This window comes from Endobacterium cereale, from assembly GCF_009617585.1.
GTDB classification, from domain to species: domain Bacteria; phylum Pseudomonadota; class Alphaproteobacteria; order Rhizobiales; family Rhizobiaceae; genus Neorhizobium; species Neorhizobium cereale.
Genome location: NZ_WIXI01000044.1, coordinates 173,015 through 286,160, shown reverse-complemented (window position 1 = coordinate 286,160; position 113,146 = coordinate 173,015). Strand labels below are relative to the sequence as shown.

Sequence of the window (113,146 nt, the reverse complement as noted above, 5' to 3'; positions counted from 1 at the left end):
AGACCCCGACCAATGACGAAAGAGGCTCGTTCGTCACCGGCATGGTGTTCTTCGATCCCTGGAACCATGACGAAGCACAGGGCTTTGAAAAGCTGGTGCGTCCACGTGTTCACGTCGGTGCAGACGTTGCGACGGCCGGCGAAGCCTCCCAGATCTATGCTGGCTTTTCCTGGACGGCCAACATCACCGATTTCCTCTTCCTCGAAGCCGGCTTCGGTGGGTCGCTCAACAATGGCGATCTGGAACTTGATGGTACGCGCGGCCCGAAACTCGGCTGCCACACGCTGTTTCATGAATATGCTGCCGTCGGCGTCAATCTCGATCCGAAATGGCGTATCGTTGGCCAGATCGAGCATTCCAGCCACGCCAACCTCTGTGGCGAGCCGAATAATGGCCTGACCCGCGCCGGCGTTCTGGTCGGCTACAAGTTCTGATCTATCATGCTGCGCCGAATGTGGCGCATCACAGTGGGATATGGGGCGTGACAGGTATTTTCCTGTCGCGCCTTTTTCGTATCTACGCTAAAGAGACCCCAAATTCAGAGCCCCTCGCCATCAGGGAAGACCATGACGATTTCGAACAGCCGCCCGATCACGCCTGAACTCATCGCATCCCACGGCCTGAAGGCCGACGAATATCAGCGGATCCTCGACCTTATCGGTCGCGAGCCGACCTTTACCGAGCTCGGCATTTTCTCCGCCATGTGGAACGAGCACTGCTCCTACAAGTCTTCCAAGAAATGGCTGCGCACTCTGCCCACCAAGGGTCCGCGCGTCGTTCAGGGTCCGGGTGAAAACGCCGGTGTCGTCGATATCGATGATGGCGATGTCGTGGTCTTCAAGATGGAAAGCCACAACCACCCGTCTTACATCGAGCCCTATCAGGGTGCGGCGACCGGCGTCGGTGGCATTCTGCGTGACGTATTCACCATGGGCGCGCGTCCGATCGCGGCCATGAACGCCCTGCGCTTCGGTGCCCCGGATCATCCGAAGACAAAGCACCTCGTTTCCGGCGTCGTTGCCGGCGTTGGTGGTTACGGCAACTCCTTCGGCGTTCCGACGGTCGGTGGCGAAGTCGAGTTCGACGAACGCTATAACGGCAACATCCTCGTCAACGCCTTTGCAGCCGGTCTTGCCAAGGCTGACGGCATCTTCCTGTCCGAAGCCAAGGGTGTTGGTCTTCCGGTCGTTTATCTGGGTGCAAAGACGGGTCGAGACGGCGTTGGCGGTGCGACCATGGCATCTGCCGAATTCGACGAATCGATCGAGGAAAAGCGCCCGACCGTTCAGGTCGGCGACCCCTTCACAGAAAAGTGCCTGCTGGAAGCCTGCCTCGAACTGATGCAGACCGGCGCGGTCATCGCGATCCAGGACATGGGTGCAGCCGGCCTAACCTGCTCGGCCGTTGAAATGGGCGCCAAGGGCGGCCTTGGTATCGAACTGCTGCTCGACACGGTTCCGGTGCGCGAAGACCGCATGACGGCCTATGAAATGATGCTGTCGGAAAGCCAGGAGCGCATGCTCATGGTTCTCGAACCCTCCAAGGAAGAGGTCGCCAAGGCGATCTTCGTCAAGTGGGGGCTGGATTTCGCCATCGTCGGCAAGACCACCGACGACCTGCGTTTCCGCGTCATCCATCAGGGTGAGGAAGTCGCCAACCTGCCGATCAAGGAACTCGGAGACGAGGCTCCGGAATATGATCGCCCGTGGGTGGAGCCTGCTCGCCGCGCCGCCCTGCCCGCCTCCGAGGTTAAGGCACCCGTCGACTATAACGACGCACTGATCAAGCTGGTTGGCTCGCCGAACCAGTCCAGCCGCCGCTGGGTCTACGAGCAGTATGACACGTTCATTCAGGGCAATTCGTTGCAGCATCCGGGCGGTGACGCCGGCGTCGTGCGCGTCGAAGGCCATGCCACGAAGGCACTCGCATTTTCCTCCGACGTAACTCCTCGCTATGTCGAGGCCGACCCGTTCGAAGGCGGCAAGCAGGCGGTAGCCGAATGCTGGCGCAACATTACCGCCACCGGCGCCGAGCCGCTGGCGGCCACTGACAACCTCAATTTCGGCAATCCGGAAAAGCCGGAAATCATGGGCCAGTTGGTCGGCGCCATCAAGGGCATCGGTGAAGCCTGCAAGGCGCTCGACTTCCCGATCGTTTCCGGCAACGTCTCGCTCTATAACGAGACCAACGGCGTCGCTATCCTGCCGACCCCGACCATTGCCGGCGTGGGCCTGCTGCCTGACTGGTCGAAGATGGCCAAGATCGGCACCGCCAATGACGGCGACAAGCTGATCATGATCGGCGTTGACGGCAGCCATCTCGGCTCGTCCATCTATCTGCGCGACATTCTCGGCTCCACCGAAGGCCCGGCGCCAGAAGTCGATCTGACCGCCGAACGACGCCATGGCGATTTCGTCCGCTCGGCGATCCGCAACGGTCAGGTCACCGCCTGCCACGACATTTCTTCGGGCGGCCTTGCTCTGGCGCTGGCTGAAATGGCCATGTCCTCTGGCAAGGGTCTGAACGTCAGCCTGAAGGACAGCCGCGGTCTGCCGCACGCGTTGCTTTTCGGTGAAGACCAGGCGCGTTACGTTCTCGCCGTGCCGGCGGACCTCGCCAACTTCCTGCAGGCCAATGCCGAAGGTGCGGGCATTCCGTTCCGCGCCTTGGGTACGGTCGGTGGTGATGCATTCATCATTGATGACCTGGTCAACTTGCCTGTCGCTGATCTCGGTACCGCACATGAAGGCTGGTTCCCCGATTTCATGAACGCCTGAGGAGCCAGACGCCTCAACCGTTCACAAATCTTTCACAAAGGTTGCAACCGGACGAAACCGGGCGTACACCTGAAGCGATGACGCCGTGGCAGCCTTGTCACGGCGTTTTTTGTTTCTCCGGTGCAATCAAGAATTCCGATGAGAGCGGTCGTTTCTCTCCTCTGGTGTTTTGAACAATCGGCAAAAGCTTCAGCAGTCGGTAATGCTCAAAGATATTTTGAAAAACCTGCAGGATTTTCTGCTTCATCCCCGTCAAACATGGCCCTATCCACGGCTGGTGCTGGACACAATCGTGTCTGGCCTGACGCTTTTCATGATCGTCATCCTGACGTTACGGCTTTTCGGCTTTGGTGATGACACGCTATTTGGCGAGAACGGCATGCTGGAGACGCTGCAACTCGTAGCGCTCGGCGCTGCCACCGTTGTGGCGATACTGGCCGCTGTTCGCCTTCGGCCCGCGGGCAGGTTTGTGGCTACGACAACAGCGCTGATCTGCCTGGTCTTCTTTTTGAGAGAAATACCATCCTGCAAACCTGATCTGGCATTGGCATGCGTGCCGCGCGAAGCCCATCGGATTGTCCCGACAGCGTGTGGCTTATTGTTGCTCCTGCAGGCATTCCTTATGTTTCGAACCAGCCCGATTGCTCTTCTTCGTATGATGCATCCGGCGTTTTCATGGCCGCTCATTTTCGTGGGCTCCCTGCTTTTTTGCGGACAACTTTTCGAACGCCTGCACTATCAGGCGTTTGAGGAAATGATCGAGCTGACGGCCTATGTGGGGTTGTTTCTCATCAACGCCTGGATGTTCAAGTCCAGTTATCGGGTGAATATCTGGCATGGCATTTCCGAAATGGCGGGCGCCTTACTCCAGCGACTGCAGACGTCGAATAATCACCGCCGCTAAGCATCTCCTTTGACTGAGGAAAGCTGTTCAGACACTTTGACCGCAGCCTTTCTTTGAGGCAATCTAATCTGGTCGCGGCATCGTCGCCGCCAAGAATGAAGGATAGTCTCGCATGCCCATGCGCCCTGGCGATATCGAGGACATGATCAAGGCCGGAATCCCCGGCGCAACCGTCACCATTCGTGATCTGGCCGGCGACGGCGATCATTATGCCGCCGAAGTCGTGGCCGAGGCCTTCCGCGGCAAGTCGCGTGTGCAGCAGCACCAGATGGTCTATGAGGCATTGCAGGGCAATATGGGCGGTGTCCTTCACGCACTCGCGCTACAGACCTCGGCTCCGAAGTGATCCCATGGCGAACTTGATCAACGAAATCGTATCGGGTGTCGTCGAAAGCGTCGTCAAGGAACTGCTTGGCAAATCGCACGGACGCACGGCATCGAAGCGTAAGAAGCGGCAGGCCAAGGCGGCTACACGATCCGCCACCACCGGACGCTTCACCCGCAAGACGACAAGCAAGGCCGCCAAGCCTGCCCGCAAGCAGACCAGTCGCCGCCGCACAACGGCGAGCCGCAGCAAGCAACGCAGCCGCTGAACCGCTGCCCACCTTGCAAATTACATGCATCTACACGCTTCTGCGCTGGAAATTCGGCGGGGAGCTTGCTATTTAAGGCACAACACAGAACACCGCGGCCCTTGAACCCGCGTGTGAAAGGATTTGAGACATGAGCGGAATCAACGATTTCATCGACAACGAAGTCAAGACCAATGATGTGGTCCTCTTCATGAAGGGCACGCCGCAGTTTCCACAGTGTGGGTTCTCCGGTCAGGTTGTCCAAATTCTGGATTACCTTGGCCTCGACTACAAGGGTATCAACGTTCTGGCTGATGGCGACCTGCGCCAGGGCATCAAGGACTATTCCAACTGGCCGACCATTCCGCAGCTCTACGTCAAGGGCGAGTTCCTTGGCGGCTGCGACATCATCCGTGAAATGTTCCAGTCCGGCGAGCTGAAGACGCAGCTCGAGGAACAGGGCATCGCCGTCCGCGCGGCCTGATTTTCGGGGCTTAGCCGCCCCGGCTTTAGAATTGCATGCATCAAAAGGCGCCGCATCCACGGCGCCTTTCACGTTGTTTAGGAAACGCTGTGACAAAACCTGCACAATCGACGCCCGATCGCCTCAAGGGCATGGGTAAGGTCGAATTCATCGCCCTGATGGCCATGTTGATGGCTCTCAATGCGCTTGCCATCGACATCATGCTTCCCGGCCTGCAGCAGATCGGCGCATCGCTTGATGTCATCAACGAAAACCACCGACAGTATGTGGTTTCCGCCTATCTGTTCGGTTTCGGTCTCGCGCAGCTTTTCTACGGGCCGATCTCCGACCGTTTTGGACGTCGCAAGCCGATCATCGTCGGCCTGACGATCTACATCTTGTCGTCGCTTGCAGTGGTAGGCCTGATCGCCGTCCCGTCATTCACGGCGCTGCTGGTATTGCGCTTCATCCAGGGCATCGGTTCCGCCGCCACCCGCGTCATCACCATCTCGATCGTTCGCGACGTCTACGGCGGCCGCGCCATGGCGGAAGTCATGTCGCTGATCATGATGGTGTTCATGGTCGTGCCGGTCATCGCACCCGGTACAGGTCAGTTGATCCTGCTGTTCGGCGACTGGCACCTGATCTTCGTGTTCATGGCGGTCGGCGCTCTTGCCGTGGTGTTCTGGATGTACAAGCGCCTGCCTGAAACCCTGCATGCCGAAGACGTGCGTCCCTTTACCGTATCCTCGGTGATTGCAGGTTTCCGTATCGTGCTGACCAATCGCGTATCGCTCTGCTACACGATTGCCAGCACATTCATCTTCGGCGCACTGTTCGGCTTCATCAATTCCGCCGAACAGGTCTATAATCAGATTTACGGCCTCGGCGTGTGGTTCCCGGTCGCGTTTGCAGCCGTCGCCGTGTTCATGTCGTTGTCATCCTTCCTCAATGCCCGACTGGTCGGCCGTTTCGGCATGCGCAAGCTTTCGCATGCCTCATTGCTCGGCTTCATCGCAGTGACCTTCGTCTGGCTGATGATCCAGATTTTCGGGCCGCAGCCGATGCCATTTGCGCTGTTCCTGACCCTGTTTGCGCTGGCGATGTTCCAGTTCGGCTGGATCGGCTCGAACTTCAATTCGCTGGCAATGGAGCCGCTCGGTCACGTAGCGGGCACCGCCTCGTCTGTGCTCGGTTTCATGGGCACGATCGGCGGTGCTTCGATTGGCGCGATGATCGGCCAATCGTTCAACGGCACGGCACTGCCTATGGTAGCTGGCTTCTTCACCGTATCGATTGCCGGATTGATTTTTGTGCTGATCGCCGAAAAGGGAAAGCTGTTTCAGCCGCATAACCCGCGGGTGTGAGATATTCAGGCGCTCTCCTGAAGGCGGCCTTCAAGCCGCTTTTTCAGGTAGAGCGTCGTCCCACCCATGAACGGTTCCGTGTGGGTAACGGTATACCCGCAATGCTCGTAAAGAACCACATTGGCGGCAAAGGCGGCATTGGTCAGAAGCCGGATCTCACCCTGCCCCGCGGAGAATGCAATGTCTTCCGCATGCGCCAGAAGATGGCGACCATACCCCCGACCATGACATTCAGGCCGCACAGCGATGTTTTCGATGTAAAGATGGTCGTCGTAAAGATGGTCGTCGCGCAGGATGGTTTCGATCAGGCCAACAGCCATGCCTCCTGCTTCCAAAAGATCGATGCGATTGCGGGCGATCGCCTCAGCATACTCGACCGTCATGGGCATGGGCTCGCGCCCAATCACCGGCACCCATTTGGCATAAGCGGAGCGCACGATGTCTCGCACCAAAATGGCATCCGGCGGACCAGCTCTGCGAATTGAAACCTGCGACAATTCTTTCATGTTGATAAGCTCCCCTTTTGCGGGAAGCCTATCTTCGGCCTCAGTCAAAATCCATCAATCAATCAGATTTCAGCGCCAAAAATCCCGTCGTGCAAAACCTGCCAGCTGTCAGGATCGGTCGCGACCAGCAAGCCACCGTCGAATTGGTGTGGTTCATAGACAGAACCGTCCAGACGGCGGACATGCCCACCTGCCTCGGTAGCGATCAACGCACCGGCCAGATGGTCCCAGGGCATCAGCTTGTTGTAGATCATGAACTGCACATGGCCGCCGGCAAAGGTGCGGTACTCGTGGGCTGCGCAACGGTAGTTCGCGAAGAAGCGGACCTTGGCGAGATTGGCCAGAACCTTTTCGCGTTGTTCGCCGTAAAAGTAACCGGCGGAAGCCATGCCGATCATCGAACCGATCGGCTTTGTCTCCGACACATGCAGGCGAACCACATCGCCATCCGGGCGGCGCAGGAAAGCACCTGCCCCCTTTTCCGCCATCACCCAGTCGTCGCCCATCGGATCGTAGATGATGCCGGCAACCGTTTCGCCCTTCCAGACGACCGAGGCCATGACACCGAAGGCGGGAATGCCGGAGGCGAAGTTGAAGGTGCCATCAACCGGATCGACGATCACCGCCAGTTCCGCATCCTTTAGCTTGTCCAGCAGTGCCGGATCCGCCGCCACCGACTCCTCGCCGATGAACAGCGCGTTGGGCGCCAGTTCCGCCATCTCCCGTTTCATCATCCGCTCGGCGGCTTCATCAGCCTCCGTCACCAGATCGGTAGGCTCGCTTTTCGAGCGCACGTCCTCACTGCCGAGACGGCGGAAACGCGGCAGGATTTCGGCCTTGGCGGCACGGCGCAAAAGATCGGCAAGAGCGGAGATATCAACGGGCATGTCAGTCAAGATTACTTCCTTTCGGCGGTCATCAGATTGCTGAAATCGAAAAGTCCGGTATCGAGCAGATGAGACGGGTTCACATGCGACAGCGCCCGTAACATCGTGTCCTTGCGGCCCGGCATGCGCTGTTCGATGCCCGACAGCATCGCCTTCATCGCATTGCGCTCCAGACCGTCCTGCGACCCGCAGAGATCGCAGGGGATGATGGGGAATTGCATGGCAGTCGAAAATTTCGTCAGATCGTCCTCGGCGCAATAGGCCAGCGGCCGCAGCACCATGACGTCGCCCTCGTCATTCAAGAGCTTGGCCGGCATGGCAGCAAGGCGACCGCCATGGAAAAAGTTCATGAAGAATGTTTCGAGAATGTCATCGCGGTGATGGCCGAGCACCAGCGCATCACAGCCTTCTTCACGCGCTACGCGATACAGATTGCCGCGGCGCAGGCGCGAACAGAGCGAACAGTAGGTGCCGCCGGCCGGCACCTTCTCCTTCACGATGGAATAGGTGTCACGATATTCGATACGGTGCTTGACGCCGATCGAGGTCAGATATTCCGGCAGGATGTGTTTGGGAAAGTTCGGCTGACCCTGATCGAGATTGCAGGCAACCAGTTCCACCGGCAGCAGACCGCGCCATTGCAGGTCGAGCAGGATCGCCAGCAGCGAATAGGAATCCTTGCCGCCGGACAGGCCGACCAGCCAACGCTTCTGGCCCTTCAGCATATCGAAATCGGCGAGCGCCTGGCGCACCTGCCGCAGCAGACGCTTGCGCATCTTGTTGAACGACACCGAGTCCGGCGCATCCCTGAAGAGGGCTGGAGCCAGCCCTTCGGTCGCCTGTTCCAGTTCGTCGGTTATCTCGGCGTTCACGCCCATCAGAAAAGTCCTCTTAAAGCGAAAAAGCGGGCCTTGCGGCCCGCTTTGTTCTTAGGCGCCGAGCGCTGCGGCCACGGCCTCAAGCGCTTCGTCGGCCTTGGCGCCATCCGGGCCACCGGCCTGCGCCATGTCCGGGCGACCGCCGCCACCCTTGCCGCCGAGCGCGGCAGAAGCAATGCGGACCAGATCGACGGCGCTGAAACGGCCGACCAGATCTTCGGTGACGGCGACGACGGCGCTGGCCTTGCCATCTTCCGACACGCCGATCAGCGTGACCACACCCGAACCGAGCGTGGCCTTGCCTTCATCCGCCAGACCCTTCAAATCCTTGGCGTCGATGCCGTTGAGCGTCTTGCCCATGAACTTGACGCCGGCAACATCGCGAATGTCGGAAGCGCCGTCACCCTGGCCGCCACCGCCCATGGCGAGGCGACGCTTGGCATCCGCCAGTTCCTTTTCGAGCTTGCGGCGCTCGTCAACCAGCGTTTCGACGCGGGAGAGAACCTCTGCCGGCTGCACCTTCAGAACGCCGGAGAGCGCCTTCATGCGGTCGTCCTGCTCGGCCAGATAAGCGCGCGCGCCTTCCGCCGTGACGGCCTCGATACGACGGACGCCTGCACCAACCGGGCTATCGGAGAGCACGCGGACGAGACCGATCTCGCCGGTATTTCCGACATGCGTGCCGCCGCAAAGTTCGACGGAATATGCCTTGCCGACCTTCGAACCTTCAATGCCACGGCCCATCGATACGACGCGCACTTCATCGCCATATTTTTCACCGAACAGCGCCATGGCGCCCTCGGCAATAGCGTCATCGACGCTCATCAGGCGGGTGGTGACCGGCGCGGTCTGCAGGATGATGGCGTTTGCCATATCCTCGACACGCTGCAGTTCTTCTGCCGAAATCGGCTTCGGATGCGAAACGTCGAAACGCAGGCGCTCTGGTGCCACCAGCGAGCCCTTCTGGGCGACGTGGGTGCCGAGCACTTCGCGCAGAGCTTCGTGCAGAAGGTGCGTGGCCGAGTGGTTGGCGCGCAGGCGCGAACGACGGGCGTGATCGACGGTCAAAGCGACAGCTTCGCCGACCTTGATCTCGCCTTCGGTGACGACAGCGATATGAACGAACAGGCCGGCACCCTTTTTCTGGGTGTCGCTGACCTCGACGGCAAAACCTTCGCCGCGGATGACGCCGGTATCGCCCATCTGACCGCCGGATTCGCCATAGAACGGCGTCTGGTTGACGATGACCTGTACCGTGTCGCCGGCCTTGGCGGTGTCGACCGACTTTCCGTCAGCCACGATCGCCAGAACCACGCCTTCGGCGGTCTCGGTGTCATAGCCGAGGAATTCGGTGGCGCCGAGCTTTTCCTTGAGTTCGAACCAGATGGTTTCAGTGGCCTTGTCGCCGGAACCCTGCCAGTGCGAACGGGCCTCGGCCTTCTGACGCTCCATGGCATCGGTGAAGCCGGCAATATCCACGCCGATTTCGCGGGCGCGAAGTGCGTCCTGCGTCAGGTCGAGCGGGAAACCATAGGTGTCGTAAAGCTTGAAGGCGGTTTCGCCGTCCAGCATGTCACCCTTGTGGAGCGTATTGGTGGCGTCCGACAGCAAGTTGAGGCCGCGCTCCAGCGTCTTGCGGAAACGGTTTTCTTCCAGCTTCAGCGTTTCGGAGATCAGCGGCTCGGCGCGAACCAGTTCCGGATAGGCGCGGCCCATCTGGGCAACCAGCGTCGGCAGCAGCTTGTACATCAGCGGCTCGCGTGCGCCCAAAAGTTCGGCATGGCGCATGGCGCGGCGCATGATGCGGCGCAGGACGTAACCACGGCCTTCGTTGGACGGCAGAACGCCATCGGCGATCAGGAAGGAAGCCGAACGCAGGTGATCGGCAATGACGCGGTGGCTGGCGCGACGATCACCCTCGGCCTTGACGCCGGTCGCTTCTTCCGATGCAGCGATCAGCGCGCGGAACAGGTCGATGTCATAGTTGTCGTGCTTGCCCTGCAGCAGAGCAGCGACGCGCTCCAGACCCATGCCGGTGTCGATCGACGGACGCGGCAGGTCGATGCGCTGTTCCTTGGTGATCTGTTCGTATTGCATGAAAACGAGATTCCAGATCTCGATGAACCGGTCACCATCCTCATCCGGCGAGCCCGGAGGGCCACCCCAGATATGATCACCATGGTCATAGAAGATTTCCGAGCACGGACCGCAGGGACCGGTATCGCCCATCGCCCAGAAATTGTCGCTGGTCGGAATGCGGATGATGCGGTCATCGGTCAGGCCGGCGATCTTCTTCCACAGGCCAAAGGCTTCGTCATCTGTGTGATAGACGGTGACCAGCAGACGCTTGGCATCGATGCCGAATTCCTTGGTGATCAGGTTCCAGGCAAGCTCGATGGCGTTTTCCTTGAAATAGTCGCCGAACGAAAAGTTGCCGAGCATTTCGAAGAAGGTGTGGTGACGGGCGGTATAACCGACATTGTCGAGGTCGTTATGCTTGCCGCCGGCACGCACGCATTTCTGCGCGGTGGTGGCGCGCGAATAAGGACGGCTTTCAAGACCGGTAAAAACGTTCTTGAACTGCACCATGCCAGCATTGGTGAACATCAGCGTCGGGTCGTTGCGCGGAACCAGCGGGCTCGACGATACGATCTCGTGGCCGTTTTTGCCAAAATAGTCGAGGAAGGTCGACCGGATTTCATTCACGCCGCTCATGCTACGCCCTTCATTGCCGCCCCCAAGGCGGTTCACAATCACCAGAAACCACCGGCTTTTATCGTCAGGGGCCTACCCTGTCCAGCCGCACAAAAGCAAACCGGCCGCACATCGGGTGATGGCGGCCGGTTTTATCAACATTCATTGCAAGCCCGCCACGCAGCAGGCCGTGATTTATCAGCTGTCGTCGCTGTCGCCATCATTGGCGTCAGGGCCGCCGTTCTGAAGGAACTTGTCGGCGATCAGGCCGGCGTTCTGGCGCAGAGACAGTTCGATCTCGTTCGCCAGTTCCGGATTCTCGCGCAGGAAGGTTTTGGCGTTTTCACGACCCTGACCGAGACGCTGGCTGTTATAGGAGAACCATGCACCGGACTTTTCGACGATGCCGGCCTTGACGCCGAGATCGACCAGTTCGCCGGTCTTGGAAACACCTTCGCCATACATGATGTCGAATTCGACCTGCTTGAAGGGAGGCGCCATCTTGTTCTTGACGACTTTGACGCGCGTCTGGTTGCCCACGACTTCTTCACGTTCCTTGACCTGGCCGATGCGGCGGATGTCGAGGCGAACGGAGGCGTAGAATTTCAGCGCGTTACCACCGGTCGTGGTTTCCGGCGAACCGAACATGACGCCGATCTTCATACGGATCTGATTGATGAAGATGACCATGGTCTTCGACTTGGAAATCGAAGCGGTCAGCTTGCGCAGTGCCTGGCTCATCAGACGGGCCTGAAGACCCGGCAGGCTGTCGCCCATGTCGCCTTCGATTTCGGCGCGCGGCGTCAGCGCCGCAACCGAGTCGACAACGAGAACGTCGACGGCGCCGGAGCGAACCAGCGTATCGGTGATTTCGAGCGCCTGTTCACCGGTATCCGGCTGAGAAATGAGGAGGTTCTGCAGGTCGACGCCGAGCTTGCGGGCATAAACCGGGTCGAGCGCGTGTTCAGCGTCCACGAAGGCGCAGATGCCGCCCTTCTTCTGGGCCTCGGCAATGGTCTGCAGCGCGAGCGTCGTTTTACCCGAGCTTTCAGGGCCATAGATTTCAACGATACGCCCCTTCGGCAAACCGCCAATACCAAGCGCGATGTCGAGGCTGAGCGAACCGGTCGATACGGTCTCGATCTCGACGATGCTGTCGTTCGAGCCGAGCTTCATGATCGAGCCCTTGCCGAACGAACGCTCGATCTGGGAGAGTGCCGCTTCCAGCGCCTTGCTTTTATCCACCGATTTTTCCTCTACAAGTCGCAAAGAATTCTGAGCCATGTGAACCACCCCTTTAGGTTATCGCCGCCACGCAATCAATGTTGTAACCGATGGCCAATTCGTACTCTTTTTGTTCTCGCTTGACAAGCAGGTACGATGCGATTGATTCAAATGCTGTTTTTCCCTTTGCGTTCCTTTAATGTTCTCAAACAGATAAGCTGTTCCTGTTTGTTCCTGAAACAGCGATTTTAGCGGCGGTCCATCGCCGTTTCATGTCATGTCGGACGGCTGATTCGCCACCCGTCGACAATCTCAGTCCTGCCGGTCGAGCATCTCCCGCACCGTCACCGCCAACTGCTTCAGCGAGAATGGCTTTGGCAGGAAACCGAACTTGGCATCTGCCGGCAGGTTCCGCGCAAAGGCGTCTTCCGCATAGCCCGATACGAAGATGAACTTCAGGTCCGGATAGTTCTTGCGCAATTCGCGCAGCAATGTCGGCCCGTCCATCTCCGGCATCACCACGTCGGACACGACGATATCGACCTTGCCTTCAAGCTCTTCCATGATCTCGAGTGCCTCAACGCCGGAGCCCGCCTCGTGCACGGTATAGCCGCGGGTTTCCAGCATGCGCTTGCCGCCACGTCGCACTGCCTCTTCGTCTTCGACGAGCAGAACAACAGCGGAGTTGCCGGTCAGATCAACATCGGCATTGGCAGCCTCGGCCTTGGGCGCAATGGCAACGGCTGCCACCGCATTTTCACCCTCGACCGGCGCTGCGACCGGCTCGGGAATGTGGCGCGGCAGGAAGATGCGGAACGTCGTGCCTGTGCCGACTTCCGATTCGGGATGGATATAGCCGCCCGACTGCTTGACGATGCCATAGACCATGGAAAGACCGAGACCGGTGCCCTTGCCCACTTCCTTGGTGGTGAAGAAGGGCTCAAAAATCTTGTCCATGATTTCGGGCGGAATGCCGGTGCCGTTATCGGCCACTTCCACCATCACCATGTCTTCTTCGGGCAGATCGGCACCGGCGTATGCACGCCCCTCTTCCGCCGTCACATTGCGTGTGCGGATGGTGATGCGACCGCCTTGCGGCATGGCATCGCGGGCGTTGACGCAGAGGTTGATCAGCACCTGCTCGAACTGCGACAGGTCGGTGCGAACAGGCCAGAGGTCGCGACCGTAATCGACATCGAGCTTGACGTTGGTACCGGAAATCAGGCGGTCCACCAGCATGCGCAGGTCACCGACGACATCGGTGAGGTTGAGCACGCTCGGGCGCATCGTCTGCTTGCGGGAGAAGGCCAGCAGCTGGCGCACCAGCACGGCGGCGCGGTTGGCGTTACGCTTGATTTCCATCAGGTCGGCAAAGCTGGCATCGGCCGGGCGCGCCTGCAAAAGCAGATGGTCGGAAGAGAGAAGGATAGCGGTCAGCACGTTGTTGAAATCGTGGGCGATACCGCCCGCCAACGTGCCGACGGCATTCATCTTCTGGGTCTGCGCCATCTGCGTCTCGAGCGCCTTCTGCTCGGTCGTCTCGAAAGCGTAGACAATGGCCACCTCTTCCGGCGCCTCGTCGCTTTCGTCGATCACGGCATTGACGAAGAAACGCACATAACGGTTTTCATCGCCCGGATGGCGGCTTTCGAGCGGTGCGATATCGCTCTGGCGGTCCTTGGCCTCGGCCAGCGCCTGCGTCAGCTGCGGCCGCACCGCTTCGTTGAAGATGGTTTCGAGCGGCGCACCGGCTTCCGCCTCGTCACGCGAGACGACACCGGCAAACAGTTTCAGGAATGGCGCATTGACCCTCAGAATCTTGCCGTTGCCATCGACCGAGGCGATTGCCATCGGCGTGTTGTTGAAGAAACGGGTGAAGCGCATGGCGGACGAAGACAGATCGGCCGCCTCGCCCTTCGGCCGTGCGAGGACGATGGTACGGCTTTCACCCGGCGCACCGTCGCGCGCGGTGCTGACACTGTGCACGAGCCGTGCCGGCAGGCTCTGGCCATTGGCGCGGCGCAGGTCGAGATCCAGCGTTTCCGTGCGTGTCTGGCCCGGTGTTGCCTGAACCGACTGGATCAGCGCCATGCCCTCGCCCGCCACGATATCCGTCATGGTGAGCGAACGCGGCACGAATTTGGTCAGATCGTAACCCAGCCATTCCGCCAGCGTCGCATTGAGATAGAAGACCTCGCCCTTGCGTCCGGCTGAGAAAAAGCCGGCCGGCGCGTGATCGAGGTAATCGATAGCGTTCTGGAGCTCGCGGAAAAAACGCTCCTGATCGTCACGTTCCGAGGTGATGTCGGTGATCTGCCATATGTCCAGCGGCTTGCGCGAGGAACCATTGGCGAGAAGCCGCGCCTTGAGACGATACCAGTGCGCACCTGAACCGTTGTTACCCGGCCGGCCAAGCGGCTTCAGCAGGCGGAATTCCTCATGCCCCTCGCGACCTTCGCGCAATGCGGTGGTCAGGCGGTAAAGCGCCTCGGTCGATTCGCGGTTTTTGGAAAGCAGCGTTTCCAACGACTGGGCCTGAGCGGCATTGGTGGCGCCGGTCAGCCGGCCATAGGCGGCGTTGGCGTAAATGATGCGGCCTTTCGAATCGGTAATCAGAATACCGTCCGGATGCCCGCCTAGAAAGCCCCGCGCCAGATCGTCGGAGCGCGATTGCGGCATCACCTCGACCAGACCGATAACCGAGGAAACCAGAAAGAAGATGCCGACCATGGCAAGAATGCCGAGCACGCCGAGCACGATCTCGCTGTCGAGCGATTCCTTGAAGACGACAAAGGAGATCGCCACCGCGATCAGAACCACGGCAAGGACGAGCAGCCGGATCACGGTTCCGCCGCGCGCTCCGTGTTCGACCAGCGGCGCGTCATTGTGGCCGCTCTGCTGCATCTTCGTCATTCACCCTCTCATGTCGGCCAAGCGCCGCACCCCGATAGTTGGTGCGGATCGGAATCGGTCGGCTGCCTCTTCATAGCAATTTGCGACACCGGCAAAAAGCTCGGAAAACACAGAAACCCGTTGAAGATCGCAGGGATGCGATTGCCGATCCTTGCATTCGAACCATATTCCTGTCCCATGGTTCTTCAATGTCACGGATATGGCGCGCATTTCGTTACCGTCATGATCCTGACACAGCCGGTTTCTAACGACGGCGTCCTATATCCAAGGAGTGGTTTATGCTTGACGAGATGCTGGGTACCTATGGCAGCAACCTTACCATCGCCGTGGTCGGTGTCGCCGCAGGTTTTCTCTGCCTTATCCTCGTGCTGTGGCTGATCCGCGGACGTGGTGGCCCCTCGCCCTTTTTGCGAGGCGGCAAAAATCGCCAGCCGCGTCTCCAGGTTCTGGATGCCGCCGCCGTCGACGCGCGACGTCGCCTCGTGCTGGTGCGCCGCGACGACGTCGAACACCTGATCATGATCGGCGGCCCAACGGATGTCGTGATAGAAAGCAGTATCGTTGATGGGCGCAGCCCGCCCTATCACACGATGATGAAGACGATTTCGGAACCGGAAAAAACGAGCATTGCGCCGGCTGAAGAGCCACGTCTGTCGGCTTCCGAAGACCGGTCGGTTGAATTTTCGGCACCCGCGCCTCGTGTCGTGGCATCAGCTGCGAAGGCTGAAAAGCCAGCTCCACAAAAGGAAAACACTGAAAGTTTCGCCTGGATCGGCTCGGAGGCGGTAGATGCTGCGCCGCCAGTCAAGCCAACTGAAGCCGCCGCGCCCGTTCAGCCGGTTGTGCCGAAGCCGGAAGCCGCCAAACCCGCCGATACGCCTGCCGTACCGATGCAGCCGGCTCCCCGCGCGGCCACAGCGGAACCAAAGGTCGCCGACATCGTATCACGGCTCGAATCGAGAATGGCCGAACCGCGTGCAGCAGAGCCCGCACGCGCCGCCGCTCCAAGTCCTGTCGTCGATTTCCCGACAATCGAGCCCCGCACCAGCGCAGCTGTTGCCGCTGCCCCTGCCCCTGCCCCTGTTGCGACAGCTTTTGCAACGGCAACGGCCGTTCCCATGCCCGAACCGGTGAACGAACCGCCTGTAAAAACCCAACGTGACCAGCCTTTGACTGTGGACGTCGAAACGCCCGGCAGAACGACTGAACCGCATTTCGACATCGATACACCCCGCTCTCGCGGCGAAGCTCCGTCGCTCGACAACGCGGTCGATCTACTTGAGGCAGCCCGCGAGCGCGTGTTCCAGCAGCCTCATGCGGAGATGCCCCCGGAAATGTCGGTTCAACCGCCTTCAGTGACACCGGCACCCGCTCAGCGGCCGACCGTCATGGCAACACAAACGCCAGCGGCTTCATTGCGTCCGCCGATTCATGCCACAGCTCCTGCAAAGCCGCTTGGTTCCGATTTCGAACGGATTCTTGAAGAGGAGATGGCCACCAACCTCGCCGGCGCCAACTCGGTCCCGCCAATCGGCCCCGCCACTCCAAACGGCCCCACAAGCCAGTTGCCGCGACGTGATCCCGGCATGCCGCGCGTCACCGGCGCAAGCCAAGAACCGGCAATGCAGAACGAGATTGCCCGCATTTTTGGTGAAATGTCGGTGACGAAAGATGACCGATGAGCATCACGATGCAAGCACCGCGCTTTCTCTGATGCCTGAAAGAGGCTTGTTTTAGGATTGCCTGGATGACCTTCCTTCCATGTGCGTGCTGCGGTCATCTCACAATTGGCAACAGGCTTCATTACGAAATCTGCCCGATTTGTTTCTGGGAATAGGATGGCGGCGGTTAAAAATACGGTGATGAAGCAAGCGGCCCCAACAGCATCTCACTTAATGACGCAAGAAGGAATTACCCGGAGTTCGGAGCCTGCGAAGCGAGGTTCATCAAGCATTTCCGCACAGCCAAATCTGAGGAACTACCTCAAAAATTCCAGCGATGACTGTGTCTGGCGTTGATCAGTCGTCATGCGGATCATCAAAAACAAAAGGCGCGGAAAAATCCGCGCCTTTTGTTATTCTGTCTGTCAGGCAGTGTTTTGTTTTTCACCGCCGTCACTGTCACTCGTCGCGATAAACCTTTTCGCGGCGCTCGTGGCGCTCTTGCGCCTCGATCGACAGGGTTGCGATCGGACGGGCGTCGAGACGCTTCAAGCCGATCGGCTCTCCGGTCTCCTCACAATATCCGTATGTGCCTTCGTCTATCCGCTGAAGAGCGGAATCGATTTTGGAAATCAGCTTGCGCTGACGGTCACGGGCACGCAGTTCAATAGCGCGATCGGTTTCGGAAGAGGCTCTGTCTGCTAGGTCTGGGTGGTTTGCGCTTTCTTCGGCCAGATGGCCCAGAGTTTCGCGCGCTTCTCTGAGGATGTCATTCTTCCAAGCGATCAACTTGGCCCGAAAGTAGGCCTTTTGTCGCACGTTCATGAACTCGTCTTCTTCCGAAAGGACGAAGCTGCTAAGATCGATCTTCTCACTCAACGCGATTTCTCCTGAAGAACAGAACTTATGCGGCGCTCTATATCCCTAGGGTGGAAGCGATTCAAGTCTGATGCGCGCCGTTAATGCATTTTTAAAACCGACACAAAAATCGGCTAAACGACTAATTTTAAAGCATTTACACAGATCGATTCGGAAAATACCCTTATCTGCCAACCCGCCACCAAACTGTGCATGACGGGCAGTTGACGCGGATCGCGACATGGCGTTACCCCTGATGTCCACGCGTTTTGACCGGCAGAGGCAGCCATGACGATCATCGAACCGCCCCCTTCGCGAATCTATCTCCTGCGTCACGCCCGTGCCGCTCAGGCACAATCCGGCCAGCGCGATTTTGATCGCGAATTGGACGATCGTGGTTATGGCGAGGCCGAACTTGTCTGTGAAAAGGCTGTGGATAAGGGCTATCGCCCCGATCTTATCCTGTCATCCACGGCCACGCGCTGCCGCCAGACGGCGGATGCCATGCACCGCGCCATGGCCGGTGAATGCATTTTGCAGGCGATCGACGAAATCTATAACGGCTCGTCCGAGACTTATCTGGCGCTTCTGGCGGGTCAGGCGCCCTCACCCTCCGTCATGCTGGTGGGCCACAACCCGACCATCGAGGAAACGCTGGATCGCCTGATCGGCCGCGAACAGCTGCGTTTGGCCATCCCGAGCGGTTATCCGACGGCGGGTTTTGCCGTTCTCGACCATGCCGGCGAAAACTGGATTTTGCGCGATTTCCTGATCGTCTGATAGAAGTGAGGATGGAGGCGGCCAAAAGCACCGATTTTCACATTCGCAAATCATCCGGCAGTCACCGTTCTTTCTTCCGGCACATGCCCTCCCTATATGCAGATCGGGCACCGACAATCCGGTGTCGCCAGCAATCGGGATCACGCCTTGCCGCCTTCTCTCACCAGTTTCACCGATGACGCCCGTATCGCTTTCGATACGCTGACGGATCGCGCCTCCGGCCTCGTCAATCCGACATTACGGCTGGGGGTTACCGGCCTTTCACGCGCCGGCAAGACGGTTTTCATCTCCTCGCTCGTCCACAATCTTCTGAATGGTGGCCGCCTGCCGCTGTTCGAGCCGGTGCGCTCCGGCCGCGTCTCCTCCATTCGCCTCGAACCGCAGCCGGACGATGCCATCCCGCGCTTCCAGTACGAGGATCATATTCAGGCGCTGGTACGCGAACGCATCTGGCCGGATTCGACGCGCGCCATTTCCGAGTTGCGCATTACGCTGGATTACCAGAGCGCCAGCGGCTGGAACCGGATGTTTTCACCGGGTCGCCTGTCGATCGATATCGTCGACTATCCCGGCGAATGGTTGCTCGACCTGCCCCTGCTGGCGCAGGACTACAAAACCTTTTCCGACAATGCGGTGACACTCGCCCAAAGCGGTGTGCGCGCGGAACTGGCGCGGGAATGGCTGGGGCTGGCCGCCAGCATCGACATGGAAGGCCCAGCTGACGAAATGACGGCTCGTCGGCTGTCGGAAAGTTTCGCCACCTATTTGAAAGCCTGCAAGTCCGACGAGCGTTCGCTCTCCACCCTGCCGCCCGGCCGTTTTCTCCTGCCCGGAGAACTCGACGGCTCACCGGCATTGACCTTTGCACCCATGCCGAATGTGCCGGACGCGCGGCCCGACAAAGGCTCGCTGCGGGCAATGATGGAACGCCGTTTCGAGGCCTATAAAAGCGTCGTCGTCAAACCTTTCTTCCGTGAGCATTTTGCACGCCTCGACCGCCAGATCGTGCTGATCGACGCGCTGCAAGCGGTCAATCGCGGCGCGGAAGCCGTGCAGGATCTGGAGCGCGCGCTTGCCGATGTGCTCGCCTGTTTCCGCCCCGGCACAAATTCCTTCCTGAGTTCGCTGCTCGGCCGCCGCATCGATCGAGTGCTGGTCGCAGCCACCAAGGCCGATCACCTGCATCACGAAAGCCACGATCGCCTGCAGGCCATCACCCGCCGCCTCGTCGACCGTGCCATCCATCGCATCGGCATGACCGGCGCCGGTATCGACGTCATGGCGCTCGCTTCGGTGCGCGCCACCCGTGAGGCGACCGTGCGCGAGGACGGGCAACTCGTTCCGGTTATTACCGGCACCCCGATGCAGGGTGAGCGCATTGGCGACGAAATCTTTGACGGGAATAAGAAAACAGCGATATTTCCCGGTGACTTGCCGGAGAGTCCGGAAGCGTTTTTCCGTGATATCGACGGTTCGGATGAGAAAACGGCTCTACCCGATCTGAATATCATACGTTTTCGCCCCCCATCAGTCGATGAGACCGGCGGCGGCATCGCTTTGTCCGTACCGCATATCCGCCTCGACCGCGCCATGCAGTTCCTGTTCGGAGACCGTCTCGCATGACCTCATCAGACGATCGGAACAATCGCCAAACAGCTCCCTCTTCGGAAACACCACGCCGTCGCCCCTCGGCCTACACCGTCGAGGGGGAGCGCGACACGCCACTCGCTGTCAGCCGTCCGCCACGCAGTTTCGACGACGGCTTTACCGCCACTGCCGATGCCGACGATCCATTTCTCGGCGTGGCTGAAGCCGACCCTGCCGACGTGCCGGTTGCATTGCCGCGCCGCCACGGCTTTTCTTTCGGCAAGCTCGCCGCCGGCGCCTTTGGTGTATTCGCCTCTTTCGCTTTCGGGCTTTGGGCAGACAGCGTCATCCGTGATCTTTTTTCCCGATCTGACTGGCTGGGCTATACCGCCATCGGCATTCTTTCCGTTGCCCTGGCCGCCCTCGCCATTGTCGTCCTCCGCGAAGTGCTGGGATTGATACGCATCGGTGCCGTGCAGTCTTTGAAAGCTGATGTCGTCGCCATCGAGACCGGCACCGATTCGGCGAACGGCGCCAAATCCGCCCGTGCGCTCGTTGCTCGCCTCACAACGATCCTGTCGCACCGCGCCGAAACCGCGCGTGGTCGCGCGGCCCTCGATGCGACAAAGGGCGAAATCATCGACGGCCCGCATTATCTCGGTCTCGCCGAACGCGAATTGATGACGCCGCTCGACCGCGAAGCACGCCTGTTAATTCTCGCGGCTTCCAAGCGCGTCTCGGTTGTCACCGCCATCAGCCCGCGCGCCGTGGTCGATCTCGCCTATGTGCTGTTCGAAGTCTCGCGTCTGGTTCGGGCCATGGCCGAATTGTATGGTGGCCGTCCCGGCACACTCGGCATGTTCCGGCTGCTGCGCGATGTGGTCGCCCACCTGGCCGTGACAGGTTCGATTGCGGTTGGCGACAGCATCGCCCAGCAGGTTCTAGGCCATGGTCTGGCAGCACGCCTTTCCACCCGACTCGGAGAGGGTGTGATCAACGGATTGCTCACCGCCCGCATCGGCATCGCCGCCATGGATCTTTGCCGCCCATTGCCTTTCCGTGCGCTGAAACGCCCGGGAATTGGGGATTTCATGGGCGATATCGTTGCAACCTCGAAACCCAAAGACCCGGTCTGACACAGCTTGCCTCAACCAAAAGAAACCACTCATTAACCATCCTCCGTTAATTTGCGGGCTCTACCAGTTGGCCTTTGCCAGGGATTTTTTGAATGGTTTCGCGCATCTTCTCGCTGTTCGGTGGCTTTGCCGTCGCCATCTCCGTCGCCACGGTCGCGATGGCTCCTGAGGCTGACGCCGCTTCGCGCGATCAGGTCTTTTTCGAAAGCGCCGCGGGTAGCTGGAAAGGTCCTGGTGAAATCGTCGCCGGCAAATACAAGGGCACCAAGTTCACCTGCAATCTGATCGGTGAAGCCACCAACGATGGCGATGCAGGCCTGAAACTCGACGGCACCTGCCGCGTCGGCGTCTTCAAGCAGCCGATGAACGCCACCATCATCAAGACTGCCAAGGGTTACACCGGCAAGTTTCTCGATGGCGCCGAGGGCAAGGGCCTCGACATCACCACCGGCTCGCTCAATGGCGAACGCATCGTTCTCGGCATCAATCGCGCCAAGCTCAATGGTGCCATGGTCGCCAGCATGAAAAGCGATAACGATATGAACATCACCATTTCGGTGAAGGTGGAAGAGCAGATGATCCCGGTCATCGGCATGACTCTCACCCGCGACCTCGACCAGATGGCCGTCGGCTCGATCAAGAAATGATCATCTCCACCAGTCGCGGTTTTCGTCCGCGACGGTGATACCATCGGCATTCACAAGGGCAAGCCAGGATGACACCGGCCTGCCCTTTACCATGAGATCGGCCGCGATATCGGCCAGCGGCATCAGCACGAAGGCACGTTCCGTCATGCGTGGATGCGGCAGTTGCAACGGCTGCGTATCGCGCTCGACATCGCCATAGGTCAACACATCGATATCGATGGTGCGCGGACCCCAGCGCTCCAGCCTTTCCCGCTTCATGCCTTTTTCGATTGAAAGACCGGTTGCAAGCAGATCCTCCGCCGCAAGCGTGGTATCGATCAATGCGCAGCAATTGAAAAAATCCGCCTGATCGGTCCTGCCCCAAGGTGGGGTCACGTAGAGTTTCGACACGGCGAGCACACGGCAATCACCGCGACCGTCCAGCAAGCGCAGGGCCTCCGCCATCGCCTCTTTCGGATCACCTATATTGCCACCGAGCCCGAGTGTTGCGCTCGTCCACACAGCATCAGGGGCGGTGCTCAATACGCACCTCCACATAATCGAGAATGCCGGGGATCGGCACGCTCGGCTTGCGCACGGCAATTGCGGCGCGCCTGATCTGCGGAAAACGTTTGCAGAGCGCCAGCGCGATATCGCGCGCTAAGGCCTCGATCAGATAACGGCGCTGACCGGTCACCACCTCCTCGATCACCTCGAAGGCAATACCGTAATGAACGGTGTCGTCGATCTGGTCGCTCTGTAGCGCCTCGCCGCCCTCGACCTCCAGTTCGGCATCGACAAAGAAACGCTGGCCGAGCCTTTCTTCCTCGCTCAGCACACCATGGCGCGCAAAAAACGAACAGTTCTTCAGATAGATCGTATAGAGCGTCATGACCTTGTCTCCGCGCCAACCCGGCTTCCGGTATTTTGTGCCGAAAGGATCGCATCCGCCACGCGGAGCGCATCGCGATTGGCAGCCACGTTATGAACCCTGAAAACATGCGCACCCGCGAGCCTCAAAACGGCGGTTGTCGCCGCGGTTCCGACATCGCGCTCATCGGCGCGTTCGCGGCCGGTCATGGTACCGATGAAACGTTTGCGAGACGTGCCGATCAGAAACGGTAGTTCCAGTGCATGCAGCTCGGCAAAGCGCGCCATCAGTTCCGTTTCCTCTTCACGAGACTTGGCAAAACCAAAACCCGGATCGAGCATGATCGCGTTTCTGTTGACACCGGCGGCCTCGGCAGTTGCCAGCGCCTTTGTGAAGAACCGAAATTGATCGTCGATAACATCCGGCCGTTTTTCCGCCTCGCGACCGCGCCCCGTATGCATGATGCAAAGCCCTGCCCCGGTTTCGGCTGCAATGTCGGCAATCGAGGGATCGTAGCTCAAGCCATACACGTCGTTGATGATATGCGCGCCTGCCGCTATCGCCGCACGCGCCGTCCCACCGCGATAGGTGTCGATGGAAATCAGCACATCCGTCTCGGCGGCGAGCCGTTCGATCACCGGCAGCACGCGGCTCTTTTCCTCCGCCTCGCTGACGGGCTCGGCTCCCGGCCGCGTCGATTCCCCGCCGATATCGATAATGGTTGCACCCTCGGCGATACATGCCTTCGCATGCGCCACCGCCTCCTCGATGCTGTCATGCCGCCCGCCATCGGAAAAACTGTCCGGCGTGACGTTTACGATCGCCATCAGATGGCCACCGGCATCCAGATCCAGCGATCGACCAGAGCCGACCTGCCATACGCTATTGCCGGAAACGCTGTTGCCGAGGAGACTCACGGTCATCCCAATCCTTGCTTTTTGCACGTGAAATTGCGCAGCTTCTGTTGCGCTTGGCAGGGCTATGCCCCAAGCTTTGCCCCAGTTCAATCTGCCAGCACCCGAGAATACCATTGATGCGCAGCTTTCGCCGTTCGCCCCGGGTGCCAATTCCGAAAACAGTCACGACCCTGATGCTCCTCCTAGGCCTGACGGCACCGCTTGCCGCGCAGCCTGTCGTCAGCAAAACCTATTCCTACTTTTCCATCGGCGGCAAGACGGCTGAAGAGCTCGATTCGGAACTCGAACGTCGCGGCCCTCTCACCCGCCACACCGGTGCACGACACCCGGGCGCCACGGAAATCAAGTTCGGCGGCGAAGTCAGTTATGTAGAGCGCGGCGGCCGCTGCTCCATCGGTGCCGTCAAGGTCACGGTACGCACTCACATCATCCTGCCGCGCTGGCGCAATCGCGGTGCAGCCACGGGAAATCTGGCCCGTATCTGGGATGCTCTTTCGGCCGATATCAAACGCCATGAGGAACGCCACGCCGAGATTGCCCGCACCCACGCTCGCAGTCTGGAGGCTAGGCTGCTGGCCATCCGCCCGGCAAACAATTGCGATATTCTGGAAGCGCGCGTGGGCGACATCAGCCGTGATGCGATCGAGGCGCATGACCGCGAACAAATTCGCTTCGACATGGTAGAATCGAAGAATTTCGACACGCGGATTATGCGCATCCTGAAGAATCGCAGCGTATCGGCGAACTGAACGTCCTCTGCATTCCCTGAAATACACTCCCCTATCGTTCACGATTCTCCGCGCAACTTCGTCGCAGTGGAACCGACACCCCATGTTCGACGTTGCGTCGCCACCATCCGGCGAGCACACAATTCGACAAGCCTGATTCGGCTCTTCGGAGGCCGGAAACTTAACATCACGCAAATGTTGCCTTGCAGCAATTTTACATACAGACTAACACGTATGTAAAATTGCCGTCTTTGGGTCCATGGGGTTCTCTATGCGAATGAAACTGCCCGTCGCTGGTCTGTTGATTGCCAGCCTGTCCGTCCTTGCCGCCTGCCAGAAGGAAGATCAGGCGGCTGGAGCGCCCCCTGCCCGTCCGCCGTCTGCTGTCGGCGTCATCACCGTTCAGCCGGAAACGCTGCCGATCAACAGCGAACTGCCGGGCCGTATCGCCCCGACACGGCTTGCCGAAGTGCGCCCGCGCATTTCCGGCATCATCGTCGAGCGCGTGTTCGAACAGGGCTCGCTCGTCAAGGAAGGCGATGTACTTTACCGCATCGACCCGGCGCCGTTTCAGGTCGAGCTCGACCGTGCCGAAGCAACTTTGCGCAGCGCCGAAGCCCAGCAGTTGCAGGCCCGCCAGACAGCTGACCGCCAGACCCAGCTAAGCAAATCGAATGTCGCTTCCCGCGCCGAATTCGACACCGCCGTCGCGCAGCTTGCACAGTCTGACGCTCAGGTTCAGGTGGCTCGTGCCGGCGTCGCGTCGGCAAAACTCAGCCTGCAATATGCCAATGTCACTGCGCCGATTTCCGGTCGCATCGGCCGCGCGCTGATCACCGAAGGTGCGCTGGTCAGCGCCACCGGCTCGGAAAACCTCGCCACCATCCAGCAGCTCGACCCGATCTATGCCGACTTCACCCAGCCGGCTGCCGATCTCGTTCGCTTGCGCCGCGCTCTTCAGAACGGCAAGCTGATGACCGGCCCGAATGAGGCCAAGGCACAACTGATGCTGGACGACGGTACAAAGTATCCGCAGGAAGGCCGCCTTCTGTTCTCAGAAGCTGCGGTTGACGAGACCACCGGTCAGGTCACCATGCGTGGCGAATTCCCCAATCCGGATGGCGACCTTCTGCCAGGCATGTATGTTCGTGTTTCGATCGAGCAGGGTCTGGAGCGCGACACGTTTGCGGTTCCGCAGCAGGCCATCCAGCGTGATGCCGGCGGCAAGGCCAGCCTTCTCGTCGTTGGCGCGGAAGACAAGGTCGAGCAGCGCCAGGTTACTGTCGGTCGTGCACTTGGTGACCGCTGGGTCATTCCGCAGGGTCTGAAGGCTGGTGATCGCGTCATCGTCGACGGTTTCCAGAAGACCGGCGCTGGCGCCACCGTCAAGCCGCAGCCATGGTCGCCGGAAAAGCCCGCGACTGAACAGACTGCGGACGGTGCCAATCAGGGCGACGCTGCCAAGTCTGATAACGCTGAAAAGCCCGACAACGCCGAAAAGCCGGCCGAGCCCGCCAAGCAGTAAGGATCCCGTTTCATGGCACGTTTCTTCATCGAACGGCCCATCTTTGCGTGGGTCGTTGCAATCTTCATCATGCTGGCTGGCGTGATCGCCATTCCGATGCTGCCGATCGCGCAGTATCCGAATGTCGCGCCGCCGCAGATCACCATTTCCACCAATTATCCCGGCGCTTCGCCCGAAGACATCTATCAGGGCGTCACACGCCCGATCGAAGAGGAACTGAACGGCGTTCCGGGCCTCATCTACTTCGAATCGCAGTCGGAATCCTCCGGTCGTGTGTCGATCAACGTTACCTTCGCGCCGGGCACCAATATCGGTGAAGCCCAGGTTGAGGTGCAGAACCGTATCGCCCGCGCCGAACCACGCCTGCCGGGCGCCGTCACCTCCCAAGGTGTGCGCGTCGAACAGGCCGGCACGTCGTTCCTGATGGTCGTGTCGCTGACGTCGACAGACGGCCAGACTGACGCCATCGGCCTCGGTGACTACTTGCAGCGCAACGTCATCGGCGAATTGCGCCGCGTGCCTGGCATCGGTTCTGCCCAGCTGTTCGCCAGCCAGCGCTCCATGCGTATCTGGATGGACCCTGACAAGATGGTTGGCCTCAGCCTGACCGCCGCTGACGTCACTGCCGCTATCACCGCGCAGAACGCACAGGTTGCAGCCGGCCGCATCGGCGCCACCCCGAACCCGATCGGCCAGCAGATTTCCGCGACGATCAACGTTCAGGGCCAGTTGACCGATCCCGAACAGTTTGGCGCGATCGTGCTGCGTGCCAATCCCGACGGTTCGTCGGTGCGGCTTCGCGACGTCGCCCGCGTCGAAGTGGGTGCCGAAAGCTACAACTTCTCGTCCCGCCTGAACGGCAAGCCAAGTGCTGCCATCGGCCTGCAGCTGTCGCCCACCGGCAACGCGCTTGCAGCGTCGGAAGGCGTCAAGCAGGTGATGGAGGAACTGAAGGAATATTTCCCTGCCGGCGTTCAGTACGAAGTCCCGTATGACACCAGCCCCTTCGTTCAGGTTTCCATCGAAAAGGTCATTCACACGCTGATCGAGGCGATGATCCTCGTCTTCGTGGTGATGTTCATCTTCTTGCAGAATTTCCGTTACACGGTCATTCCGGCGCTCGTCGTGCCGGTGGCGCTGCTCGGCACCTGCGCGATCATGTTCGTCGCCGGCTTCTCGATCAACGTTTTGACCATGTTCGCCATGGTTCTGGCGATCGGCATTCTCGTTGACGACGCGATCGTCGTCGTCGAAAACGTCGAACGCATCATGGCCGAGGAAAAGCTGTCGCCGAAGGAAGCGACCCGCAAGGCGATGGGCCAGATTTCCGGCGCCATCATCGGCATCACCATGGTCCTGTCGGCCGTGTTCATTCCGATGGCCTTCTTCCCCGGCGCCGTCGGCATCATCTATCAGCAGTTCTCGCTGACCATGGTCGTGTCGATCCTGTTCTCCGGCTTCCTTGCGCTGTCACTGACTCCTGCGCTTTGCGCCTCGTTCCTCAAGCCCGTTGCTCATGATCACCATGACAAAAAGGGCCTGTTCGGAATGTTCAACCGCGGCTTCGACAAGGCGTCGCATGGATATTCCGGCGGCGTCGCCAAGATCATCAAGCGGTCCGGCCGTTTCATGATCATCTATGTCGCGCTGCTGATCGGTCTCGGCTGGGCATACATGCAGCTTCCGAGCTCGTTCCTGCCGAACGAGGACCAGGGCTTCCTGATCGTCGACGTTCAGGCACCGGCTGAGGCCAGCACCGACCGTACGACGGAAGTCATTTCGCAGATCGAGCAAATCGCACTGAAGGAAAAGGCTGTAGATCGCATCATCGCCATCAACGGCTTCTCCTTCTCGGGTTCCGGCCAGAATGCCGGTCTCGCCTTCATCACCCTGAAAAACTGGGATGAGCGTGGGCCGGAAGATTCCGCCGATGCGATTGCCGGACGTATCAACGGCCAGATTTTTGGCCTGCGCGATGCCATCGCCTTTTCGCTGTCGCCGCCGCCCATTCAGGGTCTCGGCAACTCGTCGGGCTTCACCTTCCGTCTGCAGGACCGTTCCGGTCAGGGTCAGGCGGCACTCGGTGCGGCGCGTGATCAGATCATGGCGGAAGCGGCAAAAAGCCCGATGCTCGCCGGCCTGCGTATCGAAGGCATGCCGGACGCTGCCCAGGTGAACCTGTTGATCGACCGCGAAAAAGCCAACACATTCGGCGTCACCTTCTCCGACATCAACTCCACCATCACCGCCAACCTCGGCTCTTCCTACGTCAACGACTTCCCGAACAATGGCCGCATGCAGCGCGTCACCGTTCAGGCCGAAGGCAACCAGCGCATGAAGACCGAGGATCTTCTCAAGCTCAACATTCGCAACGCCAGCGGCGGCATGGTGCCGATGTCCTCATTCGCCACAGCGGAATGGGTACGCGGTCCCTCGCAGGTGATCGGCTATAACGGTTATCCGGCGATCCGTATCGCCGGTCAGGCCGGTCCGGGCTACTCCTCGGGTGACGCGATCGCCGAGATGGAGCGTCTTGCCAACCAGTTGCCGACCGGCTTCGGTTATGAGTGGACCGGCCAGTCGCTGCAGGAAATCCAGTCGGGCTCACAGGCACCGGCGCTGATCGCGCTGTCCATCCTGTTCGTCTTCCTGCTCCTGTCGGCGCTTTACGAAAGCTGGTCGATCCCGCTGTCGGTCATGCTCGTCGTGCCGCTCGGCGTTATCGGCTCGGTTGCCGCCGTCACGTTGCGCGGCATGCCCAACGACGTCTACTTCCTCGTCGGCCTGATCACCATCATCGGCCTGTCGGCGAAAAACGCCATTTTGATCATCGAGTTCGCCAAGGATCTGCGTGCCGAAGGCAAGAGCGTCTTTGACGCGACCGTCGAGGCAGCGCATCTGCGCTTCCGTCCGATCCTGATGACGTCGCTCGCCTTCACCCTCGGCGTCGTGCCGATGGCGATTGCGACGGGCGCGAGTGCGGCGAGCCAGAACGCCATCGGTACCGGCGTTCTCGGCGGCATGATCTCGGCCACCATCCTGGCGATCTTCTTCGTGCCGGCCTTCTTCGTCTTCATCATGCGGCTGTTCTCCAAGGATGCCCGCAAGGAGCCGCTGGAAGCCGCAAAGAAGGACGAAAAGGACGCCACCCCGGCACACTGAGACGTCACCGGAAACTCTGGGTTTCCTTGACGGCGAATGTCGGATCGTTGTTCGGGGCGCTCTTCAAAGAGCGCCCCGAAAACCGGCGGAAGGAGGAGAAATGAGACGGACCAAAGCGGAGGCGGCGGAAACACGCGCGGCCATTCTCGAATCGGCCGAAAGAATGTTTTTCGAAAAGGGCGTCGGATCGACCACGCTCGACGAGATTGCCGCAGCGGCAGGCGTCACGCGCGGCGCCGTCTACTGGCACTTCCATAGCAAGACCGACATTTTTCTCGAACTTTACAACACGTTCCGGCTGCCTCTTCTGAACATGCTGGAACTGCGCGATCCCGCTTGCTGCGGCATGGATGCGCTGACCATGATCGAGGATTCAGCCTGCGAATGGATGCAGGTCATGGCGACCGACCAGCAGCGCCAGCGCATGCTGACCATCCTGTTGCGCACCAATTTCACCGAGGAATTCGCCCCCGTACAGCAGGCGATGAAAGAGCTTGAAGAGCTTCACAACAGCCAGCTCGAACAGATCCTACGGCGCGCAGAGGCCAACGGGAAGCTCGCCACAGGCTGGACGCCTGCCTCTGCCTGCCATGCCGTCAAATGGATGATCAAAGGCATTTGCTGGGACTGGCTGCTCGGCGGCCGCAATTTTGATCTAGACAAGGAAGGCTGCGGCTGCGTGCGTCGTCTCTTCGCCAGCTTCCGAAATTCCGGTGCGAACTGCAATCAGGCGACCATATAGGCCGCCTTCTGGCGCACCAAAGCGGGACCCGCCTGCCCCATTCTGCGCCACATCGGCCTGCGACTTGAAACTTACGCGAGCCTTTCGCGGACTACGGACAATCAGAGGTAAATTCTTCGGCTGGTGTATTTCACCAATCTCTTATATTATCATTTTCAGTTGATCGAGTTTCCAAATCCTGCTGCACCGAGCAAGGCGGTGCGAATGTGCAGCAGGTGCGCCGATCCTGAAAGCCGACATTCGGTGACGGGATCGAGCGCCATTCTTCTGGCCTCATCAGGCTTTGTACGGTGTTCTCCCGGTGCGTCCCATTGCTGCTGGCGTTCCCTCCCTCGCCAACAGTGACGTACCTACCTCATGCCTCGCTTCGCTTCGGCGCAGCGAGGCATTTTTTTGCAAGATCATTAGGGAAAAGGCGTCAGCCCTGGCGTTCGGGCACGCTGACAACCAGCCCGTCGAGGGCCGGCGTCATCTTGATCTGACAGGAAAGCCGCGAGGTCGGGCGCAGGTCGAAGGCGAAGTCGAGCATGTCCTCTTCCATCGGGTGAGGCCCGCCGACCGTTTCGGTCCAGGCGTCATCGACATAGACATGACAGGTGGCACAGGCACAGGCACCGCCGCATTCGGCATCGATGCCCGGCACGGAATTGCGAACGGCATTTTCCATCACCGTCGATCCGTCAGCGGCGTCGAGTTCGAATCGGGTACCGTCAAAGGCGATAATGGTGAGCTTTGTCATGATTTGCTTATCCGGACTTGAGGGGCTGATGCAAAACGCATCTCTTCTGATAAAACGCCCACCCAGTCAACAACTGCAGCACTCCAAAGACGTCCAAAGCGCCGCGTTCCCGGGCGCTTCGCTTTGTTCCGGCTCGTTCAGCGGCAGAGTTTGTTGATGAAGTTTTCGGCCTCCACAACAGCCGCACCAAAACGCGCCAATGTGGCTGCATCGGTCTGGCCTGACTCGACTTCGGCGGCAACACTCGCCACCTTGAAGGCCCCGACCGCACCGGCCGCCCCCTTGATTCGGTGTGCCACGGTCGTAACCGGTACGATGCCGCCAGTCATGTCCACCAGCGCCGCCCGCGCCTGCCGGGCAAACAGGGAAAGGACTTCGATTTCCAGATCCTTGTCACCCATTGTCTGCCGCGCCAGATGCACGAGATCGATACACCGAGACGCTGATGGTCCGACGGCTGGTATGCCGCGATCCGGCGCATTGTCGGGCAGTTCGAAGGCGGAAACGGCGACTGGCATGAGCAATTGTCCTGTTGTTCGATATGAGACAATTCCCAATCATGTCGGGCAAAAATGCGTATCAACCTAAAATCCGGCGCGGTCCCTAGGGCTTTTCTTCAGTCATGGTTAATTTTGACCAACCCTCGCATTTTGAAGGGCTTTCACGTCCCGATATGGTATATTTTCTGTTAACAGCCTGCCGCACAAGGCCTTCCGGAGCGACCCCGAATTGTAACAGGGGGGGGAATGTGCCACTACAATACGCTTGGCAAAGGCGTGTGCCTCGGTTTCGGCCAAATTTTCGCGCACCGGAAGGCGGGTCGGTAAGCATTCCTTATCATCCCTTTGAAATGAAAGCGTTCCGGACTGGAATAAAATAAGGACGATCCGACCGCCGAGATCTCGGCGGCGGCTTCAACCGACAGGCGTGTCACCCGTACCCATCTGCATGCGGCACCGGGACGGCTGATTTGACCGGTGTTAGTAACGAGGCGTAACCGCATGGTGAAGAAAAACAATAGCGATGCGATCGACGAAACCGCGTTTCAGGCGTTGGAAGATGCCTTGAACAACGATTTCGAAGACGATCTGAAGCCTCGCTCTGGCCCCACTTCCCAAGCGCGGGAGAAGACCGTGTCCGAGAAGCCGCAGCCGCCGAAGTCCGCGGATCGTGAAGTGTCACCGCGTGAAAAGCAGGCGGTTGCCCGTCAGGCAGAAGTTCGCAAGGCTGCAGCCGAACAGGCGCGCCCAGCAGCTGCAGAGCCGACAGCACCCAAGTCGCCGACCTTTGCGCCCGCAAACGACGCCAGCCGTCGTCCGACCGCCGCATTGCTGCGCACGCTTGACGGTGGTGCGATGCGTGCCGCCCTTCGCAATTCAACCATTCTGTCCACCCTCTGGGCAATTGGTGGCCTCGGCCTCGGCCAGCTCATCTACGGATCGCAGATCTGGCGCTTCACCTCTGTCGAGCAGGTTCTCGAAACGCCGGGCGTCGTCGCCATCGGTGTCGGCATCTTCGTGCCGATCATGCTTTTCTATGCCTTCTCCATCATGATGGCGCGCGCGCACGAATTGCGTATCGCAGCCCGTTCGATGGCGGAAGTGGCACTGCGTCTCTCCGAGCCGGAAACCATTGCGACCGACCGCATCATGTCGGTCGGCCAGGCCGTCCGTCGCGAAGTCATGGCGATGAACGAAGGCATCGAGCGTACCATCGCCCGCGCCACCGAACTCGAGACCCTCGTCCATTCGGAAGTCAATGCGCTTGAGCGCAGCTATGCCGATAACGAAATGCGTGTTCGCGGCCTCGTTCAGGAGCTCGGCTCCGAACGCGACGCTATCGTCAACCATGCAGACCGCATCCGCTCCTCCATCGTCGGTGCCCACGATCAGCTCAAGGAAGACCTGTCGCTCGCAACCGAGGAAATCTCGGTCCGCCTCGCAACGTCGGGTGAAGCCTTCGCCTCGATGATCGAGACGCGCGCCGCCACTCTGATGGAGCGCTCCAACGCTGCCGGTGAAGCGCTTGGCTCGCTGCTGACGGCCAAGACGGACAGTATGGTCCAGACGCTGGAAGCCTCCGGCAAGCATTTGGCTGGTGAATTCGACGTCCGCCTTGAGGATCTGTCCAAGACGCTTTCCGAGCGTGGCGAGGATTTGCTTGGCCAGTTCGAGACCCGCGCCTCGACGCTCGACGCCAACACCGAAAAGCTGAATGCAGCTCTTTCGGACCGCACGCGCCAGCTGAACGAGACCCTTGTTGCGCGTACACGCGAAATTACCGAGGGCCTGACATCGGGCGAACGCGCCATCACCGGCACACTTGATGGTGTTCTCAATTCGCTCAACACGACACTCGACGAACGCGGCTCCAGCTTCCGCCAGAGCCTGCAGACGGCTGCCGACGACGCGGTCATGGACCTCGATCTGCGCACCGGCCTGTTCGAAGAACGCCTGCAGACCACGATCGGCCAACTCAGCACCACATTCGATTCCGGTCTCAACGAATTTACCGAGGCTTTCGACCAGCGCTCCGGCTCGCTCGACACCAAGCTCAACGAGAGCCTTCTGACGATCAAGCAGAGCGTCGAAAGCAATTCGGAAGCGATGGAAGGCATCCTGTCCTCCAGCATCGAACGCATCGGCTCGGCTTTCACCGACCAGTCGCTGGCGCTTGCCACCACGCTCGGCACCAATCAGGAAATACTGGAAAGCACGCTCGAATCCGGCACCAGCCAGATCGGCGAGGCACTGGATGCCCGTAGCCGTGCCTTCAACGAAGCGTTCGAAACCCGCAGCGCCCAGCTTCAGGAAGCAATAGACGACAAGAGCCTTGCTCTCACTGTCGGCCTTGCCACATCGGCTGCGGCTCTCACTGAAGGTCTCGACGCCAGCACGGCTGAATTCCAGCAGGCAATCGACCAGCGCAGCCGTACGCTTGCCGAAACGCTGGATACGTCCGGCCGCAGCCTGACCGAAAATCTCGAAAAGTCCGGCCGCGCGCTCAACGAGAGCATCGAAGCCTCTGCCAGCGCGTTTTCGACTGATTTCGACGCCAAGAGCCGCGAACTCTCCGGCGCGCTTGAAGGCCGCGCGCAGGAATTCACCGAGACGCTCAACGCCCGTGCTGCCGAAATCACCGACAGCTTTGGTGGCGCACACGAGCGTATCGATGCCGTCATGGCTGAACGCAGCGGCGCTCTGTTCAACGCCCTCACCGACAGCCAGACCCGTTTCGACGACACCCTGGCCGGCCATTCGGCAGCCATCGTCAACGCCGTCAGCGGCAGCCACGAGCGCCTCGCCGAAGTGCTTGACGAGCGCACCGCACGTCTCGAAAACGCCGTCGCCGGCACGCCGGAGCGCCTCGCAGGTGTTCTCGACGAGCGCATTGCAGGCATGGAAACCGTTTTGTCCGCCGGTCATCAGCGTATCGAGCAGGATCTCGGCCGTCGCATGACCGACATGGGCGACATGGTGTCCAAGAGCAGCGAACGCATCGGCGAAATCCTCGACGACAAGTCGATGGAAATGGCAACGTCTCTCGCCCTTGGCGAAGACCGCCTGACCGGCGCCATCGAGGAAAAGACCAGCACCCTCCTCGACACCATCAACAGCGCCGACGAGCGTGTTGCCGCCGCTTATGCGGCCCGCACCGAAAACCTGCAGGGCGTCTATGCTGAAAGCCAGCAGCGCCTCGAAGCCACGCTCGACAATCGCGGTGCCGAAATCACCCGCGCTCTCGAACAGGGGGCCGAACAGATCGACCGCTCGGTCGGCGGCGGTGCCGGTCGTATCGAGATGGCGCTCGGCCAGAACGCCGAACGTTTCGAAGACACGATTACCGACGGCCTGCTGCGCATGGAAACCATGATGAGCACCGGCCACGAGCGGGTTGCTGAAACGATGGATTCCAGCAACGATCGCTTGCAGGAAACTCTGGACGGTTCTTACGATCGCATGCGCGCCACTCTGGACGACCGTCGCGACATGATTGCAACGACGCTGACGGAGGCCGAAGGCCAGTTCAGCGAAATGCTCGCCGATCAGGCAACATCCATCGGCACGTCGATCGCCACCAGCGCCAGCATGCTGGAAATGACGCTCGAACTGCAGCAGGAAGGCCTGCGCGGTCTGGTCGATGGCGTCGGCAACGATCTGGAAGGCCGCCTCACCTCCAGCGCCGGCGAAATCGCCGCCAAGCTGAGCACGGCTGCCGCCGAGATCAACCAGTCTGCCGACCAGTTCTCCAGCCGTATCGAAAAGACCGTTGGCAGCGTATCCACCGCCCTCAACGAGACCAGCGAACGTGTCGACGGCACGCTTACCGGTCTTGAAGGCCGCATGCGCGAGCAGCTCGGTTCCGTATCGGAACTGGTCGATGGCGTCGGCCGCAATCTCGGCGAAACGCTCGCCGAGCGCACAGCCGATCTCGAACGCGCCGCAGGCGTGGCCGCAGCCCGCATCGAAACCAGCCTCGACGGCGGCAGCGCCCGTCTCGAAGCCGCTGGCGAACAGGCTGCAAGCCGCATCGACGGTACGTTCGACGCCGGCACCGGCCGTCTGGAAGAGCGCCTCGGCACTATGGACCGCGCGCTCAATGTCGGCCTCGACGCCGTCAGCCGCACCATCGAAGGCAAGGCCGCAACGCTTGCCACTGCCATGCGCGACGCCGTCACCACGGCCGCCGAAGGCATGGACAGCGAGGCGATGCGTTCGACCGAAGCACTGGCACGCGCCGGCGCTCAGTTCTCCGAGCAGCTGGAAGCCCGCAACGCCGAATTCACCAAGTCGATCGAAGACCGTTCCAACGAGATTGTTGGACGCATCTCCGAAACGCAGGGCCGCCTCTCCGGTCAGGCTGCGGCTGTTGCCCAGGCCTTCTCGGATGCCGGAAATTCGATCGTCAACAAGGTTGCCGAAGCCGACGCACTGGTCAAGGGTCAGGTCGCGGCCATTTCGGACGCTCTTGGCGAAGCCGAGAAATCGCTTGGCGACCGCGGCGACATGGTCCGCAATTCCCTTTCGCAGACCGCTGGCGAAATCAATGCCGCCATTGATCAGGTCGACAAGGCACTCGAAGCGCGTGGCGAAGCTATCCGCTCGTCGCTCGACAACCGCTCGCGTGATCTCAACTCGATGCTGTCCAGCCGTTCGGCCGAGTTCTCGCGCCTGATCGACGAAAAGGCCCGCCCGGCGCTCGAACAGGCTGCCGAAAGCGGTCGCCTCGCCGCCGAACAGCTGGCCACTGCTGCCGAGCAGACGGCCGGTCGCCTCTCTGCTGCCGCGGAAGAAACCAGCCAGCGCCTGCGCAACGAAAACAACGCCTTGGTCGATGCGCTTGCCGCCCGTACCAATGACACGCTGTCGGCCATCAGCCAGCGCGGCGAAGAAGTGTCCGGCAAGATGCTGGGTGTCGAGCAGGGTCTCGCCGCCAGCGTCCAGAGCCTCATCTCGCGCCTTGAAGACAGCAATACCGGCATCGCCTCGCTGGTACAGCGCACGGCTGCGGAACTGGGTGGCACGATCGAACGCGCTGCCGAACAGCTGGGCGATGCAGACGCACGCCTCGGCGCGACAGCCGACCGCTTCGCCCAGTCCGCCAGCCAGTCGGCCGATGCCGTCTCCAGTGCCAGCCGCCTTCTGGAAAACAATGTCGACCGCCTGTCGAACGTTTCCTCGGCCACGCTGTCGCAGGTCGGCAATATCGTTGGCCGTTTCGACGATCACTCCCGCGTTCTCGGTCAGGCTTCTGAACTCCTCGGTGCCGCCCAGTCGAACCTTGTCGGCACGCTCGATGAGCGCCAGTCCGCACTGCGTGATCTTTCTGTTGGCCTGGTCAAGCGCTCGGAAGAGATCGAACTCACCATGCGCAACCTGACGAACCTTGTCGAAGGTGCTTTCGATCGCGCAGAAGACCGCTCCTCGCAGGTTTCTTCCCGCCTTCGCGAAGGTCTGCAGGCATCGTTTGCCGATATCGGCCGTTCGCTGGGAGAAACCCAGCAGCAGGCGGAAGCCACCGCCGAAAACATGCGCAATGCCTTCTTCAATGCTGGCCAGGAAGCGACCCGTGCCATCGAAGGTACTCTGGGTGACGCCGAGCGTCGCTCACGCGAACTCTCCGAACGCATGCGCGGCGGCATTGCAGGCTCGCTGGCCGATGTCGATCGCATGCTGACAGATGCGACCGGCAAGTCCGATACAGCCGCTGAACAGCTGCGCGAAACCCTGCGTCAGTCCGTCGATGATGCGGTTGGCCGTTTCGCCGGCGCTACCGACGAAATCCGGCGCTCGGCCGTCGACATCCGCAAGGAACTCGACGCCACCCGCTCGGAACTGAAGCGCGGTGCGTTCGATCTGCCGGAAGAAGCCAAGGAAAGCGCAGCCGCCATGCGTCGCGCCGTCTCCGAGCAGATCAAGGCCTTGCAGGACATCTCGACACTGGTCGGCCGGTCGGCCCAGCAGCTCGAGGTCGCCGAACCGGTTCGCGCCGCTCCGGCACCGGTTGCAGCCCCTGCTCCGGCACCCGTGGCACCGGCCCCGTCTTATGCCCAGGCGCCGATCGCGCCGCAGCAGCCTGCCCCGGTTCTGCAGCAGCCCATCGTCCAACAACCGATCCTGCAGCAGCCAAGCCTGCAGCAACGCGTCGCGCAGTCCGCTCCGGCCGCACCACAGCAGCCTGCACAACGCGATCCGCTGACCTCCAGCCTGGCTGGTGGGCTTGCGGGCAGCCTTGGTGGCGGTTTGCGCGGCTCCCTGCCGCTCGACCGTCCTGCACAACAGCCAGCGCGTGCGACGGAAGCGCAGCGCCGCGATGATAACGGCGGCTGGATCAGCGACCTTCTGCGTGGCGCATCGCGTGACGAGCAGCAGGCCGAATCCGCTCCGCGCCAGCGTCCGACGCAGGAAGCATCCACCCGTCATGGCGACAATCGCAATCCCCGCCATATGGTCGAGTCGCTCAACTCTCTGTCGGTCGATATCGCCCGCGCTATCGATCACGAAGCATCCGTCGAACTGTGGCGCCGCTACCAGCGTGGTGAGCGCGATGTGTTCACCCGTAGGCTCTACACGCTCAAGGGTCAGCAGACGTTTGATGACATCAAGATGAAGTACGACCGCGAGCCGGAATTCCGCACAGCTGTCGATCGCTACATCGCTGATTTCGAAAAGCTGTTGGCCGATGTTGCCCGTACAGATCGCGACAAGACGGTCACGCAGAGCTACCTCACTTCGGATACCGGCAAGGTCTACACCATGCTGGCACACGCGGCGGGTCGCTTCAGCTGATCAACAATCGTTACGGTTGTTGATCCATAGTTGATACATCATCATTTTCTGATAAAGTGCGCCACAGGAACCAGGAGGTTTCTGTGGCGCATCAGCATTCGGACGACGTAGATCTGAAACTCAACCGCCTGCGGTACGTCCGCAAGCTGTCTTTGCCGTTGCAAAGTGACGACGAGGCAATTCGCCTGCTTCTCTCTACCCAGACCGCGTTTCATGCGCTTGTGTGCGCCCGCGACAAGGATGCGCGCGTCCCGGAAAATCTGGACAGTTGATCCATCCCTGGGCGGCCGACCACTACCGTTGCATTTCCCTCTGCGAGAAATGACCACACTCGTTTTCCCGTGTCGATCGAGTTGCGAGCCTTGCCCTGTCGCGGCTATGTGAAGCGGGCTTGGTAAACAGATGGCATCGGATGATAGAGGCAGCCGGCGTGCATCTCACCGTAACCGTATTGGTAGCCGCTGACAGGTTCTGGCCACCGGCCTCAGACATCCCGAGACAGCGGTACTTCACCTCGAGATCATAGATCCACACCCCAGCAGAGATCGGGCTGCTCAGGTGGAACCATTATTCCGGGTTACCCTAGGGGGCGCCCGCACAAACGAAAGCCCCGCAAGGCATAGTACCTGCGGGGCTTTTTTGACCGTGCATGCCGCATAATAACGGTCTAGATCGACTTCAGTGTCCAGTCGACGATATCGGCACCGACCTTGGCAAAGGCGCGGTTGATGCCGGCGATGAAGGTCGCATTGTCCTCACCCGAAACCGGCACCGTGGCGCGGAACACATTCTGCGCGCGCACCGAGCCATTACGATCGTTGAGGATTTTTACCGAGATTTCGACAACCGCCGCCTTCGGGCTGGACGCATTGACTTCGAAGGCGCGGATATCCGTGACGACCTGATAGTCGATCGCCAGTCCCTGTCCCGGCTTGCCGACGCCGCCGAGCTTGCCGGTATTTTCGAACGCCTGCACGAGTTTCGACTGCACGATGCGTGGCAGGCGATCGCCCCATTGCGACTTGCCGAGATAGCGGATTTCCGAAGGGGAAACACGCACAACCACCTGCTCGCTGTCGAGCGATTTCAGCGCCGTCGGCTCGGGCACGAGGATCTGGCGGGCCTTGGCGCTGTCGGCAGAACTTGCCACCGGCGTCAAGGACAGGTCGAACGTGTCGTTATTGGCCTTGGCTCCACAGCCGCTCAAAAGCGCCGCCACGAGCGGCAGGGCCAGAATGGCACTGCCGCGACCAAAACCCGAAGACTTCGAACCCATATTCACGCTCCCATCAGCCCTGTACTTGAACGCCTGATACGCCATCAACGCCGGGTCCTGCCGTCATATGTTTTGACTTCGTCCCCGCCAAAAATCAGACGCTGCGGGTCGTTGTCGAAATTGGTGATCGCGCGGTTGAGGTTGTCAACCGTGCGGCGCATGTCGCCGACCAGCGTCTGAACGTTCTGCAGACCGGAAGACGAGAAGCGATTGATGTTGTCGGCGATCGGGCCGATGCGGCCATTGAGATTGTCGGCGGCCGCACGGATCGACTGCAGTGTCTTCTGCGCCTCGGCGAACATTCCCTCGGAGCTGTCGCCGCTCACCATCGTATCGACCTTGGCCAGAATGCCGTCAACGCGGCTGGATGCCTCGTTCAGCTTCTTGGCCAGTTCGGAAAAATCACCGATCGCCCGATCGATCTCGTCACGACGAACAGCCACGCCATCGACGACATCCCGCGCGGAGGCCACTGCCCCGCGCGCATCGGCCGAGGCCTGCGCAAAATTGTCGACGACGGCACCAACCTGCTTCGGATCGACCGATGCTATGATCTGCTCGGCGCGTCTTAGAACGTTCTGGGTATCGATACCGACCTGACGGAAGCTCGCAGCCGTTTCCTTGACCTCAGCAACGATTGCCGGAAGTTCAGTCGTCGATGCGGCGACGTCGCCGGACACCTTTTCGGCATTGCTGAGGATGTTGTTGATCTTGTTGGCATCGACTGCACGAACCAGCTGTTCGGCTGCCTCAAGCGTCGAATCAATGCGCTGCGACACCGTGTTGAACGTGCCGGAGAGAGCCGAGAGGCTCTTCAGGAACTCGTCGATCGCGCCGGAATTTTCGCTGAGCGAAGCTGTAAACGTTTCGGCGTGCCTGATCGTTTGCGTCAGCGGACCACGGGCATCAGCAACGAAGCCCTGAATATCACCGATCGCGGTATCCGCGCGTTTAAGGATCTGGTCCGCGGTCGCCAGCAGGTTCGTCACGCTCGACTGGTCGGCAATCAGCACGGCCGGCTTGCCTTGTTCCTGGGCCTTCTTGACGATGTTTTCCTCGCCGGTGCGACCACCGGACAATTCGATATAGGCGGCCCCCGTCAGGCCCTGCACTTCCAGAACCGCCTTGGTGGACGGATAGACCGGCGCTGCCAGCTGCACCTCGGTAAAAGCGATCGAAAAACGTGGATCATCCGGGTCGATGGCAAGATTGCGCACCGTGCCGACCGGGATGCCGTTGAAGCGCACGGCGGAACCTACTGACAGGCCATTGGCCGAGCCCGGAATGCGGATGGCCAGTTCACCGGTCGGTCCACCGCGGCCATATTGCGCCATCCAGTAGACGAAGCCGAATGCGGCAGCGACCACCAGAAGCGTGAAAAATCCGACGAGGGCGTAGTTGGCTTTGGTTTCCATAAATTCCGGTCACTTTTCTGGGTGTTCGGTGGCTCGGTCGATCGGCTCTGTCACCACCGATCGTGCGCGCTTGCCGCGGAAATAGGACTGAACCCAAGGGTCGTCGCAGGCAAACATGTCGTCCAGCGTTCCTTCCACCAATACCTTTTTCTCGCCCAGAACCGCAATACGGTCGCAGACGGAGAACAGGCTATCGAGGTCGTGTGTCACCATATAAACGGTCAGGCCGAGCGTATCGCGCAGCTTGGCGATCAAGGCGTCGAAATCGGCGGCACCGATCGGGTCAAGACCGGATGTCGGTTCGTCGAGAAACACCAGGTCCGGATCAAGCGCCAGCGCACGGGCCAGTGCGGCGCGCTTGATCATGCCGCCGGAGAGTTCGGACGGATATTTGTCGGCAGCGTCCGGCGGCAGACCGACAAGCTCCAGCTTCAGATAGGCCAGTTCGTCCATCAGCGACTGCGGTAGCTGCAGGTACTCCCGCATCGGCAGCTGAATGTTTTCCTTCACCGTCAGCGCCGAAAACAGCGCGCCATGCTGAAAAAGAACGCCGAGCCGCGTGTCGAGAGAAATTCGCTTCTGGTCATCGGCGGTGTCATAGTCGACGCCGAGAATCTTGATCGTGCCCGAGCGATGCGGCAACAACCGCAGCACGGTGCGCATCAGCACCGACTTGCCGGTGCCGGATGCACCGACAAAACCCAAAATTTCGCCGCGATAGATATCGAGGTTCAAGTTGTCGAGAACGATCTTCGAGCCGAAACCGACAGTCAGATCACGCACTTCGAGAATGACGTCGCGATCACTCTGCGCCGGCGCATCTCTCTCCAGTGTTTCGCTGTTTGCGCTCATCACCACCTCAAAAATCGATCGCGGAATAGAAGATTGCAAACAGCGCATCCATCAGGATCACCGCAAATATCGACTTCACCACGGATGCGGTCACGTGCTGACCAAGCGATTCGGCACTGCCGCCGACCTTGAGACCTTCGACAGCAGACACGATGCCGATGGCAAGTGCCATGAACGGCGCCTTGATCATGCCGGATGCGACCGATGAATAATCGATCGCCTCGTTGAGACGGCCAAGAAAGGTCTCGAACGTAATGCCGGAATAGGCCCAGGTGATCACCGCAGCACCGGCGAGCGCCGCAAAGTTGGCTATGATGGACAGAAGCGGCAGTGCGATCGTCAGTGCGACGAGACGTGGGAACACCAGAACGCCGATCGGGTTCAGGCCGATCACGGTCAGCGCATCGATTTCCTCGCGCATCTTCATCGAGCCGATTTCGGCCGTAATCGCGCTGCCGGAACGGCCGGCGATCATGATGGCGGTCAAAAGCACGCCGATTTCGCGAAGCTGGAGAATGCCGACCAGGTCGACGACAAACAGTTCGGCACCGAAATAACGAAGCTGGAAAGCACCCTGCTGGGCAATGATCGCCCCGATCAGAAACGACATCAACAGGATGATTGGCGTCGCACGCACGCCCATGCGATCGATATGGGTTACCACCGAGGCTGGCGATACGCCGGAACCGTGGCCAAGCTTCATCTGCGCACCGCGCACGGCGGAGCCAAGAATGTTCATGGCCGAAACGAGATCCTGGCCGAGCGCCACCATGGCCTCGCCGGTCGGCGCAAAGATGCGCTGGAACAGCGTGCTGTCGTCGACAACCTTTTCGGGCGCCGGCGTCTTTTCCGGCAGGACGTCGAGAAGTTCCTGCAGCTTGGCATCGGCACCAGTCAGCGCAACTTCGCCGCCGGCTTCCTTCTGTTGCGTCATCAGGCGTCGCAACAGCCAGGCGCCAGCCGTATCGATTCCCTCGATATCGCTGACATCAACTTCCAGTCGGCCATTGGCCTTGCCGGATTCGATTTTGGAAAGCTTTGGAAGCACGGCCGAAATACCATGGCTTCGCCAGTTTCCGGTCAGAACCAGACGCTGGCCGCCATTGTCGATCTCTTCGATCTTTATGTCCGCGTCCGACATCTCGGCGGGGTTCGGCTGTGCCTGCATAAATCTTCTTCTGCTCAAACGCCCGTTGATCGCGTCTTGGGAAACGGCAATATAAACACCTGTTAACGAATTGCCATGTGCGGGAAAGCTAAATCCATGCGGCGTCACCTTGAAGCCACAACAGAATCCTTCCCTATTGCCGGTACCTTCACGATTTCACGGGGTTCGAAGACGGAAGCCGAGGTTGTGACCTGCACCATTAGCGCGAATGAGATCATCGGGCGCGGCGAATGCGTGCCTTATCGCCGGTATGGCGAGATGATCGAAGGTGTTCTCGAAGCGATTCGCGCCATGACACCTGCCATCGAACGGGGAATAAGCCGCGAATCGTTGCTCACCGAAATGAAGCCCGGCGCAGCGCGTAATGCGATCGACTGTGCCCTGTTCGATCTGGAAGCCAAGGCAGGCGGCACAACCGTAGCGGCCATGCTCGGCGTTACCGATCTGGCGCCGATGATCACCTGCTACACGATCTCGTTATCCGATCCGCAGACCATGGCCGCTCAGGTTGCCGCCAATGCGCATCGCCCGCTTCTGAAAATCAAGCTCGGTACTGAAAACGATGCCGAGCGTATCCGCGCCGTGCGATTGGCCGCACCGAATGCCCGAATCGTCGTCGATGCCAATGAGGGGTGGACCGAGGCCAATATCGAACATCATCTGGCGGTTGCTGCTCAAGCCAATATCGAACTGATCGAACAGCCTCTACCGGCCAGCAATGACGCCATTCTCGCCAAAATCCGCCGCAAGGTGGCGATCTGCGCCGACGAGAGCGTACACGCAACGAAAGACCTCGCCGCGCTTCGCGACCGTTATGACGCCGTCAATATCAAGCTCGACAAGACGGGCGGTCTGACCGAGGGCTTGGCGATGAAGGCGGAAGCAAAGCGGCTGGGCTTCAAGATCATGGTCGGCTGCATGGTCGGCACATCCCTTGCCATGGCACCCGCCGTTCTGCTCGCCGCCGACTGCGACTACGCCGATCTCGACGGCCCGCTGCTGCTGGCGCGCGACCGCGTACCCGGCTTGCGGTATGACGGTTCACTGGTCAGCGCTCCGCGGCCGGAACTGTGGGGATAAACGACAACAGCGCCCGAAAGGGCGCTGCGCGTCAATTCATTGGCATAGACAAAGCCTCAAGCGGCCTGCGTGGCCGAAATCTCGCGTCCTTCCGGCGCCGGCAATGCATGCACCTGTGCCGTTGCAGCCACCTGTCTCCAGGTAATCAACTCGAAAGAACCGTCCATGTGCTCGGCGATCGCCGTGCAGCTTTCCACCCAATCGCCGGTGTTGACGTAATGGATGCCATCTATGTCTTCCATGACAGCGTGGTGGATATGGCCGCAAATGACGCCATCGACTTCGGCGCGGCGCGCTTCGTCGGCCACAACGTTCTGGAACTCGCCGATGAAATTGACCGCCTGCTTGACCTGCAGTTTGGCCCAGGCCGAAAACGACCAGTAAGGCAGGCCGAGCTTGCGGCGGATGGCGGCAAGCCCGATATTGATGACGATCGCCGCATCATAAGCCCAGTCGCCGAGATAGGCGAGGAGGCGGATGTTGCGCACCACGACGTCGAACTGATCGCCGTGCAGAACCAGATATTTCCTGCCGTCCGCCGTCTCGTGAATGATCCGGTCGGCGACTTCGATGCCACCGAAATGCACGCCCGGGAAGGAACGCAGGAATTCGTCGTGATTGCCGGGGATATAAATGATGCGGGTGCCCTTGCGCGCCTTGCGCAAAAGCTTCTGCACCACGTCATTGCAATCCTGCGGCCAATACCAGCTGCGTTTCAGGCGCCAGCCGTCGACGATGTCGCCGACCAGCACGATGGTTTCGGCTTCGTGATAGCGCAGGAAATCCAGCAGGAAATCCGTGCGAGCCGCCTTCGAGCCGAGATGCACGTCGGAAATGAACAGGGTTCTGAAATGTTTCGTTTCCATTTTCCCGGTTTCCATTTGCCTGGTCACGAGATCGCCCTTTCGTCGCGTCGTCCTGGCTCCTGAAAAACAGAGTCTTGTTTCACGAACATGACAAAACCGGGCTTTTGCCCCGGTTCCAGCTTCGCGTAACCCTCCTGCAACATCGCCAGCCCGGAATTACTGCTATTCGCCAATATGCGGGTGGACCCTCATGTCATTTGTTGTATTGAGAGACCCTCAAGAAGAATTTTGACCGAGGTCGCAATGACATCGAACATGTCCGATACCCCTGCCAACCCCGCCAGCAATGGCGAACTCGAAGAGCAGGCGCTGCATTTCCACAAGTTTCCCCGCCCCGGCAAGCTGGAGGTCACCGCGACCAAGCCGCTCGGCAACCAGCGCGACCTCGCGCTCGCCTATTCGCCGGGTGTAGCCGCTCCCTGTCTCGCGATCCGCGACAATCCGGAAACCGCTGCCGATTACACGGCGCGCGCCAACCTTGTCGCCGTAATCTCCAACGGCACCGCCGTTCTGGGTCTGGGCAATATCGGCCCGCTGGCATCCAAGCCGGTGATGGAAGGCAAGGCCGTCCTCTTCAAGAAATTCGCCGGCATCGACGTTTTCGACATCGAGATCGACGCGCCGAAGGTCGAGGAAATGGTCTCGACCATTGCAGCCCTCGAGCCGACTTTCGGCGGCATCAACCTTGAAGACATCAAGGCGCCGGAATGTTTTGAAGTCGAGCGCCAGCTGCGCGCCAAGATGAACATCCCGGTCTTCCATGACGACCAGCACGGCACCGCCATCATCGTCGCCGCCGGTATCCTGAACGGCCTGGAACTGGCTGGCAAGAATATTGCCGACGTGAAGATCGTCGCCTCGGGCGCCGGTGCGGCCGCCCTTGCCTGCCTCAACCTTCTGGTTTCGCTCGGCGCTCGGAAGGAAAACATCTGGGTCCACGATATCGAAGGTCTGGTCTATGAAGGCCGCACCGAGCTGATGGACGAGTGGAAAGCCGTCTACGCCCAGAAGAGCGACAACCGTGTACTGGCCGACAATATCGCCGGCGCCGACGTCTTCCTCGGCCTCTCGGCCGCTGGTGTGCTGAAGCCGGAACTGCTGGCCCAGATGGCGGAAAAACCGCTGATCATGGCGCTTGCCAACCCGACGCCGGAAATCATGCCGGAACTTGCCCGCGCTGCCCGCCCGGATGCGATGATCTGCACTGGCCGTTCGGACTTCCCCAATCAGGTCAACAACGTCCTCTGCTTCCCCTACATCTTCCGCGGCGCGCTCGATTGCGGTGCGACGACGATCAACGAAGAAATGAAGATGGCGGCGGTCAAGGCGATCGCAGCGCTTGCCCGTGAAGAAGTCTCAGACGTTGTTGCCCGCGCCTATTCCGGCGAAACGCCGATCTTTGGCCCTAACTACCTGATCCCCTCGCCGTTCGATCCGCGCCTCATCCTGCGCATCGCGCCGGCTGTCGCCAAGGTTGCTGAGGAAACCGGCGTCGCGACCCGTCCTATCCAGGATTACGACGCCTATCTCGACCAGCTGAACCGCTTTGTCTGGCGCTCGGGCTTCGTCATGAAGCCGATTTTTGCGACCGCCAAGGCGGCCGAAAAGAAGCGCGTCATCTTTGCCGAAGGCGAAAACGAACGCGTCCTGCGCGCCGTTCAGATCATGCTTGATGAGCAGATCGCCGTGCCGACCCTGATCGGCCGTCCTTCGGTCATCGAATCCCGCCTCAAGCGTTTTGGTATCCGCCTGCGTCCGAACGTGGACTTTTCCGTCGTCAACCCGGAAGACGATCCGCGTTACCGTGAATATGTCGACGACTATTCAGCCCTCGTCGGCCGCGCCGGTATCAACCCGGATGCCGCCCGCACGCTGGTGCGCACCAACAACACCATCATCGGTGCATTGTCCGTCAAGCGCGGCGAAGCCGATGCGCTGATCTGCGGTCTCGAAGGCCGTTACGACAGCCATCTGCGCCACATCCGCCAGATCATCGGCATGCGCCCCGGCGCCTGCACACTGTCCGGCCTCAGCCTGCTGATCTCGCAGCGCGGCGCGATGTTCTTCACCGACACCTTTGTGAACTACAGCCCGTCGGCCACCGAAATCGCCGAGATCACCATTTTGGCTGCTCAGGAAGTGCAGCGTTTCGGCATCAAGCCGAAGGCGGCACTGATCTGCCACTCGAACTTTGGCTCGCGCGATTCTGAGAGCGCCCGCAAGATGCGCGAAGCGCTTGCCCTTGTGCGTGAAAAGGCGCCGGATCTGGAAATCGACGGCGAAATGCAGGGTGGCGCCGCTCTCTCCGAAGTGGTGCGCAAGCGCGCCATGCCGGACAGCACGCTGACCGGTGAAGCCAACCTGCTGATCTTCCCGAACCTCGATGCCGCCAGCATCTCGCTCGGCATCGTCCGCAACATGACCGATGCGCTGCATGTCGGCCCGATCCTGGTCGGTGCGGCTCTGCCGGCCCACATCCTCGGCCAGTCGGTCACCTCGCGCGGCGTCGTCAACATGACGGCGATTGCAGTCGCGGAGGCCTCGCAGCCGACGCTTCCGGCGATCCTCGCCTGAGAAATCCACAGCCTCGTTCAAGGCTGTTAGGACAATGTCAATCCGGAGGCGGGACCATTCGCCTTCGGAATTCGACAACGAAATATACGGTCCCACGACGCGGGATCGAATGGAGGATACGGATGCGCCCTCACCGGCTGTTCGCCCTGGCATTATGCCTTAGCCCGTTGCCCGCGATGGCGCAGGAGAATGCCGCGCTGTGCGAGGACCTCTACCGCCGCCTTGCCAATGCCCCACACATTATCGGCAATACAAGCGATGTGCGCGAACACGCCCAGGCGCTGACCAAACAGAATATCGAAATCCGCAAGCTTAGGCTCGACATGCGCCGTCATGAATGCGGTTCAATCAGCATTACGCCGCTCGGCGGCCCCAATGATCACGCCTGCCGCGCGCTTCGCCAGATGCTTTCCGACATGGAACAGAACCGCAAGGATATCCTGTCGGCTCGTAATCAGGCCCGCAGTCTCGTCATCACCAATCACGAAACGAAACTGATCCGCGCCGATATCAAGGCCAATAATTGCACGCCCCCGGATTTCGAAGCGACAACAGTTTCCATCGAATTACTCACTAAATTACGAGGCAGCTTTCAGTGCCCCGACCACATGACCCGCAAAACGGCGGGAGTTTTTTTGAAAATCGAATGTCACCAAGGGTGGATTCTGCCTATTAATCACCGGCAGCAGCCAGCCCGTTGACAGCGCGCTCCAGCCAAGCGACACAAACCCCATGACGACAAACATTGCCCGCACCGCCATCGCTCTCGCCGTTTTCATGACCCTGCCAGCCCTTGCCGGTGCACAAGGCACGAAAAGCTGGAAACCGACCGAACAGGTCAAAACCTATGCCGTCACCGGCAAGAGCGGCATCGAAATTTACCAGTCGATCGGCGAGCGTGGTCCAGCCGCCGGTGTCGGACAGGCGATTGCGCACACCACCTTCAAGCTGCTCTGGACCCGCGATTACCGCCCGCAGCCGAACGGCGCCTGCACGCTCGCCGTGGCGCGTCCCAGCCTCAACATCATCTACACGATGCCGAAAGGTCCGGCGTCACTGACCGGTGAAACGAAAAAACGCTGGACGGATTTTATCGAGGGCGTGGAAAAACACGAACGCGTTCACGGCCAGCATATTACCGAGATGGTCGAAAAAATTGAAACCTTCAGCCTCGGCCTGACGGCTGAAAACGACCCGAAATGCACGAAAGTCCGAGAGGTTCTGCAGGCAAGGCTGAAGGAACTTTCCGATGAACAGCGCCAGCGCGGACGGGATTTTGACGCGGTGGAACTGTCCCCCGGAGGGGCCGTGCATCAGCTTATTCTGGCACTCGTCAACCCGCCAGGCGCACCACCGGTCGAAATGGCTCCGAAACCGACGCCACTTCCCGGCATGACATCCCTGCCCGGCGTCAAGCCGGTGCGCTGAGCCGTTATTCGGCGGCGATGACCTGACGTTTCGGTCCAGCCTCAAGATCGACGGCGGCAAAGGCTTCGGCAATCACAGTGGTTGTTGCACCCGGCTTGGTCGCCTCGGACGACAGGATCTGGCGGAAACGCCGTGCCCCGGCATAGCCCTGAAACAGGCCGACCATATGACGCGTCACATGGTTCAGCCGGGCGCCAGAAGCCATCACCTCTTCGGCATAGGCCATCATCGTGTCGCGCAGGGCCAGCCAGTCAACCTCAGAAGTGTCGACCCCTGCAGGACTCGCACCTTCGATCATCGTATCCACGCCAGCCAGCAAGCCGGTATTGTGATAAGCGGCCCGCCCGAGCATGACACCATTCATCACCGAAAGATGCTCGGCCGCCTGTTCCAGATCGACAATGCCGCCATTGATGCCGAGAAACACATCCGGGTTCTCCCGCTTCATGCGGTAGACAAGATCATAGTCGAGCGGCGGAATATCTCGGTTTTCTTTCGGCGAAAGCCCCTGCAGCCACGCTTTTCGCGCATGGATCCAGATGGCCTCGGCCCCTGCCCCGATCATGCGTTCCAGAAAATCCGGCAGAACGGTTTCCGGCTCCTGATCGTCCACGCCGATCCGGCATTTCACCGTCACCGGCACCGTCGCCACTGCCCTCATAGCCTCGACCAGCTTTGCCACCTGCCCGGCATCGCGCATCAGGCAGGCGCCAAAGGTGCCGGACTGCACGCGGTCGGACGGACAGCCGACATTGAGGTTGATCTCGTCATAACCGTAATCGGCCGCAATGCGGATGGCTTCGGCAAGCTTGACCGGGTCGGAACCGCCGAGCTGCAACGCTACGAGATGTTCTTGCGGCGAATAGCCCAGCAGCCGGTCACGATTGCCATGGATGATCGCATCCGCCACCACCATCTCGGTGAACACGACGGCACGCTTCGACAACTGACGGTGAAGGAAGCGGCAGTGTCTATCCGACCAGTCGATCATCGGTGCAACGGCAAATATTTTTTCGCCGCGCTTCAGCGCGTCAGCATACATGGCAAGTCCTTTGAGGATATGCGGCTGCTCATACAGCAAACAAAAAACTTTGGCCAGTTCCGTTCACCGCGGGTGAAAAGGGGCTATGATTGCCGGCAAATATGCGGAACAAAGGCTTTGCCTTTTTCAAATTCGATTTGTGGGGTTGATTTGTTTTACAGGAGGACTTTTTCACAATGAGCGCAACCGTCATCCCCATGCCCGCCCCCGTCCTCCTCGAAGTCGAAGGCACGTCAGAAAAGTTTCCGGTCCGCCGGGTCTATTGTGTCGGTCGCAACTATGCCGACCACGCCATCGAAATGGGCCATGATCCGTCCCGCGAAGCACCGTTCTTTTTCCAGAAGAACGCCGACAACGCCTATAACGGCGAAACCTTTCCTTACCCGCCGCTGTCCTCCAACGTGCACTTCGAAGTCGAACTTGTCATGGCGCTCAAAGCCGGCGGCAGCGATATCGATGCGCAGGACGCGCTGGAATGCGTCTACGGTTATGGCGTCGGCGTGGATTTCACCCGCCGTGATCTGCAGGATCAGATGAAAAAGGCCGGCCGCTCCTGGGAAGTCGCCAAGGCGTTTGAAAAGTCCGCACCGGTTTCGGCCCTGTTGCCTGTCGCCAAGGTCGGCCACCCGCAGGAAGGCGCGATCTGGCTCGAGGTCAATGGTGACCGCAAGCAGAATGGCGACATGAACCAGATGATCTGGAAACTGCCGGAAATCATCGCCGAACTGTCAAAGCAGTTCGAACTGGCCGCCGGCGATATCATCATGACCGGCACCCCGGCCGGCGTCGGCGCCGTCGTCAAGGGCGACAAGGTCGTCTGCGAAGCGGCCGGCGTCGGTCGTCTGGAACTGACTGTCGTCTAAACCGCCTTTTCCGGAGAACCGGCATGCCGCTTTACGCCCTGAGAGACTTTCAGCCGAACACGCCCGCTGCCGACCGTTATTGGCTGGCACCGGATGCGCATGTCATCGGCAAGGTCGACCTCGGCGAAGATGTCGGCATCTGGTTCGGCGCGGTGCTGCGCGGCGATAACGAACTGATTTCGGTCGGCGCGCGCACCAACATCCAGGAAGGCGCGATGGTCCATACCGATATGGGCTATCCGGCAACGATAGGTGAAGGCTGCACGATCGGCCATCACGCCATCATCCATGGCTGCACGATCGGCAATAATTCGCTGATCGGCATGGGCGCCACCATCCTCAACGGTGCCAAGATCGGCAATAACTGCCTCGTCGGCGCCAATGCGCTGGTGACCGAGGGCAAGGAATTCCCGGATGGCTCCCTGATCGTCGGCTCGCCGGCCCGCGCCATTCGCACGCTTGATGCGGACGCGATTGCGAAACTGACGGTTTCCGCCGACAATTACGTGAAAAACTGGCAGCGCTTTGCCGCAAACCTCCGTCCGCTTTAAATACAGTTTAACGACTCGTTCACGCTGACACGAAGCCTTTGCTTCACACATATCATATATTATCATCGACGCATGTAATGACGCCCGCCGCGCCGTCGCGCGACCGCCATGGACACCGATGAACGATACACCTGAACAGCCGCAAGAGAACCCGACCGCCCTTTTGGATCTCGTCGGTCGGCATCTCGTCCGCAAGAGCCGGCCGCTCAGCTTCGACCCGGTGGTGGAGGCCGTGTTTCAGACCGACACCGCCACCGAGCGCAATCGCCAGACCATCGTTGCCGGCCTGTTCGCATTGGTGTTCTTCAACGGCTTCATCATCATTGATGCCATCACCCGGCCGGAAATTCTTGGCATGTCAGTTCTGGTCAGGCTCTGCATCGTCACGCCGCTCTGCCTTGCCGCCCTGTTCTGGTTGCGCCGCGCGCCGCCGCAATGGATCCGTGATTCCGTTCTCACCTGCTGCGCCATCCTGATCGCGGTCGGCTCGAATTATCTGCTGCATATCGCCACCTCCACCGAAGCCCATTACAGCGCCTTCAGTTTCGGCCTCATCGTCATCGGCGCCAATATCGTGCTGCATATCGGCTTCAACGCCGCCCTAGCGACCACAATCGGCTGTTGCGTGGTCACGGCATTTTTCCTGCATGCCACGCCCGACCTCAACTGGAGCGAACGCAACCTGCCGGTCTACTACATGGCCGCCATGGGCGTGATTACTCTGGTCGCCAACTACCGGCTGGAAGGGAATCTGCGTCATGCCTATCTGCTGATGCTGCGCGAGCGCCTCAACGCACAGGAAGTCCGCCGCATCAATGAACAGCTCAACGCCTATTCCTACACCGATGCGCTGACCGGCATCGCCAATCGCCGCCGCTTCGAACAGTTTTTGCAGGTGGCATGGACGGAGGCCCTTGTCTCCGGCGAGACCATGTCGCTGCTTGTCATCGATGTGGATTTCTTCAAGCGGTACAACGACAGTTTTGGCCATCCCGCCGGCGATGCCTGCCTTCAGCAGGTGGCGCGGGCCATAGAAGGCCAGACGCGTGGCGACAATGATCTGCCCGCCCGTCTCGGCGGTGAAGAATTTGCCGTCCTGCTGCGCCACACGGAAACGATACAGGCGACATCCGCCGCCAGCCGCATTCACCGCGCCATGAGCCAGCTCGGTCTGTCGCACGGGCGTCCGGATGGAAACGGCCATGTCACGGTCAGCATCGGCCTCGCTTCGGCCACACCGCGCCATGATGGCAGTTCGGCCGGAGAACTGGTGGAGGCCGCCGACAAGGCGCTCTACCAGGCCAAGCGGCGCGGCCGCAACCGCACCATTCTGGCCGACCGCGCGGCCTGACAATCAGTGCATGCAGGCTTCACAAAGCCCGCGAATTTCAATCGTCGTCTTGGATGGCTTGAACTTGCGTTCCTTGGCCCACCCCGCCAACCGGTCATCGATGGCATGGTCGTGAAACTCGTTCACCTGACCGCAACTCTCACAGATCGCAAAAGCCACCGTGCCGTGATGGCCATGCCCGTGGGCGTGTCCGCAGCAGCTCTCATTGGCATGCGCGCAGGCAACAAACGAATTGAGGCTCTCCAGACGATGGGCAATCCCCATCTCGATCAGCTTATCGAGCGCCCGATAAACCTGCAGCGGCGCGCGAAAACCGCTATCGCGCAGCTTGTCGAGAATGGTGTAGGCGCTCAGCGGCGCCTCGGACCGTGTCAACACATCCAGCACCAGAGACTGGTTTTTGGTCAGGTTCGGGGTGGTGTTCATGAACGACCTCCGGATGTCGTGCCCTGCTCGCTAAGGTTCTTGCGCCCGAACGGCAGAAGGCTGAAGATGAAAAGGATAAGCGCGGCGACCACGATGGATGGGCCGGATGGCGTGTCATAGGTCAGCGAGCCGAACAGGCCGCCGACCACGGCAATCACCCCGATCAGCGACGACAGCACCGCCATGCCTTCCGGTGCGGACGAAAAACGCCGCGCCGTTGCGGCCGGAATAATCAGAAGCGCGGTGATCAGCATGATGCCGACGATCTTCATGGCAATGGCAATCACCAGCGCCATAAGCAACATGAACAGCAAACGTGCCCGCTCCGGCTTGAGGCCTTCAGCTTCGGCAATGTCGGCACTCACCGTGGAGGCGATGAGCGGCCGCCACAGAACCACAAGTGCTGCCAATACGACCAGACCACCACCCCAGATCAGCGCGATATCGGCCGGCGTGACCGCCAGAATGTCACCGAACAGGAATGCGATCAGGTCGATCCGCACCCATGACATGAAAGCAACCATGACAAGGCCGATCGCCAGCGTGGAATGGGACAGGATGCCGAGTAGCGCATCGGCTGAAAGCGCCTGACGTTTCTGCAACAGCAGCAACAACAGCGAAACGGCCACCGCCACGGCAAACACGCTGACGAGAAGATTGATCTCCAGCATCAGCGACAGCGCCACACCCAGCAGCGCCGAATGGGCGATCGTATCGCCGAAATAGGCCATGCGCCGCCAGACCACAAAACAACCGAGAGGACCTGTCGTCAGGGCCAATCCGGTGCCGGCCAGAAGCGCGCGCAGGAAAAAGTCATCAAGCATGGCTGTGCCCCTTTCCGTCCGCGTGATCATGGGCTGCATGGTGATGGGAATTTTTTCCGTGCTCATCATCCCCCTGGTGAGGACCAGCGGTATCATGACCTTCGTGGGAATGGACGGCGGTGGTTTCCTCACCATGCGAATGAGCGTGATCATGCCCGTGGTGATGATGATCGTGTCCGTCATTGTGATGATGGCCATCATCCGGATGGCAGTGGTCTGTCACCGAGCCGTCCTTATGCTGCACCCGGCCATCCGGCAGATGCGTATGGTCGTGACGGTGGCTGTAAACGGCGAGCCCCGCTCCGACATTGCCGAACAGGCGACGATAATCGTCACTGCGGCTCACCGCTTCAGGTGTACCGCGGCAGCAGACATGCCCATTGAGGCAGATCACCGTATCGGTATCCGCCATCACCATATGCAGATCATGGGAAATCAGCAGAATGCCGCAGCCGGTCTTGTTGCGAATGGTGCGGATCAACTCGTAAAGCGCACTCTCACCGGCAAAATCGACACCCTGAACCGGTTCGTCCAGCACGAGCAGATCGGGATTGCGAGCAATGGCTCGGGCCAGAAGCGCACGCTGGAATTCGCCGCCGGAAAGATGGCGCACTTCCGCATCGACCAGATGCGGAATGCCGACATCGCTCAGCGCCGCCATCAGGCTTGCATCATCCAGCTTGCCCGTCAGCCGCATCAGCCGGCGAACGGAAAGCGGCATCGTCCAGTCAATGGCGAGCTTTTGCGGCACATAGCCGATTTTCAGCCCGGCCTTGCGCACGACCTTGCCTTCATCGGCCCGCAACACGCCGATCGCCATTTTGGCGGTCGTCGACTTGCCGGCGCCGTTGGGGCCAATCAGGGTGACGATCTCGCCGCGGTGAATGGAAAAGTCGACGCCGCGCACCAGCCAGCGGCTGCTACGCTGAATTCCGGCCCCAGCCAGCGTGACGAGTTCGTCACCTTTCTGGCGCTCGGGAGCCGCGGTCTGCATCAGCATAAAATTCTTCCTGTCCTGTGTTGCCACCAGCTATGCCACACGTTATAGCATAACACAACGAACGTAATAACATTACATCGTTATGCAGAGCGTCTTTTGCAAGCCGCCGGCATCATACGCACAGCCCAATCCGCCCTTGAGAAGGGCAAGGAGAACCGCATGAAAGCAGTCGCCACTCCCATCGTCGCCACCTTCGCAGCCTCCATCGCGCTGCTGATGGCCGGGACTGCCTCCGCCAAGACGCCCGACGTCGTCGTGTCTATCAAGCCGATCCATTCGCTGGTCGCCTCGATCATGAAGGGCGTCGCCGAGCCGAAACTGATCGTCGAGGGAGCCGCCTCGCCACACACCTATTCGATGAAGCCGTCCAATGCCCGCGCGATCCAGAATGCAGACCTGATCTTCTGGATGGGTCCGAACATGGAAGCGTTTCTAGACAAGCCTCTCGACGCGCTGGCCGGCACCAAGACCGTGGTCGCTCTCTCTGACGCGCCGGACCTGCAAAAACTGCCTTTCCGTGAAGGTGGTCCGTTCGAAGCGCATGACCATGGTGACGGCCATGGCCACGATCATGGTCATGACCACGCCCATGAAGGTGAGCACGACGACCCTGCCAAGGGCGAAGACGCGCATGAACCCGGCCACGATCACGAACATGGCGGCTTCGATCCCCATGTGTGGCTGGATCCGATCAATGCCAAGGTGCTTGGCCGCGAAATCGCCAAACGTCTGGTGGAAGCTGATCCCGAACATGCCAAGCAATATGAAGACAATGCCGCGAACCTGATGCGGCAGATCGACGAGCTCGATGCCGAAATCAAGACAACGGTCGCCCCGGTCAAGGACAAGCCATTCATCGTTTTTCACGATGCATACCAGTATTTCGAAAAGCGTTATGACGTCACGGTGGCCGGTTCGATCACCGTCAGCCCGGAAAGTCTGCCGGGCGCCGATCGTATCAGTCAGATCCACAAGAAAGTGACCGAACTGGGCGCAACTTGTGTGTTTGCCGAGCCGCAATTCACCCCGAAACTGGTGAATGTCGTTCTGGAAGGAACACCGGCAAAGGCGGGCACGCTGGATCCGGAAGCCGCAACGCTCAAGGAAGGTCCGGATCTTTATTTCCAGCTGATGCGCGGAATCGCGGAATCGATGAAGACCTGCCTGTCCGACAAGGGCTGATAGCGCATAAAAATACCGCCTCCTCGCGCATGGTGGAGACGGTTAGACCGGCAGGGAAAGAAGGCAATCCCTGCCGGTCGTCTTTTTAGAGGCTGATTAACGACCGGCGATGATCGACGAGATCAGGCCCGAGGTGATGCCGATCAACAGGAATTCGTTATTGTCGGCACGCACCCAGCGATAACCACGCGGCGGAGCATTCAGGCGGTAACGCCGGTAATCGCGCACTTCCGCCATATGGCGACGCTCTGCCGGGCTCAGACGATGACCACGGCTCCAGCGCTTCTTGACGACCTTACGCTCCTTGATGACAGTCTTCTTCGTCACGACACGACGATCGTCACGATGGTCCCAGCGATCATTATGGCTCGGCGGAGCGGCATTGGCGGCCGACGAAAATGCGACCGGGCTGAAAATGAAAGTGGCTGAAAGCAAAACGGCTGCAAGCTTTTTCATGACGGTATCCTCTGTTGTCTATGAGAGGACCCTAGCCACCAACTGATGAACCGAAAATGAACTCAAGATTACATTTTCGTAAGCATCGATAATGGCTTGTCGCAACAAGCTGATGCAAAACATTGAAAGGTGGCCGGCACGTTGCAAGGCGCCGGCCAAGTGTCATCAGGCTTTCAGTTCGGCCGATTTCGCCCACAGATTGATGTCGGCTTCGCGGGCGTAACCATCGATTTCCGCCAGTTCCTCAGGCGTAAAGTCCGGCTTTTCGAGGGCCTTCACGCAATCCACCACCTGTTCCGGCCGGCTGGCGCCGATCAGTGCCGTGGTCACTCGGCCACCGCGCAGTACCCAGGCCAGCGCCATCTGCGCCAGCGTCTGGCCACGGCGTTCTGCAATGGCATTGAGCGCCTGCAGGTTGGCGACATTCTTCTCGTTGAGGAAGGCCGGGCGCAGAGATTTGCCCTGCGCGGCGCGGCTGTCATCCGGAATGCCGCCGAGATACTTCGACGTCAGCATGCCCTGCGCCAAAGGCGAGAACACGATCGAGCCGGCACCGACATCATCGAGCGTATCGAGAAGATTGTCTTCCTCGACCCAGCGATTGATCATCGAATAGCTCGGCTGGTGGATGAGCAGCGGCGTACCGAGTTGCTTGAGGATTTCTGCTGCTTCACGGGTCCGCTTGGAATTGTAGGACGAGATGCCGACGTAAAGCGCCCTGCCCGATCGCACGATATGGTCGAGCGCACCGCAGGTTTCTTCCAGCGGCGTATCCGGATCGAAACGGTGCGAATAGAAGATATCGACGTAATCCAGTCCCATCCGCTTCAGGCTCTGGTCGCAGGACGATATCAGATATTTGCGGCTGCCCCATTCGCCGTAAGGACCCGGCCACATGTTGTAACCGGCTTTGGAGGAGATGATCAGCTCATCGCGATAGCCGTGAAAATCCTCGCGCAGGATCTGGCCGAAAGCGGTTTCGGCGCTGCCCGGCAGCGGGCCGTAATTGTTGGCGAGATCGAAATGGGTAATGCCGAGATCAAACGCCTGACGGCAGATCGCCACCTTGCGCTCGCGCGGCGTGTCATCGCCGAAATTGTGCCAGAGGCCGAGCGAGATCGCCGGCAGTTTCAGGCCGGACTGTCCGCAGCGGTTATATTTCATCGTGTCGTAGCGATTGTCAGCCGGTTTCCAGGCCATGATAATATCCTCCTAAAATCACTCTGAATGGTCAAAACCGTATCTGCCAGCCACGCCCATGTCCCCGTGACCTGCAGACGCAGAAAGGCCCGCCAAAAGGCGGGCCTCTCCAAATTCTCATGCTCAGGCGAAGTCTGCCAGACCACTACCCCAAGGGCCGTGGTGCTTGTCCACACCATCGACACGGTCAAAGCCGTGTGCGCCAAAGAAGTCGCGCTGTGCCTGGATGAGGTTGGCAGTGCCGCGACCACGACGGTAGGCGTCGAAGTAGGACAACGCAGACGACAGGGCCGGAACTGACAGGCCGGACATAATAGCCGTCGAGACGACGCGGCGCAGAGAAGCGTCGGTGTCGTTGACGAGCTTGGCAAAGGCCGGCGTGACGATCAGGTTGGCGACATCCGGGTCCTTGGTAAAGGCCGAGGTGATCTCGTCAAGGAACTGCGAGCGAATGATGCAACCCTCGCGCCAGATCTTGGCGATGGTCGGCATCGGCAGATTCCAGTTATATTCCCGGGATGCCGCTGCCATGACCGCAAAGCCCTGCGCGTAAGCGGCGACCTTGGCGGCCAGCAGAGCGTTTTCGAGATCGTCGAGGAAACTAACGCCGTCGGTCGTCGGCATGGCCGTAGTCTGCGGCAGGCCGAGGATTTTTTCGGCAGCCTCACGTTCAGCCTTCTGCGACGACAGAATACGACCGGCCACGGCTGCCTCGATGGCGGTGGCGGCAACGCCCATGTTCTGGGCTTCGATCACTGACCACTTGCCAGTGCCCTTCTGGCCTGCCTGGTCGACGATGACGTCCACCATCGGCTTGCCCGAAATCGGATCGTTGGCCTTCAGCACCTTCTCGGAGATTTCGATCAGGTAGGAGTTGAGGCGACCCTCATTCCACTTGCCGAAGACCTGACCGATTTCCGGCGCGGAAAGCTTCAGGCCGTCGCGCAGAATGCCGTAGATTTCGGCGATCATCTGCATGTCGGCATATTCGATGCCGTTATGGATGGTTTTTACGAAATGGCCGGCACCATTTTCGCCGAGCCAAGCCACGCAAGGCTCATCGTGGAATTTTGCCGAGATCGAGGTCAGTACCTTTTCGACACGCTTCCACGAATCTTCCGTGCCGCCGACCATGATCGAAGGACCGTGACGGGCGCCTTCTTCACCGCCGGAAACGCCCATGCCGATAAAGGTCAGGCCGCTGTCCTTGAGGTTGTCGAAACGACGCATCGTATCGCGGAAATTCGCGTTGCCGGCATCGATCATGATGTCGTTGTCGGCCAGATAAGGCTTGAGCAGCTCCATCTGCTGATCAACCGGATCACCGGCCTTGATCATGATGATGATCGGGCGCGGCGGACGGATGGCAGCGACAAATTCCTCAAGCGTTTCGCAAGGAATGATGTTTTTCTGCAGGTCGCCGGCTTCGGCGAAAAATTTTCGGGTTGCTTCTGGTGATCGGTTGAAGACCGCGATGCGGTTGCCTTTTTCAGCAATATTGAGCGCGAGGTTGGAGCCCATGACTCCAAGACCGATTAGACCGATTTCTGCCTGTTCCAAGACGAAGCCTCCATTTACAAATCGCAAGGTGTTTTGGCACTCAAACCGACGCGCGGCAAGGTCGGCAGGGCATTAAACGATTAAATTTCAATCACACCTGCATGTCGTCTGCGCGACAGCTTGTCTGCCTTAGCCTCAGGCGGCTGAACTGCTTTGTGCAATAACCGGAGCAGGAGAAAATCCTGCCGTCAATGGAGACCTATCTGCCGATCTTTTTCTTGATGTTCCAGCGGTCATGATACCAGAGCCACTGTTCCGGATATTCGCGAACCCAACTTTCGACCTTGTCGTTGAGCATCTGCGCGGTCGCCTGCACATCGACATTGCCCTTGTCGTCACGCGGCACGTCGATACGCGGCTCGATCTCCAGCCGATAACGATTACCCGGCAGGCGAATGCAGCGGGCCGGATAAACTTCGGCATCGAACTGCCGCACCAGCTTTGCCAATAGCGGGTTTGTTCGAACCTGTTGACCGAAAAACGATGTCGGCAGGCCTTTGCCGAATTTCTGATCGACCAGAACGCCGACACCACCACCTGCTTCAAGCTGTCGGGCAAGCGCAAAGGACGAGCCTGCATGGGACGGCACCAGCTTGCCCATGCGCGCAGAGCGGAACGAAAACACTTTTTCGGCAATATATGGGTTGTTCGGCGGGCGGAACAGCACCGTCACCTTCTGACCGAAAGCGGCCCCCGCCACCGGCAGAAGCTCGAAATTGCCGGTATGGGCGGTAAACACGATGAATGGACGCGGGTTGTCACGCAGATCGACGAAGATCGGGATGCCCGAGACCTCGACGCGACCGGGCTCTTCGCGCTGGGGATCGAAATCGAACAGGCGGTCGAGAAACACGTATTCGGCCGCGAGCCGGCCCATATGCCCCCAGCTTTTCACCGCGATATCCTGCAGCTCGGCATCGTCCTTTTCGGGATATGCATTGCGCAGATTGGTCAACATCAGCTTGTGACGAAAAGTGCGCGGACCGATCTTGCGCACCAGCCAGTCGGCAAAATTGATGGCCGGATCGGCCGGAAAGATTTTCAGCAGGTTGAGAAAACCGAAAGCGACCTGCGCCACCAGCCATTGCCGAAAATGCATCAGCGATAGAACGATCCGGGTGATGACCATCTTCACCGGATCAATCCATCCGCAGGATGATCTTGCCGAACACCTGACGGCTCTCCATCCGCTCCAGAGCCTTGTCGATCGTATCGAAGGTCACTTCGGTATCGATGACCGGATGCACGATGCCGCGCGCCATCTTCTGCATGGCGTCAGCCATGTTTTCCATACGGCAGCCGAATGAGCCGAGCAGTTTCAGCTGCTGCTGGAACAGCATCATCAGGTTGACTTCGGTCGAAACGCCGGAGGTCGAGCCGCAGGTGACCAGACGACCGCCGCGCTTCAGGCAGAACATCGAGGCGGCAAAGGTGTCCTTGCCGACATGCTCGAACACGACATCGACGCCCTTTTTCTTGGTCAGCTTGCGCACGACGCCTTCAAAACGATCCTTGCGGTAGTTGATGACGTGATCGGCGCCCAGCGCCTTGGCGCCTTCGATCTTGTCGTCGGAACCGACCGTGGTGATGACGGTGCAACCGATCTTCTTGGCAAGCTGGATCGCCGCCGAACCAATGCCGGAGCCGCCGGCATGGACGAGAATGGTTTCACCCGACTGGAGTTTTGCATTGTCGAACAGCATGTGTTCGACGGTGCCGAATGTCACCGGAGCAAGCGCTGCCGCAACCGCATCGATGCCCGGAGGGGCCGGGACGAGCTGGCGGGCCGGAATGTTGATCTTTTCCTGAGCAAAACCGTCGAGATGGAAACCATGCACGCCGCCGACATGTTCGCAGAGATTGTCGCGCCCTTCGGTGCAATTCTTGCAGCGACCGCAGATGCGCGCACCGTAGATCGACACCAGCTCACCCGGCAGAACGTTGGATACGCCCGGACCGATGGCCTCGACCACACCCGAAGCTTCCGCGCCGATCGTCAGCGGCATCTTGCGCTTGGCAAACGCCATGCCGCGCCAGCCCCAGACGTCGATGTGGTTGAGGGCAACCGCCTTGACGCGGAGTGTCACCTCGCCGGGTGCCGGCGCTTCCGGCTCCGGAATATCCACGGCTTCGAGCTTGCGGTCATCGATCAGTTGCAGGGCGCGCATAACAAATATCCTTCGCCCGGAGGCGTAAACGTTCGTCTTGGCAAAGTGTCCGGAACCAGTTCTGGCTCACAAAACACTATGCATCTCAGAAATAGCATGAAGCGCCGCTCGCCCATCAGGCGGAACGGCGCTCCATAAGGGTTGGTGATGGTCTCTAAGCCGGTTCAGCCGTCAAGACAAGGCTGGCGTTCTGGCCGCCGAAGCCGAAGGAGTTCGAGATAACCGCCGAAACCTGTGCATCGCGCTTGACGTTCGGCACCACATCCAGCTCGATCGTCGGATCGGGATTGTTGTAGTTGATGGTCGGTGGCAGCGTGCCGGTCAGCATGGTCTGCAGCGAGAACACCGCTTCGACAGCACCGGCGGCGGTCAGCGTATGGCCGATCATCGACTTGTTGGACGACAGCGGAATTTCCTTCAGACGATCACCGAAAACGGCAAGCATCGAACCATATTCCATCTTGTCGTTTTCCGGCGTCGACGTGCCATGTGCATTGACGTAGCCGATATCGGCGCCGGTCATGCCGGCATCTTCAAGGGCTGCACGAATGGTGGCGATCGCCGGGCCGCCATCCGGCGACGAGCGGGTGCGGTGAAAACTGTCGGCCTTTTCGCCAAGCCCCTTCACTACGCCAAGAACCTTGGCACCGCGGGCAATGGCGGATTCCAGAGATTCCAGAACCAGCGTTGCCGCACCCTCTGCGATAACAAAACCGTCGCGATCCTTGCTGAACGGCTTGGAAGCCTTTTCCGGCGGATCGTTCTGGGTCGAAAGAGCCGAGAGCAGCGAGAAGCGGATCAATGCTTCGGCGCTGACCGAGCCGTCGGTTGCCGCAACCAACGCTCTGTCGGTGCGGCCCTGACGGATCGCCTCGACACCAAGCTGGATTGCGGTTGCGCCGGAAGCACACGCCGTCGACAACGTCACCGGCAGGCCGCGCGTGCCAAAACGGTCAGCGAGGCGCTCGGAGATCGAACCGAACTGCACGGCCTCAAGGAAGGCCGGATCGGGACGTTCGCGCATGGCCGTCAGGAAACGGTCATAGGCATCGGCCTCACGTTCTGCCGGCGGCGCACGATCTGCAAGCGCAAAACGGTCGACCCATTCCGGCTCGATCGGCGGTGCGGCCAGGAACAGCGGACCATCGAAATCACCGGACAGACCGGCCTGCGCCAGCGCCTCGATCGTGGTTTCGCGGGCAAACGCATAGGAACGCTCGACCGAATTCGGGGCCGGAATATCGATAAAATCCACCGTACCGCAGATGCGGGTGGAAAGACCGTCCGTCGGAAAACGCGTGATCTTGTGGATACCCGACGTACCGGAGGTCAAAGCCGCCCAGTTATCCTTGAGGCCCTGACCAAGCGACGTGATGACACCCATGCCGGTGACCGCCACGATCGGACGGCCGAGATGATCCTTGAAGCGATTGTCGCTCATCACTTAACTCCTCACGCGTCCGCAGACAGGGCAGCAAGGCCCTCGCCGCGCGTATAACCAACCGTCGTCACCACCGCCCGTTTGGCGGGCTTGGCCATAGGCTGCTCGTTCTTTGTATCAAAGGCCGGAACGCTGGCTGCTCCATCAAGAGCAAGCGCTGCGAGCGCGAGACCAAGCGGGAACTGCGCTTCCATGCCATGACCAGTCACGCCGGCGTAACCGCGGATCGTGGCACCCGGCAGAGTTTCAGCCAGAACAGCCTTCTCACGCGCCGAAAGCTCGACAACGCCGCTGGCGCCGGAGAAGACGACCGTATCATCTGCAGCACCGGCAAGACCTGCCATGCGCGACAAACGTTTTTCCAGCTTGCCTTCATCGCGATTGCCGCGATCACCTTCGATCGCATCGATAACCGCATAGATATGCGCGCCACGGGCTGTGGCATGGGCACGGGATTCCAGCACGAGGAACGCGCCGACAGAGCCCATCATCATGCCGCCGCCATTGTCGGGCGAACGCGACCATAGCGGCTGCCATTCACCCGTTGCGTGGGCACGAATGCCTTCGACGAGAAGGAGAATGTCGGCGCGCTCTGCAACGAATGCACCGCCAGCCAGCGTATGCGTGGACTGGCCGGACTTGATGCGATGGAAAGCAGTCTCTACAGCCGAAATGCCGGCCGCCTCTTCACCCATGAAGGTGCGCGAGGAGCCGGTCACCTTGTGGACGATCGAAATATTGCCGGCGAGAAGATTGGAGAGCTGGGCCAGAAACAGCGTCGGGCGCAGTTCGGTGGTCAGCTTTTCGTTCAGCAACGCTTCGCGGTCGTTGCGCTTCAAACCTTCGTCAACGATCAGCGTATCGACCTTGATGTCGCGCTCGCCGCCACCGGCCGCAACGATCATGTCCATGGAGGCACAGAGATCGGCGTTTTCCTTCAGGCCCGCATCGTCGAGCGCTAGGCCAGCCGAAAACACACCGAGCCGCTGCCAGTTTTCCATCTGCCGCTGGTCGCGCTTGCTGATCTGGGTCGACCAGTCGATTTCAGGCAGGGGATGCACCGGGTAAGGTGCAAAACGCTCGGTTTCGACGCGCGGCGCAATGGCTTCGGCACCCGAGAGCACGGAGACATGCGGCTCCTTGCCAACGCCCAGGCAGCTTACGATACCGATACCGGTGATCACGACATCATTGTCAGACTTCATCATGTCCTCTTCCTCACCGGATGACCGGCAAGCTTCAAGCGTTCGCGGCAATCGCATCCATCAGGCCGACTTCCTCGGCCCGCTTGCGGACGATCGGCGCGAGCGGAATTTCGCTGAACGGCATGGTGCGCAGCTTCAATTGCGCATCGCAGACTTTTTTGCCGTTGCTGGTGATCTTGGCCTTGGTCACGGCATAACCCGATCCCTCGTGCTCCAGAAACGCCTCGATATCGAGCACGGCATCCGGCTCGACGAAGGTGCGCAGCTTGGCGCCATCGACGGACATCAGGAACGGCATGGCGGCGAAATCCGTCGCAGCCAGAACCAGCATGCCGGATGCCTGCGCCATGGTTTCGATCAGAAGCACGCCGGGCACGAGCGGCATGCCGGGAAAATGTCCCTCAAAAACAGGACTTTTGGACGGCACGATCGAGCGTGCCGTCAGCGTATTCGCTTTGAGATCGACCGTTTCGATACGGTCGATCATCTGAAAATATTCAAGCAGCATCAAGGCTTAACAGCCGGGCAAATCAGCCCTTGGCTGCCCTCAGCTCGTCGATCTTGGCGCAGAGGTTCTTCAGAACGAAGTACTCTTCGGTCGAAACCTTGCCTTCGTTGACTTCCTGCGTCCACTGTTCCAGCGGGATCTTGATGCCGAATTCCTTGTCGATCGCGAAAACGATGTCGAGGAAATCGAGGCTGTCGATTCCAAGGTCGTCGATCGTGTGGCTTTCCGGCGTAATCGTCGCGCGATCGATTTCGCTGGTTTCAGCAATGATGTCGGCAACTTTGTCGAATGTAGCGGTCACGCCCATGTCCTCATAGAGAATATTGTAATCAGTTCCCCACATAGGGAAATCATTTCGGAATGCCAATGGCAAGCGGTGTCGCCATAGACATTTGCGCCGCAACTGTTGCCGAAACAGCAATTGCAGCGTTCAGAGTCGGAACCGTCTATCAGGCAGCCTTGCCTTCGACAAGCACCGAGCGGATGAGAGCAAGCACCGCATCGGCATCGATGCCAGTGCAGGCGAACTGGCTCGGGTGGCCATCCCAGTCTCCCGGCGGAAAGGTTTTGGCATCCGGTTTCTGGATCGTCATGCCGTCGGCAATACCACCACAAACGACGCGCATCGCGCCACTGCGGGTCTGGAACAGATCAGGGCGAACGACGTAAACGCAGGCGCAGCTGTCATGGATAACCATGCCGTCGCCGACGCGATGATTGTAGAAATCGATATAGAACTGCGAGAGGTCGTTCAGAAGCTGGACATCCTTGCCACCCACCTTTGCCATTTCGGCGAGATAGGTCCGCATCATAACTGTCTGCATGGTCACATCGAGACCGACAGCGGTCACGCGCCATGGGGCAGTAAAGACGAGATCAGCCGCTTCCGGATCACCATAAATATTGGCTTCGGCGGCCGGCGTCACATTGCCGGGCACATCGAATGCGCCACCCATGATAACGACGTCCTTCACCAGCGCTGCGACGTCGGGATCAGCTTTCAGCACCAGCGCCAGATTGGTCATGCGGCCAACCGCCACCAGCGTGATTTCGCCCGGATTGGCGCGGACGGTATCGATGATGAACTGATGGGCAGGACGCGGATCGGCCTTGCGCGCGATCACTTCAGGGATCGTTATATTACCAAGACCATTGTCACCGTGAATGAACGTCGGCCAATGGCCATTCGTGCGCTTTGGATCAAACTTTTCGCCCGAGCCTTGAGCGACCGGCGCCTCGATGCCCCAGGCCTCGGCAAGGAAGAGCGCATTGCGCGTGGTGATCTCGATCGGCGCATTGCCGATGGTGGTCGTGATACCAACCAGATCAATTTCGGGATGACGGTGCAAAAAAAGCAGCGCCATCGCGTCATCGACGCCCGGATCGGTATCAAAAATGACCTTATGCATGAAAATAGTCCCGATTTCGAAAGGTGCGGCACCATAACGCCGGATTGCCGATGTGCAATCCCGTCACACTTTCCCGGCCAAATCATCCACCGTACCGCGCAGCCTTTTACCGCCGTTGCACGGCCGTCTTTTCGGTGCGAGAACGTCGCTCGGCGTTCCCCGCCGTTTTCTTCTTTCAGGCAGAGACAAAACCTTGGATATCGCGACACATCTGCTCATCCTCCTGTTTTTCATGGCGGTTCTCGCCGGTTTTGTCGATTCGATCGCCGGTGGCGGCGGACTGATCACCATTCCATCCATGCTGATCGCCGGCATCCCTCCACTCGATGCTCTCGGCACCAACAAGCTTCAGGGCATGTTTGGTGCGACATCAGCAACGATCTCCTACGCCCGGCGCGGCCATGTGCAACTGAAGACTCAGTTACCGATGGCATTCATGGCCCTGATCGGCGGCGGTGTCGGAGCACTGATCGCCTCTGTCCTTCCGACAAAAATTCTCGGCTCGGCGATCCCCTTCCTGCTGATCGCCATCGGCCTTTTCTTTGCGTTGAAACCTAACTTAACTGACACCGACAGCCATCGTCGCATCACGCCCTTCCTGTTCGGAGCGACATTCGTGCCGATGATCGGGCTTTATGACGGCGTCTTCGGCCCGGGTGCCGGCTCGTTCTACATGCTGGGCTTCGTGCTTCTCGCCGGATTCGGCATGCTGAAGGCAACCGCGCATACCAAGCTGATCAATCTCGGCTCCAATGTCGGCGGCTTCCTGATGTTTTTGGTCACCGGCTCCATCCTGTGGAAAGTCGGAATTGTGATGGGGATAGGCCAGTTCATCGGGGCGCAGATCGGCTCCAGCCTGGCGATGCGCATCGGCGCCAAAATCATCAAGCCACTGCTGGTGATCTCCTGCTTCGCGATGGCGACAAAGCTTCTGGCCGATCCGACGCATCCTGTGCGCCTCTGGCTGGGCTGGTGATCAGCCCTTCATCTTCAACGACAGGCCGGCAGCGATGAAATGAACCTCGCCTGCAACGGCCGCCACTTGCTGATGCAAACGTCCGGCGTGATCACGGAAGGCGCGCGCCATTCCATTTTCAGGCACGATGCCAAGACCAACCTCATTTGAAACGACAATCAGCCTCGCACTGGCTTGCCCGATATGCTCGGCCAGCAAACGCGCTTGCCGATCGATTGTGTGCTCCGCCTCCATCATCAGGTTGGTAACCCAAAGCGTCAGACAATCGACGAGGATTACGCGACCCGGGGCATCGAACGCACGAAGCGTTCCAACTAGGTCGAGCGGTTCTTCATGTGTCCGCCAACCGTCGCCGCGTTGCGCCTGATGCGCATGGATTCGCGCGCGCATCTCGTCATCATAGGCGCGGCCAGTGGCGACGTAGTGCCGCTCCAGTCCGCTGTCGAAAGCAAGTTGTTCCGCAAAGAAGGATTTGCCAGAGCGCGCGCCGCCCAGCACGAAAACCGAACCGCCGTCCGCACTCATTGGCCGCGCACCCGTTCAGACCGGCGGGAATAAACACTGCCGGAGCCTGAAGTCATGAAAGAACGGACGATTCGTAGATAAAGGAGGCGTCCGCTCGGGTTGATCATGCTTCTGCTCCGGCAGCCCGACCATCCCTGAAATCTCCCGCCGGGCTACGGAATGCAGCGCTGTCAGCAGAATTGGCAGGGCGACGGTTTTTATGTTCGACGTCAGCCGAAAATTCGATTCTTGTAACGGGCTACATGTTCCTATTGCCCGTTCCGGCTGTCAACAGCATCCGCCGACAGCGCCATGCCATGCTTGGAAACACGTCCGCAAAATTTTGAAACTGGAGAATATTGAACGCTCAGCGAAACAGCTGAGAAAACGGTCCGGTACGCACAACCTAATCCGGACCTGTTGGCGACGATGTCGCGTATGCATAGATACAGTCACTTTCTTACCGGAACGTTATCTTGTGACCGTCTCGCTCGCATGGGACGCAACTTTTTTCAGAAAAAAACTCCGCCCATCCAATGTCCGCTGTGCCTTACGAGCGATGCCGCGGTGGCGCAGAACGAACATTTAGCGTCAAACCTCGATGGTGACTTTTTTCGCCAGCTTGTTCTTCGGTGACCGTACTTTCGCTGATACGCCCAGCCGATCGGCATCCTGCACAAATCTGCATCAGACTGAACTTCATCCATGCGCAAAGCCGATGGCTCAAACAAGAATTCGCCATTCGAAAATCGGCCGGAAACAGTTGATTTTCGTCATAAAAGACGTAGCGTCATGGGGCTGATACATGAATTGCCGATATCTGCGGCTAGGCACCGCCAAGAAGGCGTATGCGAAAACAGCAAGCCGGTTTCAACTCTCGAGCCGGCATCGCGCCAAGACTGATCGGAGCCCGGCCCAGGCAGTAGACCGGCGACCTCCAGACGCGAACACTGCGATTGAGACTGGGAGGTCTTGCACAATGAAAACCCTTCTCGCATCCGCCGCCGTCGGTATCGGCTTCTATGCTATGGCAGGCACCGCACACGCCGCCGATTGCGGCAGTATATCGATTGCGGAAATGAACTGGGCGTCGGCCGGCGTTGCCGCTCAGGTCGACAAGATCATTCTTGAAGAAGGTTATGGCTGTTCGGTGGAAATCGTCACCGGCGACACGATGCCAACCTTTACCTCGATGAACGAAAAAGCCCAGCCGGACATGGCGCCGGAATTCTGGATCAACGCCGTGCGCACACCGCTCGATGAGGCCGTCAAGGAAGGGCGACTGATCGAGGCTGCCGAAATTCTGGCCGATGGCGCCGTCGAAGGCTGGTGGATACCCAAATTCCTTGCGGACGCCCATCCGGACATCAAGACCGTCGAAGATGCACTTAAACATCCGGAACTTTTCCCGGCACCGGAAGATCCGTCCAAGGCGGCCGTCTACAATTGCCCGTCGGGCTGGAATTGCCAGGTCTCCACGTCGAACCTCTATCGCGCCATCGGGGCCAAAGACAAAGGGTTCGAACTTGTCGATACCGGCTCGGCTGCCGGCCTGGACGGCTCAATCGCCAACGCTTTTGAAAAAAAGACCGGCTGGCTTGGCTATTACTGGGCACCAACGCCGATCATGGGCAAATACGAAATGGTAAAACTGTCCTTCGGCGTGCCTCATAACAAGGCAGACTGGGACGCCTGCACCTCCGTGCCGGATTGCCCGACACCAAAGGTCAATTCCTACCCAACCTCGCAGGCCTTCACCATCGCCACCAAGAGCTTTGCCGACAAGGCCGGTGTCGCCATGGACTACGTGAAAGCCCGCAAATGGGGCAATGCCACGGTCAACAGCATCCTGGCATGGCAGGATGAAAACCAGGGAACCAACGAGGATGCGGCAAAGCACTTCCTTGAAGAAAACCAGGACATCTGGGGCAAGTGGGTAACGCCGGACGTAGCGGAAAAGGTCAAGGCCAGCCTTTAAGCGCCCCCTCTGACGCAGCAAAGCTCTGCGCCCAAGATACGCATCGGGGCCTAGTCTCCCCGATGTCATGCCAACCAAAGCTTGGCGCCTGCGGCTAACGCACAATAATAACAAGGGGGAAGACATGGCGAATTGCAGCTTCATGCCCGATGTCCTCTGTCGCTTTCCGGCTATCGGCGACAGTTCGATCCGCACTGCACGAAAGGTCATCGATGATGGCTTCAAGGGCCTCGTTCGGGAATACGGTTATGTCATCGACGCCGTCGTACAACCGCTGCAATGGTTTTTGAACTATCTGGAGCGGCTATTCTCCAACTCTCCCTGGTTCGCCGTGCTGCTCGTCATGCTGGCGATCGTCTATCTTACCAGTCGCAAGATCAGCATCACCGTTGGCACGGCGCTCGGCATGCTGCTGATCGGCGTCGTCGGATTGTGGGAGGATACGATGGTAACGCTCGCCATCGTCACCGTCTCGACGCTGATCGCCATCGTCATCGGCATGCCGATCGGCATTCTCATGGCACGGTCCGACCGGATTCAAGGCTCGATCAACCCCGTTCTCGACGTGATGCAGACGCTGCCAAGTTTCGTCTACCTCATCCCGGTCGTCGTGATCTTCGGTATCGGCAAGGTGCCGGGCCTGATCGCGGTGGTCATCTATGCCGTGCCGCCGATGATCCGCCTGACCAATCTCGGCATCCGCCTTGTCGATGCGGAAGTTTTGGAGGCCGCCGACGCCTTCGGTTCATCGTCACGGCAAAAACTGTGGAACGTGCAGATGCCGCTGGCGCTGCCGACCATCATGGCCGGCATCAACCAGACAATCATGATGTCGCTTGCCATGGTGGTCGTCGCCTCCATGGTCGGCGTCGGCGGGTTAGGCAAGAACACCCTGCAGGCCATCAACAACCAGTTCTTCACCTTCGGCTTCATGAACGGTTTTGCGCTGGTGGTGATTGCCATCATCTTCGACCGCGCCAGCCAGGCCTTTGGCAAACGACTGCAGAAACATTCGGAGGTCGTCCATGGCTAGCCACGGCATCGAAATCAAAGGCCTCTACAAGATTTTTGGCCCAAAGGGCAAAGACCATGTCGAATCTGTTTATCAAGGCATGTCCAAGAGCGAACTTATCGAGAAACATGGCCATGTGCTCGGCCTGAAAAACATCAATATCTCAATGCCGGCTGGCAGCATTACCGTGGTGATGGGACTGTCGGGTTCCGGCAAATCGACCTTGATCCGCCATATCAACCGGCTGATCGAGCCCACGTCGGGTGAAGTCATTTATGACGGGGCCGACATCTGTCAGATGAATGAGACCGCGCTGCGCGATTTTCGCCGCCACAAGACGGCTATGGTGTTTCAGAAATTCGCGCTTCTGCCGCATCGAACCGTTCTCGAAAATACGGTTTACGGCCTCGACATTCAGGGGATTTCGCGAAAGCAAAGCATTCCAAAGGCGCAACGTTGGATCGACCGCGTAGGGCTTTCAGGTTTTGAGGCTCGATATCCCAACCAACTGTCCGGCGGCATGCAGCAGCGTGTGGGCCTTGCGCGGGCGCTCACCAATGATGCCGATATTCTTTTGATGGATGAAGCTTACTCGGCGCTCGATCCCCTGATCCGCGTCGATATGCAGAGCGTACTTCTGGAAATTCAGGCTGAACTGAAAAAGACTGTGGTGTTCATCACGCATGATCTCGATGAAGCTCTGCGACTGGGTGACAAGATCGCCATTCTGCGGGACGGTCAGATGATCCAGCAGGGCACAGGCCAGGAGATCGTGCTGCGCCCGGCTGACGAATACATCAGCGCCTTCGTTCAGGAGGTCAATCGTGGTCGCGTCATTCAACTCGCAACGATCATGCGTCCACTTGACGGAACACCTGAAGGTCTTTCTCTTTCAACCACCATGACCTTGGAAAATGCCGCCAAGGAAATGACGGTGGCCAACCAGACGAAAGCGCAGATCGTAGATCCCGTCGGCACACCGGTCGGCATGGTCGATCTTCAGGCAGTCATCGCCGCCATGGTGACACCCTCGACGCATAAATCCAATCGCATGGCAGCAGAATAGGCCAGCCAGAAAACCAACTTTGGAGAACCCCGATCGAACGGCTCACACGCTGGCCGATGCTCTTGAAATGGCGCAGCACCTCCGCCAGAAAAGCCCTAGGGAATCATCGGATAGCCGCATGAGCTATCCGCTTTGCGGCTAAGGGGCATGACATGGGCAATATTTCTCCGATCGGAAATCGCGAGACGGTGGCAGACGGACTTCAGTCTTTCTCGACCGAAAATCAGGCGTGGCTCGTTCTCCTGATGGAAATCCCGACCAATGACGATGTGTTTCTGGATGGTCTGCACCTCTATCTCGACCGGTCGAGCGAGGCGCGTTTCCTGAACACGATGAAGCTGGAAAAATGCGGTGAATGGGTGGGCAACAATGCACCTGCACGCCTGCAGATGCGACTGAGCGAAGCAGCCCGTTCTAGCCAGCATCCGGCCTATGACGCATTCCGCAGCGGACTTTCGAAATCCGGCGGCATGGAGCGTGCATATCCCAAATCGCCGGTCTGACGGCTCCGGACACAAGGCCGATCACAAAAAGCAGACGGCCCGGAGCATTTCCTCCGAGCCGCCATTTTTTTCGACGAAAACTTTAGCGGCGAGCAGCGCGGTCAACATCGCGACCGGCAGTCTGCGTGGCGTCAACGGCATTGGCCGTGTCCCGGCCCACGCCGCGAATGGTGTTACCGCAGGCGCTCAGCGTCAACAGCGCAACGAGGGTGGCGCCAAGGACAGTCACGGTTCCGATTTTCATGGGGAAGCTCCGAAATATATCAATTGGTTGGATATCGCGCCCGGGTAACGCCCCACTTCACGAAAGGTTCAACCGCCCACGTGATTTATTTGGAATTTGTTCGGACCTAACGCTTTTTTCATTGCCCCGACGCAAGATCGGCACCCTGTGAGCAAGGGATCTGGTTCATGAATGCGGATGAACATTCCGCCACGATAGTGGTGATGACTGCAGGCGGCACCAATCCTCAGGTCATGATCAATGTTCTGAAAAAACACTGGCCGGATCTGCAGGTCATAGAGGAACGACCGGAAAGCAAAAAAAAGATTCTCGTACGCCGTGCCAAACGTCTTGGGTGGCCCATAGCCGTCGGCCAACTCGCCACCATGGTTGCCTCACGTCTCGGCAAGAAGATTGCCATCCGCCGGACCGAAGAGATTTTAGGCGCCTATGGTCTCTCGGCAGAGATCGACTATTCTCTTCCCATCCATCACGTCGACAGCGTCAACGATACCGAATGCCACGCGCTTCTGGCTCAGATAAAACCGAAGGTCATCCTTACCATCTCCTGTCGGCTGCTATCGAAGCAAACCCTGGCTGCATGCCCCTGCCCCGTCATCAATTTCCATGCCGGGATCAATCCGGCCTATCGCGGCCAGATGGGCGGATACTGGTCCCTGGTGGAAAATGACGCGGACAATTTCGGAGCGACAGTCCATCTCGTAGACGCGGGCACCGACACAGGCGGCACGATTTACGAGCAACGGCTGAGACCGCAAAAAGGCGATTTCATCGCCACCTATCCTCTGCTTTTGACCGCAGCTTCCACTGAGCGTGTGATCAAGGCCGTGAAAGATATACTGAACGACGAACTCGTCGTTCACCAGCAAGTCGGCACAACGGCTCTACGCTTTCCTCCACCGATCTGGACATGGGTCAGAAACGGGCTCGGGAAGGGTATCTGGTAATCGCGACAAGCATCAGGCAGCCGCAGCATCGATGCCGTCGAACGCTTCCCGTATACCCTCGGCGACAGCCTTGGCCGGCGTCGACAATTGAGGCGAAGTCAAAAGACGGATATCGAAGCTGATCAACTCCGGCAGCCCTTCCTTTGGACCAAGCACCTGCATATCGTCGGTGATGTAGGAGCGCGGCAGCGGCGCAATCGCCAGATCGGACACGACAGCCGCACGCTGCGCCATCGTATGGGCGCTGGCATAAGCGATGCGATAGGCTCGCTTGTGTTTATCGAGCTGCGCAAGCGCATCCTGTCGCCAGACGCAACCATCCTCCCAAACGGAGACCGGCAACGGATCGCGAAGATAGGCATTCCCGCATTTGGCGCCTGCCCAGACGAGCTTTTCCGTATGAATGATCTCTCCGGCGGTTGGAAACGGCCTGGTGGCACAGTTGATCAAAGTCAGGTCGAGCCGCTGCTCTTCCATTCGTTTGCGCAGAAGCAAACTCTGGTCGACGGTTACATCGACCATGATACCTGGAAAACTTTCGCCGAAATCCTTGAGCAGCTTCGGCAGCAGACGCTCGGCAATATCGTCGGGCGCGCCGAGACGCACCACACCCGACAATTCCGGCATGACGAAGCGCGAGACGGCCTCGTTTGATAGCGCCAGCATGCGCCGGGCATAAGACAGAAGCATTTCCCCATGCTGCGTCAGCGTAACCGAACGGGCATCACGCAAGAACAGGGTCACTTTCAACTGCTCTTCCAGCTTTTTGATCTGCATGGAAACCGCCGAGGGCGTGCGCAATACCGCCTCGGCAGCGGTTGAAAAATTGCCCGTTTCGGCAATCGCGACAAAGGTTCTCAGGACATCGTTATCGAGCAGCGGCAACGGAGATCGAAATGGCGTTGACATCGAAACACCTTCAATTTTTCTGAACTTAAGCACGATATCATTTCGTTTGATTGAACGTCAAGCGGGTGCATAATGTGCCTATTGAATGATCTCATTGATGGAATTTGAGGCAGAACAAAGCGCATTCGCGAATTCTGCTTCATACAATCAGACGAATGGAGGCAACCCCATTCATCTGATTGATGACAAGAGCACTGCGAGACGGTTCGCCTAGGAATGCGAACCACTTGACCAAACAGGAACGGAGGAGGCCGTCATGGCCATGTTCACGTCACATCACACCGGGCATCACACGCCCAAATCGCATTCGACGCTATCTGCCGCATGGGGCTTGGTAACCGACGGCATAGCCGAAGTAAGAGCATCCTGGAAACGCCGCAAGACTGCCGAGATGCTTGAAGGCCTGTCGCCGGAATTGCGCAAGGACATCGGCTGGCCAACCAGCGACGTCCTAGAAGAGAGAGCCGGCAACACTCATCACTAAGGATGAGAGCTGACCAAACTTCCACTGGCCGAGATACTTTGCTGCGCTGTAATCCAATGCCGGATGCCGCCTTAGCCCGCAGGCACCCGGCATTATTTTTCCCACGACAGCGAGGCTGTCGCAAAAGGAACGCACCCAATCCGCCACTTTTCAGTAAGCGCCGCGAATTCGGCGATTAATGTCGCTATTTGAACATTAAGCAGGCATAGTTTCACGCGAGGAATTGACATTCGTCACGGAGACCTCGGCATGAACAAGTTCCAGACCAAAAAGCGTTCGATTGCCTTCTTCCTTGTTCCACATTTTACCATGCTTCCGTTTGCGGCAGCTGTCGAAACGCTTCGCATTGCCAACCGGATGCTGGGTTACACGGCGTATACATGGCGGCTCTGTTCCACCGACGGGGAAAAGGTTTATTCCTCGTGCGGCATCGGAATTGAAGTGAATTCGTCCATCGCCGACGAGCGGAAAAACTTGGGCGGAGAACATCGCCCGGATATGGTACTGGTCTGTTCGGGTATCTATGTCGAGGAATTCCAGAACAAGACGGCCAGCGCTTTCCTGCGAGAAACCTACAATCGCGGCATTGCCGTCGGTAGCCTGTGTACCGGCGCGCACCTTCTGGCTCAGGCCGGCCTTCTCAATGGCAAACGCTGCGCCATCCATTGGGAAAACCTCCCCGGTTTTTCCGAGGCATTCCCCCAGGCGGAAGTCTACGCCGATCTGTATGAAGTCGATGGCAACATCTACACCTGCGCCGGCGGTACCGCATCATTGGACATGATGTTGAACCTGATCGGCCAGGATTTCGGCGAGAACCTCGTCAACCGGATCTGCGAGCAGCAACTGACGGACCGCGTCCGCAATCCGCATGACCGCCAGCGCCTTCCTCTGCGTGCGCGCCTTGGCATCCAGAATTCCAAGGTTCTCTCGATTATCGAGGTGATGGAGGCCAATCTGGCCGAGCCGCTTTCACTGGTAGAAATTGCAGACAATGCCGGGCTTTCACGCCGGCAAATCGAACGACTGTTCCGGCAGGAGATGGGCAGATCCCCTGCCCGCTATTATCTTGAGATCCGGCTTGATCGCGCCCGCCATCTGCTGGTTCAGTCGTCCATGCCGGTGGTTGAAGTCGCCGTGGCGTGCGGCTTCGTTTCAGCCTCGCATTTCTCGAAGTGCTATCGCGAGATCTATAACCGCTCGCCGCAGCAGGAGCGCGCCGAGCGCAAGCTTACTATGAGCACCGTCCGGACCGGCGTCGCCGCATAGACAACATCAAATCTCAAACCAAAAACGCCGCCCTGGAGGGCGGCGTTTCATTTGGACAGTATACCGGTTCAAATCAGGCAGTGGCCTTGCGGTCGCCCGCGCGGCGTTCCTGCATGGAACGTATCTGGATAAGCGTATCGAGGTTCTGGTTTACGCGGCAATAAAACTCTTCGTCGATGAAGGGCCGCAGCATGAAATCGTTTCCGCCAGCCTTGAGGAAACGCGCCGACAAAAGCCGGTTGTCGGACGACGAAACACCGATGATGCGCAGTTCGTGACTGCCGCGAACCGAACGGATGCGCCGCGTCAGTTCGAAACCATCGATATCCGGCATATTGTAGTCGGTGACCATCAGGCCGATATCAGCATTTTTTTTCAGAAGATCCAGTGCTTTGGCGCCGCTATCTGCCGTGCTGACACGGAAATTGTAGCGCTTGAGACGACTGGACAGAAGCGCTCGCGCAGTCGGGCTGTCGTCAACGATCAGAACGTGATGCTGATGATTGGTGAGGAAACGGCAGACCGATTCCGCCAGCATTTCCACCGCAAAAACATTATCCTTGAGGATATAGTCGACGACGTCCTGCTTCAGCAGCTTTTCGCGAGTGTCCTCATGGAACGTGCCGGTAAACACGATCACGGGAATGCTGAGATCAATCAGGTAACTCAGAGCCTCTCCATTTTCGGCACCTGGCAGATTGATGTTGGAAATAGCCAGCGTCACCGGATCGGTCGACCGGTCGTAAGCAAGCTGAAGATCCTCGAAATTGCGGCAGATTTCCACCTCAATACCAAAGAGTTCCTTCAGTCGTTTGCTGATCATCGACGTGAAGACGTTGGAATCTTCTGCAAGAAGGATTCGCGCGCCAACCAGATCCTGACCAGAATAGTGCATTCCAGAAATGCCGAGAAAAGTCATAATGCCCCTATCAGTGAGATACTGTCCCCTGATGAAACATGTTAGCAAAGACGCTTTTCAGAAGCGTTAATCAGGAGCGACATCCTGACGACAGAAATCCCAACACTATCCGAGTATAGTTGCGATTTCTGCCGTCCAGATGAATCAGACGACTCGATCAGGCGCCGCCGCGCGGATCCTCGTCTTTTTCCGGAACCCAGTTCGGCTTGCCGCGATGGAGCACGATCTCCTGCTGCGGGAAAGGAATATGAATATTTGCGTTGCGGAACGCTTTCAAAATATCGGCACGCAGCTTGTTTCGGATGCCCAGGCCCACATCCATATCAGCCAGATGGTATCGCAGTTCGAAGTCGAGCGAGGAGGCGCCGAAGCGGAGGAACTCCACATGCGGCTCGGGGTTGCGCAACACTTCCGGAATCTCTTTGACCAGGCCAAGCAGAATTTCGATTACCTTGTCCGGATCGGCATCATAACTGGCGGAAATCGGGATCTCGTTACGCTGGATGCGATTGCGATGCGTCCAGTTGCCGACCGGCGCATTGATCAGCTCCGAATTCGGCACGATGATCGACTGCTTGCGGAATGTCTCGATCTCCGTTGCGCGCACGGAGATGCGCTTCACGATCCCTTCCGTCGTACCGGTAATGACATGGTCCCCGACCTTGAACGGGCGCTCGACCAGCAGGATGAGACCTGACACGAAATTCGACACGATATTCTGCAGGCCAAAACCGATACCGACCGACAAGGCGGAGGCAACGAGCGCAAAACTCGACAGATCGATACCCGCCGCAGAAACGCCGATCAGCGCCGCCATGCCGACTCCCAGATAACCGATACCGGTCTTGACCGAGTTACGCACGCCGGTATCGACCTGGCTGCGGGCCATGACATTGCCGTCGATCCATTTCTGAATCCAGCCCGTCACCACGTAACCGGCTGCGAACAAGAGAATACCGCCAAAGATGCTGACGATCGAAATGGAAATGTTGCCAATAGTTATCCGGGTAAAGAACTGGTATACCCAGGACTCGATGTCGGTCAGCTGGAATCCCCAGGTCAGCAGGATAAGCGGAATACCGAACACCAGCGCGAAGGCATAGATGCTGAGGCCGGCCACCAATCCGGTCTGATCAAGCCCGACATCTCCGAACCTGTATCGCTCTGTCAGCCTTGCGCCGACCGACGTGCTCTTGAATGCACCCTGTTTTGAAACAGCCTTGCCGGACAGAAGACCGATATAGATAAGCACGATCACAGCGCCGGTGAGAACGATTTGCGTGGCAGCGAAACGCGCTAGTCCGACATAACCGGCAATAACCGACAGGATCAGCGCAAGACCCGCCAGACGGAGCAGGATTCTCGCCATACGCGGCCAGGGACGCCCTTCACCGTCGGAGGTCTCGCCGGCCGCCATGATCGGCTTCACGAACGAAATGCCGATAAGGATCAGTCCGATCACGAACGCGGCTATAATGCTTTTTGCGATAGTCACGATCAGCGGCGAATTCAGCGCCTCGCTGATGGCGCCCAACATGTAATCTAGCCCATTCACGACCGCCATGGCGATAACGGCAAGCGATAGCAGCCGCGCACCGCGATTGGTAATACGCACCAGTCGCCAGTCCGGCTCGGACGGCGCAAGCACCGATGACGTCAGGTTCCAGACGAAATAGATGAACCATACAAAGCCGAAAAACGACGCCACCATGGCAGAGACGTCGGATCGCAACACGTTGAATCCGTCGAGGAACAGGTAAGACGACACGAGAAAGGCCGCAAGCGACATAGTCTCGATGACGGTTGACCAGAAAGCGACGGACAGGCGTCGCAGATAAGATGGCGCCTCTTCGCCCACAACCTTGCGATGGATCAGCCGCCCGAAAACCCGGTAGCCGCCAAGCAGAAAAAGCAGGCCAGCGCCAAGAGAGAGGATCAGCGCGCCAAAAAGCTGGTATTTCTTGTAGCTCCAGACAAAGCCCGACCAACCGGAAATCGTGCGGACAAAATTGGACACCTCCGTGACGGTCGCCTGCCCTGCTTCGACAAACAGATCCGCCGACATGTCGGTGTGGCGGAACAGCGTCTGCGTGAAGAGGTTACGACGCAGATTGGTGATGGTATTACCAAGCTGGTTGGCGCTGTCAGAAAGAGTGGCGGCATTTTCCTTCACCACATTCAGTTCGGCGCGTTCGTTCGCAAGCCGGCTGCGTTCTTCTGCAACCAGCGGGGGTTCGGCAGCTTGCCCTTCCTTCGGCGCTTCACCGAGAACCGTCAGACGCTCCTGGATCTGCTTTTCACGATCCTGCAATCGCGACGATGTCGCCTGCATTTCGCCGACGATTTCCTCGGCGCGCACCCGCAGTTCCGAGAGACTGCCATCGTCGTCGATATCCTGCTGAACGCGCTGGCGGAAGGTGTCGAGCTGTGAGCGGATGGTGGCAAGGTTGGCACGGACCTTGCCATTGATTGAATCGGCCGTCACCTGACCATCATTCGGATCAGGCGTTTCACCATTGACGGCAGGCGCGGCCGATGTCGCGGCTGAGGGTTGCCCCGATTGCTGCTGGACAGCAGCCGGCGGCTGGACGGCCGGCGGCTCCTGCGCCCGTGCCGACGATACGGACAATACGGCAAGCTGGAGAGCGACCAGGGTGGTGGCAAGAATACGGCTGGCTCTGCCGTGTTTCGTCATCATCTCGGACACGCGAATACTCGTCTTTTCAAAGTGGACCGCGTCTTTCGCGGAGAATCGCGGCGAACATAGGCACAGATCACGGCGAAGGAAAGGAACGGCGCGTCATCTTCTGAAAACCTTACATGCTCTCAAGCATTTGATCTGCTCGACCGGGAACAATACGAAGGTTTACGCGTTGCCTGTCACGCTAATTCAACAAAGGTAGGATCATGGAACAGGCAGGCATCGGCTGGATTGCAGCTATCATCATTGGAGGCATTGCCGGCTGGCTGGCCGAAAAATTCATGCGCAGCGATATGGGTGTTCTGATGAACATCATTCTGGGCATTGTTGGCGCCGTTATCGCCAATGCCATCCTGGGCGTGTTCGGCATCGTACTCGGCGGATGGATCGGCTATCTCATTGCTGGCTTCATAGGCGCATGCGTCCTGATCGCAGTCGGACGTGCGATCAGGCGCTAGGCAAAAACATCAACGATCAGAAACCGGAGCCGGGCTGCGACAGATAGTCGATCTCGACATCGGTTGATTGGCGACCAAGATAGGCATTGCGGTGCGGGAAGCGTCCGAAGCGGCGCACCACATTGCGGTGCCGCTCGGCATATTCTAGGTAGTTCGCGTCACCAAGATCCGAAAACAGCTGCACCGATCGGTCCTGATCGGCGAGATCCTCCGAATGCTCGAACGGAAGATAGGAAAAGCAGCGCGAATGCACGTCGAGTTCGCGATCCAGACCCGCATCGACCAACAGGCGCGCTTCACGCAGAGCCAACCAATCCGTGGCAAAAGCCAATGGCGTCGCCCGGTACATATTACGTGGAAACTGATCGAGCACCAGGATCGCCGCCAGCCTGTGCCTTGCCGACGAATGAAAACCGCTCAGGTCTCCCTGCGCCATTTCCCGATGCCATCCAGAAAATCGATCGCGGATGACGTCATCCAGACCTTCCGGCGGCTGAAACCAGCCTTGTTCGCCAAGCTCTTCGAACCAGAAATTCAAAACCTGTTCAGCAGTGCTTTTTCCAACTGTCATGATGATCCCTTCAAACAACAACCGGTGCAATGTCGAGATCGATCGACCGCCCGTCCAAACCCATCATGTCGGCGATCGCCTGCACGACCATTTTGTGGTCCTCACGCTGCGGCAGGCCCGATACCGTCACGGTACCGATAGAACCGACACCACGCACAACGATCGGAAAACTTCCGCCATGGGCAGCGTAGTCCGCCGGATCGACGCCGTATTTGTCGGAAAGCGTGCGGTTTTCAAGTGCGAGGCCAAGGCCAATAGCATAACTCGGGTGCCCGAATCGCATGGCCACATTGCGCTTGCGGCGAATCCATTGAGCATTGTCTGGCACAGAGCCCGGCAACGCGGCGTAAAAAGCGGGCATGCCATTCATCTGGATATCAATCGCCACGGAATGCCCGCCTGAAACGGCCATGTCACGCAACCTGCTGCCGAGTTCCCAGGCACTGCCAAGATCGAACCGATCGAATTGCAGCACCCTTTCTTGTTCGAGGATGAGGGAAAGGTCGTTTTCGATTGCCATGGAATCTGCCTCCTTCATTCGTTCGCGATTGATGGAGGCTCACGCCATCGATGTAAAGCCGCCAAGCGACATCATCACTCTCTGGAACATTCGATGACGGTCATCAGTTATGCGGCAAAGGAGAACGGCCATGTCGACATCATCGTTATCCAGCCGCAAATTTCTCATCGCAGCCACATACGCGGCAACCGTCATTCTGTTTGCATCCATCGCCTGGCAACCGGGCTCAACAACACTCGGCAAATCCAGTCGACTGTCTGGTCCACAGACCGAAACAGCGTTTCTGATGCAGCGTTTTGGCAATCCACAGCGCACAGGCCCGTAAATCCGGGCTTTTCCACATGCTTGCTGCGCGACTGTCAAAAAAGATTCAAGAAAATCCATTCTGCCGCTAGACAAGCCGAATGAAGCCCTTTAGAAGCCCCCTCACACCGCCGGTGACACCAAGCGCCGGGACGGATTGGACGGGTGATTAGCTCAGTTGGTAGAGCAGCTGACTCTTAATCAGCGGGTCGTAGGTTCGAGCCCTACATCACCCACCAAACTCCTTCAAAACATTGATAACGCATTAGAAACAGGCCATGTCAGCCTTTGTCTTCTGCGTCATGTTTGCGCCGGGAGCTTCCATTCCGTTCGGAAGCTAAGATGCGTTGAGCAGACTTCCTGCCCCTCATCATCCCGCACGAAAATCGAAATCTCGCCATGCTCCTGCCCTGGCAGTTCATCCCGCGCGATATCGAGCAATATGCGGCTCATTTCATGCATGATCTTTCGATCCGAGGAAAGTTCCGTTCCGTGCTCGTCACGGCTTGGGCCATTGCCATTATGAATATCGAAAAAATATGTTGGCATGAGATGCGAGCCTTCTGTTTCACGCCGTTCAATCGCTGGCATCGGCATTTGTTCCGCACAAATATTTGCAACTATCCACAAGTCGTGCGCGTTCTAAGTCCCGACATTTGCTTAGGGAGAACGCCGTGATCGAAACACTTCTTCTGAATCTGGAACAGCGCGATTCCCTCTCGGATGCAGAGAAGGATGTGTTGCGCTCCATAGCCGGCAGGGAGAAGCGTTTTACCGCCAATGAAGACATCGTCACCGAGGGCACGCGGCCCAACACCAGCACGATGCTGCTGGATGGCTTTGCGGCGCGCTACAAGGTGACACCGGAAGGCGCGCGGCAGATCACCGCCATTCACATCGCCGGCGAGTTTGTCGATCTTCATGCCTTTCTCCTGAAAACCATGGACCATGGAATCGTCGCGCTGTCGAACTGCACGGTTGCCTTCGTCGATTACCCTGATCTCAAGACAATCACCGAAGATTGGCCGCATCTGACACGTCTTTTATGGCTTGATACGCTTATTCACGGGGGCATCCATCGCGAATGGATCGTTTCGATGGGCCGCCGCTCGCGCACCTCTCACTTGGCCCATGTCATCTGCGAGCTTTATCTGCGCCTGAAGGTGGTCGGACATACACAAGGCTGGGCCTTCCATTTCCCGCTATCACAGTCCGAAATGGCGGATGTGCTTGGGATCTCGCTTGTTCACATGAACCGGGTCATACAAGCATTGCGCCGGGAAAACCTCATCACCTGGACAAAGGACACAATCACCATCCTTGACTGGCAACGCCTGCAGTCGGTCGCCGGCTTCGATCCAACCTACCTTTCCCTCAACGCCGAACCTCGGTGAGGCCGATTCAGGCTGCAGCCTCGGCTGTATCCGAAACCTGCCTCGGCTTACCGAAGAGACCGATGTTTGCATCACCCCAATCCTTGAGCGCCAGCAGGATCGGCGTCAGCCCGCGCCCCATGTCGGATAGGCTGTATTCCACCTTCGGAGGCACCTGCGCATAGACCTTGCGCGTGATCAGCCCGTCCTCTTCCAATTCCCGCAACTGATTGGTCAACATGCGCTGCGTCACCCCCGGTGCACGCCGGCGGATTTCGTTGAAACGCAGCGTGCCGTCGAGCAGATGGAAAAGCACCACGCATTTCCACTTTCCGTCGATCAAACTGATGGCAGCCTCAACGGAGCAACCCGGAGAGCAGTCAAAACGGGAATGCGGCAGCTTGGCCATGACGGTATCCTTTTCGACACTATAGGCGATTTTTGTGCGTATTGGCTCTTGTCGACAATAATCTAGATAGAGGCTTCATCGTCAAGGAGCAAACGACATGAAAGCCATCGGATACCAGACACCCGGCGCCATTGACCGCGCGGAGGCACTCTCGGATATCGAATTGCCGAAACCGACAGCAACCGGCTGCGACCTGCTGGTCGCAGTCAAGGCGATCTCGGTCAATCCCGTCGACTACAAGATCCGCAAGGGTGTGGCACCCGACCCGGGCCAATGGAAGGTACTGGGCTGGGATGCGGTCGGAACAGTCGTTGAGGTTGGCAGCGAGGTCTCTTCGTTTCGTCCCGGAGACGAGGTGTTTTATGCCGGTTCGTTGATCCGCGCCGGCGCCAATAGTGAATTTCATCTGGTGGATGAACGTATCGTTGGCAGAAAGCCGGCATCACTCTCCAACAGCGAGGCCGCTGCACTACCCCTGACGGCCATCACCGCATGGGAAGCGATGTTTGATCGTCTGGCCGTATCCAACCCGGTTCCAGGTGCGGCCAATGCCATCCTCATCATCGGCGGCGCCGGCGGCGTCGGTTCTATTGCCATCCAGCTGGCACGCGCCAAAACCGATCTCACAGTAATCGCCACCGCCTCACGTCCCGAAACGCAGGAATGGGTCAAGTCGCTCGGCGCCCATCATGTGATCGACCATAACAAACCCATCGCGGCCCAGATCGCCGGGCTTGGCATCGGTGCCCCCGCCTTCGTCTTTTCGACCACGGGAACGGACGGGCATCTTGACGAGATCGCCGAATTGATCGCGCCACAGGGGCGTTTTGTCCTGATCGATGACCCGAAGGCACTCGACATTCTCAAGTTCAAACGCAAATCAGTGTCGGTCCATTGGGAACTGATGTTCACGCGATCGATTTTTGAGACTGCGGATATCTCCGAACAGGGAAAACTGCTGAACGAGGTTTCTGCTCTTGTGGATGCCGGTGCGATCAAGACGACGGTCACCGAAGTCATGACACCCATCAACGCCGCCAACCTGCGCGCCGCGCATGCATTGCTTGAAACGGGCAAGGCCAGGGGCAAGATCGTTCTCGACGTTTTTTGACGCCTTTGCGGCATGCACAAAACGCAAAAACGAGCCGGCCTTCCATCGGGGGGCCGGCAAGGCGCGCCTCCAAAAACGCCCATCCGGCTTGCGATAATGCAAAATTCAATTAGTCACGACTTCCGAAAGGGAATCATAAATGACTATTGAAACGCTCCTGGACTGGCAGGAACGCGGGATTAATGCGCGCATACTCGGCTTGCCCTCATCACAACACCCCCTGCTCAAAGCCGATCGGTGGCCAGATGCAACCGGTGAACCGGCAGAGTTCTGGCAAATGAAATTTGACGCCTGGATGTTTGGCTGGTCGATTGAAGACAGTATGCGCCAGCCTGATACACGCGTTAACGAATTGTTAATTTGCTCAGCAGGTTAACAGGGAGATAACGCCACGGCATATTGAGAAATCGGCAACCATGCTCTCTATCTCACTGCAGCCGGCATGATGCCGGTCAGGGGCTCGCGGACCCCCTACTCGAGAGAGTTGGTGAGCCCCGCCAATCATTTCAGCACAGCCATGAGCAAGGTTGTTTCAGGATCGTCCAACGTCATGCATTCATCTTCACATTCCATTAGAAACGACGCATGTATCAATATCGTCCACACCGGCATATTCCGGTAAACCATTGCGCCGGATGCGGCGGCCTGCAGATGGCGAACAATAAAATCTCCTGAACGGACCCATCAAAAGATTTTCTTGGCTTCGAAAAACGATATCGATCATGGATTATTGCGCTATCGTCTCAGCACGCGCCGTTCAGGAAAACGCCATGTCCGCCTTGCCTCTCTCCCGCCGCCACGTTTTGCAGATCTCCAGCCTGCTGCTCGCTTCGACGGCCCTGCCGATACTCGCCGCGGCAAAGGACGGCCCCAAGGGCGGACGATTGCTTGTGGCTGCGGATTCCGAACCCAAAAATCTCAATCCGGCAATCGTTGCATCCAATGGTGTCTTCTTCATCGCCAGCAAGGTGATAGAACCGCTGGCGGAAGCGTCGTTCGACGGCAAGGATGGGCTGGAACCGAGGCTCGCCACGGCCTGGGAAGCCTCAGATGACGGGCTGAGCATTGCGTTCAAGCTGCGTGAAGGCGTCAGATGGCATGACGGCAAACCGTTTACGTCGGCGGATGTCGCCTATTCAGCGCTGAATGTCTGGAAACCTCTACAGAACCTCGGGCGCATCGTTTTTGCGAACCTCACATCCGTTGATACGCCCGACGATTACACCGCCATCTTCCGTTTTTCCAAGCCAACGCCCATCCAATTGATCCGTAACGCCCTCCCGGTCGTCAGCAGCGTCATTCCCAGGCATCTGTACGAGGGCACGGACATCGCCACCAACCCCGCCAACGTAAAGCCGGTGGGCACTGGTCCCTTCACTTTCGCCGAACACAAGCCCGGTGAATATTATCGCCTCGCGCGTAATCAAACCTATTGGGGCAAGGACCAACCAAGCTTGGACGAGATCATCTTTCGCGTCCTGCCGGATCGGGCCGGTGCCGCTGCTGCGCTGGAAGCGGAAGAAATCCAGCTGGCCGCATTTTCCGCAGTCCCGCTTGCCGATCTCGATCGCATCGGCAAAGTGCCGGGCCTGACCGTGATCTCGCGCGGTTATGAGGCGCTCACCTATCAGCTGGTTGTCGAGATCAATCATCGCCGTGAAGAACTGGCCTCTCCCTCGGTGCGTAAGGCAATTGCCCATGCGATCGACAGGAGCTTCGTCATCGACACGATTTTCCTCGGTTATGCGACCGCATCCACCGGCCCCGTGCCTAAAAACGCTCCGGAATTTTATGATGCCGACGTCGAGAGCTATGTCTTCGACATCGAAAAGGCCAATGCGCTGCTCGATGAGGCCGGCTATAAGCGCGACAAGGACGGCAATCGCTTTACCCTGAAACTGCGGCCTGCCCCGTACTTCAACGAGACCCGTCAGTTCGGTGACTATCTCCGTCAGGCACTTGCCGCAATCGGTATCGATGCACAGATCGTCAACGCCGACTCCGCCGCACACCAGAAGGCAGTTTATACCGACCACGATTTCGATCTTGCGGTCGCACCGCCGGTCTTCCGTGGCGACCCCGCAATTTCCACTACGATCCTCGTGCAGTCCGGCATCCCGGCCGGTGTTCCGTTCTCCAATCAGGGCGGCTACGTCAATCCGTCGCTAGACGCCATTATCGCCAAGGCTGTCGAGACCATCGACAGTGGCGAGCGGACGAAACTCTATAACGAGTTTCAGAAGACGGTCGCCGGGGATCTCCCTCTGATCAACGTTGCCGAGTGGGGCTTCATCTCCGTCGCCAGCGAACGGCTCCTCGATGTTGCCGACAACCCCCGCTGGGCAGTGTCCAACTGGGCGACCACGGCGTTGCAGCCGTGAGCACTGTTATCGCAATCCGGCAGCAGGTGCGGAGGCCTTTGCTTCCGTGAAAAGATGCCTGCGCCTTATACGTCGCCGCCTCCTCGCTAGCGTTCCCGTTCTGCTGATCGTCGCCATCCTGACGTTCTTGCTTCTGGAAACGGCCCCCGGCGACGCCGTTGACGCATATCTTCTTTCGATCGGTGGCGGCGACGTTTCGGTAGCGGAGAGCCTGCGAAAAGCCTACGGCCTCGACCAATCGACAACCGCCCGCCTATGGCTCTACCTCACCGCGCTTGCCCGCCTGGATCTGGGATGGTCAGTTGCTTTCGAGCGTCCTGTCCTGTCCCTCATTGTCGAGCGCCTGCCCAACACTCTCGCGCTTATGGGAAGTGCCACCGCGCTTTCTTTTGTCTTCGGCTCTCTTCTCGGCGTCATCGCCGGTGCAAATCCAGAAAGTTCAAGAGATAGAATTATTTCCGCAATTTCTCTCATCTTTTACTCTATCCCGAGTTTCTGGCTTGGGCTTGTCCTCAGCCTGATCTTTGCCGTTCAACTCCGATGGCTGCCGACATCCGGTCTGGAGACGATCGCTTCCGGCAGGACCGGCATCGATCGCATGACGGATATCGCACACCACCTGCTTCTGCCGGTCAGCACACTGGCAATAATTTACACGGCCCTCTTCCTGCGGGTCATGCGCGCCGCCATGGCGGAAGCATGGAGGCTGGATTTCGTGCTTTTTGCCCATGCAAAAGGTTTGAGCCGTTTTCGCATCATCTGGCGGCATGTCGCGCGCTATGCCGCTCTGCCGCTCATCACCATGCTCGGGTTGCAGGCTGCTGCCATGCTGGGCGGCAGCGTGGTGATCGAAAGCATTTTTGCCATCCCGGGCTTCGGACGGCTCGCCCAGGAGGCGGTCGCCGGACGTGATACACCGCTCCTCATGGGCATAATCCTCGTCAGCGCCGTTCTGGTTATCGTTGTCAATCTTCTCGTCGATCTCGCACAGGCAGCGCTCGACCCGCGCATCGGCGCCTCGGAGGCCGCTCGTTGAAGCTGATCCAAAAGATGATAAAAACACCGGAAGCCATTGTCGGATTTTGCATTTTATCCATTTTGATTATCGTTGCGATCGTGGCTCCCCTGATCGCACCCGGCGATCCTCTGCGCATCGCCGGCCGGGCACTTCTTGCACCATTGACCGACATGAGCCTGCCGCTTGGCACGGACCGCCTGGGCCGCGATGTTTTTGCCGGCATTGTTCATGGCGCCCGAACCTCGCTTCTGGTCGGGGCGGCTGCGGCGCTCGCGGCTATCGTGCTCGGCCTTTGCGTCGGCCTCATTGCCGGATTGGCAGGTGGCCTTGTCGACGAGGCGTTGATGCGCATTGTCGATGCATTTCAGATCGTGCCCGGTTTTCTTCTCGCACTTGCCATGGTTAGCGTCGTTGGCTCAGCACCGGTCGTCGTGGTCATCGCTATCGCGCTCGGCGCATGGGCCGATCCGGCGCGCCTCACCCGCGCTCAGGTACTGTCCATCCGGGAGCGAGATTACGTTGCTGCGGCCACGGTGATAGGAATGCATCCGGCCGAGATCGCTTTTCGCCAGATTCTGCCTCAGGCCGCGCCTCCGGTTCTGGCCATCTCTGCGACCATCGTCGCTGCGGCCATTCTGACCGAAGCCGCACTTTCCTTCCTTGGCCTTGGAGATCCCAACACCGTCACATGGGGCGCGATGATCGCGGAGGGGCGCAACGTCCTACGGTCATCTCCATGGCTTTCGATTATCCCCGGCATCGCGTTGATCGTCACGGTCCTCGCGACCTACTTGTTGAGCGAAGGGCTGACAAAAGCTCTTTCCGGCACGCATTCCAAACATGTCAGGCAAACGGATGCGACGCCATGACTGTCGCTCTTTGCCATATCGACCTTTTGACTATTCACTACCGCGGCCAGATGAATGCCGCGGTTAAAGGTCTCTCGCTGGATCTCATGAGCGGTGAACGTCTCGCAATCGTCGGCGAAAGCGGCTCTGGCAAGAGCACGTTCGTGCGGGCCCTGTCCGGCCTCTTGCCAGCAGGAACAGTCTATGACGGACGAATGCAATGGTCAGAAGGTCGATCACCCCGGCTCGGCCGGGATCTGGGTTTCGTGTTTCAGGATGCCTCGTCCAGCCTTAACCCCGTTTTGCGCGTGGGTGAGCAGGTGGCCGAAAGTGCTCGACGCCATCTCGGCATGACATGGCCGCAAGCCTATGGGCACGCCCGGGAACTGTTGGAGCACGTGCGCATCCCCAACGCTCATGCTGTCATGCGCGCCTATCCGCATCAAATGTCAGGCGGCCAGAGGCAGAGGGTTGCGATTGCCGCCGCCATTGCGGGTCGGCCATCGATCCTGATTGCCGATGAAGCGACAAGCGCGCTCGACACCGTGGTGCAGGCTGAAATCGTCACACTGTTGGACGAACTCGTGCGCAAGAACGCAATGACGCTGATTTTTGTCACCCATGACATTGCACTGGCCTCCAACCTTGCTGACCGCATCGCTGTCTTCAAGGATGCTCACCTCATCGAAATCGGACCCGTAGCCGACGTTTTGAGCAATCCGAAAAGCGGCTACACGAAAAGCCTGATCGCAGGACATCTCGACCTGAAATCACCATCCCTTATCGGCGGAGCCTCATCCACATGACGCTTCTATCGGTTGAGAACCTCAGAAGACGATACATATCCGGCGGGCGAAACGTAGCGGCGCTAGACGGTGTTTCGTTTTCGCTTGCGCCCGGAGAAACGCTCGGCATTGCCGGCGCATCGGGCAGCGGAAAGTCAACTCTGGCTAGGGTTCTTTTGCGTCTCGCCGTCCCGGACGCCGGCAAAATCATCTTCGAAGGCGAAGACTGGCTATCCCTGAAAGGCAGCGCGCTACGGAAAAAGCGCCAACGGATTCAGATGGTGTTCCAGGACATTCATGGCGCCTTCCATCCAACCGCCACTGTCGGCGAGACACTTGGCGATCCAATGCGCATTCATGAAACCGTCCCGAAAGCTTCCAGACCTGCGGAAATCTCGCGGCTCCTTGACCGGGTTGGCCTTTCCGCAAGCGATGCCGATCGGCCGGTTAATGAGCTCTCCGGCGGACAACGTCAGCGAGTTGCGATCGCCCGCGCCATATCGACACGTCCCTCACTTATCCTGCTGGATGAGGCCGTCTCGGCTTTGGATGTGCAGGTACGCAACCGCATCCTTGAATTGCTTGTCGAATTGCAGCGTGAACAGGGCATGTCCTACCTGTTTATCTCGCACGACCTCGCCGTATTGCGTGCCGTCTCGCATCGATTGGCCATCATGGATGCCGGCCGCATCGTGGAGACAGGTCGCACGATCGACGTCATCGACGCCCCACAATCGGCTGCCGGCCGCGCGCTGGTTTCCGCCGTCCCACGCCTGGCAATAGACAAACGCCAGGTCGACATCGTGCACAAAAGCGAATCGAAACATGACGACTGACCATTGGAGCCCTCTTCTCGACATCCCGCCGTTTCCGGCAGAGCGATATGCCATCACCGCTGCCCGGCTCGGCGCGATCCTCCACACGCGCAACGATATCGCCATAGTTCAGGCGGAGGCCGTTGTCGCGCTTGAGGCTGCAGCCACATCCATCATCCGGCCTGGCATGAAGGCCATTAACATCGTCACCAGCCCGTATGGCAGCTGGTTTGGTAACTGGATGCGCCTTTCAGGCGGTGAGGTTATCGATGTTACCGCATCACCTGCCCGCGCCATCGAACTTGACGCAGTCGCCGAGACGATTGAGACACATCCTGATGCCACAGTGCTCTCGCTCGTCCACGCAGAATCGGCAAGTGGCATCGGCAATCCGTTGGCCGAGATCATCCACCTTGCGCGTAAGCGAGGCCTGCTGACGATCGTCGATGCCGTCGCCTCTATCGGTGGACATCACCTCGATGTCGACACGCTCGGCATCGATATCGCTGTTATCGGCCCTCAAAAAGCGCTGGCAGGACCGGCAGGCCTTTCCGCGCTTTCCATCAGCCCGGCTGCCTGGGATCTGATCGGCAGGCCCGGCGGACCGAGAAACTCTATCCTGTCGCTCTCCGATCTTAAACCTTGGATCGATGGCGGCTATGGCGCACCGGCCGGCACCGCCGTTCCGCTCGAATGGCACGCGCTGCATGCCGCACTCGACCGTCTCGAGCGCGAAGGCCTTGATGGCGTGATTGCACGACACCAACTCGCTGCCTGCGCCACACGTGCGGGACTGACTGCGATGGGGGTATCATGCTGGACCGACGATCGAACGAATTCCAATCTCGTCACCACTACCGAACTGCCGCCAGACATCCCGGTAGAGGTTCTCCTCGCCGAAGCCATCCGGCTGGGACAGCCGCTGGCGGCTGGCGTTGGCCCCGGCGCCGAACGTCTCATACGCTTCACGCATACCGGACAACAGGCTCGGTTCGATACCGTCATGGCTTTGATATCGACCTACGGCCGCTCGCTAGAAGGATTGGGCCATGACGTCGATATCGGTTCGGCCTGCTCGGCGGTGCTCGACTGCTACGCAGCGTAACACTCTGTCGAATTGACAAAATGGGGCATATCTCCCCTGTCTTTGGCCCTGCTCTCATGAGAGATATTCCCTACGACGACAATGTGGAGAACTCGATGCTTGAACCACGCGCTTTTCTCGCTTCGCTCTTTGACGCCGCGGTTCGCGCCGCTGATCCGGTTGAGGGCATTCGTGCCCATCTGCCGCAAAAACCGAAGGGAAGAACCGTGGTGATCGGTGCCGGGAAAGGCGCTGCCCAGATGGCTCAGGCTCTCGAAACGCTGTGGGACGAAGAGCTCAGCGGTGTCGTGGTAACCCGTTACGGTTACGGCTGCGAAACAGAAAACATCGAGATCATCGAGGCAGCCCATCCGGTACCGGACGCGGCCGGCCTTGCCGCCTCCGGCCGGTTGGTCGAAACAATTGCAGATCTGACTGAAGACGATCTTGTCATAGCGCTGATATGCGGCGGTGGATCCGCCCTTTTGCCGGCCCCTCCGCAGGGCATGACGCTGGAAGATGAAATCGCGATCAATCAGGTGCTTCTTGCATCCGGAGCGCCGATTGCCGCCATGAATATCGTGCGCAAACATCTGTCCACCATCAAAGGTGGTCGCCTAGCCGCATCGACGCGGGCCCGTGTGGTCAGCCTTATCGTGTCCGACATTCCCGGCGACAATCCGGCCCATGTAGCCTCCGGCCCGACGATCCCGGATGATTCCACACGTCATGATGCGCTCGCCGTCATTCGCCAATACAAGCTCTCCCTACCGCAGGCGGCACTCGATCATCTCCATTCGAAGCGGGCCGACGCGCCCCTTTCCGATGATGTGGTTTTCGCGAACCATAGCCACCACATGATCGCGTCTGCGGCAATCTCGCTGGAGGCCGCAGCAGCAGCCGCAAGAACTGAAAATATCGAAGCCGCAATCCTTTCCGATTCCATCGAGGGAGAGGCCCGCGATGTCGCCTTGGTACATGCCGCCATTGCCCGGGAAATCGCCGAGCGCAACCGTCCATTTACAAAGCCTGCCCTCCTGCTTTCCGGCGGAGAAACCACGGTGACGCTACGCTCCAGCGGTGGCCGCGGAGGTCGCAACGGAGAATTCGCTCTTGCCATGGCCCTGGCGATTGATGGTCACGACATAGAAGTCCTGGCCGCAGACACGGATGGTATCGACGGCTCGGAAAGCAATGCCGGTGCCTTCTGCGACGGCGCCACCGTGCGAAGGCTGCGGGCGGCGAATCTCGACCCGCAGAAGATGCTGGATGACAATGACAGCTATTCCGCATTTGCCGCAATTGACGACCTTTTCGTCACCGGACCAAGCGGTACCAACGTCAATGATTTCAGAGCAATCCTGATCCGCTGACACAGGAGGAAGGATTTAGGCGGACGGTCCCTTCGTCGTGAATGGATCGCTGCCGGCATGTGCCATCGCCTGCGCGTATTCGGCAATCAGCCGCTCGCACAGCTCGGCGGCACCCGGCACATCCCTTAGAGACGCCACACCCTGCCCGGCCGACCAGACCGCCTTCCAGGCTTTGGCTTCACTACCGAGATCCATCGTTCCGTGACTGACGAGATTATCGGGATCGAGACCGGCAGCAACGAGGCTCGGCCGCAGGAAGTTTGCCGCCACACCCGAAATTGCCGGCGTGTAGAAAATATCGGCCGCCTTCGCATCCACCGTCATGCGCTTCTGCTCGTCGCTGATCATCGCCTCCTTCGTCGCCAGGAAGCGCGTTCCGAGATAGGCCATGTCGGCTCCCATGACGCGCGCAGCGGCAATCTGGTCCCCCGTGCTCATGGCGCCGGACAGAATGATTGCGCCATCAAAGAACGAGCGAATTTCGGGAATCAGCGCGAACGGGCTGAGCGTACCGGCATGACCACCCGCACCGGCAGTGACCGCAATGATACCGTCCACGCCAGCCTGCGCCGCCTTTTCCGCATGGCGACGGTTGATGACATCGTGGAACACCAGGCCGCCATATGAATGCACGGCATTCACCACATCCGGAACCGCTCCGAGCGAGGTGATGATCAGCGGCACCTTGTGCTCGACGATCTTGTAAAGATCGGCCTCAAGCCGCGGATTGGACCGGTGAACGATGAGATTGACGCCGTAAGGTGCTGCATAAGGCGCCTCGCCAAGGCGGCTCTTGATCTCCGTCAGCCACTCAACAAATCCATCCGTTGTGCGCTGGTTCAGTGCCGGAAAAGTACCGACCAGACCGGAGCGGCAAACCTCGACGACAAGATCCGGGCCGGATGCCAGAAACATCGGCGCGGCAATCGCCGGCAGGCGCAGTCCTTCAAAGATTTTCGGCAGCGGCATACAGTCTCCTCCCGGTCGCGCGGACCTTTTTTCCCGCCAACCGTTATAGTGGGCTGCGTCTCAACCGCAAGCAGCCGGCGAAAGCTCCGCCGGCTGCTGAAAGGATGACCGAAATATCGTCAGCGTGATCTTCGCAGCCAAAACGCCCTAGCGGCCACGCGCGGCTGCTACCATGGTGCGCAACTGATCCTTCTGGCGAACACCCTGGCGGTAGAGCTCCATGGTAATCGCCGCCAGCCGGTTGACCTCTTCGGCATCATCGACGTCACCCAGATCCCGCTTCAATTCCTCGAACACCTGCTGGCATCGCAACAGGTCGCTCGAATCAAGAGGCTCCTCGCTTCGCCTCTTTTCGCTCCTGATCATTTCAACTCCTAAAGTCATGCATACGCATATTCGAGGCCGTGAGCCGGCCCGGCGGCTCTCGCCTCAGGGCTCTGGTTCGGGCCGGCCAAAACCGGCCGGCAATGTCCTTGTTGGGAAGCTTGTGTCCGATAAGGAACGTGTGTCAGTCGCCGATCAGGCGACAACGAGAGGCAAGCGCATCAATGGCACCGGCCGTATGGTGAACCACCACGTCGATACGTTTGAATTCTGTCGTTTCTGCGATTGCCTTCATCATCGTCCCACGTCTCCATCGAACGGCTCATAACGACCTGAAAACAACTTTGTTCCGGCCCGGCGCGGATATTTTTTCCAGAGATTTAGCAGATACTTACACAAAGAAGTGAGGTTTGTTTTATTGCAAAATCGCGCACCGCCAAGAAGCCAATCAGATCAACAAAGTTCCTTCGGCTACCTTCACGGCCTGCCCTCCGATACGGGCGCGACCGATCTCGCCATCCTTCACGTCGATATGCAGATTGATGTAGGAGGGCCGCCCCGTTTCAACACCCTGTTCCACCAGAATTGGGTGATGCCCATCCGGCAAGGCATCGAAATGGCGGATGGCGCCCGCCAACGCCGCGACCGCACCACCGGTCGCCGGATCCTCGGCGATCCCCATATCCGGTGAAAACATACGCGCGTGAAATTTTGCCTGGTGATGGACACCGCCACGACAGTAGACATAGGCAGACGTCAGCGCGCCCTCAACAAATGGCGCCGCCTTCTCCCATAGCGTCACGTCGAATTCCATGGCCTGGACGGCCGCAATATTGCGCAGCGGCAGCATCAGAAATGGCACGCCGGCGCTCCAGATGGAAGGGACGTGATTCTCAAAGGCAAGGTCGCCTACCTTGACGCTGAGCGCATCGGCCAGCCCTTCGATATCCAGCGGCAGTTCGATCCGGCTCGGTTTGCGTGGCAGGTCGAATTCGGCAAAGCCGACTGCGCCCTTGCGCAGCCGCACCGCACAGCGCACCGGCCCGATTTTCTCTTCGATCATGCAGACGAGATCGACATCACCGGCATCCGGTCCACGTTCAAGCTCGGTCAACGCAACGGCGCTGCCGACTGTCGGGTGGCCGGCAAAAGGCAGTTCCTTGCCGGGCGTAAAAATGCGCAGCCGCGCCGCATGGGCGGGATTGTCTGCCAGCTGCACGAACACGGTTTCGGAGAGGTTCATTTCCCGGGCTATCGCCTGCATTGCCTCTTCGGAAAGACCATCGCCATCGAAAATGACTGCCAGCGGGTTTCCCGCAAGTTTACTGTCGGTGAAAACGTCATAGATGGCATAGCGGCGAGCCACAGCGAACCTCTCTGTCGATGTCGATACGGCCAAACTGCCCCACGGTCTTTCGCGGCGCAACCCTGTTTGTTCAATTGTCAGTCACGTCGAAAAACATGTCGAGAATTGGAAACATCATCGGGTTGTAGCGATGCATATCGCGATCTGCGGAACGGATGACAACGGCGCCATCGATCTCCTGTTCGGCGTCATGCGGCATATGGGCTTCGATGCGGGCCACCATCTCAGCCGCCGTTATCGAAAAGCGATAGAATCGGAAAACCACGACACGATTGCCCGCATGGCTGGCATAAAAATCCGGATCAGCCTCTGCCGTGTCCAGATCAAGGCCGGTTTCCTCGCGCACCTCGCGCCGCATGTTTCCAACCAGATCGAGACGACCATCCACGATATCGTTGAGATCCAGCGAGCCTGCAGCACAATAAACCAACCCCGGATTGGCAGTGCGCTCGCTCATGCGAATGGCGACGATCGCATTGTCGGACGATACCAGAACGGCAAAACCGAACAGATGCAGCGCGCCTGCCGGGTCTGGCTGTTTGCGCCACCACAGCAGCACCGAATACGGGATGGCATGCGCCACGCCCCGGATGATGCCATTATCAAAGCTCAGTTGCCGTTGCAGCACCATCTGGCCATTAAAGAGGTGCGGATTGGCTGTAGCCTCCTGTTCCCAGTTTGCCACAATCGCCTTCTCATTTTCCGCGTGGAGCGCATGCGCACCATCCTGCATGAGCAGATCGAGGCCCGCGATGCGTACCGGGTTCGAAGGCGGCGGCCAGATACCGGGCAATTTTTCCGTCATGGCAGCTGGAACTCCATGACAACAGGGCAATGGTCAGACGCCTTCGGCCGATCCCAGCCAACACGCGGATAGTGCTCGACCTCCTGCCCTGGAGGAAACACGGTGCGGAATGGTTGCCCATTACGGATGATGTCGGGCATGGCATTCGGATTGGTTTTCGCCAGCGCGGCCGACAGCCAGATATAATCCAGCTGGCAAAGGTGCTGCTCCTGCGGGCCTCTGGCGTAGTAGAGCGTCCAGCGGTCCGTCACGTCGCGGCGGGTCACGACGTTTTCGGCAAATCCATCATGGCTGAAAACGTCGAGCGCGCTGACATCCTCCTGCACGGGTTCAAATCTATATCCGCTGCGGCGCGTGCCAAAAACCTTCACGCGCTCCTGGTAATCATTCATGTCACCGCAAATGGCGAAACTGGAGCCGGCGATGTCGCCACCAAACCGGTGCTCGACAATGTGCCTTACCGCCCTTGCCTCGGCTGCACGAATGGCCATCGTTCCCAGCCGTCCATCCCTGTTGTCCCGCGCATTACCCATCGACTTGAAATGCACCACATAAAGCGAAAACGGCTTACCGCCGATCTTCAGCTCCAGTTCCAGACAATCGCGTTTGAAAATCTTGTCCGTCGGTTTGTTGGTCAAAGCCAGTTCATCGTTGAACAGACCGAGATCCTGATAGGTCAGCAAAGCGTGGCTACGCACGTCGACGACCTCTATTTTCTGGCCTGATCGCGTTTCCTCCCGCATAAGGACGGCGACATCGATACCGCGACCATCATTGCCCTCGACCAGAAATTTCTGCCGATAACCGTTACCGACCATGCGGTAGAGATAGCCGTATTCGAAAGCTTCCAGCGCCGGCATGTTGTCGACTTCCTGCAGGCAGAGAATGTCGGCATCCGCATCGGCGATGGCAAGCGCCGACATCTGCCGTGTATCGTCCGTCTCGGCGATCAGCCGCGCCTGTTCGAGCTGCTCATATTCCAGTTTGCTGCCGACTTCGAACAGCCGCAAAACCCGATCCTGGCGCATCTGGTTACGCCAGCCGGTGAAATCGAAACGGGTCATGAGGTTTTCGATATTGAAGGTGCCGAGGCGAAGAGACATGCATGCTTCCCTGTTGCGACCGGCACCTTAGCCACCAGAATTGTGGCTGGCTACCCGCTACAATCTCCAGGCCGAGCGGATGATGATCGAGACCTTGTCACCCACCTGCACCGGCTGCCGGCTGAATGCGCGAAGGTTCTGCTCGTCACCCAGAGCCAATTTAAGGGCATACCGCTCGCCTTCGAACAGGACTGAAGTCACGGTCGCCAACATGCCCTCAGCGGCGATCTCGACATCCTGCGGCCGAACGAGAATATCGGCGCAATCCTGCCCATTGGTATGCGACAGAGACTGCTGCAGCATCTCCCAGTCGACCAGCCGGTTCGGCAAAGGTGCCGCAGGCCATTTGAGAATGGCGCCCTGCCCGACAAGTCCGCCCACAAGGCGACCTTCTGGCCGCGCATAAATTTCCTGTGGGCTCGCCACCTGCAAAAGCTTGCCCTCGGACATGACCGCCACATCCGTCGCCAGCGCCATGGCTTCGGCCTGATCATGGGTGACGTAGATCATCGTCGCGCCCGAACGGGCGTGAAACTCGCGGAACGTTTCTTCCATTTCCTGACGCAAATGGCGATCGAGATTGGCGAGCGGCTCATCGAGCAGAACCACATCCGGCTCGGTGACAAGGCAGCGGGCCAGCGCCACACGCTGCCGCTGGCCGCCGGAGAGATCGGCGGGCCGACGATCGGCATAGGCTTCGAGGCGCACGGCATTGAGTGCCTCCTTCACCTTCTTCGCGCGCTTTTCGCCCGAAATACCACGCACTTTCAGCGGATACCCGACATTGTCGGCCACGCTCATATGCGGCCAGAGCGCATAGGATTGGAACACCATCGCCATGTTGCGATGTTCCGGTGCCACCATTTCCGAAGCATCGGCAAGCACACGGTCGCCCAGCAGGATCGAACCGTCGGTCGGCTGTTCGAAACCTGCGATCATGCGCAGAACCGTCGTCTTGCCGCAGCCGGAAGGACCAAGCAGCGCCAGGAAACCGCCGTCGCGGACTTCCAGCGATACGTCGTTGACGGCCGGACGGCCACCGGTTTCGAACGTCTTGGAAAGACGATTGAGGATCAGCTTCGCCACGGTACCACACCTTTCGGCAGTCGTTTCGCCATCAGTTCCAGCACCAGCATCATCGCGATCACCATGATGACCACGAGGACGGAAAGTGCGGCCGCGAGGTTGAAGCTGCCGCTATCATCGAGATTGTAGATCGCCACGCCGAGCGTCTGTGTGCCGGCCGACCAGAGGATGGCCGAGACGGTGAGCTCGTTGCAGGCAATGAGAAAGACGAGAATGACCGACGCACCCGCCGCCGGTGCCACCAGCGGCACGACAATATCGATCAGTCGGCGTCCAAACCCTGCGCCGGAAAGCCGTGCGGCCTCTTCCAGCGAAGGATCGAGTTGGCGGAATGCGCTCACCACCGGCTTCAGGCTGACTGCGAAGAAGCTGGAGAAATAAGCGACGAGGATGATCCAGATCGTGCCGTAGATGGAAATGCCGATGATCGGGATCGGCGCGGCAAAAACAAGGATCAGCGCGACGGCCAGAACGATGCCCGGCAGCGCATAAGGAATTTCCGCCAAGGCCGAGAGAACCGGTGCCAGACGGCTTTTCGAGCGCACCAGATAATAACCCGTCAGCACAGTCACCACGAGGAGACCAATTGCCGTCGTCAGCGACAGCGTGACGGAGTTGAAAAAGGCCGTGCGCGTAATCGTCTGTTTGAACAGGACCTCGCGATAGGCGTCCAGTGTCGCCGTCGATGCATTCAGTGGCACGCCATAGGCAGGTGCAAGCGAGCTTGCCACCAGCGCCGTCAGCGGCATGACGAGCGTAATAAAAATCGCCAGCCACAGAACCAGTTCACCCAGCAGACGCCAGTGACCAAGCTTGAACATCGCCACCTGCCCCGATAGCCCGATGACGCGATAATCGCGACCGCGCAAGACCCGTTCCTCCACCGTCAGACCGATGACAGAGAGAATGGCGATCAGGCCCGAAAGCAGAGAGACATCGGCAAAGGTGCCGGGACCAAACGCCGCGAATTTGGTATAGATCAGGGTCGGCAGGGTGTAGATCGATGCCGGGATGCCGAGGATTGCGGGGATACCAAAGTTGCCGACGCAGGAGACAAAGGCGATTGCTGCACCGGCCACGAACCCGGGCAAGGACAGCGGTAGAATAATATCCTTCAGCACCTGCCAGGACGAAGCACCGGACAGTCTTGCGGCCTCGACACCATCACGCGGCAAAGCCAGAAGACCGGCGCGCAAAGACAGGAAAACGAGTGGCGCATTCTGCACGCCATAAAGCAGCGCGATGCCGCCAATGGAATAGAGCGGCTGTGGGCTACCCATAGGCGGCGCCAGACCGATCGCCTTCAGAAGCGCGCTCGAAGGGCCGGTCATGCCAATCCACGACAGCGCCGTCACCTGTGGCGGGATCATCGTCGGCAGCATGAAGAGGAAACCGAGGGCCGTCTTGCCACGCACGTTAAACAGCGTCAGCAGCAACGCGAAACCGCCGCCGAGAATGACGGCCGCGATCATGCCGAGGAAGGATGTGGTCAGCGTGTCGTAGACAGCCTGCCAGACGACAGGATCGGACAGAAGCGCACGCGCACCTCCATCGAACAGCGATGAAAAGCCGGTCATGGCGAGCCGCCCGAGCGGCAGCACGCTCAGGAAGAAGATCACCACGATGACAAAGGAAAACAGCCAGCGGGGCTGGCTGTTTCCTCGATTCTGAGATCGGAACATCAGGCTTTATATCAGCCCTTGGTGCCAAAAATATCGGAGAACGTCTTGACGTCCTTTTCCGAGTTCTTGAGCGCATCGGCGGCGTTCAGCGGCAGAAGCTTGATCTCTTCGCGGGCCGGGTAACCGGCGGGCAGCTCGATGCCGTTGCGGGCCGGGATGTAACCCAGGCCGGCAGCGATCTTCTGGCCGTTTTCCGACAGGAGATAGTCGATGAACTTCTTGGCATTGTCCTGATGCTTCGTGGAAGACAGGATGGCGGCAGGCTCGGTGACGGCCGAAACACCTTCCTTCGGGAAGACGAACTCGACCGGCGCGCCCTTGGCCTTTTCGCGGATCGGCATGTAATCGACCACGACGCCGTAAGCCTTTTCGCCCGAGGCGACGGCCTTGAGGACGCCACCGTTACCGCCGGCTGCAATAGCGCCATTGGCCTTGAGGTCCTTGTAATAGTCCCAGCCGAGACCTTCGACACCAGCCAGTGTCTGGGCGTGGATGAGGGCAGCACCCGAAGCCACCGGGCTCGGCATGGTGACGAGACCCTTGGCTTCCGGCTTGGCAAGATCGGCCCAGCTCGTCGGCTTCATCGCGGCCTGGGTGTTGTACATGATGCCGGTGGTGATCAGCTTGGTCGAATAGTAGTAGCCGTCGGCGTCATAAAGCGAAGCGTCGAAATTCTTGGCTTCAGGCGACTTGTAGGCGAGCAGCTGACCCGCAGCCTTCATGCGCTCGAAGGTGACCGTGTCGGCGATCAGCAGAATATCGGCAACCGGGTTTCCGGCAGCAAGCTCGGCGTTCAGCTTTGCCATGATCTGCGGCGTGCCGTCACGAACCCACTCGACGTCCACGTTCGGATTGGCGGCCTTGAAGCCGTCGATGGTCGCCTGTGCATCGGCATTCGGCTGGCTGGTATAAACGACCAGATCGGCAGCGTTGACGACGCCTGCGAAGCCAAGCGCGACGAGCGCCGTGAAAGTGGACAGAAGCTTTTTCATGAGGGTCATCCTGTTTGAGCTGACGCGCTTAAACACACATTCAACGACACTCATGTGACAGCGTTTGACGTGGACGGCAACACCCATAAAAAAAGGGCGAATCGCCTGTGGATCCGCCCTTCCGATATGTTTTTCGTGACTGTCGATCAGATGATCGGCAGGCTTTCGTGATCGGCAACCGAGGCATTGGCAACCAGGCGACCGAGGCGCTTGATGCCTTCGTCTATCATCTGGTCGTTGGCGCAGGAGAACGAGACACGCAGCGTGTTGGCATTGCTGCCATCGGCAAAGAACGCCTTGCCCGGCACGAAGGCGACCTTTTCCGTCGCCAGCGATTTGGCCAGCAGCTCGGCGCCATCCATGCCTTCCGGCAGAGTGACCCACACGAACATGCCGCCTTCCGGCTTGGTCCACGAGGTGTTCTTCGGCATGTATTTTTCGAGCGCCGCCAGCATGGCATCGCGACGACCGCTATAGACGCGTTTGATCTTGGCCACCTGATCGGCAAAACCGCGCGAAGCCACATGTTCGACAGCAATCTGGTTGATCGTCGAGGAATGCAGGTCGGCCGCCTGTTTCATCAGGACCAGCTTGCGGATGACCGGCATGGCCGCCACGACGAAGCCGACGCGCAGGCCAGGTGCCAGCGTCTTGGAAAAGCTGCCGCTATAGATCGTGCGGGTGTTTTCGATGCCGCCGTTGCGGGCGATGTCGAGCGCCAGGATCGGCGAGACCGGCTCGCCGTCGAAACGCAGGTTCTGGTACGCCGCGTCTTCAAGGATGGCGATATCCAGCTCATCGGCCAGCGCCAGCAGCTTTTCGCGGCCGGCAAGATCGATCGTTTCGCCGGTCGGATTGGAGAAGTCGGCGGAGAGATAGGCGAACTTCACCTGACCGCCGGACTTGGATGCCGTCTCGCGATAGGCTTCCGGTGTACGGTTGCCGTTCAGCGACAGCTGGTCGTAATGCGGCTCATAGGCATTGAAGGCCGACAATGCACCGAGATAGGTCGGCCAGGTGACCAGCGCCGTGTCATTCGGCGACAGGAACAGTTTTCCAAAATAGTCGAGCGCCTGCTGCGAACCGGAGGTGATGAACACGTTATCGGCAGTACAGTCGATGCCGATCTTCGCCATGTCTGCAACGATCCAGTCGCGCAGCGGCTTGTAGCCTTCGCTGACCGAATATTGCAGAGCCGAATTCACCTGCGCGCCGGAAAAGATATCGGCGTAAGCGGCCTTGAACTCATCTGCCGGAAACAGCGCGGGATCCGGAATACCGCCGGCAAAGGAGATGATGTCGGGCTGTTCCAGCAGCTTCAGCAGTTCACGAATTTCCGACGCCTTCATGCGGCTGGAGCGCGTAGCGAAGATATGTTCCCAATCTAGCATGGGATGTTTCCTCTTATTTCAATTTTGTTGCCATCAGCATTACAGAAATTTCGACAGGTCAGCAATACTGACCTATCGGATAATCATCATTTTTCCGCGTTTTCTCGGACGCTCTCAACGATCGTTATCTTCTCAGTCAGCGCGAAGTATGTCACCACGGTTATCCTTATGATCAAGGAGGAAGATCATGCTGAAAAACCTGGACCCCGCGCTCAACGCCGACGTCCTTCATGCCCTCAAATCCATGGGCCATGGCGACACCCTCGTGCTGGCCGACACCAATTTTCCATCCGATTCGATTGCCCGACAGACCGTGCTCGGCAAGGTGCTGCGGATAGACAATGTTTCGGCGGCGCGCGCCATGCAGGCCATCCTGTCGGTCCTGCCTCTCGACACCCCGCTGCAGCCATCGGTCGGACGCATGGAAATCATGGGCGATCCGGGCACGATCCCGGAAATCCAGCAGGAGGTTCAATCGCAAATCGATGCGGCGGAAGGTCAGTCCGCTCCGATGTACGGCATTGAGCGCTTTGCCTTCTACGAAAAGGCGAAACAGGCCTATTGCGTCATCGCCACCGGCGAAACCCGTTTTTACGGCTGCTTCCTGCTGACCAAGGGCGTTGTTCCGCCGAAGGGCTGAAACGAAACGGGCCGCGCAGGATTTCCTTGCGCGGCCCATTTCCTCAAGCTGTCATGGCCTTTCAGCCGGACATAAACCGCTTAGTTGACGGTCTTGTCGACCAGCTTGTTCTTGCCAATCCAAGGCATCATGGCGCGCAGCTTTGTGCCGACTTCTTCGATCTGGTGGCTATCGTTGTTGCGACGGATACCCTTGAAGCGAGCGCCGCCTGCACGGTATTCCTGCATCCAGTCCGAAGTGAACTTGCCGGTCTGAATGTCGGTCAGAACGCGCTTCATTTCAGCCTTGGTTTCGGCAGTGATGATGCGCGGGCCGGTGACGTATTCGCCCCATTCTGCCGTGTTCGAGATCGAGTAGTTCATGTTGGCGATGCCGCCTTCATAGATCAGGTCGACGATCAACTTCACTTCGTGCAGGCACTCGAAATAGGCCATTTCCGGAGCGTAACCGCCTTCGACCAGCGTTTCGAAACCGGCGCGAATCAGTTCGACCAGACCGCCGCAGAGAACGACCTGCTCGCCGAAAAGGTCGGTTTCGCACTCTTCCTTGAAGGTGGTTTCAATGATGCCCGAACGACCGCCGCCAACGCCGCAGGCGTAGGACAGAGCGAGTTCAAGCGCATTGCCCGAAGCGTTCTGGTGGATGGCAACGAGGCAAGGAACGCCGCCGCCCTTCTGGTATTCGCCGCGAACCGTGTGACCAGGACCCTTCGGCGCGATCATGACGACGTCGATCGATGCCTTCGGCTCGATCAGGCCGAAATGCACGTTGAGGCCGTGGGCGAACGCGATGGTGGCGCCGTCACGGATGTTGGCGGCGATTTCGTCGCGGTAGATGTCGGCCTGCAGTTCGTCAGGGGTTGCCATCATCATCAGGTCGGCCCATGCGGCAGCTTCGGCAACCGTCATGACCTTGAAGCCGTCGGCTTCAGCCTTCTTGGCGGTGGCGGAACCGGCCTTCAGGGCGATCGCCATATTCTGGGCGCCCGAATCCTTCAGGTTCAGCGCGTGAGCGCGACCTTGAGAACCGTAGCCGATGATGGCGACCTTCTTGGACTTGATGAGGTTGATGTCGGCATCCCGATCGTAATAAACGCGCATCCTAAAATTCCTTCCCTATGCGATTGATCTGACCGGCCCGTTGCGGATCCGGCATTGTTTCGGTTGTTATCGAGCCGCAGAGGCGCGCGGCGCCTCCCCGGAATCTTTTTGTGTTCCGTGCAGGGCGATAAAAGCGTCCACCGCTTTTTGCGCCTGCCGGCCATTGTCCTTGAGGCCTGTTTCGCCGAGCAGCATGCGGACATGCAGGTCGGAAACCACCAGACCGTAAAACGTGTGATAGGCCTCGTCGGCATCGGCAAAGCGCAGCAGGCCCGAACGTTTTCCCGCGTCGATCAGCGCCCTCGCCCGTCGGTCGATCTCGCGCCGACCATGTTCCAGCAGCAGTTTTCCAAGCTTGGAACCGTCACGGCTCGACTGGCCGATCGCCAGCCGGTTCAGGGCCAGCGACACGTCGCCCGCCAGAACATCCAGCAAATCGCGTGCAAAAACCTCGAGATGTTCACGCAGCGCCTCGGCGCTCAGGCGCTCGCCACTGCGGTCGGACGTGCGCACCTTGCTCTGCTGGAAAGAGATCATCGCGGCCAGCAGGCCGTCGCGATCGCCGAACCATTTGTACAGGCTTTCCTTGGAACAGTTGGCAGCTCGCGCCAGACCGGAGGTCGTCAGCGCCTTGTCTCCACCTTCGACGAGAAGACGCAGTGCCTCGGCCAGAACGGCGCTCTGGCGCGGCGTAAACTTTGCCGATGCGGCGGTATCAGCGGGCACGATCTGCTCCTCACAAATGCGGTGTACGGAATAGGTACCGTACGGTACGGTTCTTCGTACTTGCGAGTTATTGCGCCGTCAAGAGGACGGACGCAAGAAATTTAGCAAACGAGGTCGCAAAGAGCGTCGCGAATGATATTGCGCCGAAGGCCTATGCCTCGGCGTCGAACCGGACCCGGGCGGCCTTGACCGCCGCATGGTTTGCCTCGGCCCAATCCAGCACTTGCGACAACGGCAGGAACAGCGACATGCCGAGCTCCGTCATCCGATATTCCACACTCGGCGGCTTGGTCGGAAAAACCTCGCGGTCGATATAACCGTCACGCTGCAACTCCCGCAGCGTCTGCGTCAGCATGCGCTGCGAAATATCCGGGACCAGACGCCGCAACTCGCCAAAACGATAAGGCCGCCCCGCCAGCGCCTGCAGAAGCAGCGTCGACCACTTGCCGGAAATCTGGTTGATGACGTCACGCACAGGGCAATTGCCGGCATCCCAGTTGGACATGTCGCATTCCTTGCCGACAAATTGCGGAATACGGACATTGGTGTTCATGAGGTGGTTCCCTTTTGGTAACGATCTCCCGGAAAACTGCCTTCTTTACAGTTTCTCGTCAATTCCTATTCTATCCCTAGTCTCTTTTTGAGAGCGACATATCTTCCATCCTGGAAGACATCAGGGATCAAGGAAATACCCATGGCAAAACTTCTCGTCACCGGCGCCAACGGCAAACTCGGTCGCGCCGTTATCCGGCATCTTCTGGAGACCTCGAACGTTTCCGCATCCGATATCGTCGCCGCCAGCCGCGACAGGTCCAAGCTTGCCGATCTGGCAGATCTCGGCGTTGAGACGCGCCAGGCCGATTTTGCCGACCCGGCCGGGCTCGAAGCCGCCTTTGCCAGCATCGACCGCGTGCTGATCATTTCGACGGATGAACTGGCCGTTCCCGGCGCCCGTTTGCGGCAGCACACCAATGCCGTGACCGCCGCCAAGAAGGCCGGCGTCGGCCACGTGTTTTACACGTCGATGCCGAGCCCGGACAAATCGCTGGTCAGCTTTGCACCGGACCATCTCGGCACCGAGGAAGCGATCAAGGCAAGCGGCCTCAACTACACCATCCTGCGCAATGCCTGGTATCACGACAATTACATGATGAGCATGCCGCACAATCTGGAAGGCGGAAAATGGTTCACCGCGACGGGAGACGGCAAGGTTGCCAATATCTCGCGTGACGATTGCGCCCGTGCCGCCGCTGCAGCACTTGCCAACCCGCCGGCCGGCAACCAGACGCTCACCCTCACCGGCTCGGTCTCGCTCAATGCCGACCAGATTGCCGAAACCGTTTCCAAGGCCGCTGGCAAGCCTCTTGAGGTCGTGCAGGTGAATGGCGAACAGCTCGCCGCCGGCATGGGCGCCGCAGGCCTGCCGGATTTCGTCGTCCGCATGCTGGCTTCGGCCGATGCCAATGTCGCGGCCGGCAATTTCGACCTCGTCACCGGCGACTTCACGGCGCTGACCGGCCGCGAACCGCAATCGCTGCAGGCTTTCTTTGAGGAAAACCGCACAGCACTTGCCGGTTAAGCCACGATTGTCAGAATGCGCAAGTGAGATTAGACCCGTCTCGGTCTGATCTCACTTTTTGCGGAGACATGAATGCGCACCATCGGCCTGATCGGCGGCATGAGCTTTGAAAGCACGGAAGTCTATTACCGGCTGATCAATGAGAAGGTGCGCGATCGCATCGGTGGTTTTGCCTCCGCCGACCTGATGATGCATTCGGTGAACTTTGCGGACATCGTCGAGATGCAGAAAAGCGGCCGCTGGGATCTGGCAGCCGACGCCCTTTCCGCAAGCGCAAGGCGCTTGCAGGCAGGCGGCGCCGAATGCGTGCTGATCTGCACTAACACCATGCATCTCGTCGTGCCGCAGGTGGCCGCGGCCGTCGATATCCCGCTCATTCACATCATCGATGAGACAGCCAGGGCGCTTGCCGCACGCGGCCTGCGCCGTCCACTTCTGCTCGCCACCCGCTACACAATGGAGCACGGCTTTTATGCAGAGCGCATGACATCACTCGGCATCGACGTCATGGTGCCGGAACCGGATGACCGCACGGCCATCCACGACATCATCTTCAACGAGCTTTGTGCCGGCACGATTCGGGAAAGCTCACGCAAAACAGCGCTCGCCATGATCGACAAGGCAAAGGCGGCCGGCGCCGACTGCGTCATTCTCGGCTGCACGGAAATCTGCCTTCTGCTCGATCCCGACGCGCTACCGCTTCCCGGAATAGATTCGGCCGCCGTGCATGCGCAGGCGGCCGTGGATTTTTCGCTCACATAACAGCATGAAACGCTTCAGGACTCGTCCTTCAGCGACTCCTTCTGGGTGATCAGCCGTGCGCTGTGCAGGCCGGACATGTGCGTCCACATCCAGCTCCAGGCGACGGCAAGACGTGAACGCGTGCCGATCAGGAAGTAGATATGCGCCAGCCCCCAGATCCACCAGGCAAGACCGCCCTTGAGCTTGAACTTGCCAAAGTCGATCACCGCCGCGCGCCGACCAATCGTCGCGAGACTGCCCTGATGTTTGTAGCGGAAGGGTCCGGGCACCGGCTTGCCCGAGAGACGGGCATGCATAAGCTTGGCAACATAGGCGCCCTGCTGCTTGGCGGCCGGCGCAATACCTGGAACAGGCTTGCCGTCCTGAATCACCGACGCGGTGTCGCCGAGAACGAAGATATTGGGATCATCGGCGATCGCCAGATCAGGCCCGACAACGGCACGCCCTGCCCGGTCGGCTTCGACTTCCAGCCATTTGGCGGCCGGCGATGCCTGTACGCCTGCGGCCCACATGACGGTACGGGCCGGCACGAAGGTGTCGCCTATAGTCACGCCATCCTCGGTGATCGCCGTCACCGGCTTGCCGGTCAGAACCTCGACGCCGAGTTTTTCGAGTGCGGACTTGGCATAGGCCGAAAGATCTTCCGAAAAGGCCGGCAGCACGCGTGGGCCCGCTTCGACCAGAAGCACGCGGGTGCGCTTGGTATCGATCTTGCGGAATTCCGGTGGCAGAACATGATGCGCCAGTTCGGCGATCATGCCGGCCATCTCAACACCGGTCGGGCCGGCGCCGATAATGGCGAATGTCAGCTGCGCATCGAGTTCGGTGGTGCGGTTGGTCAGCTCGGCCCGCTCGAAGGCGAGAAGAATGCGGCGGCGCAAGGTCGTGGCATCTTCGAGCGTCTTCAGGCCGGGCGCCATGCTTTCCCAATCGTCACGGCCGAAATAGGCATGGCGGGCACCGGTGGCGAGGACCAGCGTGTCGTATTCCAGCACTTCGCCGGATTTCAGTTGAACCGTTCTGCTGGCACGATCGACACCGAGAACCTCGTCCAGCAGCGTCGTGACATCCGGACGGTTGCGGTACAGCCGGCGGATCGGCCACGCGATTTCGGAGGTCGCCAGCACTGTTGTCGCAACTTGGTAAAGCAGCGGCTGGAAAAGGTGATGGTTACGTCGGTCGACAAGAGTGATCTTGACCGGGGCGCCTTTGAGGGAATGCACAAGCTGCAGGCCTGCAAAGCCACCGCCAACGACGACTACACGATGTTCAGTCACAACCAATCCTTCCGGAGAAATGCATCGATAGCGTGGATGCTGCGACGCAATATGGCTATTTACTGATAATCGTCAATTTTAAAACTGCGTCAGATTGTCTGCCCGCATGCGCGGCGAAAACGCCGCACGGTTTCCGCCATTCCGTATTCCAGCGCGTCAGCCGTCAGACCATGACCGATGGAGACTTCGGCCAGTTTTGGGATGCGTTTCACCAGTGCAGGAAGGTTTGCAACCGTCAGGTCATGCCCGGCATTGACTTCCAGCCCTTCGGCGAAGGCCGCATCCGCCGTCTGGCCGAGCTTTTCCAGAATGGTGGCACCGAGCGACGGATCGTCATAACAACCGCCATACGGCCCGGTATAAAGCTCGATCCGGTCTGCACCGGTCGATTTCGCCAATTGCACCGCCTCGGTGTCACCGTCACCATCGGCAAACAAGGACACGCGCATGCCCTTGCTCTTCAGCCGCCCAACAACTCGCTTCAGCATTTCCTGATCGGCGCGAAAATCGAAACCGTGGTCGGACGTCGCCTGCGACGGATCATCGGGCACCAGCGTCACCTGCTCGGGTTCGCTGCGTTCGCACAAATCGAGAAAATCCTCACTTGGATAACCTTCGATATTGAACTCGGTCTGCGGAAACTCGTCATCGATCAGGGCGCGCAGCACCGGCAGATCGGAAAAGCGGACATGCCGCTGGTCCGGGCGCGGATGCACGGTCAGACCGCTCGCACCTGCCTGCAATGCGATACGGCCAAGGTTTTCGAGGCTCGGCCATGGCAGATCGCGGCGATTGCGCAGCATGGCGATGGCATTGACATTGACGGAAAGCGTGGTCGGCATCGGCAGGCGTCCCCAAGGCATGATCATGAAGGCATTTAACGTTTGCGAGCTTTAAGCCATCCGCTGTCACACACAATGTTTTTCGAAAAAAAGCCGAACGACCTGCATCGAAGCCTGCGCGTAGCATGCAGAAAATACAACTTATTATGGATGCAGAGTGAGAATTCACTACAGATGGTGAAAATGTCACCATCTGCCCATAAAAGCTGCGCCCCCGGTGATTCGGGGAGAAGCAGGGAGGGATTGAATGGCACCGTTGCAAAAGCCGGTGCTGGTCTCGCGGGACGAAGGAGTATCATGCGAGAGAATTTCGATCTTTTCGGCACCGTATCGGCGCCGACCCATTTGCCAGCCTATTCGGCCGGTTTTCTGCCACGCCTGACAGGCATCGATTCGCTGCCGCCTCACCCGCTGCCGATCGCAGAGATGGCCGATCTGTTCGGCGTCACGCATCGCACGCTACATTTCTACGAGGAGAAGAACCTGCTCGTGCCCGAGCGAACCGGCACGATGCGGGTCTATGACACCGCCTGCGTCCTACGCATGATGGTGATCAACACCTGCCGCGAGATCGGCATGCCGCTCGCCGCCATTCAGGACCTGATGGAGCACCTCGGCCAAAGCCAGTCGCAAACGGAAGCCGACGAACTGTTCAAGAAATGCCTTGCCACGCACCGGCGCCAACTGGTCGCCGAACTCTCGCTGATCACCCGCAAGATTACCCAGATCCGCACCATCATGACGTGCGAGGAGGAAGCCATGCCGGCCACATCGACGACAGAGCCTCCGGCCCGCCTTTCGGAGATCGAAAAGCGCTGCCTCGGGCTGATGACGGAAGGTTACAAGGGCGGCAGTCTGGCGCTTGCACTTGGCATCTGCAGCGGCGAACTGCAGAAACTCGAAGATGCCATCATGACCAAGCTCGATGCCGCCAATCGTTATCAGGCGGCGGCAAAAGCGATCCTGTCCGGCATGCTGCCAAACTGATCCTTATCGGACGATGGTCAGCGTTTCGGCAGCGCGGGTCACAGCCGTATAAAGCCAGCGCTCGCGGGTATCGCGAAAGGCCCAGCTTTCGTCGAACAGAACGACATTGTTCCACTGCGAGCCCTGCGCCTTGTGCACAGTGAGCGCGTAACCGTAATCGAACTCGTCGTAACGTTTGCGCGTCGCCCAGGGAATTTCTTCCTCGGTCTCAAAGACCTGTTTCAGGAGCTTGATCTTGGCGGCGCCGCGATCCATGTCGTCGTCTTCCGGCCGGATCATCAGGTTGATGCCGGGCTTCACAGTCTCGCGCGACGAACTCATCACCTGCCACAGCGAACCATTGAGCAGACCCTTGACCTGATCATTGCGCAGGCAGACCAGCTTGTCGCCGGATTGCGGATAATCGGCCGTGAAACCCTTGAGCTCACGGAGACGCTGATTGTAGCGCTTGCGGGTCTTGTTGGTGCCGACCAGAACCTGATCGGCCTCCAGCACCAGTTCCTGGTTGACCTCGTTTCGGGAAATCACCTTGGCGGTTCCGTAGTCACCATGCATGATTTCCTTGCCCTCGCGGATCTGCATGGCAAGCTGGATGATCGGGTTGTCGCGCGCCTGACGATGGATATCGGTCAGCAGGTAATCCGGCTCCTGCTCGGTGAAAAAACCGCCACCGGATACCGGAGGCAACTGTCCAGGATCGCCGAGCACGAGAATGGGCGTACCAAAGCTCATCAGGTCGCGACCGAGCGCCTCATCGACCATCGAGCATTCGTCGATGACGATCAGGGCAGCTTTAGCGACCGGGCTCTGGCGGTTGATCGAAAACATCGGCGCGATCGAGGTCTTGCCGGTATCTTCGTCTTCGACAGCCTCTTCACCGCGCGGGCGATAGATCAGCGAATGAATGGTTTTTGCATTGCTGGCACCGCGCGAGCGCAAAACCTGCGCCGCCTTGCCGGTAAAGGCTGCGAACAGAACATCGCCATCGACATGTTCGGCAAAATATTTGGCAAGCGTCGTCTTGCCGGTACCGGCATAACCGAACAGCCGGAAAACCGGCGTGCGACCGGCTTTCAGCCAATCGGAAACGGCCTTGAGGGCCTCGTCCTGTTGCGGAGCAAACTGCATGGCCGCGACTTGGCAGGATTCGGACAGCCAAAGCAACAGAAAAGAACGAAAGAGGATCAAATGGACGGGGACAGTGGCCCCTCGCCCGTTGAACTTGACCTCGGTTCAGGCCGGCAGTTCGACCGTGAAGGCGAACCGCGCTTTTGCGCCCGGCGCCAGAATGGTAGTCGACGGGCGCGCCGCCAGCTCAAGTCCTGCACCGGCCTTGGCAGCCATGCCATGCCATGGCTCGATGCACAGGAACGGCGCCCCGACCTTTTGCCATAGCGCCAAGTTCGGTAGGTTCTCGAAGGTGAAATGCAGCTGCGGCCCACCCTCCACACCATAGGTCAACCCATCACCCGCCCCTTGCGGAAAGATCATCGCATCCGCCTCGAACATCGAATGCTGGACGGTCAGGCGTCCGTCCTTGAACGGCGAATCCTGCAAGGTCGGGGGAATGAGGCCTCCCTCAAGGCGGGAGAGCGCAGGTTCAGCACCATTGTCGAGGGTGACCTGATGCGGTTTCCCTTCACCGCCCGGCAGCGGCCAGAGAAACGCCGGATGGAAACCCAGGCCAAACGGCATATCTGTTTGTCCACGGTTTTCCACTTCGGCAGCCACAGTCAGCTTGGCGCCATCGACGGAATGGTCCAGCGCGAGCAGGAAGTCGAAAGGATAGAGGGCATGCGTCACATCCGACGCCACCAGTTCGAACCGACACATGTTTGGCGTCGATGCCGTGAGGTCGAACGTCGTGCGCCGGGCAAAACCGTGCTGCGCCATCGGGAAGACATGCCCATTGATTTCGACATGGTCGTCCGCGGCCTTGCCGACGATTGGAAACAGAATCGGCGAGCGGCCGGTCCAATACTTGGAATTACCGTTCCAGAGCCAGTCGCGGCCATCACGGGTTTTAAGGCTCTGCATTTCCGCCCCGAGTGCCGAAATTTCGATGGTCAGAAACTCGTTACCGATCCGCACCGGGTGGCTCATCGCGCATTCTCCTAGATTCGATTGATCATGACCTTACCGGCTAACTAGGTCTTTGCCAGCCGAAAGGAAATTTGCAAAAAGGGAAAAATCACGTCATTTGATCTGCATCGTCCCGCATTGGCGGTTTTGCGGCGCAATATGATCAAACGTTTTAGCCGGACTTGTCTCCCGTTTTGGAAATTTCCGCCTCCGGCCCCATGTTCACTGCAAATAGCAGCGGAAGGTCTCGATGTCCGACGCCAGAAAAATCCTTAACCCCACCGTCTCACTGCCCGATGGCACAGCCGTCCCCACGCTTGGCGCCGGCACATGGAACATGGGCGAAAATGCCCGGCACCGGGCGACGGAAGTGGACGCATTGCGCCACGCCATCGATCTTGGCATGACCTTGATCGATACGGCGGAAATGTACGGTGAAGGCGGCGCAGAGGAAGTTGTCGGTGAAGCCATAAAGGGGCGACGCCACGAGGTCTTCGTCGTGTCGAAAGTTTATCCCCACAATGCCAGCCGCGACGGCGTCATCGCCGCCTGCGAACGCAGCCTCCGACGTATGCGCACGGACAGGATCGATCTGTTTCTGCTGCATTGGCGCGGCCCTCATCCATTGGCGGAAACGGTCGAAGGTTTCAAGACACTGGTCAAACAGGGAAAGATCGGCAACTGGGGTGTCTCGAACTTCGACACCGCCGATATGAAGGAACTGTTTTCAGTGCCCCATGGCGACCGCTGCGCGATCAATCAGGTGCTCTACAATATCGGGCGCCGTGGCATCGAATACGATCTCATGCCGTGGTGCGTGAGCAACGGCATCCCGATCATGGCTTATTCGCCGATCGAGCAGGGACGTCTGGCCAACCATCCCGACCTGATCGCCATCGCCAGCGCCCATAACGCCACGCCGGCCCAGGTAGCCCTTGCCTTCGTGCTTCAGCATTTCGGCATGATTGCCATTCCGAAAGCGTCCAACAAGGCGCATGTAGAGGAAAACGTGCGGGCCCTGACGCTAAGACTGCTGGACGACGAATGGCAGAAGCTCAATGCTCTTTTCCCTGCCCCGACAGAGGCAAGACCGCTGGAAATGCTTTGAGCTTGAATGAAAACGGGGCGATCCAAAGGACCGCCCCGACAAGGTTACATGCCCTGCGCTCCGCGGTTCATCGCCGCTATACCCGTGCGGCAAACCTCGATCAGACCAAGCGG

Annotated in this window: 108 protein-coding genes, 1 tRNA gene and 1 pseudogene (2 of these 110 cut by a window edge); 52 read left to right on the top strand and 58 right to left on the bottom strand. The window is 59.1% G+C overall.

The window, feature by feature from the left end:
* The 7 genes from GAO09_RS15075 to GAO09_RS15045 all read left to right on the top strand — a co-directional run.
* On the top strand, positions 1–434 hold the 3' portion of the coding sequence (locus GAO09_RS15075) for an acyloxyacyl hydrolase (protein ID WP_235938163.1). Its footprint begins 157 nt before the window's first position; the window shows 434 of its 591 coding nt (coding positions 158–591); the start codon falls outside the window, past its left edge; its stop codon occupies positions 432–434.
* A 132-nt stretch (positions 435–566) separates the two neighbouring features.
* On the top strand, positions 567–2,777 hold the full coding sequence (gene purL, locus GAO09_RS15070) for a phosphoribosylformylglycinamidine synthase subunit PurL (RefSeq protein ID WP_153354811.1): 2,211 nt from the start codon (positions 567–569) through the stop codon (positions 2,775–2,777).
* 202 nt (positions 2,778–2,979) lie between these two features.
* On the top strand, positions 2,980–3,681 hold the full coding sequence (locus GAO09_RS15065) for a hypothetical protein (RefSeq protein ID WP_153354810.1): 702 nt from the start codon (positions 2,980–2,982) through the stop codon (positions 3,679–3,681).
* Between the two features lie 112 nt (positions 3,682–3,793).
* On the top strand, positions 3,794–4,027 hold the full coding sequence (locus GAO09_RS15060) for a BolA/IbaG family iron-sulfur metabolism protein (protein ID WP_153354809.1): 234 nt from the start codon (positions 3,794–3,796) through the stop codon (positions 4,025–4,027).
* Positions 4,028–4,031: 4 nt separating this feature from the next.
* Positions 4,032–4,274: a hypothetical protein gene (locus GAO09_RS15055; RefSeq protein ID WP_153354808.1), complete on the top strand. Its 243-nt coding sequence runs from the start codon at positions 4,032–4,034 to the stop codon at positions 4,272–4,274.
* Positions 4,275–4,404: 130 nt separating this feature from the next.
* Positions 4,405–4,737, top strand: coding sequence for a Grx4 family monothiol glutaredoxin (grxD, locus tag GAO09_RS15050; protein ID WP_153354807.1), 333 nt, complete (start codon positions 4,405–4,407; stop codon positions 4,735–4,737).
* 131 nt (positions 4,738–4,868) lie between these two features.
* Positions 4,869–6,083, top strand: coding sequence for a multidrug effflux MFS transporter (locus tag GAO09_RS15045; protein WP_153354883.1), 1,215 nt, complete (start codon positions 4,869–4,871; stop codon positions 6,081–6,083).
* A gap of 5 nt (positions 6,084–6,088) precedes the next feature.
* On the opposite strand, the gene GAO09_RS15040 is transcribed toward GAO09_RS15045, so the two are convergent.
* The 6 genes from GAO09_RS15040 to cckA all read right to left on the bottom strand — a co-directional run bounded on the left by GAO09_RS15040 (position 6,089) and on the right by cckA (position 15,185).
* The gene (locus tag GAO09_RS15040) at positions 6,089–6,589 is read right to left on the bottom strand and encodes a GNAT family N-acetyltransferase (protein ID WP_153354806.1); all 501 of its coding nucleotides are present in this window, start codon (positions 6,587–6,589) and stop codon (positions 6,089–6,091) included.
* 62 nt (positions 6,590–6,651) lie between these two features.
* Positions 6,652–7,476 (bottom strand): inositol monophosphatase family protein, encoded by an 825-nt coding sequence (locus GAO09_RS15035; protein ID WP_153354882.1) that lies wholly within the window; start codon positions 7,474–7,476, stop codon positions 6,652–6,654.
* 11 nt (positions 7,477–7,487) lie between these two features.
* Positions 7,488–8,354: a tRNA 2-thiocytidine(32) synthetase TtcA gene (gene ttcA, locus GAO09_RS15030; RefSeq protein WP_153354805.1), complete on the bottom strand. Its 867-nt coding sequence runs from the start codon at positions 8,352–8,354 to the stop codon at positions 7,488–7,490.
* Positions 8,355–8,405: 51 nt separating this feature from the next.
* On the bottom strand, positions 8,406–11,069 hold the full coding sequence (gene alaS, locus GAO09_RS15025; protein ID WP_153354804.1) for an alanine--tRNA ligase: 2,664 nt from the start codon (positions 11,067–11,069) through the stop codon (positions 8,406–8,408).
* A gap of 177 nt (positions 11,070–11,246) precedes the next feature.
* The gene (gene recA / locus GAO09_RS15020; RefSeq protein WP_153354803.1) at positions 11,247–12,332 is read right to left on the bottom strand and encodes a recombinase RecA; all 1,086 of its coding nucleotides are present in this window, start codon (positions 12,330–12,332) and stop codon (positions 11,247–11,249) included.
* 252 nt (positions 12,333–12,584) lie between these two features.
* On the bottom strand, positions 12,585–15,185 hold the full coding sequence (gene cckA, locus GAO09_RS15015) for a cell cycle histidine kinase CckA (protein WP_153354802.1): 2,601 nt from the start codon (positions 15,183–15,185) through the stop codon (positions 12,585–12,587).
* A gap of 278 nt (positions 15,186–15,463) precedes the next feature.
* On the opposite strand from cckA, the gene GAO09_RS15010 reads away from it, so the two are divergent.
* Together GAO09_RS15010 and GAO09_RS30550 are read left to right on the top strand one after the other, a co-directional pair.
* Positions 15,464–16,867 (top strand): flagellar biosynthetic protein FliO, encoded by a 1,404-nt coding sequence (locus GAO09_RS15010; RefSeq protein ID WP_153354801.1) that lies wholly within the window; start codon positions 15,464–15,466, stop codon positions 16,865–16,867.
* A gap of 65 nt (positions 16,868–16,932) precedes the next feature.
* A pseudogene (locus GAO09_RS30550) lies at positions 16,933–17,187 on the top strand (CPCC family cysteine-rich protein).
* A gap of 118 nt (positions 17,188–17,305) precedes the next feature.
* Here the strand turns inward: GAO09_RS30550 and dksA are convergent.
* The gene (gene dksA / locus GAO09_RS15000; RefSeq protein WP_112733364.1) at positions 17,306–17,725 is read right to left on the bottom strand and encodes an RNA polymerase-binding protein DksA; all 420 of its coding nucleotides are present in this window, start codon (positions 17,723–17,725) and stop codon (positions 17,306–17,308) included.
* A 267-nt stretch (positions 17,726–17,992) separates the two neighbouring features.
* Here dksA and GAO09_RS14995 point away from each other — a divergent pair, with 267 nt between their 5' ends.
* From GAO09_RS14995 to GAO09_RS14980, 4 genes are all read left to right on the top strand, one after another.
* Positions 17,993–18,484 (top strand): SixA phosphatase family protein, encoded by a 492-nt coding sequence (locus GAO09_RS14995; RefSeq protein ID WP_153354800.1) that lies wholly within the window; start codon positions 17,993–17,995, stop codon positions 18,482–18,484.
* A gap of 147 nt (positions 18,485–18,631) precedes the next feature.
* Positions 18,632–20,107, top strand: coding sequence for a YcjX family GTP-binding protein (locus GAO09_RS14990; protein ID WP_153354799.1), 1,476 nt, complete (start codon positions 18,632–18,634; stop codon positions 20,105–20,107).
* A complete protein-coding gene (locus GAO09_RS14985; RefSeq protein ID WP_153354798.1) occupies positions 20,104–21,207 on the top strand; it encodes a YcjF family protein in 1,104 nt (367 codons plus the stop codon). Before GAO09_RS14990 ends, GAO09_RS14985 begins: the two co-directional genes overlap by 4 nt.
* A 92-nt stretch (positions 21,208–21,299) precedes the next feature.
* Positions 21,300–21,854, top strand: coding sequence for a hypothetical protein (locus GAO09_RS14980; protein ID WP_153354797.1), 555 nt, complete (start codon positions 21,300–21,302; stop codon positions 21,852–21,854).
* Here GAO09_RS14980 and folK read toward each other — a convergent pair whose 3' ends face one another.
* Genes folK through folP form a run of 3 tightly spaced genes read right to left on the bottom strand, consistent with a single transcriptional unit; the run spans position 21,855 to position 23,627 of the window.
* Positions 21,855–22,391: a 2-amino-4-hydroxy-6-hydroxymethyldihydropteridine diphosphokinase gene (gene folK / locus GAO09_RS14975; protein ID WP_153354796.1), complete on the bottom strand. Its 537-nt coding sequence runs from the start codon at positions 22,389–22,391 to the stop codon at positions 21,855–21,857. It lies immediately after the preceding gene.
* A complete protein-coding gene (folB, locus tag GAO09_RS14970) occupies positions 22,360–22,725 on the bottom strand; it encodes a dihydroneopterin aldolase (RefSeq protein ID WP_153354795.1) in 366 nt (121 codons plus the stop codon). Before folB ends, folK begins: the two co-directional genes overlap by 32 nt.
* Positions 22,722–23,627, bottom strand: coding sequence for a dihydropteroate synthase (gene folP, locus GAO09_RS14965; RefSeq protein ID WP_235938158.1), 906 nt, complete (start codon positions 23,625–23,627; stop codon positions 22,722–22,724). The genes folB and folP overlap by 4 nt, the downstream gene beginning before the upstream one ends.
* Before the next feature lie 167 nt (positions 23,628–23,794).
* Here folP and GAO09_RS14960 point away from each other — a divergent pair, with 167 nt between their 5' ends.
* The 4 genes from GAO09_RS14960 to GAO09_RS14945 all read left to right on the top strand — a co-directional run bounded on the left by GAO09_RS14960 (position 23,795) and on the right by GAO09_RS14945 (position 29,778).
* Positions 23,795–24,370, top strand: a complete 576-nt coding sequence (locus tag GAO09_RS14960) for a DUF922 domain-containing Zn-dependent protease (protein ID WP_235938194.1) — start codon at positions 23,795–23,797, stop codon at positions 24,368–24,370.
* A 250-nt stretch (positions 24,371–24,620) separates the two neighbouring features.
* On the top strand, positions 24,621–25,874 hold the full coding sequence (locus GAO09_RS14955; RefSeq protein ID WP_153354793.1) for an efflux RND transporter periplasmic adaptor subunit: 1,254 nt from the start codon (positions 24,621–24,623) through the stop codon (positions 25,872–25,874).
* Between the two features lie 12 nt (positions 25,875–25,886).
* Positions 25,887–29,036 carry an efflux RND transporter permease subunit gene (locus GAO09_RS14950; RefSeq protein WP_153354792.1) on the top strand — a complete coding sequence of 1,050 codons (3,150 nt, stop codon included), beginning with the start codon at positions 25,887–25,889 and terminating at the stop codon, positions 29,034–29,036.
* Between the two features lie 100 nt (positions 29,037–29,136).
* Positions 29,137–29,778, top strand: a complete 642-nt coding sequence (locus tag GAO09_RS14945) for a TetR family transcriptional regulator (RefSeq protein ID WP_153354791.1) — start codon at positions 29,137–29,139, stop codon at positions 29,776–29,778.
* A 418-nt stretch (positions 29,779–30,196) separates the two neighbouring features.
* Here the strand turns inward: GAO09_RS14945 and GAO09_RS14940 are convergent, their stop codons facing one another.
* Together GAO09_RS14940 and GAO09_RS14935 are read right to left on the bottom strand one after the other, a co-directional pair.
* A complete protein-coding gene (locus tag GAO09_RS14940) occupies positions 30,197–30,517 on the bottom strand; it encodes a 2Fe-2S iron-sulfur cluster-binding protein (RefSeq protein ID WP_153354790.1) in 321 nt (106 codons plus the stop codon).
* Positions 30,518–30,654: 137 nt separating this feature from the next.
* A complete protein-coding gene (locus tag GAO09_RS14935) occupies positions 30,655–31,035 on the bottom strand; it encodes an Hpt domain-containing protein (RefSeq protein WP_153354789.1) in 381 nt (126 codons plus the stop codon).
* 483 nt (positions 31,036–31,518) lie between these two features.
* Between GAO09_RS14935 and GAO09_RS14930 the strand changes: the two genes are divergently transcribed.
* Complete coding sequence (locus GAO09_RS14930; RefSeq protein ID WP_153354788.1) at positions 31,519–37,806, top strand: apolipoprotein A-IV repeat region-like domain-containing protein; 6,288 nt, start codon at positions 31,519–31,521, stop codon at positions 37,804–37,806.
* An 83-nt stretch (positions 37,807–37,889) separates the two neighbouring features.
* Entirely contained in the window at positions 37,890–38,078 is a 189-nt protein-coding gene (locus tag GAO09_RS14925) for a hypothetical protein (RefSeq protein WP_153354787.1), read from the top strand.
* 395 nt (positions 38,079–38,473) lie between these two features.
* Here GAO09_RS14925 and GAO09_RS14920 read toward each other — a convergent pair whose 3' ends face one another.
* Genes GAO09_RS14920 through GAO09_RS14905 form a run of 4 tightly spaced genes read right to left on the bottom strand, consistent with a single transcriptional unit; the run spans position 38,474 to position 42,517 of the window.
* Complete coding sequence (locus GAO09_RS14920; protein WP_235938156.1) at positions 38,474–39,082, bottom strand: ABC-type transport auxiliary lipoprotein family protein; 609 nt, start codon at positions 39,080–39,082, stop codon at positions 38,474–38,476.
* Between the two features lie 44 nt (positions 39,083–39,126).
* Positions 39,127–40,497 (bottom strand): MlaD family protein, encoded by a 1,371-nt coding sequence (locus tag GAO09_RS14915; RefSeq protein ID WP_153354785.1) that lies wholly within the window; start codon positions 40,495–40,497, stop codon positions 39,127–39,129.
* A gap of 9 nt (positions 40,498–40,506) precedes the next feature.
* Positions 40,507–41,349, bottom strand: a complete 843-nt coding sequence (locus GAO09_RS14910; protein WP_153354784.1) for an ABC transporter ATP-binding protein — start codon at positions 41,347–41,349, stop codon at positions 40,507–40,509.
* A gap of 7 nt (positions 41,350–41,356) precedes the next feature.
* Complete coding sequence (locus GAO09_RS14905; RefSeq protein WP_153354783.1) at positions 41,357–42,517, bottom strand: ABC transporter permease; 1,161 nt, start codon at positions 42,515–42,517, stop codon at positions 41,357–41,359.
* Positions 42,518–42,613: 96 nt separating this feature from the next.
* On the opposite strand from GAO09_RS14905, the gene dgcA reads away from it, so the two are divergent.
* Positions 42,614–43,597, top strand: coding sequence for an N-acetyl-D-Glu racemase DgcA (dgcA, locus tag GAO09_RS14900; RefSeq protein ID WP_153354782.1), 984 nt, complete (start codon positions 42,614–42,616; stop codon positions 43,595–43,597).
* 56 nt (positions 43,598–43,653) lie between these two features.
* Here the strand turns inward: dgcA and GAO09_RS14895 are convergent, their stop codons facing one another.
* The gene (locus GAO09_RS14895; protein ID WP_209018721.1) at positions 43,654–44,463 is read right to left on the bottom strand and encodes a UDP-2,3-diacylglucosamine diphosphatase; all 810 of its coding nucleotides are present in this window, start codon (positions 44,461–44,463) and stop codon (positions 43,654–43,656) included.
* A gap of 255 nt (positions 44,464–44,718) precedes the next feature.
* Here GAO09_RS14895 and GAO09_RS14890 point away from each other — a divergent pair, with 255 nt between their 5' ends.
* From GAO09_RS14890 to GAO09_RS14880, 3 genes are all read left to right on the top strand, one after another.
* A complete protein-coding gene (locus GAO09_RS14890) occupies positions 44,719–47,037 on the top strand; it encodes an NADP-dependent malic enzyme (RefSeq protein WP_410767682.1) in 2,319 nt (772 codons plus the stop codon).
* Positions 47,038–47,159: 122 nt separating this feature from the next.
* Positions 47,160–47,738, top strand: coding sequence for a hypothetical protein (locus GAO09_RS14885; protein ID WP_153354780.1), 579 nt, complete (start codon positions 47,160–47,162; stop codon positions 47,736–47,738).
* Between the two features lie 76 nt (positions 47,739–47,814).
* Positions 47,815–48,465, top strand: coding sequence for a DUF922 domain-containing Zn-dependent protease (locus GAO09_RS14880; RefSeq protein WP_235938192.1), 651 nt, complete (start codon positions 47,815–47,817; stop codon positions 48,463–48,465).
* Between the two features lie 4 nt (positions 48,466–48,469).
* Here GAO09_RS14880 and dusA read toward each other — a convergent pair whose 3' ends face one another.
* Positions 48,470–49,507: a tRNA dihydrouridine(20/20a) synthase DusA gene (gene dusA, locus GAO09_RS14875; RefSeq protein ID WP_153354778.1), complete on the bottom strand. Its 1,038-nt coding sequence runs from the start codon at positions 49,505–49,507 to the stop codon at positions 48,470–48,472.
* A 176-nt stretch (positions 49,508–49,683) separates the two neighbouring features.
* Here dusA and GAO09_RS14870 point away from each other — a divergent pair, with 176 nt between their 5' ends.
* The 3 genes from GAO09_RS14870 (at position 49,684) to GAO09_RS14860 (ending at position 52,272) form a co-directional block, all read left to right on the top strand.
* Positions 49,684–50,370, top strand: coding sequence for a fumarylacetoacetate hydrolase family protein (locus GAO09_RS14870; RefSeq protein WP_153354777.1), 687 nt, complete (start codon positions 49,684–49,686; stop codon positions 50,368–50,370).
* Positions 50,371–50,393: 23 nt separating this feature from the next.
* Positions 50,394–50,921 (top strand): gamma carbonic anhydrase family protein, encoded by a 528-nt coding sequence (locus tag GAO09_RS14865; RefSeq protein WP_153354776.1) that lies wholly within the window; start codon positions 50,394–50,396, stop codon positions 50,919–50,921.
* Between the two features lie 118 nt (positions 50,922–51,039).
* Positions 51,040–52,272: a GGDEF domain-containing protein gene (locus GAO09_RS14860; protein WP_153354775.1), complete on the top strand. Its 1,233-nt coding sequence runs from the start codon at positions 51,040–51,042 to the stop codon at positions 52,270–52,272.
* 3 nt (positions 52,273–52,275) lie between these two features.
* On the opposite strand, the gene GAO09_RS14855 is transcribed toward GAO09_RS14860, so the two are convergent.
* The 3 genes from GAO09_RS14855 to GAO09_RS14845 are packed head-to-tail and all read right to left on the bottom strand — an operon-like array spanning position 52,276 to position 54,522.
* Positions 52,276–52,698, bottom strand: coding sequence for a Fur family transcriptional regulator (locus tag GAO09_RS14855; protein ID WP_153354774.1), 423 nt, complete (start codon positions 52,696–52,698; stop codon positions 52,276–52,278).
* Positions 52,695–53,522 carry a zinc ABC transporter permease subunit ZnuB gene (gene znuB, locus GAO09_RS14850; RefSeq protein ID WP_153354773.1) on the bottom strand — a complete coding sequence of 276 codons (828 nt, stop codon included), beginning with the start codon at positions 53,520–53,522 and terminating at the stop codon, positions 52,695–52,697. The genes GAO09_RS14855 and znuB overlap by 4 nt, the downstream gene beginning before the upstream one ends.
* Positions 53,515–54,522, bottom strand: a complete 1,008-nt coding sequence (locus GAO09_RS14845; protein WP_410767680.1) for an ATP-binding cassette domain-containing protein — start codon at positions 54,520–54,522, stop codon at positions 53,515–53,517. Before GAO09_RS14845 ends, znuB begins: the two co-directional genes overlap by 8 nt.
* A gap of 159 nt (positions 54,523–54,681) precedes the next feature.
* Here GAO09_RS14845 and znuA point away from each other — a divergent pair, with 159 nt between their 5' ends.
* Positions 54,682–55,704, top strand: coding sequence for a zinc ABC transporter substrate-binding protein ZnuA (znuA, locus tag GAO09_RS14840; protein ID WP_153354772.1), 1,023 nt, complete (start codon positions 54,682–54,684; stop codon positions 55,702–55,704).
* A gap of 96 nt (positions 55,705–55,800) precedes the next feature.
* Here znuA and GAO09_RS14835 read toward each other — a convergent pair whose 3' ends face one another.
* From GAO09_RS14835 to GAO09_RS14790, 10 genes are all read right to left on the bottom strand, one after another.
* Positions 55,801–56,160 carry an RcnB family protein gene (locus GAO09_RS14835; protein ID WP_153354771.1) on the bottom strand — a complete coding sequence of 120 codons (360 nt, stop codon included), beginning with the start codon at positions 56,158–56,160 and terminating at the stop codon, positions 55,801–55,803.
* Positions 56,161–56,325: 165 nt separating this feature from the next.
* Entirely contained in the window at positions 56,326–57,360 is a 1,035-nt protein-coding gene (gene mgrA, locus GAO09_RS14830) for an L-glyceraldehyde 3-phosphate reductase (protein WP_153354770.1), read from the bottom strand.
* A gap of 123 nt (positions 57,361–57,483) precedes the next feature.
* Complete coding sequence (gene gndA / locus GAO09_RS14825) at positions 57,484–58,920, bottom strand: NADP-dependent phosphogluconate dehydrogenase (protein WP_153354769.1); 1,437 nt, start codon at positions 58,918–58,920, stop codon at positions 57,484–57,486.
* 199 nt (positions 58,921–59,119) lie between these two features.
* Positions 59,120–60,055: a lipid A biosynthesis lauroyl acyltransferase gene (locus GAO09_RS14820; protein WP_324184706.1), complete on the bottom strand. Its 936-nt coding sequence runs from the start codon at positions 60,053–60,055 to the stop codon at positions 59,120–59,122.
* Between the two features lie 4 nt (positions 60,056–60,059).
* A complete protein-coding gene (locus GAO09_RS14815) occupies positions 60,060–61,088 on the bottom strand; it encodes a zinc-binding dehydrogenase (RefSeq protein WP_153354768.1) in 1,029 nt (342 codons plus the stop codon).
* Positions 61,089–61,242: 154 nt separating this feature from the next.
* A complete protein-coding gene (locus tag GAO09_RS14810) occupies positions 61,243–62,529 on the bottom strand; it encodes a beta-ketoacyl-ACP synthase (protein WP_153354767.1) in 1,287 nt (428 codons plus the stop codon).
* Between the two features lie 11 nt (positions 62,530–62,540).
* On the bottom strand, positions 62,541–63,737 hold the full coding sequence (locus GAO09_RS14805) for a beta-ketoacyl-ACP synthase (RefSeq protein ID WP_153354766.1): 1,197 nt from the start codon (positions 63,735–63,737) through the stop codon (positions 62,541–62,543).
* 31 nt (positions 63,738–63,768) lie between these two features.
* Positions 63,769–64,242: a 3-hydroxyacyl-ACP dehydratase FabZ family protein gene (locus GAO09_RS14800; protein WP_153354877.1), complete on the bottom strand. Its 474-nt coding sequence runs from the start codon at positions 64,240–64,242 to the stop codon at positions 63,769–63,771.
* A 22-nt stretch (positions 64,243–64,264) separates the two neighbouring features.
* Positions 64,265–64,549, bottom strand: a complete 285-nt coding sequence (locus GAO09_RS14795; RefSeq protein WP_112730324.1) for an acyl carrier protein — start codon at positions 64,547–64,549, stop codon at positions 64,265–64,267.
* Between the two features lie 142 nt (positions 64,550–64,691).
* Positions 64,692–65,651, bottom strand: coding sequence for a nucleoside hydrolase (locus GAO09_RS14790; protein ID WP_153354765.1), 960 nt, complete (start codon positions 65,649–65,651; stop codon positions 64,692–64,694).
* A 232-nt stretch (positions 65,652–65,883) separates the two neighbouring features.
* Between GAO09_RS14790 and GAO09_RS14785 the strand changes: the two genes are divergently transcribed.
* Positions 65,884–66,627 (top strand): TSUP family transporter, encoded by a 744-nt coding sequence (locus GAO09_RS14785; protein WP_153354876.1) that lies wholly within the window; start codon positions 65,884–65,886, stop codon positions 66,625–66,627.
* Here the strand turns inward: GAO09_RS14785 and cobU are convergent, their stop codons facing one another.
* Positions 66,628–67,152 carry a bifunctional adenosylcobinamide kinase/adenosylcobinamide-phosphate guanylyltransferase gene (cobU, locus tag GAO09_RS14780; RefSeq protein ID WP_153354764.1) on the bottom strand — a complete coding sequence of 175 codons (525 nt, stop codon included), beginning with the start codon at positions 67,150–67,152 and terminating at the stop codon, positions 66,628–66,630.
* A 958-nt stretch (positions 67,153–68,110) separates the two neighbouring features.
* Between cobU and GAO09_RS14775 the strand changes: the two genes are divergently transcribed.
* The 4 genes from GAO09_RS14775 (at position 68,111) to GAO09_RS14760 (ending at position 71,690) form a co-directional block, all read left to right on the top strand.
* Positions 68,111–69,109: an ABC transporter substrate-binding protein gene (locus GAO09_RS14775; protein ID WP_153354763.1), complete on the top strand. Its 999-nt coding sequence runs from the start codon at positions 68,111–68,113 to the stop codon at positions 69,107–69,109.
* Between the two features lie 124 nt (positions 69,110–69,233).
* On the top strand, positions 69,234–70,142 hold the full coding sequence (locus GAO09_RS14770; protein WP_153354762.1) for an ABC transporter permease: 909 nt from the start codon (positions 69,234–69,236) through the stop codon (positions 70,140–70,142).
* Positions 70,135–71,187 carry a quaternary amine ABC transporter ATP-binding protein gene (locus tag GAO09_RS14765; RefSeq protein WP_153354761.1) on the top strand — a complete coding sequence of 351 codons (1,053 nt, stop codon included), beginning with the start codon at positions 70,135–70,137 and terminating at the stop codon, positions 71,185–71,187. The genes GAO09_RS14770 and GAO09_RS14765 overlap by 8 nt, the downstream gene beginning before the upstream one ends.
* Positions 71,188–71,339: 152 nt before the next feature.
* Entirely contained in the window at positions 71,340–71,690 is a 351-nt protein-coding gene (locus tag GAO09_RS14760; RefSeq protein ID WP_153354760.1) for a hypothetical protein, read from the top strand.
* Between the two features lie 82 nt (positions 71,691–71,772).
* Here GAO09_RS14760 and GAO09_RS14755 read toward each other — a convergent pair whose 3' ends face one another.
* A complete protein-coding gene (locus tag GAO09_RS14755) occupies positions 71,773–71,934 on the bottom strand; it encodes an entericidin domain-containing protein (RefSeq protein ID WP_153354759.1) in 162 nt (53 codons plus the stop codon).
* Positions 71,935–72,101: 167 nt separating this feature from the next.
* On the opposite strand from GAO09_RS14755, the gene GAO09_RS14750 reads away from it, so the two are divergent.
* Positions 72,102–72,881 carry a formyl transferase gene (locus GAO09_RS14750; RefSeq protein ID WP_153354758.1) on the top strand — a complete coding sequence of 260 codons (780 nt, stop codon included), beginning with the start codon at positions 72,102–72,104 and terminating at the stop codon, positions 72,879–72,881.
* 12 nt (positions 72,882–72,893) lie between these two features.
* On the opposite strand, the gene GAO09_RS14745 is transcribed toward GAO09_RS14750, so the two are convergent.
* Positions 72,894–73,790 (bottom strand): LysR family transcriptional regulator, encoded by an 897-nt coding sequence (locus GAO09_RS14745; RefSeq protein WP_153354757.1) that lies wholly within the window; start codon positions 73,788–73,790, stop codon positions 72,894–72,896.
* Positions 73,791–74,046: 256 nt separating this feature from the next.
* On the opposite strand from GAO09_RS14745, the gene GAO09_RS14740 reads away from it, so the two are divergent.
* On the top strand, positions 74,047–74,274 hold the full coding sequence (locus GAO09_RS14740) for a hypothetical protein (protein ID WP_153354756.1): 228 nt from the start codon (positions 74,047–74,049) through the stop codon (positions 74,272–74,274).
* Positions 74,275–74,523: 249 nt separating this feature from the next.
* The gene (locus GAO09_RS14735; protein WP_153354755.1) at positions 74,524–75,543 is read left to right on the top strand and encodes a GlxA family transcriptional regulator; all 1,020 of its coding nucleotides are present in this window, start codon (positions 74,524–74,526) and stop codon (positions 75,541–75,543) included.
* Positions 75,544–75,616: 73 nt separating this feature from the next.
* Here GAO09_RS14735 and GAO09_RS14730 read toward each other — a convergent pair whose 3' ends face one another.
* Both GAO09_RS14730 and GAO09_RS14725 read right to left on the bottom strand, forming a co-directional pair.
* The gene (locus tag GAO09_RS14730) at positions 75,617–76,462 is read right to left on the bottom strand and encodes a response regulator (RefSeq protein ID WP_153354754.1); all 846 of its coding nucleotides are present in this window, start codon (positions 76,460–76,462) and stop codon (positions 75,617–75,619) included.
* A 157-nt stretch (positions 76,463–76,619) separates the two neighbouring features.
* Positions 76,620–79,160 carry a DUF3772 domain-containing protein gene (locus GAO09_RS14725; protein WP_235938190.1) on the bottom strand — a complete coding sequence of 847 codons (2,541 nt, stop codon included), beginning with the start codon at positions 79,158–79,160 and terminating at the stop codon, positions 76,620–76,622.
* Positions 79,161–79,369: 209 nt separating this feature from the next.
* Here GAO09_RS14725 and GAO09_RS14720 point away from each other — a divergent pair, with 209 nt between their 5' ends.
* Entirely contained in the window at positions 79,370–79,621 is a 252-nt protein-coding gene (locus GAO09_RS14720) for a GlsB/YeaQ/YmgE family stress response membrane protein (protein ID WP_153354752.1), read from the top strand.
* Positions 79,622–79,637: 16 nt separating this feature from the next.
* Here the strand turns inward: GAO09_RS14720 and GAO09_RS14715 are convergent, their stop codons facing one another.
* From GAO09_RS14715 to GAO09_RS14705, 3 genes are read right to left on the bottom strand one after another with little or no spacing between them, the layout of a single operon-like run.
* Positions 79,638–80,192, bottom strand: coding sequence for a DUF924 family protein (locus tag GAO09_RS14715; RefSeq protein ID WP_153354751.1), 555 nt, complete (start codon positions 80,190–80,192; stop codon positions 79,638–79,640).
* A 10-nt stretch (positions 80,193–80,202) separates the two neighbouring features.
* Positions 80,203–80,712: a heme-degrading domain-containing protein gene (locus tag GAO09_RS14710; protein ID WP_153354750.1), complete on the bottom strand. Its 510-nt coding sequence runs from the start codon at positions 80,710–80,712 to the stop codon at positions 80,203–80,205.
* A gap of 39 nt (positions 80,713–80,751) precedes the next feature.
* Positions 80,752–81,096 (bottom strand): hypothetical protein, encoded by a 345-nt coding sequence (locus GAO09_RS14705; protein ID WP_153354749.1) that lies wholly within the window; start codon positions 81,094–81,096, stop codon positions 80,752–80,754.
* Between the two features lie 82 nt (positions 81,097–81,178).
* Here GAO09_RS14705 and GAO09_RS14700 point away from each other — a divergent pair.
* Positions 81,179–81,254: transfer RNA gene (locus GAO09_RS14700), tRNA-Lys, on the top strand.
* Between the two features lie 61 nt (positions 81,255–81,315).
* On the opposite strand, the gene GAO09_RS14695 is transcribed toward GAO09_RS14700, so the two are convergent.
* Complete coding sequence (locus tag GAO09_RS14695; protein WP_153354875.1) at positions 81,316–81,564, bottom strand: DUF6894 family protein; 249 nt, start codon at positions 81,562–81,564, stop codon at positions 81,316–81,318.
* A gap of 125 nt (positions 81,565–81,689) precedes the next feature.
* Here GAO09_RS14695 and GAO09_RS14690 point away from each other — a divergent pair, with 125 nt between their 5' ends.
* Entirely contained in the window at positions 81,690–82,409 is a 720-nt protein-coding gene (locus GAO09_RS14690) for a Crp/Fnr family transcriptional regulator (RefSeq protein ID WP_324184818.1), read from the top strand.
* Positions 82,410–82,416: 7 nt separating this feature from the next.
* On the opposite strand, the gene GAO09_RS14685 is transcribed toward GAO09_RS14690, so the two are convergent.
* Entirely contained in the window at positions 82,417–82,797 is a 381-nt protein-coding gene (locus GAO09_RS14685) for a winged helix-turn-helix transcriptional regulator (protein WP_153354748.1), read from the bottom strand.
* Positions 82,798–82,894: 97 nt separating this feature from the next.
* Between GAO09_RS14685 and GAO09_RS14680 the strand changes: the two genes are divergently transcribed.
* The 9 genes from GAO09_RS14680 to GAO09_RS14640 all read left to right on the top strand — a co-directional run bounded on the left by GAO09_RS14680 (position 82,895) and on the right by GAO09_RS14640 (position 92,212).
* Complete coding sequence (locus GAO09_RS14680; RefSeq protein ID WP_153354747.1) at positions 82,895–83,908, top strand: zinc-binding alcohol dehydrogenase family protein; 1,014 nt, start codon at positions 82,895–82,897, stop codon at positions 83,906–83,908.
* Positions 83,909–84,047: 139 nt separating this feature from the next.
* Complete coding sequence (locus tag GAO09_RS14675; protein ID WP_153354746.1) at positions 84,048–84,284, top strand: CrpP-related protein; 237 nt, start codon at positions 84,048–84,050, stop codon at positions 84,282–84,284.
* A 394-nt stretch (positions 84,285–84,678) separates the two neighbouring features.
* On the top strand, positions 84,679–86,289 hold the full coding sequence (locus GAO09_RS14670; RefSeq protein ID WP_153354745.1) for an ABC transporter substrate-binding protein: 1,611 nt from the start codon (positions 84,679–84,681) through the stop codon (positions 86,287–86,289).
* Between the two features lie 46 nt (positions 86,290–86,335).
* Positions 86,336–87,325, top strand: a complete 990-nt coding sequence (locus GAO09_RS14665; RefSeq protein ID WP_324184705.1) for an ABC transporter permease — start codon at positions 86,336–86,338, stop codon at positions 87,323–87,325.
* A gap of 14 nt (positions 87,326–87,339) precedes the next feature.
* On the top strand, positions 87,340–88,176 hold the full coding sequence (locus GAO09_RS14660; RefSeq protein ID WP_410767685.1) for an ABC transporter permease: 837 nt from the start codon (positions 87,340–87,342) through the stop codon (positions 88,174–88,176).
* Positions 88,173–88,961, top strand: a complete 789-nt coding sequence (locus GAO09_RS14655) for an ABC transporter ATP-binding protein (RefSeq protein WP_153354742.1) — start codon at positions 88,173–88,175, stop codon at positions 88,959–88,961. Before GAO09_RS14660 ends, GAO09_RS14655 begins: the two co-directional genes overlap by 4 nt.
* Positions 88,958–89,776 (top strand): ABC transporter ATP-binding protein, encoded by an 819-nt coding sequence (locus tag GAO09_RS14650; protein ID WP_153354741.1) that lies wholly within the window; start codon positions 88,958–88,960, stop codon positions 89,774–89,776. The genes GAO09_RS14655 and GAO09_RS14650 overlap by 4 nt, the downstream gene beginning before the upstream one ends.
* Entirely contained in the window at positions 89,766–90,860 is a 1,095-nt protein-coding gene (locus GAO09_RS14645) for a pyridoxal-phosphate-dependent aminotransferase family protein (RefSeq protein ID WP_153354740.1), read from the top strand. Before GAO09_RS14650 ends, GAO09_RS14645 begins: the two co-directional genes overlap by 11 nt.
* A gap of 95 nt (positions 90,861–90,955) precedes the next feature.
* Positions 90,956–92,212 (top strand): glycerate kinase type-2 family protein, encoded by a 1,257-nt coding sequence (locus tag GAO09_RS14640; RefSeq protein ID WP_153354739.1) that lies wholly within the window; start codon positions 90,956–90,958, stop codon positions 92,210–92,212.
* Positions 92,213–92,227: 15 nt separating this feature from the next.
* Here GAO09_RS14640 and GAO09_RS14635 read toward each other — a convergent pair whose 3' ends face one another.
* From GAO09_RS14635 to GAO09_RS14595, 9 genes are all read right to left on the bottom strand, one after another.
* Positions 92,228–93,181 (bottom strand): NAD(P)H-dependent flavin oxidoreductase, encoded by a 954-nt coding sequence (locus GAO09_RS14635; protein ID WP_153354738.1) that lies wholly within the window; start codon positions 93,179–93,181, stop codon positions 92,228–92,230.
* Between the two features lie 147 nt (positions 93,182–93,328).
* The gene (locus GAO09_RS14630; RefSeq protein ID WP_153354737.1) at positions 93,329–93,547 is read right to left on the bottom strand and encodes a hypothetical protein; all 219 of its coding nucleotides are present in this window, start codon (positions 93,545–93,547) and stop codon (positions 93,329–93,331) included.
* 406 nt (positions 93,548–93,953) lie between these two features.
* Positions 93,954–94,871, bottom strand: a complete 918-nt coding sequence (locus GAO09_RS14625) for a PhzF family phenazine biosynthesis protein (RefSeq protein WP_324184702.1) — start codon at positions 94,869–94,871, stop codon at positions 93,954–93,956.
* 70 nt (positions 94,872–94,941) lie between these two features.
* Positions 94,942–95,676, bottom strand: coding sequence for an NUDIX hydrolase (locus tag GAO09_RS14620; protein WP_153354735.1), 735 nt, complete (start codon positions 95,674–95,676; stop codon positions 94,942–94,944).
* Complete coding sequence (locus tag GAO09_RS14615) at positions 95,673–96,779, bottom strand: endonuclease/exonuclease/phosphatase family protein (RefSeq protein WP_153354734.1); 1,107 nt, start codon at positions 96,777–96,779, stop codon at positions 95,673–95,675. The genes GAO09_RS14620 and GAO09_RS14615 overlap by 4 nt, the downstream gene beginning before the upstream one ends.
* A gap of 57 nt (positions 96,780–96,836) precedes the next feature.
* The gene (locus GAO09_RS14610; protein ID WP_324184700.1) at positions 96,837–97,865 is read right to left on the bottom strand and encodes an ABC transporter ATP-binding protein; all 1,029 of its coding nucleotides are present in this window, start codon (positions 97,863–97,865) and stop codon (positions 96,837–96,839) included.
* Positions 97,853–99,547 (bottom strand): ABC transporter permease, encoded by a 1,695-nt coding sequence (locus GAO09_RS14605; RefSeq protein ID WP_153354733.1) that lies wholly within the window; start codon positions 99,545–99,547, stop codon positions 97,853–97,855. Before GAO09_RS14605 ends, GAO09_RS14610 begins: the two co-directional genes overlap by 13 nt.
* Before the next feature lie 11 nt (positions 99,548–99,558).
* Positions 99,559–100,539, bottom strand: coding sequence for an ABC transporter substrate-binding protein (locus tag GAO09_RS14600; protein ID WP_153354732.1), 981 nt, complete (start codon positions 100,537–100,539; stop codon positions 99,559–99,561).
* Between the two features lie 146 nt (positions 100,540–100,685).
* Complete coding sequence (locus tag GAO09_RS14595) at positions 100,686–101,930, bottom strand: aminotransferase-like domain-containing protein (RefSeq protein ID WP_153354731.1); 1,245 nt, start codon at positions 101,928–101,930, stop codon at positions 100,686–100,688.
* A gap of 187 nt (positions 101,931–102,117) precedes the next feature.
* Here GAO09_RS14595 and GAO09_RS14590 point away from each other — a divergent pair, with 187 nt between their 5' ends.
* Positions 102,118–102,570: an RbsD/FucU family protein gene (locus tag GAO09_RS14590; RefSeq protein ID WP_153354730.1), complete on the top strand. Its 453-nt coding sequence runs from the start codon at positions 102,118–102,120 to the stop codon at positions 102,568–102,570.
* A gap of 80 nt (positions 102,571–102,650) precedes the next feature.
* Here the strand turns inward: GAO09_RS14590 and ilvC are convergent, their stop codons facing one another.
* The 3 genes from ilvC to GAO09_RS14575 all read right to left on the bottom strand — a co-directional run bounded on the left by ilvC (position 102,651) and on the right by GAO09_RS14575 (position 104,949).
* On the bottom strand, positions 102,651–103,670 hold the full coding sequence (gene ilvC, locus GAO09_RS14585) for a ketol-acid reductoisomerase (RefSeq protein ID WP_112730398.1): 1,020 nt from the start codon (positions 103,668–103,670) through the stop codon (positions 102,651–102,653).
* Between the two features lie 66 nt (positions 103,671–103,736).
* Positions 103,737–104,396, bottom strand: coding sequence for a TetR/AcrR family transcriptional regulator (locus GAO09_RS14580; RefSeq protein ID WP_324184699.1), 660 nt, complete (start codon positions 104,394–104,396; stop codon positions 103,737–103,739).
* 151 nt (positions 104,397–104,547) lie between these two features.
* The gene (locus GAO09_RS14575) at positions 104,548–104,949 is read right to left on the bottom strand and encodes a winged helix-turn-helix transcriptional regulator (protein ID WP_153354729.1); all 402 of its coding nucleotides are present in this window, start codon (positions 104,947–104,949) and stop codon (positions 104,548–104,550) included.
* Positions 104,950–105,090: 141 nt separating this feature from the next.
* On the opposite strand from GAO09_RS14575, the gene GAO09_RS14570 reads away from it, so the two are divergent.
* Both GAO09_RS14570 and GAO09_RS14565 read left to right on the top strand, forming a co-directional pair.
* Positions 105,091–105,975: an SDR family oxidoreductase gene (locus GAO09_RS14570; protein WP_153354728.1), complete on the top strand. Its 885-nt coding sequence runs from the start codon at positions 105,091–105,093 to the stop codon at positions 105,973–105,975.
* Between the two features lie 72 nt (positions 105,976–106,047).
* The gene (locus GAO09_RS14565; RefSeq protein WP_153354727.1) at positions 106,048–106,737 is read left to right on the top strand and encodes an aspartate/glutamate racemase family protein; all 690 of its coding nucleotides are present in this window, start codon (positions 106,048–106,050) and stop codon (positions 106,735–106,737) included.
* 14 nt (positions 106,738–106,751) lie between these two features.
* Here the strand turns inward: GAO09_RS14565 and GAO09_RS14560 are convergent, their stop codons facing one another.
* Both GAO09_RS14560 and GAO09_RS14555 read right to left on the bottom strand, forming a co-directional pair.
* Entirely contained in the window at positions 106,752–108,014 is a 1,263-nt protein-coding gene (locus GAO09_RS14560; RefSeq protein ID WP_324184698.1) for an NAD(P)/FAD-dependent oxidoreductase, read from the bottom strand.
* A gap of 89 nt (positions 108,015–108,103) precedes the next feature.
* Positions 108,104–108,856: a pyridoxine 5'-phosphate synthase gene (locus tag GAO09_RS14555; protein WP_153354725.1), complete on the bottom strand. Its 753-nt coding sequence runs from the start codon at positions 108,854–108,856 to the stop codon at positions 108,104–108,106.
* A gap of 297 nt (positions 108,857–109,153) precedes the next feature.
* Between GAO09_RS14555 and GAO09_RS14550 the strand changes: the two genes are divergently transcribed.
* A complete protein-coding gene (locus GAO09_RS14550) occupies positions 109,154–109,843 on the top strand; it encodes a MerR family transcriptional regulator (RefSeq protein ID WP_209018720.1) in 690 nt (229 codons plus the stop codon).
* Positions 109,844–109,846: 3 nt separating this feature from the next.
* Here GAO09_RS14550 and GAO09_RS14545 read toward each other — a convergent pair whose 3' ends face one another.
* Together GAO09_RS14545 and GAO09_RS14540 are read right to left on the bottom strand one after the other, a co-directional pair.
* The gene (locus GAO09_RS14545) at positions 109,847–110,971 is read right to left on the bottom strand and encodes an ATP-dependent DNA helicase (RefSeq protein WP_153354723.1); all 1,125 of its coding nucleotides are present in this window, start codon (positions 110,969–110,971) and stop codon (positions 109,847–109,849) included.
* Between the two features lie 105 nt (positions 110,972–111,076).
* The gene (locus GAO09_RS14540; RefSeq protein ID WP_153354722.1) at positions 111,077–111,946 is read right to left on the bottom strand and encodes an aldose 1-epimerase family protein; all 870 of its coding nucleotides are present in this window, start codon (positions 111,944–111,946) and stop codon (positions 111,077–111,079) included.
* A 229-nt stretch (positions 111,947–112,175) separates the two neighbouring features.
* On the opposite strand from GAO09_RS14540, the gene GAO09_RS14535 reads away from it, so the two are divergent.
* The gene (locus tag GAO09_RS14535) at positions 112,176–113,033 is read left to right on the top strand and encodes an aldo/keto reductase (protein ID WP_153354721.1); all 858 of its coding nucleotides are present in this window, start codon (positions 112,176–112,178) and stop codon (positions 113,031–113,033) included.
* A 44-nt stretch (positions 113,034–113,077) separates the two neighbouring features.
* On the opposite strand, the gene ilvN is transcribed toward GAO09_RS14535, so the two are convergent.
* Positions 113,078–113,146: the 3' portion of an acetolactate synthase small subunit gene (gene ilvN / locus GAO09_RS14530; protein WP_153354720.1), read on the bottom strand. 504 nt of this gene lie beyond the right edge of the window; 69 of the gene's 573 nt are visible here — the last part of the coding sequence; its start codon lies off the right edge, out of view; its stop codon occupies positions 113,078–113,080.

Excerpts from the sequence above, each read along its gene's own strand:
- purL (WP_153354811.1), top strand. The coding sequence starts at position 567 with ATGACGATTTCGAACAGCCGCCCGATCACGCCTGAACTCATCGCATCC.
- GAO09_RS15065 (WP_153354810.1), top strand. The coding sequence starts at position 2,980 with ATGCTCAAAGATATTTTGAAAAACCTGCAGGATTTTCTGCTTCATCCC.
- GAO09_RS15060 (WP_153354809.1), top strand. The coding sequence starts at position 3,794 with ATGCCCATGCGCCCTGGCGATATCGAGGACATGATCAAGGCCGGAATC.
- GAO09_RS15055 (WP_153354808.1), top strand. The coding sequence starts at position 4,032 with ATGGCGAACTTGATCAACGAAATCGTATCGGGTGTCGTCGAAAGCGTC.
- grxD (WP_153354807.1), top strand. The coding sequence starts at position 4,405 with ATGAGCGGAATCAACGATTTCATCGACAACGAAGTCAAGACCAATGAT.
- GAO09_RS15045 (WP_153354883.1), top strand. The coding sequence starts at position 4,869 with ATGGGTAAGGTCGAATTCATCGCCCTGATGGCCATGTTGATGGCTCTC.
- GAO09_RS15040 (WP_153354806.1), bottom strand. The coding sequence starts at position 6,589 with ATGAAAGAATTGTCGCAGGTTTCAATTCGCAGAGCTGGTCCGCCGGAT.
- GAO09_RS15035 (WP_153354882.1), bottom strand. The coding sequence starts at position 7,476 with ATGCCCGTTGATATCTCCGCTCTTGCCGATCTTTTGCGCCGTGCCGCC.
- ttcA (WP_153354805.1), bottom strand. The coding sequence starts at position 8,354 with ATGGGCGTGAACGCCGAGATAACCGACGAACTGGAACAGGCGACCGAA.
- alaS (WP_153354804.1), bottom strand. The coding sequence starts at position 11,069 with ATGAGCGGCGTGAATGAAATCCGGTCGACCTTCCTCGACTATTTTGGC.
- recA (WP_153354803.1), bottom strand. The coding sequence starts at position 12,332 with ATGGCTCAGAATTCTTTGCGACTTGTAGAGGAAAAATCGGTGGATAAA.
- cckA (WP_153354802.1), bottom strand. The coding sequence starts at position 15,185 with ATGACGAAGATGCAGCAGAGCGGCCACAATGACGCGCCGCTGGTCGAA.
- GAO09_RS15010 (WP_153354801.1), top strand. The coding sequence starts at position 15,464 with ATGCTTGACGAGATGCTGGGTACCTATGGCAGCAACCTTACCATCGCC.
- GAO09_RS14995 (WP_153354800.1), top strand. The coding sequence starts at position 17,993 with ATGACGATCATCGAACCGCCCCCTTCGCGAATCTATCTCCTGCGTCAC.
- GAO09_RS14985 (WP_153354798.1), top strand. The coding sequence starts at position 20,104 with ATGACCTCATCAGACGATCGGAACAATCGCCAAACAGCTCCCTCTTCG.
- GAO09_RS14980 (WP_153354797.1), top strand. The coding sequence starts at position 21,300 with ATGGTTTCGCGCATCTTCTCGCTGTTCGGTGGCTTTGCCGTCGCCATC.
- folK (WP_153354796.1), bottom strand. The coding sequence starts at position 22,391 with ATGTGGAGGTGCGTATTGAGCACCGCCCCTGATGCTGTGTGGACGAGC.
- folB (WP_153354795.1), bottom strand. The coding sequence starts at position 22,725 with ATGACGCTCTATACGATCTATCTGAAGAACTGTTCGTTTTTTGCGCGC.
- folP (WP_235938158.1), bottom strand. The coding sequence starts at position 23,627 with ATGACCGTGAGTCTCCTCGGCAACAGCGTTTCCGGCAATAGCGTATGG.
- GAO09_RS14960 (WP_235938194.1), top strand. The coding sequence starts at position 23,795 with ATGCTCCTCCTAGGCCTGACGGCACCGCTTGCCGCGCAGCCTGTCGTC.
- GAO09_RS14955 (WP_153354793.1), top strand. The coding sequence starts at position 24,621 with ATGCGAATGAAACTGCCCGTCGCTGGTCTGTTGATTGCCAGCCTGTCC.
- GAO09_RS14950 (WP_153354792.1), top strand. The coding sequence starts at position 25,887 with ATGGCACGTTTCTTCATCGAACGGCCCATCTTTGCGTGGGTCGTTGCA.
- GAO09_RS14945 (WP_153354791.1), top strand. The coding sequence starts at position 29,137 with ATGAGACGGACCAAAGCGGAGGCGGCGGAAACACGCGCGGCCATTCTC.
- GAO09_RS14940 (WP_153354790.1), bottom strand. The coding sequence starts at position 30,517 with ATGACAAAGCTCACCATTATCGCCTTTGACGGTACCCGATTCGAACTC.
- GAO09_RS14935 (WP_153354789.1), bottom strand. The coding sequence starts at position 31,035 with ATGCCAGTCGCCGTTTCCGCCTTCGAACTGCCCGACAATGCGCCGGAT.
- GAO09_RS14930 (WP_153354788.1), top strand. The coding sequence starts at position 31,519 with ATGGTGAAGAAAAACAATAGCGATGCGATCGACGAAACCGCGTTTCAG.
- GAO09_RS14920 (WP_235938156.1), bottom strand. The coding sequence starts at position 39,082 with ATGGGTTCGAAGTCTTCGGGTTTTGGTCGCGGCAGTGCCATTCTGGCC.
- GAO09_RS14915 (WP_153354785.1), bottom strand. The coding sequence starts at position 40,497 with ATGGAAACCAAAGCCAACTACGCCCTCGTCGGATTTTTCACGCTTCTG.
- GAO09_RS14910 (WP_153354784.1), bottom strand. The coding sequence starts at position 41,349 with ATGAGCGCAAACAGCGAAACACTGGAGAGAGATGCGCCGGCGCAGAGT.
- GAO09_RS14905 (WP_153354783.1), bottom strand. The coding sequence starts at position 42,517 with ATGCAGGCACAGCCGAACCCCGCCGAGATGTCGGACGCGGACATAAAG.
- dgcA (WP_153354782.1), top strand. The coding sequence starts at position 42,614 with ATGCGGCGTCACCTTGAAGCCACAACAGAATCCTTCCCTATTGCCGGT.
- GAO09_RS14895 (WP_209018721.1), bottom strand. The coding sequence starts at position 44,463 with ATGGAAACGAAACATTTCAGAACCCTGTTCATTTCCGACGTGCATCTC.
- GAO09_RS14890 (WP_410767682.1), top strand. The coding sequence starts at position 44,719 with ATGTCCGATACCCCTGCCAACCCCGCCAGCAATGGCGAACTCGAAGAG.
- GAO09_RS14885 (WP_153354780.1), top strand. The coding sequence starts at position 47,160 with ATGCGCCCTCACCGGCTGTTCGCCCTGGCATTATGCCTTAGCCCGTTG.
- GAO09_RS14880 (WP_235938192.1), top strand. The coding sequence starts at position 47,815 with ATGACCCTGCCAGCCCTTGCCGGTGCACAAGGCACGAAAAGCTGGAAA.
- dusA (WP_153354778.1), bottom strand. The coding sequence starts at position 49,507 with ATGTATGCTGACGCGCTGAAGCGCGGCGAAAAAATATTTGCCGTTGCA.
- GAO09_RS14870 (WP_153354777.1), top strand. The coding sequence starts at position 49,684 with ATGAGCGCAACCGTCATCCCCATGCCCGCCCCCGTCCTCCTCGAAGTC.
- GAO09_RS14865 (WP_153354776.1), top strand. The coding sequence starts at position 50,394 with ATGCCGCTTTACGCCCTGAGAGACTTTCAGCCGAACACGCCCGCTGCC.
- GAO09_RS14860 (WP_153354775.1), top strand. The coding sequence starts at position 51,040 with ATGAACGATACACCTGAACAGCCGCAAGAGAACCCGACCGCCCTTTTG.
- GAO09_RS14855 (WP_153354774.1), bottom strand. The coding sequence starts at position 52,698 with ATGAACACCACCCCGAACCTGACCAAAAACCAGTCTCTGGTGCTGGAT.
- znuB (WP_153354773.1), bottom strand. The coding sequence starts at position 53,522 with ATGCTTGATGACTTTTTCCTGCGCGCGCTTCTGGCCGGCACCGGATTG.
- GAO09_RS14845 (WP_410767680.1), bottom strand. The coding sequence starts at position 54,522 with ATGCTGATGCAGACCGCGGCTCCCGAGCGCCAGAAAGGTGACGAACTC.
- znuA (WP_153354772.1), top strand. The coding sequence starts at position 54,682 with ATGAAAGCAGTCGCCACTCCCATCGTCGCCACCTTCGCAGCCTCCATC.
- GAO09_RS14835 (WP_153354771.1), bottom strand. The coding sequence starts at position 56,160 with ATGAAAAAGCTTGCAGCCGTTTTGCTTTCAGCCACTTTCATTTTCAGC.
- mgrA (WP_153354770.1), bottom strand. The coding sequence starts at position 57,360 with ATGGCCTGGAAACCGGCTGACAATCGCTACGACACGATGAAATATAAC.
- GAO09_RS14815 (WP_153354768.1), bottom strand. The coding sequence starts at position 61,088 with ATGCGCGCCCTGCAACTGATCGATGACCGCAAGCTCGAAGCCGTGGAT.
- GAO09_RS14810 (WP_153354767.1), bottom strand. The coding sequence starts at position 62,529 with ATGAGCGACAATCGCTTCAAGGATCATCTCGGCCGTCCGATCGTGGCG.
- GAO09_RS14805 (WP_153354766.1), bottom strand. The coding sequence starts at position 63,737 with ATGATGAAGTCTGACAATGATGTCGTGATCACCGGTATCGGTATCGTA.
- GAO09_RS14800 (WP_153354877.1), bottom strand. The coding sequence starts at position 64,242 with ATGCTGCTTGAATATTTTCAGATGATCGACCGTATCGAAACGGTCGAT.
- GAO09_RS14795 (WP_112730324.1), bottom strand. The coding sequence starts at position 64,549 with ATGGGCGTGACCGCTACATTCGACAAAGTTGCCGACATCATTGCTGAA.
- GAO09_RS14790 (WP_153354765.1), bottom strand. The coding sequence starts at position 65,651 with ATGCATAAGGTCATTTTTGATACCGATCCGGGCGTCGATGACGCGATG.
- GAO09_RS14785 (WP_153354876.1), top strand. The coding sequence starts at position 65,884 with ATGGCGGTTCTCGCCGGTTTTGTCGATTCGATCGCCGGTGGCGGCGGA.
- cobU (WP_153354764.1), bottom strand. The coding sequence starts at position 67,152 with ATGAGTGCGGACGGCGGTTCGGTTTTCGTGCTGGGCGGCGCGCGCTCT.
- GAO09_RS14775 (WP_153354763.1), top strand. The coding sequence starts at position 68,111 with ATGAAAACCCTTCTCGCATCCGCCGCCGTCGGTATCGGCTTCTATGCT.
- GAO09_RS14770 (WP_153354762.1), top strand. The coding sequence starts at position 69,234 with ATGGCGAATTGCAGCTTCATGCCCGATGTCCTCTGTCGCTTTCCGGCT.
- GAO09_RS14765 (WP_153354761.1), top strand. The coding sequence starts at position 70,135 with ATGGCTAGCCACGGCATCGAAATCAAAGGCCTCTACAAGATTTTTGGC.
- GAO09_RS14760 (WP_153354760.1), top strand. The coding sequence starts at position 71,340 with ATGGGCAATATTTCTCCGATCGGAAATCGCGAGACGGTGGCAGACGGA.
- GAO09_RS14755 (WP_153354759.1), bottom strand. The coding sequence starts at position 71,934 with ATGAAAATCGGAACCGTGACTGTCCTTGGCGCCACCCTCGTTGCGCTG.
- GAO09_RS14750 (WP_153354758.1), top strand. The coding sequence starts at position 72,102 with ATGAATGCGGATGAACATTCCGCCACGATAGTGGTGATGACTGCAGGC.
- GAO09_RS14745 (WP_153354757.1), bottom strand. The coding sequence starts at position 73,790 with ATGTCAACGCCATTTCGATCTCCGTTGCCGCTGCTCGATAACGATGTC.
- GAO09_RS14740 (WP_153354756.1), top strand. The coding sequence starts at position 74,047 with ATGGCCATGTTCACGTCACATCACACCGGGCATCACACGCCCAAATCG.
- GAO09_RS14735 (WP_153354755.1), top strand. The coding sequence starts at position 74,524 with ATGAACAAGTTCCAGACCAAAAAGCGTTCGATTGCCTTCTTCCTTGTT.
- GAO09_RS14730 (WP_153354754.1), bottom strand. The coding sequence starts at position 76,462 with ATGACTTTTCTCGGCATTTCTGGAATGCACTATTCTGGTCAGGATCTG.
- GAO09_RS14725 (WP_235938190.1), bottom strand. The coding sequence starts at position 79,160 with ATGATGACGAAACACGGCAGAGCCAGCCGTATTCTTGCCACCACCCTG.
- GAO09_RS14720 (WP_153354752.1), top strand. The coding sequence starts at position 79,370 with ATGGAACAGGCAGGCATCGGCTGGATTGCAGCTATCATCATTGGAGGC.
- GAO09_RS14715 (WP_153354751.1), bottom strand. The coding sequence starts at position 80,192 with ATGACAGTTGGAAAAAGCACTGCTGAACAGGTTTTGAATTTCTGGTTC.
- GAO09_RS14710 (WP_153354750.1), bottom strand. The coding sequence starts at position 80,712 with ATGGCAATCGAAAACGACCTTTCCCTCATCCTCGAACAAGAAAGGGTG.
- GAO09_RS14705 (WP_153354749.1), bottom strand. The coding sequence starts at position 81,096 with ATGGATTTTCTTGAATCTTTTTTGACAGTCGCGCAGCAAGCATGTGGA.
- GAO09_RS14695 (WP_153354875.1), bottom strand. The coding sequence starts at position 81,564 with ATGCCAACATATTTTTTCGATATTCATAATGGCAATGGCCCAAGCCGT.
- GAO09_RS14685 (WP_153354748.1), bottom strand. The coding sequence starts at position 82,797 with ATGGCCAAGCTGCCGCATTCCCGTTTTGACTGCTCTCCGGGTTGCTCC.
- GAO09_RS14680 (WP_153354747.1), top strand. The coding sequence starts at position 82,895 with ATGAAAGCCATCGGATACCAGACACCCGGCGCCATTGACCGCGCGGAG.
- GAO09_RS14675 (WP_153354746.1), top strand. The coding sequence starts at position 84,048 with ATGACTATTGAAACGCTCCTGGACTGGCAGGAACGCGGGATTAATGCG.
- GAO09_RS14670 (WP_153354745.1), top strand. The coding sequence starts at position 84,679 with ATGTCCGCCTTGCCTCTCTCCCGCCGCCACGTTTTGCAGATCTCCAGC.
- GAO09_RS14660 (WP_410767685.1), top strand. The coding sequence starts at position 87,340 with ATGATAAAAACACCGGAAGCCATTGTCGGATTTTGCATTTTATCCATT.
- GAO09_RS14655 (WP_153354742.1), top strand. The coding sequence starts at position 88,173 with ATGACTGTCGCTCTTTGCCATATCGACCTTTTGACTATTCACTACCGC.
- GAO09_RS14650 (WP_153354741.1), top strand. The coding sequence starts at position 88,958 with ATGACGCTTCTATCGGTTGAGAACCTCAGAAGACGATACATATCCGGC.
- GAO09_RS14645 (WP_153354740.1), top strand. The coding sequence starts at position 89,766 with ATGACGACTGACCATTGGAGCCCTCTTCTCGACATCCCGCCGTTTCCG.
- GAO09_RS14640 (WP_153354739.1), top strand. The coding sequence starts at position 90,956 with ATGCTTGAACCACGCGCTTTTCTCGCTTCGCTCTTTGACGCCGCGGTT.
- GAO09_RS14635 (WP_153354738.1), bottom strand. The coding sequence starts at position 93,181 with ATGCCGCTGCCGAAAATCTTTGAAGGACTGCGCCTGCCGGCGATTGCC.
- GAO09_RS14630 (WP_153354737.1), bottom strand. The coding sequence starts at position 93,547 with ATGATCAGGAGCGAAAAGAGGCGAAGCGAGGAGCCTCTTGATTCGAGC.
- GAO09_RS14620 (WP_153354735.1), bottom strand. The coding sequence starts at position 95,676 with ATGACGGAAAAATTGCCCGGTATCTGGCCGCCGCCTTCGAACCCGGTA.
- GAO09_RS14615 (WP_153354734.1), bottom strand. The coding sequence starts at position 96,779 with ATGTCTCTTCGCCTCGGCACCTTCAATATCGAAAACCTCATGACCCGT.
- GAO09_RS14605 (WP_153354733.1), bottom strand. The coding sequence starts at position 99,547 with ATGTTCCGATCTCAGAATCGAGGAAACAGCCAGCCCCGCTGGCTGTTT.
- GAO09_RS14600 (WP_153354732.1), bottom strand. The coding sequence starts at position 100,539 with ATGAAAAAGCTTCTGTCCACTTTCACGGCGCTCGTCGCGCTTGGCTTC.
- GAO09_RS14595 (WP_153354731.1), bottom strand. The coding sequence starts at position 101,930 with ATGCTAGATTGGGAACATATCTTCGCTACGCGCTCCAGCCGCATGAAG.
- GAO09_RS14590 (WP_153354730.1), top strand. The coding sequence starts at position 102,118 with ATGCTGAAAAACCTGGACCCCGCGCTCAACGCCGACGTCCTTCATGCC.
- ilvC (WP_112730398.1), bottom strand. The coding sequence starts at position 103,670 with ATGCGCGTTTATTACGATCGGGATGCCGACATCAACCTCATCAAGTCC.
- GAO09_RS14575 (WP_153354729.1), bottom strand. The coding sequence starts at position 104,949 with ATGAACACCAATGTCCGTATTCCGCAATTTGTCGGCAAGGAATGCGAC.
- GAO09_RS14570 (WP_153354728.1), top strand. The coding sequence starts at position 105,091 with ATGGCAAAACTTCTCGTCACCGGCGCCAACGGCAAACTCGGTCGCGCC.
- GAO09_RS14565 (WP_153354727.1), top strand. The coding sequence starts at position 106,048 with ATGCGCACCATCGGCCTGATCGGCGGCATGAGCTTTGAAAGCACGGAA.
- GAO09_RS14555 (WP_153354725.1), bottom strand. The coding sequence starts at position 108,856 with ATGCCGACCACGCTTTCCGTCAATGTCAATGCCATCGCCATGCTGCGC.
- GAO09_RS14550 (WP_209018720.1), top strand. The coding sequence starts at position 109,154 with ATGCGAGAGAATTTCGATCTTTTCGGCACCGTATCGGCGCCGACCCAT.
- GAO09_RS14545 (WP_153354723.1), bottom strand. The coding sequence starts at position 110,971 with ATGCAGTTTGCTCCGCAACAGGACGAGGCCCTCAAGGCCGTTTCCGAT.
- GAO09_RS14540 (WP_153354722.1), bottom strand. The coding sequence starts at position 111,946 with ATGAGCCACCCGGTGCGGATCGGTAACGAGTTTCTGACCATCGAAATT.
- GAO09_RS14535 (WP_153354721.1), top strand. The coding sequence starts at position 112,176 with ATGTCCGACGCCAGAAAAATCCTTAACCCCACCGTCTCACTGCCCGAT.